The organism is Pseudomonas sp. PvP027, assembly GCF_017833005.1.
GTDB classification, from domain to species: domain Bacteria; phylum Pseudomonadota; class Gammaproteobacteria; order Pseudomonadales; family Pseudomonadaceae; genus Aquipseudomonas; species Aquipseudomonas congelans.
In genome coordinates, this window is record NZ_JAFIBK010000001.1 from 3,286,817 (window position 1) to 3,402,159 (window position 115,343).

101 protein-coding genes and 2 pseudogenes (1 of these 103 cut by a window edge) are annotated in these 115,343 nt (G+C 59.3%); 60 read left to right on the forward strand and 43 right to left on the reverse strand.

Features of this window, described 5'->3' with window-relative positions:
* The 3 genes from betC to JOE33_RS13950 form a co-directional block, all read left to right on the forward strand.
* On the forward strand, nt 1-542 hold the end of the coding sequence (gene betC / locus JOE33_RS13940; RefSeq protein ID WP_187625345.1) for a choline-sulfatase. Its footprint begins 964 nt before the window's first position; the window shows 542 of its 1,506 coding nt (coding positions 965-1,506); its start codon lies beyond the left edge, outside the window; its stop codon occupies nt 540-542.
* 36 nt (nt 543-578) lie between these two features.
* Complete coding sequence (locus JOE33_RS13945; RefSeq protein WP_122578751.1) at nt 579-1,505, forward strand: choline ABC transporter substrate-binding protein; 927 nt, start codon at nt 579-581, stop codon at nt 1,503-1,505.
* Nucleotides 1,506-1,681: 176 nt separating this feature from the next.
* Nucleotides 1,682-3,250, forward strand: coding sequence for a SulP family inorganic anion transporter (locus JOE33_RS13950; protein WP_010430191.1), 1,569 nt, complete (start codon nt 1,682-1,684; stop codon nt 3,248-3,250).
* 131 nt (nt 3,251-3,381) lie between these two features.
* Here the strand turns inward: JOE33_RS13950 and aroE are convergent, their stop codons facing one another.
* Entirely contained in the window at nt 3,382-4,206 is an 825-nt protein-coding gene (gene aroE, locus JOE33_RS13955) for a shikimate dehydrogenase (protein WP_010430188.1), read from the reverse strand.
* Between the two features lie 51 nt (nt 4,207-4,257).
* Nucleotides 4,258-5,172: an oxygen-dependent coproporphyrinogen oxidase gene (hemF, locus tag JOE33_RS13960; protein ID WP_003401477.1), complete on the reverse strand. Its 915-nt coding sequence runs from the start codon at nt 5,170-5,172 to the stop codon at nt 4,258-4,260.
* 171 nt (nt 5,173-5,343) lie between these two features.
* On the opposite strand from hemF, the gene JOE33_RS13965 reads away from it, so the two are divergent.
* Nucleotides 5,344-6,318 carry a quinone oxidoreductase gene (locus JOE33_RS13965; RefSeq protein ID WP_187625346.1) on the forward strand — a complete coding sequence of 325 codons (975 nt, stop codon included), beginning with the start codon at nt 5,344-5,346 and terminating at the stop codon, nt 6,316-6,318.
* Between the two features lie 36 nt (nt 6,319-6,354).
* On the opposite strand, the gene JOE33_RS13970 is transcribed toward JOE33_RS13965, so the two are convergent.
* From JOE33_RS13970 to JOE33_RS13980, 3 genes are all read right to left on the reverse strand, one after another.
* Nucleotides 6,355-6,912: an L-threonylcarbamoyladenylate synthase gene (locus JOE33_RS13970; RefSeq protein WP_003340101.1), complete on the reverse strand. Its 558-nt coding sequence runs from the start codon at nt 6,910-6,912 to the stop codon at nt 6,355-6,357.
* A gap of 38 nt (nt 6,913-6,950) precedes the next feature.
* On the reverse strand, nt 6,951-8,069 hold the full coding sequence (gene dprA, locus JOE33_RS13975) for a DNA-processing protein DprA (RefSeq protein ID WP_032611267.1): 1,119 nt from the start codon (nt 8,067-8,069) through the stop codon (nt 6,951-6,953).
* Between the two features lie 123 nt (nt 8,070-8,192).
* Nucleotides 8,193-9,218, reverse strand: a complete 1,026-nt coding sequence (locus JOE33_RS13980) for a LysM domain-containing protein (protein ID WP_010430167.1) — start codon at nt 9,216-9,218, stop codon at nt 8,193-8,195.
* A 125-nt stretch (nt 9,219-9,343) separates the two neighbouring features.
* Here JOE33_RS13980 and def point away from each other — a divergent pair, with 125 nt between their 5' ends.
* From def to JOE33_RS14005, 5 genes are all read left to right on the forward strand, one after another.
* Nucleotides 9,344-9,850, forward strand: a complete 507-nt coding sequence (def, locus tag JOE33_RS13985; RefSeq protein WP_010430165.1) for a peptide deformylase — start codon at nt 9,344-9,346, stop codon at nt 9,848-9,850.
* A 53-nt stretch (nt 9,851-9,903) separates the two neighbouring features.
* Nucleotides 9,904-10,848 (forward strand): methionyl-tRNA formyltransferase, encoded by a 945-nt coding sequence (gene fmt / locus JOE33_RS13990; RefSeq protein WP_010430162.1) that lies wholly within the window; start codon nt 9,904-9,906, stop codon nt 10,846-10,848.
* Nucleotides 10,845-12,170, forward strand: coding sequence for a 16S rRNA (cytosine(967)-C(5))-methyltransferase RsmB (rsmB, locus tag JOE33_RS13995; RefSeq protein ID WP_122529351.1), 1,326 nt, complete (start codon nt 10,845-10,847; stop codon nt 12,168-12,170). The genes fmt and rsmB overlap by 4 nt, the downstream gene beginning before the upstream one ends.
* Nucleotides 12,171-12,174: 4 nt before the next feature.
* Nucleotides 12,175-13,548 carry a Trk system potassium transporter TrkA gene (trkA, locus tag JOE33_RS14000; protein WP_010430155.1) on the forward strand — a complete coding sequence of 458 codons (1,374 nt, stop codon included), beginning with the start codon at nt 12,175-12,177 and terminating at the stop codon, nt 13,546-13,548.
* Between the two features lie 154 nt (nt 13,549-13,702).
* On the forward strand, nt 13,703-16,066 hold the full coding sequence (locus tag JOE33_RS14005) for an FdhF/YdeP family oxidoreductase (RefSeq protein WP_010430151.1): 2,364 nt from the start codon (nt 13,703-13,705) through the stop codon (nt 16,064-16,066).
* A 749-nt stretch (nt 16,067-16,815) separates the two neighbouring features.
* Here JOE33_RS14005 and JOE33_RS14010 read toward each other — a convergent pair.
* Complete coding sequence (locus JOE33_RS14010) at nt 16,816-17,703, reverse strand: lysophospholipid acyltransferase (RefSeq protein ID WP_010428520.1); 888 nt, start codon at nt 17,701-17,703, stop codon at nt 16,816-16,818.
* A gap of 38 nt (nt 17,704-17,741) precedes the next feature.
* Nucleotides 17,742-18,293, reverse strand: a complete 552-nt coding sequence (locus tag JOE33_RS14015; RefSeq protein WP_003401445.1) for a DNA-3-methyladenine glycosylase I — start codon at nt 18,291-18,293, stop codon at nt 17,742-17,744.
* Between the two features lie 80 nt (nt 18,294-18,373).
* Between JOE33_RS14015 and glyQ the strand changes: the two genes are divergently transcribed.
* From glyQ to JOE33_RS14040, 5 genes are all read left to right on the forward strand, one after another.
* Entirely contained in the window at nt 18,374-19,321 is a 948-nt protein-coding gene (glyQ, locus tag JOE33_RS14020) for a glycine--tRNA ligase subunit alpha (protein WP_002551326.1), read from the forward strand.
* Entirely contained in the window at nt 19,318-21,372 is a 2,055-nt protein-coding gene (gene glyS / locus JOE33_RS14025) for a glycine--tRNA ligase subunit beta (RefSeq protein WP_010428518.1), read from the forward strand. Before glyQ ends, glyS begins: the two co-directional genes overlap by 4 nt.
* 6 nt (nt 21,373-21,378) lie before the next feature.
* Nucleotides 21,379-21,927, forward strand: a complete 549-nt coding sequence (gene gmhB, locus JOE33_RS14030) for a D-glycero-beta-D-manno-heptose 1,7-bisphosphate 7-phosphatase (RefSeq protein ID WP_162091522.1) — start codon at nt 21,379-21,381, stop codon at nt 21,925-21,927.
* 65 nt (nt 21,928-21,992) lie between these two features.
* Complete coding sequence (locus JOE33_RS14035) at nt 21,993-22,763, forward strand: lysophospholipid acyltransferase family protein (protein ID WP_003315938.1); 771 nt, start codon at nt 21,993-21,995, stop codon at nt 22,761-22,763.
* A 361-nt stretch (nt 22,764-23,124) separates the two neighbouring features.
* Complete coding sequence (locus JOE33_RS14040; RefSeq protein ID WP_010428505.1) at nt 23,125-23,610, forward strand: SHOCT domain-containing protein; 486 nt, start codon at nt 23,125-23,127, stop codon at nt 23,608-23,610.
* A 261-nt stretch (nt 23,611-23,871) separates the two neighbouring features.
* On the opposite strand, the pseudogene JOE33_RS14045 reads toward JOE33_RS14040, so the two are convergent.
* Nucleotides 23,872-24,012, reverse strand: a pseudogene (locus tag JOE33_RS14045) (D-amino-acid oxidase); the annotation flags it as partial.
* 328 nt (nt 24,013-24,340) lie between these two features.
* Here JOE33_RS14045 and JOE33_RS14050 point away from each other — a divergent pair.
* On the forward strand, nt 24,341-24,613 hold the full coding sequence (locus tag JOE33_RS14050; RefSeq protein WP_187625347.1) for a hypothetical protein: 273 nt from the start codon (nt 24,341-24,343) through the stop codon (nt 24,611-24,613).
* Between the two features lie 510 nt (nt 24,614-25,123).
* Here the strand turns inward: JOE33_RS14050 and JOE33_RS14055 are convergent.
* From JOE33_RS14055 to dnaA, 5 genes and pseudogenes are all read right to left on the reverse strand, one after another.
* Nucleotides 25,124-25,393: pseudogene (locus JOE33_RS14055) on the reverse strand (integrase core domain-containing protein); the annotation flags it as partial.
* 143 nt (nt 25,394-25,536) lie between these two features.
* On the reverse strand, nt 25,537-27,954 hold the full coding sequence (gene gyrB, locus JOE33_RS14060; protein WP_003340175.1) for a DNA topoisomerase (ATP-hydrolyzing) subunit B: 2,418 nt from the start codon (nt 27,952-27,954) through the stop codon (nt 25,537-25,539).
* Between the two features lie 4 nt (nt 27,955-27,958).
* A complete protein-coding gene (gene recF / locus JOE33_RS14065; protein ID WP_010428493.1) occupies nt 27,959-29,062 on the reverse strand; it encodes a DNA replication/repair protein RecF in 1,104 nt (367 codons plus the stop codon).
* A 22-nt stretch (nt 29,063-29,084) separates the two neighbouring features.
* On the reverse strand, nt 29,085-30,188 hold the full coding sequence (dnaN, locus tag JOE33_RS14070; RefSeq protein ID WP_003421522.1) for a DNA polymerase III subunit beta: 1,104 nt from the start codon (nt 30,186-30,188) through the stop codon (nt 29,085-29,087).
* 38 nt (nt 30,189-30,226) lie between these two features.
* Complete coding sequence (gene dnaA / locus JOE33_RS14075) at nt 30,227-31,762, reverse strand: chromosomal replication initiator protein DnaA (RefSeq protein ID WP_010428490.1); 1,536 nt, start codon at nt 31,760-31,762, stop codon at nt 30,227-30,229.
* A 584-nt stretch (nt 31,763-32,346) separates the two neighbouring features.
* On the opposite strand from dnaA, the gene rpmH reads away from it, so the two are divergent.
* The 21 genes from rpmH (at nt 32,347) to glmS (ending at nt 52,800) form a co-directional block, all read left to right on the forward strand.
* Complete coding sequence (gene rpmH, locus JOE33_RS14080; protein ID WP_002551315.1) at nt 32,347-32,481, forward strand: 50S ribosomal protein L34; 135 nt, start codon at nt 32,347-32,349, stop codon at nt 32,479-32,481.
* Nucleotides 32,482-32,497: 16 nt separating this feature from the next.
* Nucleotides 32,498-32,899, forward strand: a complete 402-nt coding sequence (rnpA, locus tag JOE33_RS14085; RefSeq protein ID WP_002551314.1) for a ribonuclease P protein component — start codon at nt 32,498-32,500, stop codon at nt 32,897-32,899.
* Complete coding sequence (yidD, locus tag JOE33_RS14090; RefSeq protein ID WP_002551313.1) at nt 32,892-33,137, forward strand: membrane protein insertion efficiency factor YidD; 246 nt, start codon at nt 32,892-32,894, stop codon at nt 33,135-33,137. Before rnpA ends, yidD begins: the two co-directional genes overlap by 8 nt.
* A 2-nt stretch (nt 33,138-33,139) precedes the next feature.
* On the forward strand, nt 33,140-34,831 hold the full coding sequence (yidC, locus tag JOE33_RS14095) for a membrane protein insertase YidC (RefSeq protein ID WP_003315945.1): 1,692 nt from the start codon (nt 33,140-33,142) through the stop codon (nt 34,829-34,831).
* Between the two features lie 78 nt (nt 34,832-34,909).
* A complete protein-coding gene (gene mnmE / locus JOE33_RS14100) occupies nt 34,910-36,280 on the forward strand; it encodes a tRNA uridine-5-carboxymethylaminomethyl(34) synthesis GTPase MnmE (protein ID WP_032611250.1) in 1,371 nt (456 codons plus the stop codon).
* 590 nt (nt 36,281-36,870) lie between these two features.
* On the forward strand, nt 36,871-38,763 hold the full coding sequence (gene mnmG / locus JOE33_RS14105) for a tRNA uridine-5-carboxymethylaminomethyl(34) synthesis enzyme MnmG (protein ID WP_187625348.1): 1,893 nt from the start codon (nt 36,871-36,873) through the stop codon (nt 38,761-38,763).
* A complete protein-coding gene (gene rsmG / locus JOE33_RS14110) occupies nt 38,760-39,404 on the forward strand; it encodes a 16S rRNA (guanine(527)-N(7))-methyltransferase RsmG (RefSeq protein WP_025990845.1) in 645 nt (214 codons plus the stop codon). The genes mnmG and rsmG overlap by 4 nt, the downstream gene beginning before the upstream one ends.
* A gap of 18 nt (nt 39,405-39,422) precedes the next feature.
* Nucleotides 39,423-40,214, forward strand: a complete 792-nt coding sequence (locus JOE33_RS14115; RefSeq protein WP_005894826.1) for a ParA family protein — start codon at nt 39,423-39,425, stop codon at nt 40,212-40,214.
* Between the two features lie 9 nt (nt 40,215-40,223).
* Nucleotides 40,224-41,096: a ParB/RepB/Spo0J family partition protein gene (locus JOE33_RS14120; protein WP_003315951.1), complete on the forward strand. Its 873-nt coding sequence runs from the start codon at nt 40,224-40,226 to the stop codon at nt 41,094-41,096.
* A gap of 146 nt (nt 41,097-41,242) precedes the next feature.
* Nucleotides 41,243-41,650, forward strand: a complete 408-nt coding sequence (locus tag JOE33_RS14125) for a F0F1 ATP synthase subunit I (RefSeq protein ID WP_002555989.1) — start codon at nt 41,243-41,245, stop codon at nt 41,648-41,650.
* Between the two features lie 16 nt (nt 41,651-41,666).
* Nucleotides 41,667-42,536 carry a F0F1 ATP synthase subunit A gene (gene atpB, locus JOE33_RS14130; protein ID WP_010428465.1) on the forward strand — a complete coding sequence of 290 codons (870 nt, stop codon included), beginning with the start codon at nt 41,667-41,669 and terminating at the stop codon, nt 42,534-42,536.
* Between the two features lie 138 nt (nt 42,537-42,674).
* Nucleotides 42,675-42,932 (forward strand): F0F1 ATP synthase subunit C, encoded by a 258-nt coding sequence (gene atpE, locus JOE33_RS14135; RefSeq protein ID WP_002555987.1) that lies wholly within the window; start codon nt 42,675-42,677, stop codon nt 42,930-42,932.
* A gap of 57 nt (nt 42,933-42,989) precedes the next feature.
* Nucleotides 42,990-43,460: a F0F1 ATP synthase subunit B gene (locus JOE33_RS14140; RefSeq protein ID WP_003401414.1), complete on the forward strand. Its 471-nt coding sequence runs from the start codon at nt 42,990-42,992 to the stop codon at nt 43,458-43,460.
* A gap of 12 nt (nt 43,461-43,472) precedes the next feature.
* On the forward strand, nt 43,473-44,009 hold the full coding sequence (locus tag JOE33_RS14145; RefSeq protein ID WP_003315956.1) for a F0F1 ATP synthase subunit delta: 537 nt from the start codon (nt 43,473-43,475) through the stop codon (nt 44,007-44,009).
* Nucleotides 44,010-44,030: 21 nt separating this feature from the next.
* The gene (atpA, locus tag JOE33_RS14150) at nt 44,031-45,575 is read left to right on the forward strand and encodes a F0F1 ATP synthase subunit alpha (protein ID WP_002555984.1); all 1,545 of its coding nucleotides are present in this window, start codon (nt 44,031-44,033) and stop codon (nt 45,573-45,575) included.
* Nucleotides 45,576-45,625: 50 nt separating this feature from the next.
* Nucleotides 45,626-46,486 carry a F0F1 ATP synthase subunit gamma gene (atpG, locus tag JOE33_RS14155; RefSeq protein WP_003367855.1) on the forward strand — a complete coding sequence of 287 codons (861 nt, stop codon included), beginning with the start codon at nt 45,626-45,628 and terminating at the stop codon, nt 46,484-46,486.
* Nucleotides 46,487-46,513: 27 nt separating this feature from the next.
* Nucleotides 46,514-47,893: a F0F1 ATP synthase subunit beta gene (atpD, locus tag JOE33_RS14160; RefSeq protein WP_002555982.1), complete on the forward strand. Its 1,380-nt coding sequence runs from the start codon at nt 46,514-46,516 to the stop codon at nt 47,891-47,893.
* Between the two features lie 43 nt (nt 47,894-47,936).
* Complete coding sequence (locus tag JOE33_RS14165) at nt 47,937-48,362, forward strand: F0F1 ATP synthase subunit epsilon (RefSeq protein ID WP_003413751.1); 426 nt, start codon at nt 47,937-47,939, stop codon at nt 48,360-48,362.
* 125 nt (nt 48,363-48,487) lie between these two features.
* Nucleotides 48,488-49,855 carry a bifunctional UDP-N-acetylglucosamine diphosphorylase/glucosamine-1-phosphate N-acetyltransferase GlmU gene (gene glmU, locus JOE33_RS14170; protein ID WP_187625349.1) on the forward strand — a complete coding sequence of 456 codons (1,368 nt, stop codon included), beginning with the start codon at nt 48,488-48,490 and terminating at the stop codon, nt 49,853-49,855.
* A 332-nt stretch (nt 49,856-50,187) separates the two neighbouring features.
* Nucleotides 50,188-50,955, forward strand: coding sequence for a DeoR family transcriptional regulator (locus JOE33_RS14175; RefSeq protein WP_010428458.1), 768 nt, complete (start codon nt 50,188-50,190; stop codon nt 50,953-50,955).
* Nucleotides 50,956-50,964: 9 nt separating this feature from the next.
* Nucleotides 50,965-52,800, forward strand: coding sequence for a glutamine--fructose-6-phosphate transaminase (isomerizing) (glmS, locus tag JOE33_RS14180; protein WP_010428456.1), 1,836 nt, complete (start codon nt 50,965-50,967; stop codon nt 52,798-52,800).
* A gap of 325 nt (nt 52,801-53,125) precedes the next feature.
* On the opposite strand, the gene JOE33_RS14185 is transcribed toward glmS, so the two are convergent.
* From JOE33_RS14185 to JOE33_RS14250, 14 genes are all read right to left on the reverse strand, one after another.
* The gene (locus JOE33_RS14185; protein WP_010428452.1) at nt 53,126-53,947 is read right to left on the reverse strand and encodes an isocitrate lyase/phosphoenolpyruvate mutase family protein; all 822 of its coding nucleotides are present in this window, start codon (nt 53,945-53,947) and stop codon (nt 53,126-53,128) included.
* A gap of 98 nt (nt 53,948-54,045) precedes the next feature.
* Nucleotides 54,046-54,771: an NAD(P)-dependent oxidoreductase gene (locus JOE33_RS14190; RefSeq protein ID WP_010428449.1), complete on the reverse strand. Its 726-nt coding sequence runs from the start codon at nt 54,769-54,771 to the stop codon at nt 54,046-54,048.
* A 349-nt stretch (nt 54,772-55,120) separates the two neighbouring features.
* Nucleotides 55,121-56,101: an SdiA-regulated domain-containing protein gene (locus JOE33_RS14195; protein WP_187625350.1), complete on the reverse strand. Its 981-nt coding sequence runs from the start codon at nt 56,099-56,101 to the stop codon at nt 55,121-55,123.
* Nucleotides 56,102-56,142: 41 nt separating this feature from the next.
* Nucleotides 56,143-57,672, reverse strand: a complete 1,530-nt coding sequence (locus tag JOE33_RS14200) for a glycosyltransferase family 39 protein (RefSeq protein WP_122529357.1) — start codon at nt 57,670-57,672, stop codon at nt 56,143-56,145.
* The gene (locus JOE33_RS14205) at nt 57,669-57,953 is read right to left on the reverse strand and encodes a lipid-A-disaccharide synthase N-terminal domain-containing protein (protein ID WP_010428439.1); all 285 of its coding nucleotides are present in this window, start codon (nt 57,951-57,953) and stop codon (nt 57,669-57,671) included. The genes JOE33_RS14200 and JOE33_RS14205 overlap by 4 nt, the downstream gene beginning before the upstream one ends.
* Nucleotides 57,950-58,693 (reverse strand): glycosyltransferase family 2 protein, encoded by a 744-nt coding sequence (locus JOE33_RS14210; RefSeq protein ID WP_010428436.1) that lies wholly within the window; start codon nt 58,691-58,693, stop codon nt 57,950-57,952. The genes JOE33_RS14205 and JOE33_RS14210 overlap by 4 nt, the downstream gene beginning before the upstream one ends.
* A gap of 11 nt (nt 58,694-58,704) precedes the next feature.
* Nucleotides 58,705-59,700, reverse strand: a complete 996-nt coding sequence (locus JOE33_RS14215) for an NAD-dependent epimerase (RefSeq protein WP_187625351.1) — start codon at nt 59,698-59,700, stop codon at nt 58,705-58,707.
* A complete protein-coding gene (locus JOE33_RS14220) occupies nt 59,697-61,025 on the reverse strand; it encodes a UDP-glucose/GDP-mannose dehydrogenase family protein (protein ID WP_187625352.1) in 1,329 nt (442 codons plus the stop codon). The genes JOE33_RS14215 and JOE33_RS14220 overlap by 4 nt, the downstream gene beginning before the upstream one ends.
* A 183-nt stretch (nt 61,026-61,208) precedes the next feature.
* Entirely contained in the window at nt 61,209-62,252 is a 1,044-nt protein-coding gene (locus tag JOE33_RS14225; RefSeq protein ID WP_032611229.1) for an iron ABC transporter permease, read from the reverse strand.
* Nucleotides 62,249-63,199, reverse strand: a complete 951-nt coding sequence (locus JOE33_RS14230; RefSeq protein ID WP_122694678.1) for an ABC transporter substrate-binding protein — start codon at nt 63,197-63,199, stop codon at nt 62,249-62,251. The genes JOE33_RS14225 and JOE33_RS14230 overlap by 4 nt, the downstream gene beginning before the upstream one ends.
* 1 nt (nt 63,200) lies before the next feature.
* Nucleotides 63,201-63,980 carry an ABC transporter ATP-binding protein gene (locus JOE33_RS14235; RefSeq protein WP_122694679.1) on the reverse strand — a complete coding sequence of 260 codons (780 nt, stop codon included), beginning with the start codon at nt 63,978-63,980 and terminating at the stop codon, nt 63,201-63,203.
* 276 nt (nt 63,981-64,256) lie between these two features.
* Entirely contained in the window at nt 64,257-64,670 is a 414-nt protein-coding gene (locus JOE33_RS14240; protein ID WP_187625353.1) for a VOC family protein, read from the reverse strand.
* A gap of 159 nt (nt 64,671-64,829) precedes the next feature.
* The gene (locus JOE33_RS14245) at nt 64,830-65,777 is read right to left on the reverse strand and encodes a class I SAM-dependent methyltransferase (RefSeq protein ID WP_187625354.1); all 948 of its coding nucleotides are present in this window, start codon (nt 65,775-65,777) and stop codon (nt 64,830-64,832) included.
* The gene (locus tag JOE33_RS14250) at nt 65,774-67,225 is read right to left on the reverse strand and encodes an iron-containing redox enzyme family protein (RefSeq protein WP_240009379.1); all 1,452 of its coding nucleotides are present in this window, start codon (nt 67,223-67,225) and stop codon (nt 65,774-65,776) included. Before JOE33_RS14250 ends, JOE33_RS14245 begins: the two co-directional genes overlap by 4 nt.
* A 338-nt stretch (nt 67,226-67,563) precedes the next feature.
* Between JOE33_RS14250 and JOE33_RS14255 the strand changes: the two genes are divergently transcribed.
* Nucleotides 67,564-68,082: a DUF4142 domain-containing protein gene (locus JOE33_RS14255; protein ID WP_010428410.1), complete on the forward strand. Its 519-nt coding sequence runs from the start codon at nt 67,564-67,566 to the stop codon at nt 68,080-68,082.
* Nucleotides 68,083-68,151: 69 nt separating this feature from the next.
* On the opposite strand, the gene JOE33_RS14260 is transcribed toward JOE33_RS14255, so the two are convergent.
* The 3 genes from JOE33_RS14260 to JOE33_RS14270 all read right to left on the reverse strand — a co-directional run bounded on the left by JOE33_RS14260 (nt 68,152) and on the right by JOE33_RS14270 (nt 69,869).
* Complete coding sequence (locus JOE33_RS14260; RefSeq protein ID WP_187625375.1) at nt 68,152-68,649, reverse strand: ferritin-like domain-containing protein; 498 nt, start codon at nt 68,647-68,649, stop codon at nt 68,152-68,154.
* A gap of 105 nt (nt 68,650-68,754) precedes the next feature.
* Complete coding sequence (locus tag JOE33_RS14265) at nt 68,755-68,952, reverse strand: hypothetical protein (protein ID WP_054993372.1); 198 nt, start codon at nt 68,950-68,952, stop codon at nt 68,755-68,757.
* A 35-nt stretch (nt 68,953-68,987) separates the two neighbouring features.
* Entirely contained in the window at nt 68,988-69,869 is an 882-nt protein-coding gene (locus tag JOE33_RS14270) for a manganese catalase family protein (RefSeq protein WP_010428404.1), read from the reverse strand.
* A 427-nt stretch (nt 69,870-70,296) separates the two neighbouring features.
* Here JOE33_RS14270 and JOE33_RS14275 point away from each other — a divergent pair, with 427 nt between their 5' ends.
* From JOE33_RS14275 to JOE33_RS14305, 7 genes are all read left to right on the forward strand, one after another.
* Nucleotides 70,297-70,521, forward strand: a complete 225-nt coding sequence (locus JOE33_RS14275) for a DUF6555 family protein (protein WP_003316018.1) — start codon at nt 70,297-70,299, stop codon at nt 70,519-70,521.
* Nucleotides 70,522-70,946: 425 nt separating this feature from the next.
* Nucleotides 70,947-72,977 carry a methyl-accepting chemotaxis protein gene (locus JOE33_RS14280; protein WP_187625356.1) on the forward strand — a complete coding sequence of 677 codons (2,031 nt, stop codon included), beginning with the start codon at nt 70,947-70,949 and terminating at the stop codon, nt 72,975-72,977.
* A gap of 181 nt (nt 72,978-73,158) precedes the next feature.
* Nucleotides 73,159-75,081 (forward strand): methyl-accepting chemotaxis protein, encoded by a 1,923-nt coding sequence (locus JOE33_RS14285; RefSeq protein WP_054993370.1) that lies wholly within the window; start codon nt 73,159-73,161, stop codon nt 75,079-75,081.
* Nucleotides 75,082-75,778: 697 nt separating this feature from the next.
* The gene (locus JOE33_RS14290; protein WP_209924092.1) at nt 75,779-77,533 is read left to right on the forward strand and encodes an ABC transporter permease subunit; all 1,755 of its coding nucleotides are present in this window, start codon (nt 75,779-75,781) and stop codon (nt 77,531-77,533) included.
* A gap of 22 nt (nt 77,534-77,555) precedes the next feature.
* On the forward strand, nt 77,556-78,860 hold the full coding sequence (locus JOE33_RS14295; protein WP_024640682.1) for a nitrate/sulfonate/bicarbonate ABC transporter ATP-binding protein: 1,305 nt from the start codon (nt 77,556-77,558) through the stop codon (nt 78,858-78,860).
* Nucleotides 78,861-78,911: 51 nt separating this feature from the next.
* Nucleotides 78,912-79,979: an ATP-binding protein gene (locus JOE33_RS14300; protein WP_010435078.1), complete on the forward strand. Its 1,068-nt coding sequence runs from the start codon at nt 78,912-78,914 to the stop codon at nt 79,977-79,979.
* On the forward strand, nt 79,979-80,617 hold the full coding sequence (locus JOE33_RS14305) for a response regulator transcription factor (protein WP_032611208.1): 639 nt from the start codon (nt 79,979-79,981) through the stop codon (nt 80,615-80,617). Before JOE33_RS14300 ends, JOE33_RS14305 begins: the two co-directional genes overlap by 1 nt.
* Before the next feature lie 117 nt (nt 80,618-80,734).
* On the opposite strand, the gene JOE33_RS14310 is transcribed toward JOE33_RS14305, so the two are convergent.
* The 3 genes from JOE33_RS14310 to JOE33_RS14320 form a co-directional block, all read right to left on the reverse strand.
* Nucleotides 80,735-82,618 (reverse strand): acyltransferase family protein, encoded by a 1,884-nt coding sequence (locus JOE33_RS14310; protein ID WP_187625357.1) that lies wholly within the window; start codon nt 82,616-82,618, stop codon nt 80,735-80,737.
* A 95-nt stretch (nt 82,619-82,713) separates the two neighbouring features.
* Nucleotides 82,714-83,997, reverse strand: a complete 1,284-nt coding sequence (locus tag JOE33_RS14315; RefSeq protein WP_187625358.1) for a hypothetical protein — start codon at nt 83,995-83,997, stop codon at nt 82,714-82,716.
* 642 nt (nt 83,998-84,639) lie between these two features.
* On the reverse strand, nt 84,640-86,259 hold the full coding sequence (locus tag JOE33_RS14320) for a glucan biosynthesis protein D (protein ID WP_010434024.1): 1,620 nt from the start codon (nt 86,257-86,259) through the stop codon (nt 84,640-84,642).
* Between the two features lie 528 nt (nt 86,260-86,787).
* On the opposite strand from JOE33_RS14320, the gene JOE33_RS14325 reads away from it, so the two are divergent.
* The 5 genes from JOE33_RS14325 to cfaB all read left to right on the forward strand — a co-directional run bounded on the left by JOE33_RS14325 (nt 86,788) and on the right by cfaB (nt 94,236).
* Nucleotides 86,788-88,734 (forward strand): protease modulator HflK, encoded by a 1,947-nt coding sequence (locus tag JOE33_RS14325; RefSeq protein WP_032611200.1) that lies wholly within the window; start codon nt 86,788-86,790, stop codon nt 88,732-88,734.
* 11 nt (nt 88,735-88,745) lie between these two features.
* The gene (locus JOE33_RS14330) at nt 88,746-89,783 is read left to right on the forward strand and encodes a protease modulator HflC (protein WP_010434035.1); all 1,038 of its coding nucleotides are present in this window, start codon (nt 88,746-88,748) and stop codon (nt 89,781-89,783) included.
* Nucleotides 89,780-90,850: a protease modulator HflK gene (locus JOE33_RS14335; RefSeq protein ID WP_187625359.1), complete on the forward strand. Its 1,071-nt coding sequence runs from the start codon at nt 89,780-89,782 to the stop codon at nt 90,848-90,850. The genes JOE33_RS14330 and JOE33_RS14335 overlap by 4 nt, the downstream gene beginning before the upstream one ends.
* Nucleotides 90,847-92,811, forward strand: coding sequence for a heavy metal translocating P-type ATPase (locus JOE33_RS14340; RefSeq protein ID WP_096124793.1), 1,965 nt, complete (start codon nt 90,847-90,849; stop codon nt 92,809-92,811). Before JOE33_RS14335 ends, JOE33_RS14340 begins: the two co-directional genes overlap by 4 nt.
* 237 nt (nt 92,812-93,048) lie before the next feature.
* A complete protein-coding gene (cfaB, locus tag JOE33_RS14345; RefSeq protein WP_187625360.1) occupies nt 93,049-94,236 on the forward strand; it encodes a C17 cyclopropane fatty acid synthase CfaB in 1,188 nt (395 codons plus the stop codon).
* 46 nt (nt 94,237-94,282) lie between these two features.
* Here the strand turns inward: cfaB and cls are convergent, their stop codons facing one another.
* Complete coding sequence (gene cls, locus JOE33_RS14350) at nt 94,283-95,722, reverse strand: cardiolipin synthase (protein ID WP_209924093.1); 1,440 nt, start codon at nt 95,720-95,722, stop codon at nt 94,283-94,285.
* 169 nt (nt 95,723-95,891) lie between these two features.
* Between cls and JOE33_RS14355 the strand changes: the two genes are divergently transcribed.
* Nucleotides 95,892-96,413 carry a DUF3617 domain-containing protein gene (locus JOE33_RS14355; RefSeq protein WP_003316040.1) on the forward strand — a complete coding sequence of 174 codons (522 nt, stop codon included), beginning with the start codon at nt 95,892-95,894 and terminating at the stop codon, nt 96,411-96,413.
* A gap of 200 nt (nt 96,414-96,613) precedes the next feature.
* Entirely contained in the window at nt 96,614-97,840 is a 1,227-nt protein-coding gene (locus tag JOE33_RS14360; RefSeq protein ID WP_187625362.1) for an N-acetylmuramoyl-L-alanine amidase, read from the forward strand.
* A gap of 5 nt (nt 97,841-97,845) precedes the next feature.
* Here the strand turns inward: JOE33_RS14360 and JOE33_RS14365 are convergent, their stop codons facing one another.
* Nucleotides 97,846-98,229 (reverse strand): hypothetical protein, encoded by a 384-nt coding sequence (locus JOE33_RS14365; protein ID WP_025991015.1) that lies wholly within the window; start codon nt 98,227-98,229, stop codon nt 97,846-97,848.
* Between the two features lie 140 nt (nt 98,230-98,369).
* Here JOE33_RS14365 and zigA point away from each other — a divergent pair, with 140 nt between their 5' ends.
* Together zigA and JOE33_RS14375 are read left to right on the forward strand one after the other, a co-directional pair.
* Complete coding sequence (gene zigA / locus JOE33_RS14370; RefSeq protein WP_187625363.1) at nt 98,370-99,578, forward strand: zinc metallochaperone GTPase ZigA; 1,209 nt, start codon at nt 98,370-98,372, stop codon at nt 99,576-99,578.
* On the forward strand, nt 99,578-100,228 hold the full coding sequence (locus JOE33_RS14375) for a DUF1826 domain-containing protein (RefSeq protein WP_054993360.1): 651 nt from the start codon (nt 99,578-99,580) through the stop codon (nt 100,226-100,228). The genes zigA and JOE33_RS14375 overlap by 1 nt, the downstream gene beginning before the upstream one ends.
* 2 nt (nt 100,229-100,230) lie before the next feature.
* Here JOE33_RS14375 and JOE33_RS14380 read toward each other — a convergent pair whose 3' ends face one another.
* The gene (locus JOE33_RS14380; protein WP_187625364.1) at nt 100,231-100,605 is read right to left on the reverse strand and encodes an NADH:ubiquinone oxidoreductase; all 375 of its coding nucleotides are present in this window, start codon (nt 100,603-100,605) and stop codon (nt 100,231-100,233) included.
* 52 nt (nt 100,606-100,657) lie between these two features.
* Here JOE33_RS14380 and JOE33_RS14385 point away from each other — a divergent pair, with 52 nt between their 5' ends.
* Complete coding sequence (locus JOE33_RS14385; protein WP_187625365.1) at nt 100,658-101,629, forward strand: CobW family GTP-binding protein; 972 nt, start codon at nt 100,658-100,660, stop codon at nt 101,627-101,629.
* A 136-nt stretch (nt 101,630-101,765) separates the two neighbouring features.
* On the opposite strand, the gene JOE33_RS14390 is transcribed toward JOE33_RS14385, so the two are convergent.
* Entirely contained in the window at nt 101,766-102,158 is a 393-nt protein-coding gene (locus JOE33_RS14390; protein WP_096102616.1) for a DUF3301 domain-containing protein, read from the reverse strand.
* 118 nt (nt 102,159-102,276) lie between these two features.
* Between JOE33_RS14390 and pdxY the strand changes: the two genes are divergently transcribed.
* Nucleotides 102,277-103,143, forward strand: coding sequence for a pyridoxal kinase PdxY (gene pdxY, locus JOE33_RS14395; RefSeq protein ID WP_010434070.1), 867 nt, complete (start codon nt 102,277-102,279; stop codon nt 103,141-103,143).
* A gap of 47 nt (nt 103,144-103,190) precedes the next feature.
* Here the strand turns inward: pdxY and JOE33_RS14400 are convergent, their stop codons facing one another.
* Together JOE33_RS14400 and JOE33_RS14405 are read right to left on the reverse strand one after the other, a co-directional pair.
* A complete protein-coding gene (locus JOE33_RS14400; RefSeq protein ID WP_003316052.1) occupies nt 103,191-103,676 on the reverse strand; it encodes an acyl-CoA thioesterase in 486 nt (161 codons plus the stop codon).
* 95 nt (nt 103,677-103,771) lie between these two features.
* Entirely contained in the window at nt 103,772-103,972 is a 201-nt protein-coding gene (locus JOE33_RS14405) for a hypothetical protein (protein WP_187625366.1), read from the reverse strand.
* Between JOE33_RS14405 and JOE33_RS14410 the strand changes: the two genes are divergently transcribed.
* Complete coding sequence (locus JOE33_RS14410; RefSeq protein ID WP_187625367.1) at nt 103,971-105,734, forward strand: cation:proton antiporter; 1,764 nt, start codon at nt 103,971-103,973, stop codon at nt 105,732-105,734. The two genes, JOE33_RS14405 and JOE33_RS14410, sit on opposite strands and share 2 nt — an antisense overlap.
* A gap of 37 nt (nt 105,735-105,771) precedes the next feature.
* Here the strand turns inward: JOE33_RS14410 and JOE33_RS14415 are convergent, their stop codons facing one another.
* The 3 genes from JOE33_RS14415 to uvrD all read right to left on the reverse strand — a co-directional run bounded on the left by JOE33_RS14415 (nt 105,772) and on the right by uvrD (nt 109,537).
* The gene (locus tag JOE33_RS14415) at nt 105,772-106,179 is read right to left on the reverse strand and encodes an SMI1/KNR4 family protein (RefSeq protein ID WP_007252280.1); all 408 of its coding nucleotides are present in this window, start codon (nt 106,177-106,179) and stop codon (nt 105,772-105,774) included.
* Nucleotides 106,180-106,310: 131 nt separating this feature from the next.
* Nucleotides 106,311-107,153 (reverse strand): Tim44 domain-containing protein, encoded by an 843-nt coding sequence (locus JOE33_RS14420; RefSeq protein ID WP_010434080.1) that lies wholly within the window; start codon nt 107,151-107,153, stop codon nt 106,311-106,313.
* Between the two features lie 200 nt (nt 107,154-107,353).
* Nucleotides 107,354-109,537, reverse strand: a complete 2,184-nt coding sequence (gene uvrD / locus JOE33_RS14425; RefSeq protein ID WP_003367943.1) for a DNA helicase II — start codon at nt 109,535-109,537, stop codon at nt 107,354-107,356.
* A 308-nt stretch (nt 109,538-109,845) separates the two neighbouring features.
* Here uvrD and hexR point away from each other — a divergent pair, with 308 nt between their 5' ends.
* On the forward strand, nt 109,846-110,712 hold the full coding sequence (gene hexR, locus JOE33_RS14430; RefSeq protein WP_003401299.1) for a transcriptional regulator HexR: 867 nt from the start codon (nt 109,846-109,848) through the stop codon (nt 110,710-110,712).
* A gap of 144 nt (nt 110,713-110,856) precedes the next feature.
* Nucleotides 110,857-111,042 carry a hypothetical protein gene (locus JOE33_RS14435; protein ID WP_003316061.1) on the forward strand — a complete coding sequence of 62 codons (186 nt, stop codon included), beginning with the start codon at nt 110,857-110,859 and terminating at the stop codon, nt 111,040-111,042.
* Here the strand turns inward: JOE33_RS14435 and JOE33_RS14440 are convergent.
* The gene (locus JOE33_RS14440) at nt 110,996-111,946 is read right to left on the reverse strand and encodes a LysR family transcriptional regulator (protein ID WP_010434084.1); all 951 of its coding nucleotides are present in this window, start codon (nt 111,944-111,946) and stop codon (nt 110,996-110,998) included. The two genes, JOE33_RS14435 and JOE33_RS14440, sit on opposite strands and share 47 nt — an antisense overlap.
* A gap of 160 nt (nt 111,947-112,106) precedes the next feature.
* Between JOE33_RS14440 and JOE33_RS14445 the strand changes: the two genes are divergently transcribed.
* Both JOE33_RS14445 and oadA read left to right on the forward strand, forming a co-directional pair.
* On the forward strand, nt 112,107-113,522 hold the full coding sequence (locus JOE33_RS14445) for an acetyl-CoA carboxylase biotin carboxylase subunit (protein ID WP_010434086.1): 1,416 nt from the start codon (nt 112,107-112,109) through the stop codon (nt 113,520-113,522).
* An 11-nt stretch (nt 113,523-113,533) separates the two neighbouring features.
* Complete coding sequence (gene oadA / locus JOE33_RS14450) at nt 113,534-115,342, forward strand: sodium-extruding oxaloacetate decarboxylase subunit alpha (protein WP_187625368.1); 1,809 nt, start codon at nt 113,534-113,536, stop codon at nt 115,340-115,342.
* The last annotated feature ends 1 nt before the right edge of the window (nt 115,343 follow it).

Sequence of the window (115,343 nt, forward strand, 5' to 3'; positions counted from 1 at the left end):
TCAAGCCGGGACGGGTCAGTGCTTCGGTATCGACTGCCGACCTGCTGCCGACCTTTGTCGAAATGGCCAATGGCACGCTGGACAGCGGAATGCCGCTGGACGGACGTTCGCTGATGCCGCATCTGGAATGCAAAGGCGGGCACGATGAGGTCTTCGGTGAGTACATGGCCGAAGGTACGACCAGCCCGCTGATGATGATCCGTCGTGGCGCGTACAAATTCATCTATTCGGAACAGGACCCGTGCCTGCTGTTCGATGTGCAGAAGGACCCGAAAGAGCAGAAGGACCTCAGCCAGTTACCCACCCATGAAAAGCTGTTCAATGATTTCCTGGCCGAAGCTCGGGCCAAGTGGGACATCCCGGCGATACACCAACAGGTGCTCGCCAGCCAGCGCAGAAGGCGCTTCGTCGCCAAATCGCTGGCAACCGGCAAGCTGAAGAGTTGGGATCACCAGCCACTGGTCGACGCCAGTCAGCAGTACATGCGCAACCACATTGATCTGGACGATCTGGAGCGTAAGGCACGTTATCCGCAACCTTGACCCTGCCCACACCAAAAAATCAAAAGGGGTACATCAATGAAAAAGTTATCCACAACCGTTGCGGTCGCGGTCATGGCCCTCGGCAGCCTTGCAGCGCAGGCAGAGGATGCCAGTTGCAGCACCGTGAAGATGGCGGATCCCGGCTGGAGCGACATTGCGGCCACCAACGCCATGACCAGCGTGGTACTCGAAGGTCTGGGCTACAAACCCAAGGTCGATACCCTGGCGGTGCCGATTGCCTATGGCGGCTTGAAAGACGGCAAGCTGGATGTGTTTCTGGGTAACTGGATGCCGGCGCAGCAGGGCTTCTACGACAAGTTCGTGGCCACCGGCGATGTGACACAACTGACGAAAAACCTTGAGGGCACCGAATTCACCCTGGCCGTGCCGGATTACGTCTGGGATGCCGGTGTGCATGACTTTGCCGATCTGAACAAATTCGCTGACAAGTTCGGCAAGAAGATCTACGGCATCGGTTCCGGCGCACCTGCCAATCTGTCGCTGCAGGAGATCATCAAGAAGAACGAATTCGACCTGGGCAAATGGAAGCTGGTGGAATCCAGCGAGACCTCGATGCTCGCCGAGGTCAATCGCAACGTGAAGAAAAAAGCCTTTGTGGTGTTCCTCGGCTGGACGCCGCACCCGATGAACGTGCAGATCAAGGGTATGCACTACCTCAAGGGCGGCGAGAAATATTTCGGCGACACCGGCTCGGTCTTCACCCTGACCCGCAAGGATTATGCGCAAGCCTGCCCGAACGTCGGCAAGCTGCTGACCAATCTGAGCTTCACCCTGGACATGGAAAACAGCATCATGGCCGAGGTGGTCAACAAGAAGGTCAGCAACAGCGAAGCGGCAACGGCCTGGATCAAGGCCAACCCGGCGGTGCTGGACAAGTGGCTGGAGGGCGTACAGACCGTTGATGGCAAGGACGGGCTGGCGGCGGTGAAGGCCAGTTTGTAGGCGTAAAGCCTTGGGTGCGCTGTGTGGCGAAGGTCTGTGACGCGCAGCGTCACCCAAGGCATGCCCACGCTGGAGCGTGAGGAACGATAGGCGTCCGACTATCGTGCCCATGCTCCGCGTGGGCATGCCGTTCTGGACGCGCTGCGTCCTCTACGTTCAATTCACCCGAGGGACCGATGCGCTGGCTCAATCGCCATAAATTTCTACCCTTTCTCGCCTGGCTGCCGCAGCAGAATCGCGTCAGCGTCGGGCGTGATGCACTGGTGGGCCTGAGTGGCGCCATTCTGGCTCTGCCGCAATCCATAGCTTACGCACTGATCGCCGGGCTGCCGCCTGAATACGGTCTGTACGCTGCGATTGTTCCAGTCCTCGTGGCCTGCCTGTGGGGATCGTCGTGGCACCTGATCTGTGGGCCGACTGCGGCTATTTCCATCGTGCTGTACGCCAGTGTCAGCCCGCTCGCCGTCCCGGCCAGTCAGGACTACATCATGTTGATCCTGCTGCTGACCTTCATCGCCGGCGTATTTCAGTTGTTGCTGGGGATGATGCGCTTCGGTGCATTGGTGAATTTCGTTTCGCATTCGGTGGTGCTGGGTTTCACCCTGGGCGCTGCGGTGGTGATTGCGCTGGGGCAGATGCCCAATCTGCTGGGCATCGATCTGCCGAGTCAGACCACCGCGCTCAAAAGCCTGACTGCCGTGCTCGAGCATTGGCGTGAAGTCGATCTGTCTTCGCTGATGCTCGGTCTGTTGACCCTGGCGCTGGGTATCGGACTCAAGCTCCTGGTGCCTCGCTGGCCGACGCTGTTGATCGCACTGGTGTCGAGCAGCCTGCTGGTGTGGCTGTGGCCGGCGATGTTCGGCCATGTCCGTGTGGTCAGCGCCTTCGTCGGCCATCTGCCACCCTTCAGCCCGTTGCCGCTGGACCTCGAACTGATCCTCAAGCTGCTGCCGACCGCCGTGGCAGTGGGCATGCTCGGGCTGGTCAACAGCCTGTCGATTGCCCGCTCGCTGTCGGCTCGTTCGCAACAGATGCTCAATGCCAATCAGGAAGTGCGTGCCCAGGGGCTGTCGAATATGGTCGGCTCGCTGTTCTCCGGCTACCTGTCAGCCGGATCTTTCACCCGTGCGGCATTGAGTTACGAAGCGGGTGCGCGCTCACCGTTGGCGGGGGTATTTTCCGCGCTATGGGTGGCATTGTTCGCAGTCGCCGGTGCCTCGTTGATATCGCACATTCCGATCCCGGCCATGGCCGCCTCAATTCTGCTGATCTGTTGGGGGCTGGTAGATCGCCGAGGCATTCGTGCGTTGTTCCGCGTCAGCCGCGCCGAGTTTTTCGTGATGGCGCTGACCTGTCTGGCCACTCTGCTTCTGGAGCTGCAAACCGCGATCTACGCCGGGGTGCTGGCCTCGCTGTTCTTCTACCTCAAGCGCACCTCGCAACCGCGCGTCCAGCAATGGCGCGAGGGCGACGAGGAGGTCCTGCGGGTCGGCGGATCGATCTTCTTCGGCGCCAGCCACTACCTGCAAACCCGCCTGCAACGTACCGAAGGTGTGCGAGTGGTGATAGATGCGCAACAGATCAACTTCATCGATTACTCAGGCGTGGAGATGCTCCATCAGGAAGCCAGACGTCTGGGCCGTCAGGGCAGAGTGCTGGTCCTGCGCAATGCCAAGCCGCAAGTGATCGAGGAGTTGCACAAGCTGGAAGGGGCGGAGAAATGCCCGATTCTGTTTGAGGATTGAATCTCTGCCATTCACTCTCGTTCCGCACGCTCCAGCGTGGCAATGCCTTTCGCGACGCTCTGCGTGGCAAGAGGACGCGGAGCGTCCAGAACGGCATGCCAACGCGGAGCATTGGCACGATAGTTTTTCAGTCAGCCAGCCGCCAACAGCCTGCGCAATTCGGCCAGCACCGGAGCCGATTCCGGGCGTACACCGCGCCACAGCAGAAAGGCTTCTGCCGCCTGCTCGACCAGCATGCCCAGACCATCCACCGCCTGCGCCGCGCCGTGCTCGGTGGCCCAACGGCAAAAAGCAGTGGGCTCGTTGCTGTACATCATGTCGTAGCAGAAGGTCGCTCCCGGCTGAATGAGGCTGGGCGCAATCGGGGGAAGCTCTCCGGCCAGGCTGGCAGAGGTAGCATTGATGATCACGTCCACCGACTCTTCAAGCCAGTCGAAGCTGCTGGCGAATACCGGCCCGAGGTCGGCAAACTCCTGCGCCAGTCGCTCGGCTTTCTCGACCGTACGATTGGCTATCACCAACGCAGCGGGCTGTTGCGCAAGCAAGGGCTCCAGCGCGCCACGCACCGCACCGCCTGCGCCCAGCAACAGAATGCGCTGACCACGCAGACTGCGCCCGCAATTGACCGTCAGATCGCGTACCAGCCCTGCACCGTCAGTGTTATCGCCCAGCAGAGTACCGTCATCGAGCTTGCTCAGGGTGTTGACCGCCCCGGCGCGCTGCGCTCGTTGGGTCAGACTGTCGGCGAGGCGCCAGGCTTGTTCCTTGAACGGCACAGTGACATTGGCACCACGCCCGGCCTGGAAAAACGCCTGGGCAAACGCGGTGAAATCGTCCAGCGGTGCCAGCGAGGTCTGGTAATCCAGCGTTTGCCCGGTTTGCTCGGCAAACAGGCGATGAATCAACGGCGACTTGCTGTGGCCGATGGGATTACCGAAGACGACGTACTGGTCCATGTGTGTTCCTGATCTGTTTGCGTGTGCAGCGCCTTGCGGCGGTGAATCGGCTCAGTTTTCGGCCAGCCAGTCCCGGTCGGTGAGGAAGTATTCGGTCAGACGCGCCTCTTCGCTGCCCGGCGCGGCTTTCCAGTCATAACCCCAGCGCACTTGCGGCGGCAGCGACATGAGGATCGATTCGGTACGCCCCCCCGATTGCAGACCGAACAACGTGCCGCGGTCATACACCAGGTTGAACTCGACGTAGCGACCGCGACGGAATTCCTGAAACTCACGTTGCTGCACGGTATAGGCCGCTGCCTTGCGACGCCGCACGATCGGCAGATAGGCATTGATGAACGCATCACCTATGGCGCGGATGAAGGCGAAGCTGGTGTCGAAATCCCACTGGTTCACGTCATCGAAAAACAGACCACCGATGCCGCGCGGTTCATCGCGGTGCTTGAGGTGGAAGTAACTGTCGCACCAGGCCTTGTAGCGCGGGTAGACATCCTCACCGAAGGGCGCACAGGCGCGCTCGGCGACCCGGTGCCAGTGCACACAGTCTTCCTCGACGCCGTAATAAGGCGTCAGGTCGAAACCGCCACCGAACCACCACACGGCCTCTTCACCCTCTTTCTCGGCAATGAAGAAGCGCACGTTGGCGTGGGACGTCGGCACATGCGGGTTGTGCGGATGAATCACCAGCGACACGCCCAGCGCCTCGAAACCACGCCCGGCCAGTTCAGGCCGATGAGCGCTGGCAGACGGCGGCAGATTGCTGCCGAAAACATGGGAAAAATTGACCCCGCCTTTCTCGATGACCGTGCCATTCTCGATCACCCGCGTGCGACCACCGCCGCCCGCCGGACGCGTCCAGGCATCTTCCATGAAGTGTGCGCTGCCATCTTCCTGTTCAAGCGCGGTGCAGATACGGTCTTGCAGGTCGAGCAGGTAGGCTTTTACGGCCTCGGTACGGGTACTCATGAGGATCCCTTACGGCTGACGTCAAACGGCTGAGCCCCCGCAGCAAAAGAGGCGCAGGCAAATTGGCGCGTAGCATACCATCGGCGACGCGGGCTGGCAGTTGACGAAGGTCCGGGGAAGGAGTCCGATGGGGGCTTTCGCAGCTTGTTTTAACCATCAAGGAGAGAGCACATGGCAAAGCGTATCCAGTTCAGCACTGTCGGAGGACCCGAGGTTCTTGAATATGTCGACTTCGAGCCGGAGGCTCCGGGGCCGCAGGCGGTGGTTGTGCGTAACAAGGCCATTGGCCTGAATTTCATCGATACCTATTACCGCAGCGGGCTGTATCCGGCGCCGCTGCCTTCCGGCCTCGGTGCCGAAGGGGCGGGGGTGGTCGAGGCGGTGGGTGCCGAGGTGACGCGCTTCAAGGTCGGGGATCGTGTCGCTTACGGCACCGGGCCGCTGGGGGCTTACAGTGAAGTGCACGTACTGCCTGAAGCGAATCTGGTGAAGCTGGCTGACTCGATCAGTTTCGAGCAGGCCGCAGCCCTGATGCTCAAGGGCCTGACGGTGCAGTATCTGCTGCGTCAGACGTATCAGGTGAAGCCGGGCGAGACCATTCTGTTTCATGCCGCCGCGGGCGGTGTGGGCTCGCTGGCCTGCCAGTGGGTCAAGGCGCTGGGCGCCAAAATGATCGGCACGGTCAGTTCGCCGGAGAAGGCCGCTCACGCCAAGGCGCTGGGTGCCTGGGAAACCATAGATTACAGCCATGAAGACGTCGCCAGGCGCGTGTTGGAACTGACCGACGGCAAGAAATGCCCGGTGGTCTACGACGGTGTGGGTCAGGACACCTGGCTGACGTCGCTCGACTGCGTGGCACCACGTGGGCTGGTGGTGAGCTTCGGCAATGCGTCCGGGCCGGTCTCGGGCGTGAATCTCGGGATTCTGGCGCAAAAGGGGTCGGTGTACGTCACCCGTCCGACCCTGGGCTCTTACGCCAACAATGCGCAGAACCTGCAAACCATGGCTGACGAGCTGTTCGACATGCTCGCCAGTGGCAAACTCAAGGTCGACGGCATTCAGCAGTATGCCCTGAAGGACGCCGCCAAGGCGCAGGCCGAGCTGTCGGCACGGCGCACCACTGGCTCGACCATTTTGATCCCTTGATTGCCTGCCCCTGAATGCGCTCTGTGTGCGCCAGCGTCAGCCGGCGCGCACGATCTGAGCGGTCGCGATATCACGTATCACGCTGGGGTTTCGACGCCCGCCCAGGCTGCCGCCGAGAACGCCGTCGATCTGCCCGCGGAAATACTGCTCGACGCGCAATCTCGAACGCGCAGCAGGGCGACCCGCCGGGTTGGCTGAGGTGGAGATCAACGGACCGACCAGCGCGCACAGTTCACGTACGGTAGGGTGATCGGTAACACGCAGCGCCACGGTTTCGTGAATGCCGGTGATCCACTCGGGCAGCAGGTTCTGGTGCGGTACCAGCCAGGTGTTGGGCCCCGGCCAGGTGCTGGCCATGCGGTCGAGCCACAATTCGGGGAAGTCTTCGAACAGGAAATCGAACTGGCGAATGTTGTCGGCAATCAGGATCAGGCCTTTTTCCACCGGCCGTGACTTGATCGCCAGCAGACGATAGACCGCTTCTTCATCCCATGGATCGCACCCAAGCCCCCAGACTGCCTCGGTCGGGTAGGCAATCACCGCACCGGCTCGAATATCCTGAGCGGCTTGTTGCACTCGCCAACTGCTGACCATTGTTTGTCTCTCCACTGGATCCTGGCGGCAGTTTAACCTCAGGTCGCTCTGGCGAACCATCGTCCTGCTTCACAGCTTATGCGTCCGTCCAGCTCCAGCTCGGTCAGGCCCGCTAATACCTTGGGCAATGGCCAGCCACATGACACCGACAGCCCCTCGCTGGTGTGCGGTGCGGCGTGCAGCAGCGCCAACAGCGGATGATCGCAAAGGGCAGGCTTCGCAGGCGTGACAGGATCGATGTCGGGCGCAACACGCTTCCAGTGCTGCAAGCCTTCAAGAATGTGCTCGACGGTCTCGACCAGTGTCGCGCCGTCACGTATCAACTGATGACAGCCCTTGGCGCCAGGGTGATGAATCGAGCCGGGTATCGCGTAAACCTCCCGTCCATGCTCGGCGGCCAGCCGCGCGGTAATCAACGAACCGCTGGCGACACTGGCCTCGACCACCACTATGCCAAGCGACAGGCCGCTGATGATTCGGTTACGTCGCGGGAAGTTGCTGGCCTGCGGTCCGGCGTCCAGCGGGAACTCGGAAATCACTGCGCCGCCTTGGGCCGCCATCTGCGCGGCAAGGGCGCGATGCTGCTGTGGATAAAGTTTTTCGAGCCCGGTGCCAAGCACGCCGATTGTAAGCCCCCCGACATCCAATGCGCCCTGATGCGCGGCGCCGTCGATACCCCGCGCCAAGCCACTGGTGATCACAAAACCGGCAGCCGCCAGGCTGCGCGCAAAAGCGCTGGCGGTGTCCAGCCCGGGTCGGGAGGCGCGACGACTGCCGACCATTCCCAACTGCGGACGCTCAAGGATCGCAGGGTCGCCGGCAATGAAGATCAGCGGCGGTGGATCGGCGATCTGTGCCAGCAGTGCGGGGTAACCAGGGTCGTCCCACATCAGCAAATGCTGGGCCGGACGCTCCAGCCAGGCCAGTGCGGCACTGGCACCATCACGTACGGAAGGGTCACGGCGCGCCTCGGCACAGGCACCGGGAATGCCCAGTGCACGCCATGCGCTGGCCGGTGCACTGAACGCCGACGATGCCGAACCGAAGGCTTCGATCAGTCTGGAAAAGCGCTTTGGCCCTATCTCGGGCAAGCGATGCATACGCAAACGCGCTTCCAGCTCTGCGGGCGAAGAGGGGGCATTTTCGAACAATGGCATGAGATCGTCCCTGATCCATCGTGCATCCCGAGTGATGCACAAACCTGTGGATAACTCTGTTGACAACAATTTGATAAGTGTCTGGTTCGTCACACAATTCCGTGTCAGATCTGAAACATGCGTCTACGGGTTGCGAACCTTGTCCATGATGGCCAAAGATCGGTTGGCCTGCAGGACCAAGGCGTAACTAAGCTTGTCGTAGGTACGGAAAACCATCAGCAGACCGGCCCGTTCGTCGGGGATTTTTACCTGTTCACCGGTGATTCGGTCGCGCACGGTCTCGCTGGTCTTGTAGATCGCCAGCACGTTGCCCTCGGTCAGGCCGTCGCGTTTGCCCTTGTCGAGCGTGACCACATCCAGCACGCTGACTTGGGTGACGCCGCGTGGCACATCCAGAATCAAACCGTCTATCGGAGCCTGCGGGGCGCTGGGCAGGAACGTCGAGTTGATGGCCCGCTCTTCGCTGCTGAACAAACGGTCGCCCAGGCGCACTTCTTGTGTGGAGCGCTGCAGAATCAGGGTCGAGACGTCACCCTCGGTGGCAACCACCTCGGCGCTGCCGACGTCATCGGCGTTGATGCCCAGCACTTCCTGGGTCTTGGGATCGACGTAGGTCTTGCCCTGACGGAAGATGCCATAGACGCTCTGCGCCGGGTCCAGCGCGCCCCGTGCGTAGGCCCGATCACCGTTGCCACTGAGCACGCGCTCGGCATTGCCCGCAACGATGTAGGGGGCTTTGTCGAACTGCTCGGCGCTGTCGACAATCCGATTGCTGATCAGGAATGCGTTGATCGCGCCCAGCGGAATGCTCGGAATGGCCTCGACCATCGGCGTGCTGCGCACACGGGGTGACAATTTGATGGTGCCGCGCGACTCGCCGCGATTGAGCGTCACACGCGGCTGACCATCGACCCAGGTCAGCGCGAGGGTGTCACCGGGGTAGATCAGGTCGGGATCATGGACTTGCGGATTGGCCCGCCAGATCTCGCGCCATTTCCACGGTTCACGCAAGAACTTGCCGGAAATGTCCCAGAGTGTGTCCCCGGCGACAACGGTGTAGCTCTGTGGATAGCCTTCCCTGAGTTGCACTTGCGCCTGCGCAAGACCGCTGGCGGTCAGCAGCAGCAGGGCGAGTAGTGATTTCCTCATGCGGTGAATCCCTTTATCATGTTGCCTCACGCGAACCCTAGAGTCCTGTCCTGGGCTGCCTGCCTTGAACTCCCGGGCCCGGCACCCAACATTGACTTTACCTTAACAGTGCAGCTCTTACGTATATGGCCATTCTAAACATCCTCGAATTTCCCGATTCGCGCCTGCGCACCATCGCCAAACCTGTGGCGATGGTAGACGACGGCATTCGCCAGTTGGTCGACGACATGTTTGAAACCATGTACGAAGCGCCAGGTATTGGCCTGGCCGCGACTCAGGTCAACGTCCACAAGCGCGTGGTCGTCATGGACCTCAGTGAAGACCGCAGCGAACCGATGGTCTTCATCAATCCTGAAATCGAAAAACTGACCGATGAAATGGATCAGTATCAGGAGGGCTGCCTGTCGGTACCGGGCTTCTACGAGAACGTCGACCGTCCGCAAAAGGTCCGCGTCAAAGCCCTGGACCGCGATGGCAAGCCTTACGAACTGGTGGCCGAAGGGCTGCTCGCGACCTGTATTCAACACGAATGCGATCACCTGAACGGCAAGCTGTTCGTCGATTACCTTTCCAACCTCAAGCGTGACCGGATCAAGAAGAAGCTCGAAAAGCAGCACAAGCTCAACGCCTGATCCGTCGTTACCCCAAAAGGCCTGAACAGGCCTTTTTTTATAATGAGAACTCCATGACTGAGCCACTGCGCATCGTCTTCGCCGGCACCCCGGAATTTGCCGCCGAACACCTCAAGGCCCTGCTCGACAGCCCTCACCAGATCGTCGCCGTGTACACCCAGCCCGATCGCCCGGCCGGTCGTGGACAAAAACTGATGCCCAGCCCGGTCAAGCAACTGGCGCTGCAACATGACGTACCGGTCATGCAGCCGCCAACACTGCGCGATCCTGCCGCCCAGGCTGAACTGGCAGCGCTGCAACCCGATTTGATGGTGGTAGTCGCCTACGGCCTGATCCTGCCGCAAGTGGTGCTGGATATTCCGCGCCTGGGTTGCATCAACAGCCATGCGTCGCTGCTGCCACGCTGGCGCGGTGCGGCGCCGATTCAGCGCGCGGTGCAGGCCGGTGATGCCGAGAGCGGCGTGACCGTGATGCGCATGGAAGCGGGCCTGGACACCGGGCCGATGCTACTCAAGGCCGTCACCCCGATTACCGCGCAGGATACTGGCGGCACGCTGCATGATCGTCTGGCCGAACTCGGTCCGCCTGCTGTGTTGCAGGCCATTGCCGGTCTGGCGGATGGTTCGCTGGTCGGCGAGGTTCAGGATGACAGCCTGGCCAACTACGCCCACAAGCTGAACAAGGACGAGGCGCGCCTGGACTGGACACGTCCGGCCGATGAGCTTGAGCGTCTGGTCCGCGCCTTCAACCCCTGGCCGATCTGCCACAGCACGCTGAACCAGGAAACCCTGAAAGTCCTGGCCGCCGATCTGGCCGAAGGGCAGGGCGCGCCGGGGACGATTCTCGGCGCCAGCAAGGATGGCCTGATCGTCGCGTGCGGGCAGAACGCGCTGCGCCTGACCCGTCTGCAATTGCCGGGCGGCAAGCCGCTGAACTTCACCGACCTGTTCAACAGCCGCCGCGAGAAATTTGCCATCGGCACGGTGCTGGGCCAATGAACCCGCGTCTGGCCGCCGCCAAGGCACTGGCTGCCGTGCTCAGCGGCAAGGCTTCGCTGAACAGCTCGTTGCCGACTCAGCTGGACAAGGTCGAGGTGCGAGATCGTGGCCTCACTCAGGACCTGGCGTTCGGCACCGCGCGCTGGCAGCCACGCCTGTCGGCACTGGCGGCCAAACTGCTGCAAAAACCCTTCAAGGCCGCCGACGCCGACGTTGAAGCGTTGTTGCTGGTCGGCCTCTATCAGCTGTTCTACAGCCGCATTCCGGCCCACGCTGCCATCGGCGAAACCGTAGGCTGCGCCGACAAATTGAAAAAGCCCTGGGCCAAAGGCTTGCTCAACGCCGTGCTGCGCAATGCGCAGCGTGACGGCGAGGCACTGCTGATCGAGCTGGAACACGACCCGGTGGTGCGTACGGCCCACCCGCGCTGGCTGCAGAAAGCCTTGAAAGCGGCCTGGCCGGAACAGTGGGAAGCCATCTGCGCGGCCAACAATGCGCACCCGCCGATGATTTTGCGCGTCAACCGACGCCATCACCGTCGCGATCAATACCTCGAACTGCTCAACACTGCCGGCCTGCAAGCCAGCGCGTGCACCTTCAGTCAGGACGGCATCGTCCTCGCCGAGCCGTGCGATGTGCGCTCGCTGCCCGGCTTTACCGAAGGCTGGATCAGCGTGCAGGACGAAGCCGCGCAACTGGCCGCCGACCTGCTGGAACTGGCCCCCGGGCAACGGGTACTCGATGCCTGCTGCGCGCCGGGTGGCAAGACCTGCCATTTGCTGGAAGTGCAGCCGCAACTGAGCGGCGTGGTGGCGGTGGATCTGGAAGCCAAGCGTCTGGTGCGCGTGCGTGAAAACCTTGATCGCCTGGGCCTGGATGCCGAGCTGATCGCCGCCGACGCACGTGAGACGACGCAGTGGTGGGACGGCAAACCGTTCCAGCGCATCCTGCTCGATGCACCGTGCTCGGCGACCGGCGTGATTCGTCGCCATCCGGACATCAAACTGACTCGCCAGGCAGACGACATCGCTGCGCTGGCGGCCTTGCAGGGCGAGCTGCTCGACGCCTTGTGGCCTACGCTGCAAGTAGGCGGCATGCTGGTGTACGCGACCTGTTCGACACTGCCGACCGAAAACACCGACGTCATCGAGGCGTTTCTGGCGCGTACCTCCGGGGCCAGAGAGCTGGATATTGCCGGGCAGGCCGGACAGCCACCCGCGGGTATCAAGCAAAACCATGGTCGCCAGCTGCTGGCCCAGCAAGGTGGCCACGATGGTTTCTACTACGCCAAACTGATCAAGATCGCGGCGGCGCGGGAGTAAGCGCGTGAAAATCATCATTCTGGGTGCAGGGCAGGTGGGCGGTACGCTGGCCGAGCATCTGGCGGGCGAAGCCAACGATATCACCGTGGTCGACACTGACGGCGACCGGTTGCGCGATCTGGGCGACCGTCTGGACATCCGTACCGTGCAGGGCAAGGGCTCCTACCCGGCGGTATTGCGTCAGGCCGGCGCAGACGACGCCGACATGCTGGTTGCGGTGACCAGCAGCGACGAAGCCAACATGATTGCCTGTCAGGTGGCGCATACGCTGTTCCACACGCCAACCAAGATCGCGCGCATCCGTGAAGCGGCGTACCTGACGCGCGCAGGCCTGTTCGATAAAAGCGCGATCCCGGTCGATGTGCTGATCAGTCCGGAGCAGGTCGTCACCAACTACATCAAGCGTCTGATCGAGTACCCCGGCGCGCTGCAGGTGATCGACTTCGCCGAAGGCAAGGCGCAGTTGGTCGCGGTCAAAGCCTATTACGGCGGCGCGTTGGTGGGTCAGCCGCTGCGCCAGCTACGAGCGCACATGCCGAATGTCGACACACGCATCGCGGCGATCTATCGGCGCGACCGGGCGATACTGCCGCATGGCGACACGGTCATCGAGGCCGACGACGAGGTGTTCTTCATCGCCGCCAAGGCTGACATTCGCGCCGTGATGGGCGAGCTGCGGCGCCTGGACGAGAACTACAAACGTATTGTCATCGCCGGTGGCGGCAACATCGGCGAGCGTCTGGCTGAAGCCATCGAAAGCCGCTATCAGGTGAAGATCATCGAAGTGAGCCCGGCGCGCTGCCGCTATCTGTCGGAGCACCTGGACAGTACAGTGGTGCTACAGGGCAGCTCATCGGACCGCGACCTGCTGCTGGAAGAAAACATCGGCAACACCGACCTGTTCCTGGCGCTGACCAACGACGATGAAGCCAACATCATGTCGTCGCTGCTGGCCAAGCGTCTGGGTGCCCGCAAGGTGATGACGCTGATCAATAACCCGGCCTACGTCGATCTGGTGCAGGGTGGCGAAATCGACGTCGCGGTCAGCCCGCAGCTGGCAACCATCGGCACGCTGCTGGCCCACGTGCGCCGCGGCGATATCGTCAGCGTGCATTCGCTGCGTCGCGGTGCAGCTGAAGCCATCGAGATCGTCGCTCACGGCGACTCGAAATCCAGCAAGGTCGTGGGCCGCGCCATCAAGGACATCAACCTGCCGACCGGCACGGCAATCGGTGCGGTCATCCGTGCCGAACAGGTGCTTATCGCTCACGACATCACCGTGATCGAATCCGGTGACCATGTGATCATGTTCCTTGTGGACAAGAAGTGCATCCGCGATGTGGAACGGCTGTTTCAGGTCGGTCTGAGCTTTTTCTGAACCGCTCCTGAACAGGGTGCGACCCTGACTGAACCTCTTGCCGACGCGCCCTGTCGGCAACGCTCGTCGACTCGGGCGAATTCTCTCTGGGCCCGTGTATCTCAGACACACGAGCTTCATGCCTTCACGGGCTTTATGAGAGAGAACACACCCCATGTCTGAATCGGAAAATTCCCGGACCCCGCTTCAAGGATCACAGACCGACGGCACGCCGGCGGGTGGCTGGCCCGCGCTCACTGCGGTCAACAAGCACCTGTTGCACCAGCATGTGCTGATCAAGGGTAACCGCACGCTGATGTCCATGAACAAGCCTGGCGGCTTCGACTGCCCCAGCTGCTCCTGGCCGGACCCGAAGAAGCCGCACACCTTTGAATACTGCGAGAACGGTGCCAAGGCACTGGCCTGGGAATCGACCAAGAAACGCGTGACCCCTGAGTTCTTCGCCCGGCATACGGTCAGCGAACTGGCGACCTGGAGCGATCACCAGCTGGAAGCCGAAGGCCGTATCACCGAGCCGATGCGCTACGACGCAGCCAGTGACAAATACCTGCCCGTCACCTGGGACGAGGCGTTCGCCGAGATCGGCGAAGAGCTGCGCGGCCTGAGCGACCCGTGGAAGCTGGAGCTGTACACCTCCGGGCGCACGTCGAACGAAGCCGCATTTCTGTATCAGCTGTTCGGTCGCCTGTACGGCATGGCCAACTTCCCTGACTGCTCGAACATGTGCCATGAGACCACCACCGCAGCGCTGCCCGAGTCGATCGGGGTCGGCAAAGGCACCACGACGCTGGAAGATTTCGAGAACGCCGACGCGATTTTCATCATCGGCCAGAACCCCGGGACCAACAGCCCGCGCATGATGTCAGAGCTGCACGCCGCCGCGCGCCGGGGCGCGAGCATCATCTCGTTCAACCCGCTGCGGGAAAGGGCGCTGGTACGTTTTGCGGCGCCGCAGGATCCGCGCGACATGCTCAGTCTGCATGGGGTGGAAATCAGCTCCCAGTACCATCAAGTCAGGATCGGCGGCGACATGATCGCCCTGCAAGGTGTTTGCAAGGCCGTGATCGAAGCCGATGACGTGGCGCAGCGTGAAAACCTGCCGCGCGTCCTCGATGTGGCGTTCATTGAAGAACACACCCATGGCTTTGAGCAGTACGCCGATTATTGCCGACAGTTGCCCTGGGACATCATCGAGCGCCATTCGGGTCTGACGCGTCAGGCCCTCGAAGAGGTGGCGGCGGTCTACAAGCGTTCAAAAGGGGTCATCTGCTGCTGGGGGATGGGCATCACGCAGCACAAGCGTGGCGGCGACGCCATGCAGCAGATCATCAACCTGCTGCTGTTGCGCGGCAACATCGGCAAGCTCGGTGCGGGGGCTTGCCCGGTACGTGGACACTCCAACGTACAGGGCGACAGGACGATGGGCATCTATGAAAAGGCCGGCGAACCGTTTCTGGCCAGCATGAGCAAGGTGTTCGGTTTCGAGGCATCCAGAAAGAAAGGTCACGCCGTCGCCGAGACCTGCGAAGCCCTGTTGCGTGGCGAGGTGGAAGCGCTCATCTCAATGGGTGGCAATTTCTTCCGCGCCATTCCGGACACCGATGTGATCTGCCCGACCGTCAGCCGCTTGAAAATGACTGTGCTGGTCAATACCAAGCTCAACCGCAGCGCGACAGTCCATGGACAGAAGGCCTTCCTGCTGCCGTGCGTGGCGCGCTCGGAACGCGACCTGCAGAACGGTGTGGCGCAAACCATTACGGTGGAGGACTCGATGTCGATGGTGCACGGCTCGACCGGCATGCTCGAGCCTGCGTCGAAACATCTGATTTCCGAAATCGCCATCATCGCCGGTATTGCCAAAGCGACGCTTGCGCCCAATCCCAAGGTGGACTGGGACAGCTATGTGGGCGACTACGCCAGGATTCGCGACAAGATCGAAGAAGTGCTGCCCGAGCAGTTCTATGACTTCAATCAGCGCATCCTCGAACCCGGAGGTTTCCGTCTGCCTAACGCCGCCAGTGAGCGCAAATGGGACACCGAGTCGGGCAAGGCCAACTTTCTGTTTCCCGAAGGCATCTACGACGAAGACGACACGCCGCCGGGCGCCGAGCATTTGCAGTTGATGACGATCCGCAGCCATGACCAGTTCAACACCACGGTGTATTCCAACGATGACCGTTATCGGGACATCTTTGGCGATCGCATGGTGGTGATGCTCAACCCGCAGGACATCGAGCGCCTGGGGCTGAAGGCCGGGGACTACATCGAGTTTCAGACGGCGCTCGACCCGACCACGGCGCGGCGTGCGGCAGGCTTCAAGGTCATACCCTACGACGTGCCGCAGGGTTGCTGCGCAGCGTATTACCCGGAAACCAACGGCCTGCTGCCACTGGCCAACCGGGATAAACACGGCAACACCCCTGCGGCCAAATCCATCCCGGTGAACCTGGTGCGGATGAGTCCGGAAGGGACTCAGGTGGCGCTGGAGCGACGCGGATTGATTGCGGCGGCCAGTTGAGGGGTTACGACTTGCCCTTTCGTACCCGTGTCCAGCGTAAGGAAGACACTATCGTGCCCATGCTTCGCGTGGGCATGCCGTTCCGGACGCTCCGCGTCCTGTCCTGAGAGCGGTGGCGCGGCGCAGATTTGTGACGCAGAGCGTCACGCACGGCATTCCCACGCTGGAGCGTGAGGAACGATAGGTGTCTGGACTGGAGCGCAAGGAACGAGAAGTGACTGCAGCAACACCATCGTGCCCATGCTCCGCGTGGGCATGCCGTTCCGGACGCTCCGCGTCCTGTCCTGAGAACGGTGGCGCGGCGCAGATTTGTGACGCAGAGCGTCACGCACGGCATTCCCACGCTGGAGCGTGAGGAACGATAGGTCTCTGGACTGGAGCGCAAGGAACGAGAAGTGACTGCAGCAACACTATCGTGCCCATGCTCCGCGTGGGCATGCCGTTCCGGACGCTCCGCGTCCTGTCCTGAGAACGGTGGCGCGGCGCAGATTTGTGACGCAGAGCGTCACGCACGGCATTCCCACGCCGGAGCGTGAGGAACAATGGGTGTCTGGACTAGAGCGGGAGGAACGAGAAGTGACTGCAGGCACACTATCGTGCCCATGCTCCGCGTGGGCATGCCGTTCCGGACGCTCCGCGTCCTATCCTGAGAACGGTGGCCCGGCGCAGATCTTTGACGCGGAGCGTCACATGGCATTCCCACGCGGAGCGCGAGGAACGATAGGTGTCCGGGCCGCGTCCGGTCTTTCCTAATACCAGCGCGCTTCGCCTGGCGGGCGTTTCTTGAAGCGCTTCATGGTCCACATGTATTGGCTCGGGTACGCCCGCACGTATTTCTCGACCACTTTGCTCATCGCCGCTGCCGAGGTTTCGGTGTCGGTGCTGTACATCGCTTCGGGAGCCGCTTCGAGTACCACTTTGTAACCTGAGCCATCCGGCAGGCGCATGGCGTGCAGGAATACGCCGACTGCCTTGCCGCCTGCCAGCATGTTCGGCACGAACTTGCTGGTCAGCGCCTGGGTGCCGCAGAAGGGCACGAAGATGCCCGCTGATTCAGCCGGCTCCGGATCGGCCGGAATGCCCACCGAGCCGCCTTTGCGCACTTCCTTGATGACACTGAGAATGCCTTCCTTGGTCGACGCCGCAACGCGGTTGCCCAACTGCACACGCTGCTTGCGCAGCAGGTCGTCCACGGCTTTCAGCTTGGGTGGACGATAGAAAATGATCGGTTTGCACTGGCTGCAGTAGAAGTGATTGAGCACTTCCCAGTTGCCCAGGTGACTGGTAATGCCAACCACGCCCTTGCCGGACGCCAGCGCGTCCTTGAGCACATCGAGCCCTTCGACCTCACGCACCAGGTCGATCGATTTCTGTGCCGGCCAGATCCACGCGCAGGCGCTTTCGGTCAAGGTCTTGCCGATGTCCATCAGGCTGCGGCCGACGAGCTTTTCCAGTTCCGCCTCGCTCAACTCGGGGAAGCACTTGGACAGATTGATCCGCGCCACTTCCCGCGAACGGTTGGGCAGCTTCCACATCAGCCAGCCAATGGCAGTGCCTGCCCACTGCACCGCGCGCCACGGCAACAGCGCAAACAATCGCAACGCCCCGACCATTACGGCGCCTTTGAACTTATCCACAGATGACTCCCAGATTCTCGAGGCGGGTAGTGTAACCGTCAGCGGCTCAGGATCGCATACCGATCGCAATCGACAGTGTGGTCCATGACCATGCCGCTGGCCTGCATGTAGGCGTAACAGATGGTCGGGCCGACAAAGGTGAAACCGGCCTTTTTCAGTGCTTTGCTCATCGCTTCGGCCTCGGCGGTAATCGCCGGGACTTCGCTGCGATCCTTGAAGTGATTGATCTTCGGTGTACCGCCGACAAACGACCAGAGCAGAGCGACCGGGTCTTCCAGCGCCAGCCAGGCCCGCGCGTTGGTACGCACGGCCTTGAGCTTGAGGCGGTTGCGGATGATGCTCGGATCAAGCATCAGCGCCTCTATTTCGGCATCGCTCAGTTGCGCCAGGCGCTCGACGTCAAAGCCGTGCAGCACTTCGCGATAACGCGCCCGACGCTTGAGAATCGTGATCCACGACAGCCCGGCCTGGAACCCTTCGAGCAAAAGCAACTCGAAGAGCTTCTGCGCATCGCGCAGCGGCACTCCCCACTCCTGATCGTGATAAGCGATGTACAGGGGGTCTTCGTTGCACCAAAAGCAGCGTGTCATAGGGCTCCCAACGAGTGGACGTGCGGCCGAATCGGGTATACTCCCGCTCTTTGAATCGCAGCCCAGCACAGGTGAAATTTGTGAGCCAGCCTACGCCAGCCGTGCGTACCTTCCAAGACTTGATCCTCGCCCTCCAGCAATACTGGGCAGAACAAGGTTGCGTGGTACTTCAGCCCTACGATATGGAAGTAGGCGCCGGCACGTTCCACACTGCCACGTTTCTGCGCGCCGTAGGCCCGGAAACCTGGAACGCCGCTTACGTACAGCCAAGCCGTCGCCCGACTGACGGCCGCTACGGCGAAAACCCGAACCGCCTGCAGCACTATTACCAGTTTCAGGTGATTCTCAAGCCGAACCCGGACAACTTCCAGGAACTGTACCTGGGCTCGCTCAAGCACATCGGTCTCGATCCGCTGGTGCACGACGTGCGTTTCGTCGAAGACAACTGGGAATCGCCGACGCTGGGCGCCTGGGGTCTGGGCTGGGAGATCTGGCTCAACGGCATGGAAGTCTCGCAGTTCACCTACTTCCAGCAGGTCGGCGGCCTGGAGTGCTACCCGGTCACCGGCGAAATCACTTATGGCCTCGAGCGTCTGGCGATGTACCAGCAGGGCGTGGACTCGGTCTACGATCTGGTCTGGGCTGACGGCCCGTTCGGCAAAGTGACCTACGGCGACGTGTTCCACCAGAACGAGGTGGAGCAGTCGACCTACAACTTCGAACACGCCAACGTCGACAAGCTGTTCGAACTGTTCGACTTCTACGAAAGCGAAGCCGCACGCCTGATCGAGCTGGAGCTGCCATTGCCCGGCTACGAAATGGTCCTCAAGGCCTCGCACACCTTCAACCTGCTGGATGCCCGTCGCGCGATTTCCGTGACGGCGCGTCAGCAATACATCCTGCGCGTACGCACGCTGGCCCGTTCGGTGGCTCAGGCCTACCTGCAGGCCCGGGCCCGCCTCGGCTTCCCGATGGCGCCGCCCGATCTACGCGATGAAGTGTTGGCCAAGCTGGAGGCAGCGCAATGAGTGCTCAAGATTTTCTGGTCGAACTGGGCACCGAAGAACTGCCACCCAAGACCCTCGTCTCGCTGGCCGATGCGTTTCTCGCCGGTATTGAAAAAGGCCTCGCAGGCGCAGGTCTGACCTACAGCGCCAAACAGGTATACGCCGCACCGCGTCGTCTGGCAGTGCTGATTACCGCACTGGCCACGCAGCAACCGGATCGCAGCGTCAACCTCGACGGCCCACCGCGCCAGGCAGCGTTCGATGCCGACGGTAACCCGACTCAGGCCGCCCTGGGCTTCGCCAAGAAGTGCGGCGTCGACCTGAGCGAAATCGATCAGAGCGGCCCGAAACTGCGTTACAGCCAGACCATCCTCGGCAAGCCGACGACGTCCCTGTTGCCGACCATCGTCGAAGACTCGCTGAACGACCTGCCGATTGCCAAGCGCATGCGTTGGGGCGCTCGCAAGGAAGAGTTCGTGCGGCCGACCCAGTGGCTGGTGATGCTGTTCGGTGATCAGGTGGTGGACTGCACGATCCTCGCCCAGAGCGCGGGTCGCCATTCGCGCGGTCATCGCTTCCATCATCCTCAAGACGTACGCATTTCTTCGCCTGCCGCTTACCTCAGCGACCTGCGCGCCGCTCATGTACTGGCCGACTTCAACGAACGTCGTCAGATCATCAGCAAGCGCGTCGACGAGCTGGCCACCCAACAGGAAGGCACCGCCATCGTGCCGCCAAGCCTGCTGGACGAAGTGGCCGGTCTGGTCGAGTGGCCGGTTCCGCTGGTGTGCTCGTTCGAAGAGCGCTTCCTGGAAGTCCCTCAGGAAGCTTTGATTACCACCATGCAGGACAACCAGAAATACTTCTGCCTGCTGGATGTCGACGGCAAGCTGCTGCCGCGCTTCATCACCGTGGCCAACATCGAGAGCAAGGACCCGGCGCAGATCATCGCCGGTAACGAGAAGGTGGTTCGTCCACGCCTGACCGACGCCGAGTTCTTCTTCAAGCAGGACAAGAAACAGAAGCTGGAAACTTTCAACGATCGCCTGAAGAACGTCGTGTTCCAGGCTCAGTTGGGCAGCGTGTTCGACAAGGCCGAGCGCGTGTCGAAACTGGCCGCTTACATCGCACCTCGCATCGGAGGAGACGCCAAGCGTTCTGCACGTGCCGGCCTGCTGTCCAAGTGCGACCTGTCGAGCGAGATGGTCGGCGAGTTTCCGGAAATGCAGGGCATTGCCGGTTATTACTATGCCAAGGCCGACGGCGAGCCTGACGATGTCGCACTGGCGCTCAACGAGCAGTACATGCCACGTGGCGCGGGTGCCGAACTGCCGACCACGCTGACCGGTGCTGCGGTGGCCATCGCTGACAAGCTCGACACGCTGGTCGGGATCTTCGGCATCGGCATGCTGCCCACCGGCAGCAAGGACCCCTATGCACTGCGTCGTGCAGCACTGGGCATCCTGCGCATCCTGATCGAGAAAAAGCTCGACCTGAACCTGATCGAAACGGTGAAATTCGCTGTCACGCAGTTCGGCGCGAAGATCAAGCCAGCCGGTCTGGCGGAACAGGTCCTCGACTTCATCTTTGATCGTTTGCGTGCGCGCTATGAAGACGAAGGCGTCGACGTGGCGGTGTACCTGTCGGTACGTGCTCTGCAACCGGCTTCGGCGCTGGATTTCGATCAGCGCGTCCAGGCGGTACAGGCCTTCCGCAAACTGCCACAGGCCGCTGCACTGGCCGCAGTGAACAAGCGTGTCTCGAACCTGCTGAGCAAGGCCGAGGGCAGCATTGCCCAGACCGTCGAGCCCAAGTATTTCGACAACGCCAACGAGTTCTCGCTGTACTCGGCCATCCAGCAGGCCGATCACGCGATCCAGCCGATGGCTGCCGAGCGTCAGTACAGCGAATCGCTGGCGCGTCTGGCAATGTTGCGTGAGCCGGTCGATGCGTTCTTCGAGGCAGTGATGGTTAACGCGGAAGACGCCAATGTGCGTGCCAACCGTTATGCCCTGTTGTCGCGTTTGCGCGGTCTGTTCCTCGGCGTCGCCGATATCTCGCTGCTGGGCTGACAAGGAATCGCTGTGAAACTGCTGATACTCGATCGGGATGGCGTGATCAATCATGACTCCGACGCTTACATAAAGTCGGTGGCGGAGTGGCTGCCCATTCCTGGCTCGATCGAAGCTATCGCAGCGCTGAGCAAGGCCGGCTGGACGGTGGCCGTCGCCACCAACCAGTCGGGCATTGCCCGAGGTTATTATGATCTGGCCACTCTGGACGCCATGCACGTGCGCTTGCGCAAGCTGGTGGCGGAGCAGGGCGGCGAGGTCGGTTTGATCGTCTATTGCCCGCATGGGCCAGACGATGGCTGTAACTGCCGCAAGCCCAGACCCGGCATGCTGCAGGCCATCGCCCGTCATTACGCAGCAGACCTCAAAGGTCTCTGGTTCGTGGGCGACAGCAAAGGTGACCTGCAAGCCGCATTGGCCGTCGATTCCCAGCCGGTGCTGGTAATGACCGGCAAAGGCCGCAAGACGATGGAAGGCGGAGTACCGGCAGGCACATTGATTTTTGACGATCTGGCGGCAGTTGCCGCAGAACTTATCCACAACAGCGCTCACTGAACAGTCGGCTCTTCAGGTTCAGAACGCTCAAGGAGCGGGCACCTGCCCGTACGGTAAACGTAACTATGTCGATCATGCAGGCAATCAGGACCTTCTTCTTTTACCTGTTGCTGGGCACCAGCTCGCTGTTGTGGTGCACGTTGAGTTTTTTCATTGCGCCTTTTCTGCCGTTCAAAGCCCGCTATCGCTTCATCAACGTCTACTGGTGCCGCTGCGCCATCTGGCTGACCAAGGTGTTTCTGAACATCAAGGTTGAAGTGACTGGCGCCGAGAACGTACCGAAAACCCCCTGCGTGATCATCTCCAACCATCAGAGCACCTGGGAGACCTTCTTTCTGTCGGCGTATTTCGAGCCCATGAGTCAGGTCCTAAAACGTGAACTGCTGTACGTGCCATTCTTTGGCTGGGCAATGGCAATGCTGCGCCCGATCGCCATCGACCGCGAAAACCCGAAAGCCGCACTCAGGGAGATTGCCAAGAAGGGCGATGAGCTGCTCAAGGATGGCGTCTGGGTATTGATCTTCCCGGAGGGCACACGCGTGCCTTACGGCCAGGTCGGCAAATTCTCTCGCGGTGGTACTGCACTGGCAGTGAACGCTGATCTGCCTGTGCTGCCTGTCGCGCACAACGCAGGCAAGTACTGGCCTCGCGACGGCTGGGCGAAAAAACCAGGCACCATTCAAGTGGTGATTGGCGAGCCGATGTATGCAGAAGGCACAGGCCCACGCGCCATTGCTGCGTTGAATGACCGTGTGCAGACCTGGAATGAAGACACACAACGCGCGATGGGTTCGCCTGTCGAGCCTGCAGCAACCCCCGAAAAAGTCCCGGCGTGATTTTGTGGATAACCTGTGTACGGTTTTTCCGAAATCGCTGAAAAAGACTGCTTAACCTGTTAATTCATATACATATTTTTTCAGGCTATAAAAACCGGAAAAACGTGCATAAGTTTTAGTGATGTATCAAAAACCGACCTGCAAAGGGTCGGTTTTTTATTGGGTGGGCTAACAACCCCAGGCGAAGCCGATTTCAGATAGGCCAACGTACCGCTCCAATATTTCTGAAAGGGCAGCAGGGGCACATGTCCCGTTCGATCTGGCTGCAACGTTCCCTAAAATCCTCGCGCTTGGACCACTCTTACTGCTGCCATAACGCCTACCTTCAGGTAATCTTGCATTTTTGTAATGGAGTACGGCGATGAGCAATTTACCTTTTACAGCCAAAGGGTCTAACGGCGAGATTACATTCACCGGATCTGAGGTTCTAATTCGCCGCACAGGATTGTTGGGTGGACTGCGACAATTCTCAGGCATGGGCAAAGGTAACAAAGATATTCCAATATCAGCTATTTCAGCTATTCGCCTGGAGCCCGCCTCACTGCTTAATAAAGCTTTCTTCCAAGTAATCCACGCTGGTGATTTGGCTTTTCGCGGCGGTTCAACGAATATTGCAAACGATGACAATTCCGTTTTCTTCGGCAAGGGCAGCAACGCGGATTTTGAGCAGATCAAGAAAATGATTCTGGAGGCAGTAGCAGCTTCGCACCAGCCAGCCAAGACCTCGTCGGCTTCTACAGAGGACATCCCTGCAATGTTGAAAAAACTCTCAGACTTAAAGGACCAAGGCGTCCTGACCGAAGATGAGTTTCTGATAAAGAAAGCAGATCTGCTTTCACGGATGTAGACCGTAATGATGATAGGGTAGTGGACACCTGATTCCGGACACAACGTTAAATTTCTTCTCAGACTGAGCGGTTGCCTGGTCCGTTATTGAAAGGGGTCGCCTGATCAATTGATGTGTCAACTAGTCACTGATGTTCCAAAACTGTGGTGTTCCACGTGGAACACCATTCGTAAGTTTTCTCCGCTCCAATGCGCGCACAGTTATTTCGGTGACCACGCCGATGTAAGCACGGCAGTCACTGTGGATCGCTCCTCGTTTCAATCAAAAATCTGCCACCTTACCCCAGGCTGAACCGTGGAAACGGTCTGGATGATAAGGTTTAGGGTCGACGATAGGGGCGACACTACTGACAATGTCAGCGATCAGATGACCTGCTCCTGGTCCAATACCGAAAACATGGCCTCGCAGTTGCCGTTTCGAACATCCTAATGAGGCGCTTCTTTACGCAAGGTGAGTTTCTAGACACGCATCTCGGCTGAGCTTCACGACCGCTTTACCTTCAAAGAACAGCAGGAATGCGTCTCAGGCTTCTCAATGGGCGAAGACGCCTGGGATCTTGAATGCCGCGACTGACTGTGGATCCTATTTAATCTGGCGCCGCTTCACGGTATACATTGTCACCAACTGCCTACGCCTCGCCGAAAAGGATCCCACGTGGAGCAGATGAAGGTTGAAGATAATGTCGTCTCACCCTCCCAGTTCATGCGTCAGATCCGATGTGAACGGTATCGTGGCCACCGACCGTGGATACACCAAGATCTTTTTTGTGACATCGAGAGCTGCGCGTGCGAAAGATCGTGCCCGCGTAGAAGATGAGCTGAGCCGTTTATACGGTGTCCAGGTAACCATTCATGACCGAGCGTGGATCATCAATGAGGTTATCGATAAAGACCGCCTGGACCTCGCGGTCAACTATTTGAAAATCGGTGACGAAACGGACGATCTAGCTCCAGGCCCATCAGACTATTCCCGTAAGCAGCAGCTTGCAGATATTGAGCGATAGCTTGAGGATCCTTCTGCATTAGTTGGGATGAAAATGCAGCGCGCGTCGGAGGCACTTTTGGCAGCAACTCTGGCGCGAGTGCTGGAGTTGCCGCGAACGGATGTGGATGGCAGATTTCTTCGTGCTGTCCGGCTGGCGGACGACGGGGGGACGTACCGACAGCAGCTCACCGCATGTTACGAATCTCTCTGGACTGCGTTCTGGTGGTTTGATGACCTCAAGGCGATTCTCGATGGGTATGAGGGGTTCGAGACTCGGGTCATCGATGATGAGAGTGCGATAAACCTCGAGATGCTCTGCAACCTCTTGCAGCTCCTGTTCGATATGGTCATCCACCGTCATCGCACGCCGGAAGAGGTAAGACTTGAACCTCGGATAGCCCGACTGTCCTCTCGTCTTGCCGAAATGGCGAGCGATAGCAGCCGCCCGAACAACGCCCTTGAGGCAAGGACCTCTCTGCTCACGATCCAGCTCAACGAAGCTTTTATCTTTGGAGAGCCAGAACAGGTTTCATCGCTGTGGCCACAGTCCACCATTAAATTGGTGCGGTCGAATCCAGTTGTACCGGTGCATCAAAAAATGGCTGATATCCCGCTGAGCTTGTTGGACCGTCGTGTAGCCCATGGTCGGTATCCACTCGGTTTTCAGGCTCCTGAACACCCGCTCCATCGGCGCATTATCCCAACAATTTCCTCGCCGGCTCATGCTCTGACGCATGCGATATCGCCAAAGGCGCTGGCGAAAACTCCGGCATCCATATTGCAAGCCTTGGTCGGAGTGGAGTAGGGCGTTGCGAAAGGGGAAAACCTAGGCAAAAAAAAGCCCGCGAAGCGGGCTTGATGATGATCGGCGGAGACCAGAACTGGACCCGGCCGGTCAACTATTTGTGAAACCGTGCAGCTATTCTGTGAACCTACAATGAATCAGAAGTCCAGGTTAGACACTGCCAACGCATTGCTCTCGATGAAGTCACGACGTGGCTCGACCGCATCACCCATGAGGGTGTTGAAGATCTGGTCAGCGCCGATGGCGTCTTCGATGGTGACCTTCAGCATACGACGCACACTCGGGTCCATGGTGGTTTCCCACAGCTGGTCCGGGTTCATTTCACCCAGACCTTTGTAGCGCTGGATGGTGTGGCGTTTGGTGCTTTCGGCCATCAGCCAGGCGAGGGCTTCCTTGAACTCGTTGACGGGCTTTTTGCGCTCGCCACGTTGCACGTAGGCACCTTCTTCCAGAAGCGTGCTGATCTGCGCGCCTAGAGCGGTAACGGTCTTGTAGTCGTTGCTGCCGAAGAAGTCGCGGTTGAAGGTGACGTAGTTCGACAGGCCGTGGGAGATCAGTTCGACCTCTGGCAGCCAGACGTTGCGTTCACGGTCTTCACGCAGACTGGCCTTGTAGACCAGACCCGACTTCTCGCCGGTGCGCAGACGCGCGTCGAACAGTGCCAGCCAGGCTTGCATGCCCTCGTGATCAGACAGCTGCTCAAGCGTGATCGGCGGCAGATAGACGAAGTGCTCGGTCAACTCCTGTGGGTACAGACGCGACAGGCGCTTGAGCGTCTTCATGACCATGCGGAAGTCATTGACCAGCTTCTCCAGCGCGGTACCGGAGATACCCGGTGCCGATTCGCTGAGGTGCAGGCTGGCGTCCTCAAGAGCCGATTGGGTCATGTATTCTTCCATGGCCTCGTCGTCCTTGATGTACTGCTCCTGCTTGCCTTTCTTGACCTTGTACAGCGGCGGCTGAGCGATGTAGATGTAGCCACGCTCGATCAGCTCGGGCAACTGACGGAAGAAGAAGGTCAGCAGCAGGGTACGGATGTGTGAGCCGTCGACGTCAGCATCGGTCATGATGATGATGTTGTGATAACGCAACTTGTCGATGTTGTACTCTTCACGGCCGATACCGCAGCCCAACGCAGTGATCAAGGTGCCCACTTCCTGCGAAGAGATCATCTTGTCGAAACGCGCTTTTTCAACGTTCAGGATCTTGCCCTTGAGCGGCAGGATGGCCTGGGTTCTACGGTTACGCCCCTGCTTGGCTGATCCGCCAGCAGAGTCCCCTTCCACCAGGTACAGTTCGGAGAGGGCAGGGTCCTTCTCCTGGCAGTCCGCCAGTTTGCCCGGCAGGCCAGCGATATCCAGCGCGCCTTTACGACGTGTCATCTCACGCGCCTTGCGCGCAGCTTCACGGGCACGGGCAGCGTCGATCATCTTGCCGACAACCGCTTTGGCTTCGTTCGGGTTTTCCAACAAGAAGTCGGAGAAGTACTTGCCCATTTCCTGTTCGACAGCCGTTTTGACTTCGGACGAAACCAGCTTGTCCTTGGTCTGCGAGCTGAACTTCGGATCAGGCACCTTGACCGAAATGATCGCAGTCAGACCTTCACGTGCATCATCGCCGGTGGTCGCGACCTTGTGCTTCTTGGCCAGACCTTCCTGCTCGATGTAGTTGTTCAGGTTACGCGTGAGCGCAGAACGGAAACCCACCAGGTGAGTACCGCCATCCCGCTGCGGGATGTTGTTGGTGAAGCACAGCAGGTTCTCGTTGAAGCTGTCGTTCCACTGCAGAGCAATTTCGACACCGATACCGTCATCACGCTGAATGTTGAAGTGGAACACTTCGTTGACCGGCGTCTTGTTGGTGTTCAGGTATTCAACGAATGCACGCAGACCGCCTTCGTATTTGAACAACTCTTCCTTACCACTGCGCTCGTCCTTGAGGACAATGCCGACACCGGAGTTCAGGAAGGACAGTTCACGAATCCGCTTGGCCAGGATGTCCCAGCTGAAATGGATGTTCTTGAACGTTTCAGCGGAAGGCTTGAAGTGGATCTGAGTGCCTGTGCTGTCACTTTCACCGACAATCTTCATCGGTTCCTGTGGAACACCATGGACGTAGGTCTGTTCCCAGATCTTGCCGCTACGACGAACCGTCAGCAGCAAAAGCTCTGAAAGGGCGTTAACCACGGAAACACCTACACCGTGCAAACCGCCGGATACTTTGTAGGAGTTGTCATCGAACTTACCGCCAGCGTGCAGCACAGTCATGATGACCTCGGCTGCCGATACGCCTTCTTCTTTATGCACGTCTACCGGAATACCGCGGCCGTTGTCGCGCACGGTGATAGATTCGTCTGGATGGATGATGATGCTGATGTCGTCGCAATGGCCTGCCAATGCTTCGTCGATCGAGTTATCAACCACCTCGAACACCATGTGGTGCAGACCGCTGCCATCGTCTGTATCACCGATGTACATTCCGGGACGCTTGCGTACGGCATCAAGTCCTTTCAGCACCTTAATGCTGGACGAGTCGTACGTTTGGTTTTCGCTCATGCAATCACTCCCGATGGTCGTGGGTCTGGGTGATACGGCCTTGTTCCACGTGGAACAAAGCAACTGGCGTTTCCGTCTGCCAGCCTTCCCTCAAAAATTCTTGATCTACACAGGTGATAAACACCTGGCAGCGTAATTCTTCCAGCAAGCGGCAAAGCGCGCGTCGATGGTTGTCATCCAGTTCGGAGGGCAAATCATCTACCAGGTAAATACACTGGCCTCGACGGACCTGGCTGACCAGATGCCCCTGAGCAATACGCAATGCACAGACCACAAGCTTTTGCTGACCTCGAGACAGAATATCTGCCGCATTGTGCGCGCCTAATCTAAGGCGCAGATCAGCTCGTTGTGGTCCGGCCTGGGTGTGGCCCATTTGCTGATCGCGGTGGAGGGAAGAGGCAAGCACTGTACTTAGCTCTTTTTCCTTGTCCCACCCTCGGTAGTAGCTCAGGGTCAAACCTTCAAGCTCAACAAGTTCGCTCAAAGTCTGTTCAAAGACTGGCTTCAATGCCTTGATATAAGCCCGGCGAAACTCGTCGATCTCATCACTTGCCAGGCACAGCTCACGGTCCCATGCCGCCTGTGAAGCGGCGTCAAGTGTACCATGCCGAAGCCACGAGTTTCGCTGCTTGAGGGCCTTCTGCAGGCGCTGCCACGTCGCCATAAAGCGAGGTTCCACGTGGAACACTCCCCAATCCAGAAATTGCCTGCGTATCTTCGGCGCGCCTTCGAGCAATCTGAAGCTGTCAGGGTTAATGAGCTGCAGCGGCAAAATTTCTGCAAGCTGTGCGGCGCTTCTGGCGTTCTGCCCATCGATACGAATCTGGAACTCACCTTGGCGGTCGCGTGAAACACCCAGATTGCTGTGTCCACCTTGCGCAAGATCGACCTGACCGAAGACGGTACATGACGGCTGCTCGTACTGAATGACTGGCAGCAGGCGACTGCTGCGAAACGAACGGGCGATGCCCAGCAGATGGATAGCTTCCAGCACGCTGGTTTTGCCACTGCCGTTTGCGCCGTAGAGGATATTGATACGCGGGGAGGGGGAGAGGGTCACCGGGTGAAGATTGCGCACCCCGGTGACCGAGACGCGACTAAGAGACATCTAGGTTGCGCTGGACATGAAGTTACAGACGCATCGGCATAACAACGTAGGCGGAGTCGTCGTTATCGGACTCTTGCACCAGGGCGCTGCTGTTGGAGTCGGACAGAATCAGGCGAACCTGCTCGGTCGTCATGACGCCAAGCACGTCGAGCAGGTAGCTCACGTTGAAACCGATCTCCAGCGAGTCACCGTTGTACTCGACGCTGATTTCTTCTTCAGCCTCTTCCTGCTCAGGGTTGTTGGCCTGAATCTTCAATTGACCGCTGGCCAGTTGCAGACGGATGCCGCGGTACTTCTCGTTGGAAAGAATCGCCGTACGGCTGAACGCCTCACGCAGTGCCTGACGATCACCGAGCACCAGCTTGTCACCACCTTTAGGCAGCACACGCTCGTAGTCAGGGAACTTGCCATCGACCAGTTTGGAGGTGAAGGTGAACTCACCAGTGGTCGCACGGATGTGGTGCTGCCCCAGAACAATGCTGACAGTACCGTCCTGCTCGGTCAGCAGGCGTGCCATTTCAAGAATACCTTTGCGTGGAACGATCACCTGATGGCGATCGGCATGTTCGATATCGGCAGACATCGAGCACATGGCCAGGCGGTGACCGTCGGTAGCCACCGCACGCAAGATACCGGCACTCACTTCCAGCAGCATGCCGTTGAGGTAGTAGCGAACATCCTGCTGAGCCATCGCAAAGCTGGTGCGCTCGATCAAGCGGCGCAGTTTGCTCTGCACCAGAGTGAACGTCAGCGAGCCCGGGCCTTCTTCGACGGTCGGGAAGTCATTGGCAGGCAGGGTAGACAGGGTGAACCGGCTACGACCGGCCTTGACGATCAGTTTCGAGTCGTCAAGCTTGATGTCGATCAGCGCGTCGTTGGACAGGCTCTTGCAAATGTCCATGAGCTTGCGCGCAGGAACCGTGATTTCTCCAGGTTCGGCGGGCTCTTCCAGCTGGACGCGGCCAACCAGTTCGACTTCCAGATCCGTACCGGTCAGCGACAGTTGCTGACCTTCGACGACCAGGAGCACATTGGAAAGAACCGGCAAGGTCTGGCGGCGTTCGACGACGCCGGCGACCAATTGCAGGGGTTTCAACAGGGCTTCGCGTTGAATGGTGAAATGCATGGTCTAGTCCCTTGCCTTGATGAGCTGCATTGGCGTTATCACGTAGTCAGAGTGCGCAGCAGGTTCTTGTAGTCCTCGCGGATATCCGCATCGGATTCCTTGAGCTCGTTGATCTTTCGGCACGCGTGCAAGACAGTCGTGTGGTCACGACCACCAAACACGTCACCGATTTCCGGAAGACTGTGGTTGGTGAGTTCCTTGGAGAGCGCCATCGCGACCTGCCGAGGCCGGGCGACAGAGCGGGAACGACGCTTGGACAGCAGATCGGAGATCTTGATCTTGTAGTACTCGGCGACAGTGCGCTGAATGTTATCCACACTCACCAGCTTGTCCTGCAACGCCAGCAAGTCCTTCAGCGACTCGCGAATCAGCTCGATGGTGATGTCACGGCCCATGAAGTGCGAGTGAGCGATGACGCGCTTAAGCGCGCCTTCGAGCTCACGAACGTTGGAGCGAATTCGCTGGGCAATAAAGAACGCTGCGTCATGAGGCAAATCGACCTTGGCCTGATCTGCCTTTTTCATGAGGATCGCCACGCGGGTTTCCAGCTCCGGAGGCTCGACGGCAACCGTCAGGCCCCAGCCGAAACGCGACTTGAGTCGTTCTTCAAGGCCTTCGATTTCCTTGGGATAGCGATCGCTGGTCAGAATGACCTGCTGTCCGCCTTCCAGCAGCGCGTTGAACGTGTGGAAAAATTCTTCCTGCGAGCGTTCCTTACGAGCAAAAAACTGGATGTCATCGATCAGCAGCGCATCGACAGAGCGGTAAAAGCGCTTGAACTCGTTGATTGCGTTGAGCTGCAAGGCCTTGACCATATCGGCAACGAAGCGCTCCGAATGCAGGTACACGACCTTGGCGTTCGGATTCTTCTTCAGCAGGTGGTTACCCACAGCATGCATCAAGTGCGTTTTACCAAGACCGACACCGCCATAAAGGAAGAGCGGGTTATAGCCATGCTTGGGATTGTCGGCAACCTGCCAGGCCGCAGCGCGTGCCAGCTGGTTGGACTTACCCTCGACGAAATTCTCGAAAGTGAACGTACGGTTCAGGTAACTGGTGTGCTTGAGCGCGCCTTCTACCTGCACGGTGCGCTGTTCTGCGCGAGCAGGCGCCTGTTGCGAACTGGCACCCGCCATTGGATCGAAGCTGTCACGTGACGGCTCATCGTGAGCTGCAACATTCTGAACCGGTGCCGGCGTCGCTACGGCAGCGGCTGGTGCGGCCGTGGCAGGAGCGGGCGCCGAGACACTGCTGACCGAATTGGCAGACAGCGCCTGGGAGGCTGCAGCAGCCAATGGTGCATTCGGAGCGGCACGAGGTGCGGAGCTGCGCTTGCTTCCTATTAATAAGGAAAGAGCAGGGGCCATGCCCTGACCATGCTCGCCCAGAAGCTCGAGCAAACGACCGAGGTATTTTTCGTTGACCCAATCGAGAACAAAACGATTCGGTGCGTAAACACGCAACTCGTCGCCTTCGGCTTCGACCTGTAGCGGACGGATCCAAGTGTTGAATTGCTGGGCAGGCAGCTCATCGCGCAAAAGCTCCACGCACTGCTGCCAAAGTTCCACTGACACGGATATCCCCTGAGTTGAAAGCCGGTGAGGCAAAAACAGCCGACATTGTAACGACCCGGAGGCGACTTATCCACATGTAGGTTGCTCACAGACAGCTATAAATCAACGATTTATGCATGAACCACACGACAAACGGTCGACACGTAAGCTCTGTGGATAACCCATCTTCAGCCCATTGCATAAGTCAGGCTTGAACTCTGTGCATAACTCGCCTGTGGATAAAACAGCATTCCATGCACAGCTTTTCCGAGGGTCCGGCACAGGCAGGGCACTGCTTCTCGACAATGTTTCTTACCTCTGTACACACCGAATAATAAGGGCTGTGTAATGTTATCCACAGAAATCCGCTACGTAAGAGTTATAAGCTTTATAAAGAAGCTTTAAATACTCTCTTCTTTTTATTTCTATAACCGGAGCGGGTCAGCGTAGCGGTGAACGAGAGGAAGAGGGCATTCAGCTATAAAAAGACGCCTATGAAGAAAAGCTGGTTGGAAATTGACCTGCGGGCCTGCTTTCTCTAGAATCCCCGGTCTCTTAAAACGGGGGCCATTCCGGCCCGTAGTGGACGAACCAGGTAACACGCCATGAAACGTACTTTCCAACCCAGCACTATCAAGCGCGCCCGCACCCACGGTTTCCGTGCACGCATGGCCACCAAAAACGGCCGCGCAGTTCTTTCGCGTCGTCGTGCCAAAGGCCGTAAGCGTCTGGCAGTTTGATAAATCGGCACAGGAGGTGAGTCGAGACTTCAGTCGGGAAAAGCGTTTGCTTACTCCCCGGCATTTCAAGGCAGTCTTTGACTCCCCTACCGGCAAGGTTCCGGGGAAAAATCTCCTGCTCCTTGCGCGCAACAACGACCTCGATCATCCCCGTCTGGGGCTTGTGATAGGTAAAAAGAGCGTGAAGCTCTCCGTCGAGCGCAATCGTTTGAAACGCCTGATGCGCGAATCATTTCGCCAACACCAAGACAGTTTGGTCGGTTGGGATATCGTTATCGTCGCGCGTAAAGGTTTGGGTGACGTAGAAAACCCTGAACTGATTCAGCATTTCGGCAAGCTCTGGAAACGTCTGGCGCGTAGCCGACCCATTCCGGAAGAAAAATCCGAACCTGCAGGGGTAGACAGTCCAGATGCGTAAACTGGCACTCGTTCCGATCCAGTTCTATCGCTATGCCATTAGCCCGCTGATGGCCAGTCACTGTCGTTTCTACCCCAGTTGCTCCTGCTACGCGTATGAAGCCATCGAGAATCATGGCCTTTTGCGCGGTGGCTGGCTGTCAATTCGTCGTCTTGGTCGCTGTCACCCATGGAATCCCGGTGGTTATGACCCGGTTCCAGCTGTCCCCACCTCCCGTTCTTCTTCGATGGCCGAGTAATCATGGATATTAAACGCACGATCCTGATCGTCGCCCTGGCAATCGTGACCTACGTCGGGGTTCTGAAATGGAACCAAGACTATGGCCAGGCTGCCATGCCGACCCAGAATGTTGCAGCCAGCACCACCGCACCGGGTATTCCGGATACGGCCGCTGGTACTAATGGTTCTGCAAGTGCCGATGTTCCAAGCGCAAACGCTACGGCCAATACGGCTGCAGCCCCCCTTGAAACTCCGGCCGTAGCCAGCAAAGACCTTATCCACGTCAAGACCGATGTGCTCGATCTGGCGATCGATCCGGTGGGTGGCGACGTCGTTCAGCTTCGTTTGCCTCTGTACCCGCGTCGTCAGGATCGTCCTGACGTTCCGTTCCAGTTGTTCGACAACGGTGGCGAGCGTACTTTTCTGGCACAAAGCGGCCTGACCGGGACCAATGGTCCTGATGCACGCGCTGCCGGTCGTCCGGTTTACACCTCCACACAAAAGACTTATCAACTGGCTGACGGCCAGGACACGATGGTCGTGGATCTGAAATTCTCGGAAAACGGCGTCAATTACATCAAGCGCTTCACTTTCAAGCGCGGTCTGTACGATCTGGTCATGACTTACGTTGTGGATAACCAGAGCGCACAACCCTGGTCCGGTAATCTGTTCGCACAATTGAAGCGCGATGCCAGCTCCGATCCTTCTTCGACGACTGCTACCGGCACCGCCACCTACCTGGGCGCCGCCCTGTGGACTGCGGCCGAGCCGTACAAGAAGGTGTCGATGAAAGATATCGACAAGGGTCAGGTCAAGGAAACTGTGCAGGGCGGTTGGGTTGCATGGTTGCAGCACTACTTCGTGACTGCGTGGATTCCGGATCACAACGCGACCAACGCTGTTCAGACCCGCAAAGACAGCCAGGGCAACTACATCATCGGCTTCACCAGCCCGACTTTGTCGGTTGCACCCGGTGCGCAAGGTGAAACCAGCGCTACCCTGTATGCAGGTCCGAAAAGCCAGGCGGTACTCAAGGAGTTATCCCCAGGTCTGGAGCTGACCGTCGATTATGGTTTCCTGTGGTTCATTGCCCAGCCTATCTTCTGGCTGCTGCAACATATCCACGCCATCCTCGGCAACTGGGGCTGGTCGATCATTGTTCTGACCATGCTGATCAAAGGCCTGTTCTTCCCGCTCTCCGCAGCCAGCTACAAGTCGATGGCACGCATGCGCGCCGTGGCTCCGAAGCTTGCATTGCTGAAAGAGCAGCATGGCGATGATCGTCAGAAGATGTCCCAGGCAATGATGGAGCTGTACAAGAAAGAGAAGATCAACCCGCTGGGTGGATGCTTGCCGATTCTTGTACAGATGCCGGTTTTCCTTTCGCTGTACTGGGTACTCCTGGAAAGCGTGGAAATGCGTCAGGCACCTTGGATCCTGTGGATAACCGACCTGTCGATCAAGGACCCGTTCTTTATCCTGCCGATCATCATGGGCGCGACCATGTTCATTCAGCAGCGTCTGAACCCGACCCCGCCGGACCCGATGCAGGCCAAGGTCATGAAAATGATGCCGATCATTTTCACGTTCTTCTTCCTGTGGTTCCCTGCCGGTCTGGTTCTGTACTGGGTTGTGAACAACACCCTGTCGATCGCTCAGCAGGCTTACATCACTCGCAAGATCGAAGCGGCTACCAAGAAAGCAGCCGCCTGATCTAACCTGTGAATAAGTTCTACAAGACGCCCCCTAGTGGGGCGTTTTGCTATCCGTCATTTGTCCGGGAGCCGGAGCATGAACGTTCCTCGTGAAACCATTGCTGCCATCGCCACAGCCCAAGGGCGTGGCGGTGTCGGTATCGTCCGGGTGTCAGGTCCTCTGGCGAGCAAGGCCGCCGAAGCCATTATCGGTCGCACCCTCAAGCCGCGATTTGCCCATTACGGACCTTTTGTCGACGATGCCGGACAAGTACTCGATGAAGGCATCGCGCTGTATTTCCCGGGGCCCAACTCGTTCACCGGCGAGGACGTACTGGAACTTCAAGGCCACGGCGGTCCCATCGTTCTGGACATGCTGCTGCAGCGCTGCCTGCAATTGGGCAGCCGACTGGCTCGTCCGGGCGAGTTCAGCGAACGTGCGTTCCTCAATGACAAGCTCGATCTCGCCCAGGCTGAAGCCATTGCCGACCTGATCGAGGCGAGTTCTGCACAGGCTGCGCGTAATGCTCTTCGATCGTTGCAGGGCGCTTTTTCCCGGCGTGTGGATAACCTGACCGAGAAATTGATCAGCCTGCGCATTTACGTAGAGGCGGCAATCGACTTTCCTGAAGAGGAAATCGACTTCCTTGCCGATGGCCATGTGCTGAGCATGCTCGATGACGTGCGTGCCGAGTTATCCACAGTGCTGCGTGAAGCCGGGCAGGGTGCCTTGTTACGCGACGGCATGACCGTTGTGATTGCCGGACGTCCCAATGCGGGCAAATCCAGTCTGCTGAACGCTCTGGCGGGCAGGGAGGCGGCAATTGTCACCGAGATCGCCGGCACAACCCGCGATGTATTGCGTGAACATATCCACATAGATGGAATGCCCTTGCACGTCGTGGACACAGCAGGGCTGCGGGATACTCAGGACCAGGTGGAAATGATCGGCGTGCAGCGCGCGCTCAAGGCCATCGGCGAAGCTGACCGGATTCTGTTGGTGGTGGATGCGACCGCACCGGAGGCAGCGGACCCGTTTGCACTTTGGCCCGAATTCCTCGAGCAGCGCCCGGACCCGTCGAAAGTCACGCTGATACGCAACAAGGCAGATCTGAGTGGAGACCGCGTCGATCTGCAAACCAGCGTGGATGGTCACGTCACCATCAGCCTGAGTGCCAGGTCTGGTGGCGAAGGGCTTGAACTGCTGCGCGAGCATCTCAAGGCCTGTATGGGCTACGAACAAACCTCTGAAAGCAGCTTCAGCGCGCGTCGACGCCATCTTGAGGCGCTGCGCCATGCCAGTGACTCGCTGGAACACGGCAGGGCTCAACTCACCCTGGCGGGCGCTGGAGAGCTGCTGGCCGAAGACCTGCGTCAGGCCCAGCAAGCGCTTGGCGAGATTACCGGCGCGTTCAGTTCCGACGACCTGCTTGGCAGAATCTTCTCCAGCTTCTGCATCGGTAAGTGACAATCCCATACTAAATACCCGGCATGACCCAGCCCTGGGTCATGCCTTCGAGCATCACCAGACGCCTGTTTTCAGCGGCAGCGTTGTCCACATACTCCGCCATTTCCTCTTTAGACCGCGCCTCGACACCTGAATCTGACGAGCAGACATGCCCGATGGTGGGATTTTCTGTGCCTTATCTTTGATGAAGAACCGTTTTTTGTGGATTAAGCCCTGTGAATAACTGCCCTTTAGCTCGGTGGGTAAGCAGGGTGCAAACCTGAAGATAAATCCTCCTGTGGAAAAGTGGCTATCTTATCAACAGGCTCAGGACGGTTATCCAACCCCCTCATCCCCACATGAACACAGACTTTTGAATCTCTGTACACATTGAAAATAAAGGCTTGTAGAGATCTATCCACAGAAAGATGGCTCAGTAAGAATAAACATAAAAACAAGGCTTTATAAACGTTCTTTCCTTTTTATTTTCTTTATCCGCGAGTTTTCCACAGCTGGTTAAATTTTGTCCAACGGGTTTCATTCAGGTGGGGTAAGTCCCTATACTTGTCAGCTATCCCAATTTCTCATCGACAACAGGCACGAGGTGCGTGGTGGATTTCCCTTCCCGTTTTGAAGTGATCGTCATCGGTGGCGGTCATGCCGGTACCGAGGCCGCACTGGCGTCGGCACGTATGGGTGTCAAAACCCTGTTGCTGACCCACAACGTGGAAACACTCGGCCAGATGAGTTGCAACCCGGCCATCGGTGGTATCGGTAAGAGTCATCTGGTCAAGGAAATCGACGCCTTGGGCGGTGCCATGGCCATGGCTACTGACAAGGGCGGTATCCAGTTCCGCGTACTGAACAGCCGCAAGGGGCCTGCAGTAAGGGCCACCCGTGCGCAGGCGGATCGCGTGCTGTACAAGGCAGCCATCCGCGAAACCCTGGAAAACCAGCCGAACCTGTGGATATTTCAGCAAGCCTGCGATGACCTGATCGTCGAACAGGATCAAGTGCGCGGCGTCGTGACCCAGATGGGTATGCGCATATTTGCCGATTCCGTGGTGTTGACCACAGGTACGTTCCTTGGCGGACTTATCCACATCGGTATGCAAAATTACTCGGGCGGTCGGGCAGGTGATCCTCCCTCGATCGCACTGGCGCAAAGACTGCGTGAACTGCCGCTGCGCGTAGGCCGCCTGAAAACCGGGACCCCGCCACGCATTGACGGGCGTTCTGTGGATTTCTCGGTGATGACCGAGCAACCAGGTGACACACCGATCCCGGTCATGTCGTTCCTGGGCAACAAGGAACAGCATCCGCCGCAGGTCAGCTGCTGGATCACCCATACCAACGCGCGGACCCACGAAATCATTGCGTCCAACCTTGATCGCTCGCCGATGTATTCGGGCGTGATCGAAGGTATTGGTCCACGTTACTGCCCATCGATCGAAGACAAGATCCACCGGTTTGCCGACAAGGAAAGCCATCAGGTCTTCATCGAACCGGAAGGCTTGACCACGCACGAGCTGTACCCGAACGGTATTTCCACGTCGTTGCCATTCGACGTGCAATTGCAGATCGTCCGCTCGATTCGCGGCATGGAGAACGCACACATCGTTCGTCCCGGTTACGCCATCGAGTACGACTACTTCGACCCGCGTGATCTGAAATACAGTCTGGAAACCAAAGTCATCGGCGGTCTGTTCTTCGCCGGCCAGATCAACGGCACGACCGGTTACGAAGAGGCCGGCGCCCAAGGTTTGCTGGCCGGGACCAATGCCGCGCTGCGCGCACAGGGTCGCGACAGCTGGTGCCCGCGTCGCGATGAAGCGTACATCGGCGTTCTGGTCGACGATCTGATCACGCTCGGTACGCAAGAGCCTTACCGGATGTTCACTTCCAGGGCCGAATACCGTTTGATCCTGCGTGAAGACAACGCTGACCTGCGACTCACCGAAAAAGGCCGCGAACTGGGCCTGGTCGACGACGCCCGCTGGGCTGCGTTCTGCACCAAACGTGAAAGCATCGAGCTGGAAGAACAGCGTTTGAAAAGTACCTGGGTGCGTCCCGGTACCGAGCAGGGCGATGCGATTGCCGCACACTTCGGCACGCCACTGACTCACGAATACAATTTGCTCAACCTCCTGACCCGTCCGGAAATCGATTACGCCAGCCTGATTTCAGTCACCGGGCAGGGCTGCACCGATCCCCAGGTAGCCGAACAGGTCGAGATCAAGACAAAATACGCCGGTTACATTGATCGTCAGCAGGATGAAATTGCCCGTCTGCGCGCCAGTGAAGACACCCGCCTGCCGGAAGACATCGATTACGCCGCGATATCCGGCCTGTCGAAAGAAATCCAGAGCAAGCTGGGGATAACTCGTCCGGAAACACTCGGACAGGCATCGCGCATCCCAGGCGTCACGCCTGCGGCGATATCGCTGTTGATGATTCATTTGAAAAAACGCGGCGCGGGCCGTCAGTTGGAGCAAAGCGCTTGAGTTCTATGGTCACCCCGCAACACGCCCAAGAGTTATCCACCGGTGCCCGGGAATTGGGAATTGACCTCAGTCCGGCCCAGCACGAGCAATTGCTGGCGTACCTGGCGTTGTTGATCAAGTGGAACAAGGCCTACAACCTGACTGCAGTACGCAACCCGGACGAAATGGTATCGAGGCATCTGCTCGACAGCCTCAGTGTGGTGTCCTTCATCGAAGGTACGCGCTGGATCGACGTCGGCAGCGGCGGTGGGATGCCCGGCATTCCCATGGCCATCCTGTTTCCGCAGTGCCAAGTCGCGCTGCTGGACAGCAATGGCAAGAAGACCCGGTTTCAGACCCAGGTCAAACTGGAGCTGAAGCTGGATAATCTTGAAGTTATCCACAGCCGTGCAGAAAGTTATCAGCCCGAAGTGCCTTTCGACGGGATCATCTCCCGTGCATTCAGCAGTCTGGAAGACTTCACCGGCTGGACTCGTCACATGGGCGACGTCAATACACGCTGGCTGGCAATGAAAGGGCTGCATCCTGACGATGAGCTGGTAGCATTGCCCTCGGATTTTCACCTCGATAGCGCACACGCCTTGACCGTTCCGGGTTGCCAAGGCCAACGCCATCTGCTGATACTGCGCCGCACGGCATGACTGGGAACACAAGCAAGAATGGCTAAGGTATTCGCGATAGCGAACCAGAAAGGTGGGGTCGGCAAGACCACCACATGCATCAACCTCGCCGCATCACTGGTCGCGACCAAGCGCCGTGTGCTGTTGATCGATCTCGATCCCCAGGGCAATGCGACCATGGGCAGTGGTGTGGATAAACACAACCTGGAAAACTCCGTCTACGACCTGTTGATCGGTGAATGCGATCTGGGCGAGGCCATGCAGTTTTCCGAGCATGGTGGTTATCAACTGCTCCCGGCCAACCGTGATCTGACGGCGGGCGAAGTGGTTCTGCTGGAAATGCAGATGAAAGAGAGTCGTCTGCGCAATGCGCTGGCGCCTATCCGCGAGAATTACGATTACATTCTCATCGACTGCCCACCTTCGCTGTCGATGTTGACCCTGAACGCACTGGTCGCCGCAGACGGCGTAATTATCCCCATGCAGTGCGAGTACTTTGCACTCGAAGGTCTCAGTGACCTTGTGGATAACATCAAGCGCATCGGTGAACTGCTCAACCCGCAGCTGAAAATCGAAGGTCTGCTGCGCACCATGTATGATCCACGGCTGAGCCTGATCAACGACGTTTCCGCGCAGCTCAAGGAACACTTTGGCGAGCAGCTTTACGACACCGTGATCCCGAGAAACATCCGTCTGGCTGAGGCGCCGAGTTTCGGCATGCCCGTGCTGGCGTATGACAAGTCGTCTCGCGGTGCGCTGGCTTATCTGGCCCTGGCAAGTGAACTGGTTCGTCGTCAACGTCGCGGCGCAAAAACCGCTCAGCCAACCTAAGGAATTCCCATGGCCGTCAAGAAACGAGGTCTCGGACGTGGGTTGGACGCACTTCTGAGCAGTCCAACCGTCAGTTCGCTGGAAGAACAGGCCGTCAAGGCCCCGCCAAGCGAGTTGCAGCATGTGCCGCTGGACCTGATCCAGCGCGGCAAGTACCAGCCGCGCCGTGACATGGACCCGCAGGCACTCGAAGAGCTTGCGCAGTCGATCAAGTCTCAGGGCGTGATGCAGCCGATCGTGGTGCGCCCTATCGGTGACAACCGCTTCGAGATCATTGCCGGCGAGCGTCGCTGGCGTGCCAGCCAGCAGGCAGGTGTCGAGACGATTCCTGCGATGGTCCGCGATGTACCGGACGAAACTGCGATTGCGATGGCGCTGATCGAGAATATCCAGCGTGAAGACCTCAACCCGATCGAAGAAGCCATGGCGCTGCAGCGCTTGCAGCAGGAGTTTCAACTGACCCAGCAGCAGGTGGCCGATGCCGTCGGCAAGTCGCGAGTCAGTGTGGCCAACCTGTTACGGCTGATTGCCTTGCCGGAGGCCATCAAGACGATGCTGTCTCATGGCGACCTGGAAATGGGTCATGCGCGTGCCTTGCTCGGGCTGGGTGAAGATCGGCAGGTCGAAGGTGCGCGACATGTTGTCGCACGCGGGCTTACCGTGCGCCAGACCGAAGCACTGGTCAGGCAGTGGCTGAGCGGCAAGGCAGAGGCTGCCGAGCCGGTCAAGACCGACCCGGACATCAGCCGCCTCGAACAGCGCCTGGCCGAGCGTTTGGGCTCTGCGGTGCAGATTCGTCACGGTCAGAAGGGCAAAGGGCAATTGGTGATCCGTTACAACTCGCTGGACGAGCTTCAGGGAGTGCTCGCTCACATCCGCTGAAACAATTGCTCTGTAGCGTATAGTCGGAAATCACTACCCGACTGTTGAATAGGGGCTTAACCGCCCCTATACTCTGCGCGCATTTTGTCGGCACAAATTATGCCAAGTTATTGATTATGGCGACCGACATCAAAGGAGCAGTTGCGATGGAATCCCGCATGCCAGACCGCTTGCCGTTCTATCGCCTGGCGGTTTTCCCGCTTTTGCTGGCTCAATTGATCGTGCTGCTCATGGCCGCATTGGTGCTGTGGCAGTGGCAAGGAGTCGTTGCAGGATATTCGGGACTCTGCGGAGGTCTGATAGCCTGGCTACCCAATTTATACTTTGCTCACAAGGCATTCCGGTTTTCCGGGGCCAGAGCAGCGCAAGCCATCGTGCGGTCGTTCTACGCCGGCGAGGCAGGCAAACTGATTTTCACGGCAGTGCTTTTTGCATTGACGTTCGCAGGTGTGAAGCCTTTGGCGCCGCTGGCTGTATTCGGCGTATTCATGTTGATCCAGGTGGTCAACTGGTTCGCTCCCCTGCTTACGAGAACAAGACTTTCGAGACCTTAGGGCGTTTGAGGCAACCATGGCAGAGCAAACAGCTTCGGGCTATATCCAGCACCACTTGCAGAACCTTACATTCGGGCACCTGCCCAATGGCGAATGGGGCTTTGCCCACACCGCAGCGGAAGCCAAGGAAATGGGTTTCTGGGCCTTCCACGTCGATACCCTCGGCTGGTCGGTTGCGTTGGGTCTGATTTTCGTTCTGATCTTCCGCATGGCGGCCAAGAAGGCAACTTCCGGTCAGCCTGGCGCACTGCAGAACTTCGTCGAAGTTCTGGTCGAGTTCGTCGACGGCAGCGTGAAAGACAGCTTCCACGGCCGCAGCGCGGTTATCGCGCCACTGGCGCTGACCATTTTCGTCTGGGTCTTCCTGATGAACGCGGTCGACCTGGTACCGGTGGACTGGATTCCACAGCTGGCGATGCTGATCTCGGGCGACGAGCACATTCCATTCCGTGCTGTTCCGACCACTGACCCGAACGCTACGCTGGGCATGGCCCTGTCGGTGTTCGCGCTGATCATTTTCTACAGCATCAAGGTCAAGGGCATCGGCGGTTTCATCGGCGAGCTGACCCTTCACCCGTTCGGCAGCAAGAACCTGTTCGTTCAGGCGCTGTTGATCCCGGTCAACTTCCTGCTGGAATTCGTAACGCTGATCGCCAAGCCGATTTCCCTGGCTCTGCGTCTGTTCGGCAACATGTATGCTGGCGAGCTGGTCTTCATCCTGATCGCCGTGATGTTCGGCAGCGGTCTGTTGTGGCTCAGCGGTCTGGGTGTAGTGCTGCAGTGGGCGTGGGCTGTGTTCCACATCCTGATCATCACCCTGCAAGCGTTCATCTTCATGATGCTGACCATTGTCTACCTGTCGATGGCTCACGAAGATAACCATTGAGATTCGTCTCAGGACGCGTCTGATGACCGTCTCGCCACTGGCGAGGCGGTGCCCGCAAGGGCTGATGTAGAAACGATTTTGTTTTACCGCTTCAATTAAAAAAACCTAACCAATACGACGTAAAAGTCGGGAGGAAAGATGGAAACTGTAGTTGGTCTAACCGCTATCGCTGTTGCACTGTTGATCGGCCTGGGCGCACTGGGTACTGCAATCGGTTTCGGCCTGTTGGGCGGCAAGTTCCTGGAAGGCGCAGCGCGTCAGCCGGAAATGGTTCCAATGCTGCAAGTTAAAATGTTCATCGTTGCGGGCCTGCTCGACGCCGTGACCATGATCGGTGTTGGTATCGCTCTGTTCTTCACCTTTGCGAACCCCTTCGTTGGTCAACTCGCTGGCTGATCACTCGAATTTTCGAGTTGATTGGTGTGATGGACAACGAACGAGCGAGGTGTTGGCGTGAACATTAATGCAACCCTGATTGGCCAGTCCGTTGCGTTCTTCATTTTTGTGCTGTTCTGCATGAAGTTCGTGTGGCCTCCGGTCATCGCGGCTTTGCACGAACGTCAGAAGAAGATCGCGGATGGACTGGACGCTGCTTCCCGAGCAGCTCGCGACCTGGAGCTGGCCCAAGAAAAAGCGGGTCAACAACTGCGCGAAGCTAAAGCTCAAGCAGCCGAGATCATTGAGCAAGCCAAGAAACGCGGTACTCAGATTGTCGACGAAGCCCGTGAAACGGCACGCGTTGAAGCTGACCGTGTGAAGGCTCAGGCTCAGGCCGAGATCGAGCAGGAACTGAACGGTGTCAAAGACGCCTTGCGCGCCCAGTTGGGTAGCCTGGCAGTCAATGGCGCAGAGAAGATCCTGGGTGCCACAATCGATCAAAACGCGCACGCGGAGCTGGTTAACAAACTGGCTGCTGAAATTTAAGCGAGGGCGATCATGGCAGAACTGACCACGTTGGCCCGACCTTACGCGAAGGCGGCCTTCGAGCACGCGCAGGCCCACCAGCAGCTGGCCAATTGGTCAGCCATGCTCGGCCTGGCTGCTGCGGTGTCGCAAGACGACACCATGCAGCGCATGCTCAAGGCCCCGCGACTGACGAGCGCACAAAAGGCCACCACTTTTATTGAAGTGTGTGGCGAAAAGTTCGATGCCAAGGCACAGAATTTCATTCATGTCGTTGCTGAAAACGACCGCCTCCCGCTTTTGCCGGAGATCGCCGAACTGTTCGACCTGTACAAGGCCGAGCAGGAAAAATCGGTCGATGTGGATGTCACCAGTGCTTTTGCATTGAACCAAGAACAGCAAGACAAACTCGCCAAGGTTCTCAGTGCACGGCTCGGCCGGGAAGTGCGCCTGCATGCTGCGGAGGATGCCTCTCTTATAGGGGGTGTCGTCATCCGCGCCGGCGACCTGGTTATCGATGGCTCAGTTCGTGGCAAGATCGCGAAACTAGCCGAAGCATTGAAATCTTGAGTTTGAAGGGGCAGCAGAGCAATGCAGCAACTCAATCCTTCCGAAATAAGTGAAATCATCAAGGGTCGCATCGACAAGCTCGATGTAACCTCCCAAGCCCGTAACGAAGGCACAGTCGTCAGCGTGTCTGACGGTATCGTGCGGATTCATGGTCTTGCCGACGTAATGTACGGCGAAATGATCGAGTTTCCGGGCGGCGTCTACGGTATGGCGCTGAACCTTGAGCAAGACTCTGTGGGTGCCGTTGTACTGGGCGCCTACACGACTCTGGCTGAAGGCATGAGCGCCAAGTGCACTGGCCGCATCCTCGAGGTTCCGGTTGGTAAGGAACTGCTGGGTCGCGTTGTCGATGCACTGGGTAACCCAGTTGACGGCAAAGGTCCGCTGAACAACACCGAGACCGATGCGGTCGAGAAAGTTGCTCCAGGCGTGATCTGGCGTAAGTCGGTAGACCAGCCTGTACAGACTGGCTACAAGGCTGTCGATGCCATGATTCCTGTCGGCCGTGGCCAGCGTGAGCTGATCATCGGTGACCGTCAGATCGGTAAAACCGCTCTGGCCATCGACGCAATCATCAACCAGAAGAACAGCGGCATCTTCTGCGTCTACGTAGCGATCGGTCAGAAGCAATCGACCATCGCCAACGTTGTTCGCAAGCTCGAAGAGAACGGCGCACTGGCTAACACCATCGTCGTAGCTGCAAGTGCTTCCGAATCCGCTGCGCTGCAGTTTCTTGCTCCGTACTCGGGTTGCACCATGGGCGAGTTCTTCCGCGACCGCGGTGAAGACGCGCTGATCGTTTATGACGATCTGTCCAAGCAAGCAGTGGCTTACCGCCAGATTTCCCTGCTGCTGCGCCGTCCACCAGGCCGTGAAGCTTACCCAGGCGACGTGTTCTATCTCCACTCCCGTCTGCTGGAGCGCGCATCGCGTGTTTCCGAAGAGTACGTAGAGAAGTTCACCAACGGCGCAGTGACCGGCAAAACCGGTTCCCTGACCGCACTGCCGATCATCGAAACCCAGGCTGGCGACGTTTCCGCGTTCGTTCCGACCAACGTGATTTCCATCACCGACGGTCAGATCTTCCTGGAATCGGCCATGTTCAACTCCGGCATCCGTCCGGCTGTGAACGCCGGTGTTTCGGTATCCCGTGTGGGTGGTGCCGCTCAGACCAAGATCATCAAGAAGCTTTCCGGTGGTATCCGTACCGCTCTGGCTCAGTACCGTGAACTGGCGGCATTCGCCCAGTTCGCATCTGACCTGGACGAGGCGACCCGCAAGCAACTTGAGCATGGTCAGCGCGTTACCGAGCTGATGAAGCAGAAGCAATACGCACCAATGTCGATCGCTGACATGGCGCTGTCGCTGTATGCCGCTGAGCGTGGGTTCCTGACTGACGTCGAAATCGCCAAGATCGGCAGCTTTGAACAAGCGCTGATTGCTTACTTCAACCGCGATCACGCCGATTTGATGGCGAAGATCAACGTGAAGGGTGACTTCAATGACGAAATCGATTCTGGCATGAAAGCTGGCATCGAGAAGTTCAAGGCCACCCAAACCTGGTAAGCCGCAGCGGGGGCCGCAAGGCTCCCGCTTGCTAACCTGATAGGTGTTACATGGCAGGCGCAAAAGAGATTCGCAGCAAGATTGCGAGCATCAAAAGCACGCAAAAGATCACCAGCGCCATGGAAAAAGTGGCGGTCAGCAAAATGCGCAAGGCTCAAATGCGCATGGCTGCTAGCCGTCCTTACGCGGAGCGCATTCGTCAGGTGATTGGTCACCTGGCAAACGCCAACCCGGAGTACCGCCACCCGTTCATGATCGAGCGCCCTGTTAAGCGCGTCGGTTATGTCGTAGTGAGCAGTGACCGTGGTCTGTGTGGTGGCTTGAATACCAACCTGTTCAAGACTCTGGTCAAGGACATGGCGGTGAACCGTGAAAACGGTGTAGAGATCGATCTGTGCGTGGTCGGCAGCAAAGGTGCGGCATTTTTCCGCAACTTCGGCGGTAACGTCGTCGCTGCGATCAGCCACCTGGGCGAAGAGCCGTCGATCAACGACTTGATCGGCAGCGTCAAGGTGATGCTGGATGCCTACCTGGATGGCCGTATTGATCGCCTGTCCGTGGTATCCAACAAGTTCATCAACACCATGACCCAGCAACCAACAGTGGAGCAATTGATTCCGCTGGTGGCAACCCCGGATCAAGGGCTCAAGCACCACTGGGACTATCTCTACGAACCCGATGCCAAAGAGCTGCTAGACGGCCTGATGGTTCGCTACGTGGAATCGCAGGTGTACCAGGCGGTGGTCGAGAACAACGCAGCTGAACAAGCAGCGCGGATGATCGCGATGAAGAACGCCACAGACAACGCCGGTGATTTGATCAGCGATTTGCAGCTGATCTACAACAAGGCGCGTCAGGCAGCGATCACCCAAGAGATCTCGGAAATCGTCGGCGGCGCTGCCGCGGTTTAACGGTTCAAATATTAGAGGAACCAGCTAATGAGTAGCGGACGTATCGTTCAAATCATCGGCGCCGTGATCGACGTGGAATTCCCACGCGATAGCGTACCGAGTATCTACAACGCGCTGGAAGTTCAAAGCGCGGCAGGAACCACCCTGGAAGTTCAGCAGCAGCTGGGCGACGGCGTGGTTCGTACCATTGCGATGGGCTCCACCGAGGGCTTGAAGCGTGGTCTGGAAGTAACAGACTCTGGCGCAGCCATCTCCGTACCGGTCGGTAAAGCGACTCTGGGCCGGATCATGGACGTGCTGGGCAACCCGATCGACGAAGCTGGCCCGATCGCCACCGAAGAGCGCTGGGGCATTCACCGTCCTGCACCGTCCTTCGCTGAGCAGGCAGGCGGCAACGACCTTCTGGAAACCGGCATCAAGGTTATCGACCTGGTTTGCCCGTTCGCCAAGGGCGGTAAAGTCGGTCTGTTCGGTGGTGCCGGTGTCGGCAAGACCGTAAACATGATGGAACTGATCCGTAACATCGCCATCGAGCACAGCGGTTATTCCGTGTTCGCCGGTGTGGGTGAGCGTACTCGTGAGGGTAACGACTTCTACCACGAGATGAAGGACTCCAACGTTCTGGACAAAGTGGCACTGGTCTACGGTCAGATGAACGAGCCGCCGGGTAACCGTCTGCGCGTAGCACTGACCGGCCTGACCATGGCCGAGAAGTTCCGTGACGAAGGTAACGACGTTCTGCTGTTCGTCGACAACATCTATCGTTACACCCTGGCCGGTACCGAAGTATCCGCACTGCTGGGCCGTATGCCTTCCGCAGTAGGTTACCAGCCGACCCTGGCAGAAGAGATGGGCACTCTGCAAGAGCGCATCACCTCCACCAAGAATGGTTCGATCACCTCGATCCAGGCCGTATACGTACCAGCGGACGACTTGACTGACCCGTCGCCAGCGACCACGTTTGCCCACTTGGACGCCACCGTCGTACTGTCCCGTGACATCGCCTCCCTGGGTATCTACCCGGCGGTAGATCCACTGGACTCGACTTCGCGCCAGCTGGACCCGAACGTCATTGGCCAGGAACACTACGACACCGCTCGCGGCGTTCAGTACGTGTTGCAGCGCTACAAAGAGCTGAAAGACATCATCGCGATCCTGGGGATGGACGAGCTGTCGGAAACCGACAAGCAGTTGGTTAACCGTGCTCGTAAGATCCAGCGCTTCCTGTCCCAGCCTTTCTTCGTGGCAGAAGTCTTCACCGGTGCTTCGGGTAAATACGTTTCCCTGAAAGACACCATTGCTGGCTTCAAAGGCATCCTCAACGGTGACTACGACCACCTGCCAGAACAAGCGTTCTACATGGTCGGCGGCATCGAAGAAGCGATCGAGAAAGCCAAGAAACTGTAATCCCGGCGCCCGGCAACGGGCGCTATTAGGTTGAGGCAAGCAAATGGCTATGACAGTCCATTGCGACATCGTCAGCGCGGAAGGGGAAATCTTCTCCGGTCTGGTCGAGATGGTGATTGCGCACGGCAACCTGGGTGATATCGGTATCGCTCCAGGCCACGCGCCGCTGATCACTGATCTGAAGCCGGGCCCGATCCGCTTGATCAAGCAGGGTGGGGAAGCCGAGGTGTTCTACATCTCCGGTGGTTTCCTTGAAGTTCAGCCGAACATGGTCAAGGTGCTTGCCGATACTGTGCAACGTGCTGCCGACCTGGATGAAGCTTCTGCTCAGGCAGCCGTACTGGCTGCAGAGAAGGCCCTGAACGAGAAGGGCGCAGATTTCGATTATGGATCTGCAACTGCTCGTCTGGCCGAGGCTGCAGCTCAGCTGCGCACCGTTCAGCAAATTCGCAAGAAGTTCGGCGGCTAACCCTGCTGCACTCGATGCGCGATTGAGAAAAAGGGTAGCCTCGGCTACCCTTTTTCTTTTTTCAGATTTCCTCTTTCAAGTCAGCCCGCCTTCGGTCCGGTTGCCGCTCAGTTGGTAGTCCTATCATGTCTCTCGATATCGTAATTCTCGCTGCTGGCCAAGGTACCCGGATGCGTTCCGCGCTGCCGAAGGTTTTGCACCCCGTGGCCGGCAACTCCATGCTGGGTCATGTTATCCACAGCGCACGTCAGTTATCCCCAAGTGGAATACATGTCGTGATTGGACACGGCGCTGATGCCGTGCGTGAACAGCTGGCAGCCGATGACTTGAATTTCGTGATGCAGGACAAGCAACTCGGTACCGGTCATGCGGTTGCTCAGGCGCTGCCCGCGCTGACGGCTGACACCGTGTTGATTCTTTATGGCGACGTACCGTTGATCGAAGTGGAAACGCTCTCGCGCCTGCTCAAACTGGTCAACCCGCAGCAACTGGGCCTGCTGACCGTTACGCTGGATGACCCTACTGGTTACGGCCGTATCGTTCGTGATGATCAGAATCGTGTCTGTGCCATCGTCGAGCATAAGGACGCGAGTGACGCGCAGAAGGCTATCACCGAAGGCAATACCGGAATTCTCGCGGTGCCTGCCGCTCATCTCGCTGACTGGCTGGGGCGGCTGTCCAACAACAATGCCCAGGGCGAGTATTACCTCACCGACGTGATTGCCATGGCAGCCAACGATGGTCTGGTGGTTGCCACAGAGCAGCCCTACGACGCGATGGAAGTGCAGGGTGCCAATGATCGCAAGCAGCTTTCCGAGCTGGAGCGTCATTACCAGATGCGCGAAGCCCGTCGTCTGATGGCGGCTGGCGTGACCCTGCGTGACCCTGCGCGATTCGATGTGCGCGGTGAAGTGAGCGTTGGGCGCGACGTGCTGATCGATATCAATGTGATTCTTGAAGGCAAGGTCGTGATCGAGGATGACGTGGTCATCGGTCCGAACTGCGTCATCAAGGACAGCACCCTGCGCAAGGGCGTCGTCGTCAAAGCCAACAGCCATATCGAAGGCGCGATTCTGGGCGAGGGCAGCGATGCCGGCCCGTTTGCACGTCTGCGACCAGGCAGCGTGCTGGGTGCCAAGGCGCATGTGGGTAACTTTGTCGAGCTGAAGAATGCGAACCTGGGCGAGGGCGCCAAGGTCGGCCACCTGACTTATCTGGGCGACGCCGAGGTCGGCGCACGCACCAATATCGGCGCTGGTACCATCACCTGTAACTACGATGGTGCCAACAAGCACAAGACCACGCTGGGTGCAGACGTCTTCATTGGTTCTAACAACTCTCTGGTCGCGCCTGTGGATATCCTGGACGGTGCGACGACTGCAGCCGGTTCGACCATCACGCAGAACGTGCCTGCTGAACAACTCGGCGTGGCCCGCGCCCGCCAACGCAACATCGAAGGCTGGAAGCGTCCGGTGAAAATCAGGAAAGACTGAGTTATCCACAGCTCATGATGAGTCGCGTGCCAATGCTCAGCATTGGCACGCGTCCGCAACGCTCCAGCGAGACAGACGCAGAGCGCCCAGAACTGCATCCCCACGCGGAGCATGGGTACTATCAGCATTCGTTCAGACACTCTCGTTCCTCACGCTCCAGCGTGGGAGTGCCGTTCGTGACGCTCCGCGTCACACAGCTGTGCACCACACCCCATGTTCAAAAGTCGGTGTAGCGAGTATCCAAGAGAACGCGCCGTCCCAACCCTTGACCAAACCCCCAAAATAGGTTTTGATTGCCTTCGTTATCTTTCGAAACGAAACTTAAGGCAGTCATGTCGAAGCGCAATACACCACAACGTCGCCACAACATTCTCGCCCTGCTCAACGAGCAAGGTGAAGTTAGTGTGGACGATCTGGCCAGACGCTTTGAAACTTCAGAAGTTACGATTCGAAAGGACCTGGCTGCCCTTGAAACCAATGGTCTGCTGTTGCGTCGTTATGGGGGCGCAGTGCCGCTTCCTCACGAGCTTATAAACGACGGCAGTCAGCCGGTTTCCCGTTACAAACAGGCCATCGCTCGCGCTGCGGTCTCGAGAATTCGCGAGCACGCCAGAATCATCGTCGACAGCGGCAGCACCACGGCTGCATTGATCCCTGAGCTGGGCCAGCAACCCGGCCTGGTGGTCATGACCAATTCCCTGCATGTTGCGCGCGCCCTGACCGAACTGGAACACGAACCGGTCCTGTTGATGACGGGCGGAACGTGGGACCCACACTCGGAGTCCTTTCAGGGGCAGGTCGCGGAGCAGGTACTGCGCTCCTACGATTTTGATCAGTTGTTTATCGGTGCCGACGGCATTGATCTGGTTCGTGGCACCACCACTTTCAACGAGCTGCTGGGCTTGAGCCGGGTCATGGCGGAAGTCGCTCGGGAAGTCGTGGTCATGGTCGAAGCCGACAAGGTCGGTCGCAAGATCCCCAATCTGGAGCTGCCCTGGAGCAGTATCCACACCCTTATTACTGATGATCGCCTGTCCAGTGAGGCACGCGATCAGATACAGGCCCGCGGCATCAATCTGATTTGTGCTGCTGTCAGCTAGGAGATAACCATGTGTGGAATCGTCGGCGCCGTTGCTGAACGTAATATCACGGCCATTTTGCTCGAAGGCCTCAAGCGCCTTGAATACCGCGGTTATGACAGCGCGGGCGTAGCAGTCTTCAGTAACGAAGGCACCCTTGAGCGCCGTCGTCGCTCCGGCAAGGTCAGTGAGCTGGAACAGGCACTTGCCGGCGAGCCGCTGATCGGCCGTCTGGGTATTGCCCACACGCGTTGGGCGACCCACGGTGCCCCGTGTGAGCGTAACGCCCACCCGCATTTCTCGGCCAACACGCTGGCAGTTGTCCACAACGGCATCATCGAGAATCACGAAGCGCTGCGTGAACAGCTGAAAGGCCTGGGTTACGTATTCGCATCCGATACCGACACTGAAGTCATCGTCCACCTGCTGCACCACAAGCTCAAGGACACCGCCGATCTGGCGGTTGCCCTGAAGGCTGCGGTGAAAGAACTTCACGGCGCCTATGGTCTTGCGGTCATCAATGCCGCGCAGCCGGACCGCCTGCTGGCCGCCCGCAGCGGCAGCCCGCTGGTTGTCGGCATGGGCCTGGGTGAAAACTTCCTAGCCTCCGACCAATTGGCGCTGCGTCAGGTCACCGACCGTTTCATGTACCTGGAAGAAGGCGATATCGCCGAGATCCGTCGCGACAGCGTGCAGATCTGGAACGTCGACGGGGTGTCGGTCGAGCGCGAAGTGGTGCAATACCATGAAGGCGCCGAAGCCGCCGACAAGGGCGAGTACCGCCACTTCATGCTCAAGGAAATTCACGAGCAGCCCAAGGTTGTACAGCGCACCCTCGAAGGTCGTCTGGGGCAGCAGCAAGTGCTGGTCCACGCATTCGGTCCACAGGCTGCCGAGCTGTTCGCCAAAGTACGCAACGTTCAGATCGTCGCCTGTGGCACCAGCTACCACGCCGGCATGGTCGCGCGTTACTGGCTTGAAGGCCTGGCCGGCATCCCTTGCCAGGTCGAAGTGGCCAGCGAGTTTCGCTATCGCAAGGTAGTGGTTCAGCCGGACACCCTGTTCGTCTCGATCTCCCAGTCCGGTGAAACCGCCGACACCCTGGCAGCGCTGCGCAACGCCAAGGAACTGGGCTTTCTGGCCAGCCTGGCGATCTGTAACGTGGGCATCAGCTCACTGGTGCGCGAGTCCGACCTGACCCTGCTGACCCAGGCCGGTCCGGAAATCGGCGTGGCATCGACCAAAGCCTTCACCACCCAATTGGTCGCCTTGTTGCTGCTGACCCTGTCGCTGGGTCAGGTCAAGGGTTCGCTGGAGCAGGGCGTCGAAGCGCAACTGGTCGAAGAACTGCGTCGCCTGCCAACCCGCCTCGGCGAAGCACTGGCAATGGACGGCACGGTCGAGAAAGTCGCCGAACTGTTCGCCGAGAAGCACCACACCCTGTTCCTCGGGCGCGGCGCACAGTTCCCTGTGGCAATGGAAGGCGCGCTCAAGCTCAAAGAGATCTCCTACATCCACGCCGAAGCCTACCCGGCCGGCGAACTCAAGCACGGCCCGCTGGCGCTGGTCGACGCCGACATGCCAGTCGTCACCGTCGCACCAAACAACGAACTGCTGGAGAAACTCAAATCCAACCTGCAGGAAGTGCGCGCACGCGGCGGCGAGTTGATCGTGTTCGCAGACGAGCAGGCCGGCATGAAGAACGGCGAAGGCACCCACGTCATCGCCATGCCACACATCATCGATGCTCTTGCACCGATTCTGTACACCATCCCGCTGCAGTTGCTTTCGTATTACGTGGCTGTGTTGAAGGGGACGGATGTTGACCAGCCGCGGAATTTGGCGAAGTCGGTGACGGTGGAGTGAGTTATCCACAGGGGTGATATTTGGGAATTAAACCTGTGGCATGTGAATTAAAACGGTCGCAGATTTCTCTAAAGTCGCCCCATCGCTTATGCAGTTCTTTTTGGCGCCAGCCGCAACCAGTCGAGCAGCAAGGCTGCTGATGTACTACTTCGGCTAGCGCGACATACAGTCGGCGCTGCGTCTTAGATCCGGTTTGATCCGTGTTGGCGCCGTTTAACCGCTCGGTTCATGACCTGATAGTGTGTTTAGGGACCTTGCCAAACCAGCAGGGATTTCCCAAGCACGCTTGGGCTTGTGGCCCCTGGGCACCTACCGCGCACTCTGCCTATGGGCCTGTTGCTTTATCCACGCTCCCTATTAACCCATTCAATTTCCCATACGTAAAACCCGTAAGCGCTTGCGTATCCAGCTGCCCGCGCTCGATGAAAGAGCGCGCCAGCCCTTCCATCGCTCCATACAGAAACTCCGCAATACTGGAACCGGCGCTCAGGCGTCTAACGCCTAAGCGCTGCAAATCGTCGGGTGCCGACAGCCCGTCGCGGGCAAGCAGGTTCACCGGTAGCGTGCAGTTGTTGCACAGTGTGGAAATCTCGGCAGGTATGACCATTCCGGCGGCGAACAGACCGTTGGCTCCTGCCTGTGCATAAAGCGCTGCACGCCGGATGATTTCATCCAGACGCTGGACGGGTGGCACCAGGCTTTTCAGATAGACATCACTGCGCGCATTGATGAATAGATTAATACCATGCTTGTCGGCGACTTCTCGGGCAACTTCGATTTTGCGCACAAGTACTTCCGGTGGTGCGGTACCGTCTTCGATGTTGATACCCACGGCACCTGCGGCGACAACCGCTTCGACAACGCTGGCGACATGTTGAAGATCGTCGGAGTAACCGGCCTCAATGTCTACGGTCAGGGGGACGCGCAGTATTCGCGTCATAGATTCAATGCTGGCTGCCAGCCGCGTAAGGGGGAGCTGGTTGCCATCGGCGTAACCATGCGCCCACGCCATGCCTGCACTGCTGGTGGCGATCGCGGTGGCACCCAATGACTCTACGACTTTTGCCCCGCCTGCATCGCTGACATTGGCCAGTATCAAAAGCCCATTCTTGTGTAACTCATGAAAAACAATGTCCAGTGGTTTCATAACAATTTCCTGCCTGAAAGTTGCCATCCATTGACCTCGGCAGACACGCGACTGGAGATAGAAAGCCTGCCTTCTTAGGGAGTAACTGCGTTAAGGCGTCAAGCCTCCACGTTAGGAGACCACCCCAGTATGCGCTTGGCTTTCTCGTTGCTGACGGTCGGGCTGTCCTGGGTGATATTGAAAATACCACTTTGCCCTATTTCCAACGCCAGCAGTACTGCACGCGCAGCGTCTTGTACGTGCACAGGGCTGGTGCCGGTCGGCTCGTCAGTGCCAGTGTCGGGCCCGTATAACTGGCCATAGCGCAAGACGGTTCCGTTCAATGCAGGCTCGCTCAGCACTTGCTGTTCCAAGGCTGCCACACCCCCCACGCTGATGCCACGGCTGCCTTGTGCCTCGACGTCCAGAGGGCAGGTTTCCAGATAAGGGGTGTCGCCTGAACGGTAGGCCCAGGCGATGCTTTGAGCTATCAGACGAGTAGCGCCAGCGGCTCGAGCGGCGGCTACCAGATTACGCGTTCCTTCTGTACGGATACGTGCGTTGTTCTCGACCGCTTTGGCCATCAATTCAGGACTCAAGCCACGAGGCAGATCTGTCAGTTGATGAATAACAGCCCATGGCTGTATGCGGACCAACTCTTCATTTAAACGCTCGGCGTCATAGACATCGACCACCACTGCCGTAGCACCTGTGGCCTCGATGTCCTTCACTTTTTCGGCGCGACGGGTAGCGCCATACACGGTGTAGTCCGCAGCCACCAATAGCTTGAGCAGGGCTCTGCCGATTACACCGGATGCGCCGGCTACAAAAACTTTACGCGACATTGCACTCATCTCCTTGAGGTTTCATTGCAGCGGAAGCAGTGCGCCAATTAGCCTGGCACTGTGTCACGACCCTCTAATAAAAGCCGTGGATTCTATCGGGTAGGTTATCCACCAGGCCTGGGAATAGGCCCAAGCTGACGGCACGCTTTAGGATGCTAGATTATTTACTGTGATTAACTTTGAATCGAGTGACAATCAGGAGCACTTCATCATGGCAACCACCGCGAAAACCCGATCTGTCACGGCTCACGCTCCTGAGCAACTGGCACATTTTTCCGAATTCCGTAAGCTCTCCCAAAACAGACCCCACTCCCCGAAAGTCACCCTCAAGGCCGGGTTTCTTCACTACCTATTCCGGCACTTTCGAAAACTTGTAAAACAGATTCGGCTCGCTGACCACGTATAGGTTACCTGCGCGGTCCATGGTCAGGCCTTCGGGTTGCGGGGCGCTGTGCTTGAGGTCGGAGAAGGTACCCAGCAGTGATCGAATGCTGACGAATCGTCCCTTGCTGTCCAGTTCCGTGATCGAGTGCGACTGGTCGCTGAGCAGCAGTAAATGGCCGGTTCGCGGATCGTAGTAACCGTCTGAAAGGTCGCGTGCAGCGACACTTTTCGTGATCCAGTCGATCCGGTCGGCAATTTTGATCTGCAGACGGCCCTGATCGATGGAGCGCAGGACGCCGGAAACCTCGAACATCTGCCGTGGATCGCGCTCCTTGATCGCGAACAGGCGGTCGTTGGCGGGATCGTAGGTTACGCCTTCGAATCCCTTGTTATGAATACTGGGGTTGATCAGTAGTGCAATGAACTGAGCTTCCTCGACGTGGATGGGGCGTGCTTGCGGCGGCAACGTGATGATGTCCAGTTGCTGGAGATCTTCGTCGCACAGCACGATGCGACCGTTGCCCAGATAAGCCACACCTTCGGTGTCGTCGAAACCGATCAATGGGTAGCGGGCGATTATGTCGCCGTTCACGTTCAGCGCCAGCAGTTGCCTGGGGCCTTTGTTGGTCACTGCCAGCAGTCGGTCATTATCGTAGTCGTAGGTGATCCCGGAGATATTGGCGACGTCCGGTGCAAGTGGTTTGGCGTCGATAACCACATGGAAATCCGGCAGCCAGATATTCTTGTCGGCTGCCGTATTGCCCTTTAACCAGGTGCGACCGTACTGGTACAGCTGTTGGTGGACCTGAAAGTGTGTCGACACGGCGGAGGCCAGGATCAGCAGCCCGAGAGCACCTGCACTCAGCACGAGTTGTGCGAGTGATACCTGCCTTCGTGCGACGTTCGACCACGTCAGGCGCTTTGCCTTGATCGTTTCCAGTTGCATGGCTTCATTCACTCCCGCGTGTTGGGCGGCTGGGCGGGGGATTAATCAACATTTTGCTGCCAGGCGAAGCGATAGGCCTGCATCGGACTTTCCGGTCTGCACCGGCCGTTGTCGGCATCGGCATCGACGATGAACCAGTCAGCTCTGGAGGTCTGACCCAGCGGCCGGGCTTTTTCCGGCAAGAAGCAATTGGCCAGTTGCTCGCCTGGCACCAGCGCAAAGGTGCCGGGGTTTTCCCTTAGCCAGCGGGCAGCCTGTTCGGTTGCCGACGGCTTGGCAAAACCGAAATGCACAATGGGTTGGCGTGCATAGAGCCAGTGCCCCTCGCGCCAGTTGACCAGCACCAGATCGGCACCTTGCGTGACGTAAGCGGCTTGCTCCATCAGTTCCTTGTGTGGGTTTTGGCCCTCTATGACGGGTTCGACGAACCCTCTGGCGAACCACAGACCAAGCCAGATAACCACCACCACCGGGACGATTTGCCGAGCCCTGACGCGGTCATGGAACCAGCGTTTCAACAACCAGGGCAGCAAGGGGGCCGCCACCAGTATCAGGCCGGGCAGCGCCGGAAAGATGTAGATCTTGCGTTTGCCACTGGAGAGGCTGAAGAACAGCAGCACCAGCAACACCCAGCCGAGCAGTACCAGAACCCGGCCGTCGCGCTTGCTCAACTGTCGGCGCCAGGCCGGGATCAGCCAGGGCAGCACCAACACCAGCGGCAGCCAATACTGCGGGATGACTTTGACGAAGAAATACCAGAAGGGCTCGCGGTGGTCCCAGGCGCTGGCGTAGCGGTTAGCCGTCTGGTGCAAGAGTATTTCCTGCACATAGGCGAAGCCTTCCGGGCCGCCGTCACGCACGACCGAGATAATCATCGGCACCAGCCACAGGCAGCAGGCCAGCAATAACACCAGCAGACCCAGCGCCCAGCGCGCGGCCTGTCCAGGCATGGCCACCACACCGTGCCAACCTTTACGCGCGGCATAGGCGTAAGGGATCAACATCAAGGCGGGAACAAAACCGACGCCCTTGGTGATAATGCCCAGGCCCATGGCCGCACAGCTGAAATAGAACCAGCCCCAGGCCGGCCCAAGCAACACGTGGCGGACCAGGCCGTAGAAGCCCAGCGCAATCCACAGGCACAGAAAACTGTCGATCTGCCCGGTGCGCAGGATGCTGTAGGTCTGATAGGTGGCCAGGAACAACAAGGCGGCGTACCGACCGATGCGTCGGTTCCACAGGCGGGTGCCCAGATCGTAGAGGACTGCGGTGGTTGCGCCTGCAGAGAGCAGCCCGGGCAGGTACAGCGCTATGTTCGGGCTGCCCGTCAGCCAAATGAAGAATGCCGTCGCCCACATGAACAGCGGCGGTTTGTCGGCATAGATCTGCGCGGCCCGGTGCGGGACGAACCATGAGCCGTTCTGCAGCATTTCCAGGGCAACGCCGAGAAACCGCTCTTCGTCCACGTTCTGCGGCAGACGCAAGCCCAGGCCGCCCCCGACCAGTAAGACGGCCAGCGCGACCAGTAGCCATCCCTCGAGGCGAGGCGAAAGGTGAGTTCGCACCGTCATTGCTCCTCGGATGTCTTGGCCTGTCGGCTGATCAGCTGCAGGTTGCGCATGTACACCAGCAGACCAAAGGCCTGGCCGGCGATGAAGACCGGGTCCTGTCGATAAATGGCGTAGGCCAGCAGGATCGTGCTGCCCAGCATGCTCAGGTACCAGAAGCCCACCGGGATGATGCTGCGCTTCTTGAATTCGCTGTACAGCCATTGCAGGACAAAGCGTCCGGTAAAAACCGCCTGCCCGACAAAACCCAGGACCAGCCAGAAAGTCTCGTTGTCCGGCTTCATGACTGCAGTTCCTGTGCCTGAACATCCAGGCGAGTCCGGCGGATCAGCCACCAGACGCCGACCAGATCAAGAATGCCCACCAGCGCGCGGTCCAGGTTGCCGTACTTGGACACGCCGGCCTGGCGATGGCGGTGGTTGACGGGGTGCGTGACCATACGGCCGTTATGTCGCTGAATCAGCGCTGGAATGAACCGATGCATATGGTCGAAGTACGGCAGACGCAGAAACGCGGCCCGCTCGATCAGTTTCAGGCCGCACCCGGTGTCTGGAGTTGCGTCCTTGAGAAGCCGGCTGCGCAGGCCGTTGGCAAAGCGCGAGGCCCAGCGTTTGCTGGCGGTATCTCGCCGATTCACTCTGTGGCCTGCCACCAGCTGTATCGCCCCGGAGCCGTTTGCGTGAGCGCGTACCAGCGCCAACATCCCGGGAATATCCGCCGGGTCGTTCTGACCGTCACCGTCCAGGGTCGCCAGCCAGGTGCCGTTGGCCGCCAGTGCTGCGTGATAGACCGAAGTGCTCTGCCCGAGCGATCGCTCGTGGCGCAGGATCCGCAACAAGGTCAATCCGCTGTCTTTGAGGTGAGTCAGCACTTTCAAGGTGTCGTCTGTGCTGCCGTCATCAACGACCAGTATCTCGTAGCGTTCCCCGTCCAGCGCTGTGCAAATCTCTTTTATCAGGCTGGGCAGGTTGTCGGCTTCGTTTTTGGCCGGGATCACGACGGAGAGAAAAGTGGGCGTGGTCATGGAAGTCCTTGTTATTGAAGTGGCGCACAGATCCGGGCCTGATAGTGCTCCCGATACCAGTCGACGAAGGCCCTGACGCCGGTGTCGACCGAGACCTGCGGTTGAAAGTCGATCCATTGGCTCAGCGCACTGACGTCCGCCCAGGTTTGCAGCACGTCGCCCGCTTGCAAGGGCAGGTAGCGCCTTTCGGCGCGCAGACCTAGCGCGGCCTCCAGGCAATCGACGAACTCCAGCAGCTTGACGGGCTGACCCCGGCCGATGTTGAAGAGCTGATGAGGCGGCTCGCTGCCAACGGCATCGGGCGGCAGCAGACGCAGGCGCAGGATGCTTTCGACAATGTCGTCGATGTATGTGAAGTCCCGCGCCATTTCGCCGTGGTTGTAGATATCCACAGGCTGCCCGGCGAGCATGGCTTTTGTGAACTTGAACAGCGCCATGTCCGGCCGGCCCCAGGGGCCGTAGACGGTGAAAAAGCGCAGCCCTGTGGCGCGTAGGCCGTACAAGTGGCAATAGCTGTAGGCGGTGAGTTCGTTGGCACGCTTGGTGGCGGCATACAGGGACAGCGGCCGGTCGACGGCATCCTCTACCTGAAACGGCATGCGCGTATTGGCGCCGTAGACCGAGCTGCTCGACGCGTAGATCAGGTGCGCCGGTCGATACTGCCGACAGGCCTCGAGCACGTTGATAAAGCCGACCAGATTGGATTGGGCGTAAACATTCGGCTGTTCAAGCGAATAACGCACACCGGCCTGCGCCGCCAGATGAATGACCTGTTCGAAGGTATTTTGCGAGAAGAGGGTGGACAGACCTTCGGCATCGGTGATGTCCAGCCTGTGGAACGTGAAACCTGGCAGGCGCTGGAGTATGGCCAAGCGCGATTGCTTGAGCTCGACGCTGTAATAATCGTTGAGGTTGTCGATGCCGACGACCTCAACACCGAGCTCGCACAGACGCCTGGCGACATGAAAGCCGATGAACCCCGCAGCACCTGTCACCAGTACCGTCATGGCTGAGTCGCCCGGCCACGACCAATGCCGTAGTAGGTAAAGCCCGCCTCACGCAGCTGCGACGGGTCGAACAGGTTGCGGCCATCGAACACCACGCGATCACCGAGCTTTTCGCCGAGCTGGTCCAGGTCCAGCACCCGGTAGTCCTGCCACTCGGTTACCACCACCAGAGCGTCTGCGCCTTCCAGAGCATCCTGCTTGCACTGCACCAGTTGCAGGTCGTTTCGCTCGCCGTAATGATGCCTGACCGCTTCTATTGCTTGAGGGTCGTGCGCTTGAACCCTGGCACCGGCTGCCCAGAGCGCTTTGAGCAGGGTATGGCTGGAGGCTTCGCGAATATCATCGGTATTGGGCTTGAAGGCCAGTCCCCAGACGGCGAAGACCTTGCCACTGAGATCACCACGATAATGCGTGTGGATATTTTCAAACAGGCGGTGCTTCTGGCGGCGATTGACCTGTTCCACAGCATTGAGCAACGCCGTTTCCACGCCGTGCTCGCTGGCTGTGCCGATCAGCGCCTGCAAGTCCTTGGGAAAGCATGAGCCGCCGAAGCCGCAGCCTGGGTAAATGAAGTCATAGCCAATGCGCGGGTCGGAGCCGATGCCTAGCCGCACCTGTTCTATGTCGGCACCTACTTGTTCAGCGAGGTTGGCGATCTCGTTGATGAACGAAATCTTGGTCGCCAGCAGGCAGTTGGCAGCGTATTTGGACAGCTCTGCGCTGCGGGCATCCATGATCACAAATTTCTCGCGGTTGCGACTGAAGGGCTGATACAACTCGCGCATCTGCTCCAGCGCTCGCGGGCTGGCCCCGCCGACGATAATGCGATCCGGACGCAGGCAGTCACTGACCGCGCAGCCTTCCTTGAAAAACTCGGGGTTGCTGATCACTTCAAAGCCGTCATCGCGTCGCGCACTGGCAGCGATCTCAACGAGCAGGCGGTCAACGGTGCCCACTGGCGAGGTCGACTTGTTGACAATGATCGGGGCGCTCTCGGCGTGTCTGATCACCGAGTGCAGTACGGCAAGCACCTGGCTCAGGTCCGCCTTGCCGTCGACTTGCGCTGGCGTGCCGACTGCGATGAATAGCAACTCTGCAAAGCGACTGGCGTGTACTTCATCGGTCGTGAAACTCAGTCTCTTGCAGTCCAGGCCATTGCGCAGAAGTTCGCCAAGACCGGGCTCGAATATCGGACATATACCTTCGCGCAGCGCGTCAATGCGCTTGCTGTCGACGTCCATGCAACACACGGTATGGCCTACTTCAGCCAGACAAGCAGCAAGGGTAAGTCCCACATAACCGGTTCCGAACACTGTCACTCTCAAGTGTCGCTCCTTCTGCTTCATGCATGAATGGATGAGCCGGTTTGTATTCAGGTGCGTCGGCAGCCTTAAATAACCAGCGCAAAATAAATGTCATAAAGGTGTTAAGAAACGATGACACAAGTTTGTCATGTAGCCAGAAGGGCCGCGGGCAGTCGTGTTTGCACGCGGCAAACACGTTGCCCGTTACTGACCGCGCTTCATCATGAAAATAAAAAACAGCCCTCCCAACAAGGCGGTGGTAATGCCTATCGGCAGGTCTTCAGGGGCGATCAGGGTGCGGGAGATGACGTCTACCCAGACCATCAACAATGCACCCAGAAGAGTGGCGACAGGCAACAGCCGGCGATGCTCGGAGCCCACCAGACGTCTGGCCATGTGCGGCACCATCAGGCCGACAAAACCGATGGAGCCGCACAGGGCGACCAGTACGCCGGTCATCAGTGAGGCGATCAGGAAAATCAGCAGGCGCACATTGCGCACTTGAAGGCCAAGGCTCACGGCGGTCTGGTCGCCGCCCATCAGCGCGTTCAGTGAACGACCCAGCCCTTGCAGCAGGACCCAACCGCACAGCACCGTGATAAACGGCACTGCAAGCAATTCCCAGCGGGCCAGACCCAACCCGCCCAGCATCCAGAACAGCACTGAGGAGCTGGCGCGGTGGTCGCCCAGAAACAATGACAGGTTGGCGATTGCCATCATCACGAAGGACACGGCCACGCCGCCGAGCAGCAGGCGCTGGCTGTCCAGGCGGCCTTGGTGACTGGCCAGCCACAACACCAAGCACAGGCTGACCAGCGAGCCGACAAAGGCGGCCAGCGGCAATGTCAGCATGCCAAACACTTCCCCCACATGCATGACCACGATCACTGCGCCAAGCGTTGCGCCCGAGGTCGCTCCCAGCAAATGCGGATCGGCCAGTGGATTGCGGGTCGCGGCTTGCAGAACGCAGCCGATCAGCGCCAGCCCTGCGCCTGCCAGCGCGCCCAGCAACACGCGGGGCGTGCGTATCAGCCAGACGATGGTTTCCTGTCCCGCCGTCCAGAGCGGCGGATGTTCGGCAGTACCGCAGAGTTTGAACATCAGGATATCCATTACCCGGCTCAAGGGCACAGGGGCCGCGCCGAAGGTGATGCACACCAGGCATGACGTCAGCAGCAAAAGCGTCAGAGCGATCAGCAGGCCCAGGTAACGGCGCGGCCGTTCGGTCAGCCACTGCGCCAGCGTCATCGCTTCACGTCATGAAATGCCGCTGCAAGCGTTTCGATAGCCGTGACATTGTCGATGCCGGGCGTCACCGCCACATAGGGCAGCACGACATAACGCCGGTTGCGGATCGCGTCGACGGATTGCAGGGCCGGATTGCTTTCAAGAAAGTGCTGTTTCTGCGCGGCGCTGACTTCGCCGTAGTCGACGATCACGATCACCTCGGGATTGTTTTGCACGACCGACTCCCAATTGACGTGGGTCCAGCTGGCTGCGACGTCGCCCATGACATTGCGGCCGCCTGCAGCGCTGATCAGCGCCTGAGGGATTGCCAGACGCCCGGCGGTCATCGGCCGGTCTTCACCGCTGTCATACAGAAACACCCTGGGCGGCGATTTGCCTGCCACGCTTTTTTCGACGTCGCTCACGCTGCGGCGCATCTGTGCAACCAGCGTTTCGGCCCGGGTCTGCACATCGAATATCCGGCCCAGATTGAGCAGGTCGTTGTAGACATCCTCCAGCGTCGCCTCGGCGCGGGGCATTATCTGGGCGCAGGATTCGGTCAGCTCATAGGCCTGGATGCCCAGCGGGGCCAGACTTTGCGGAGTGACATCGCCACCCACGCGCATGCCATAGTTCCAGCCGGCAAAATAGAAGTCGGCGTTGGCATTGAGCAGTGTTTCCAGAGACGGATATTTACTGGACAGTTCGGGCAGCTTGCCCAGCTCGCGCAACAGCGCCTGGTCGGGTTTGCTCCAGCCGGTAATGCCGCTGTAGCCGACCATGTGCGATTGCAAACCCAGGGCAACCATCATTTTGGTGAGGTTCACATCGTTGCTGACGGCACGCTGCGGCGCAGCGGTGAACGTCACCGAGCGGTCGCAGCTTTGCACGGTGACGGGGTAGGCGGCATGCACCATCGGGCTGCATAGCAACGCAGCCAGGGCCAGGCGGGCGGACAGGCAGTTCATGTCAGGGTATCCAGGTGATGCGTGGGTAGTCACGCAGAGGGTGGCTGTCGACCAGCGCCTTGGCGCCGAACACGTTGAGCAGCATTTCCTGGGTCAGTACCTCCCGGGGCGTGCCTTGCGCAATGAGCCGGCCGTGATGAATGACACACAGGCGATCACAGAATGCCGCCGCCAGGTTCAGGTCATGGATACTGGCCAGCGTGGCCATGCCAAGCTGTCTGACCAGCCCGAGCAATTCCAGTTGATGGCGCGGGTCGAGGTGGTTGGTGGGTTCGTCCAGCACCATCAATCGGGGTTCCTGCACCAGCGCCCGAGCCAGCAGACAACGCTGCTTCTCGCCGCCGGAAAGCGTGTCGAATCGATGCTGCTCGTAGCCCGCCAGCCCAACAGCGTTCAGCGCGTTGTGGACAATTGCGCGGTCGTGGTCACTGTCTGCGGCAAAGAACCCCTGATGAGGCGCGCGACCCATGTTTGCCACATCCAGCAGCGTCAGGCCGAATGCGTCGGGAAACTCCTGGGCAACCACTGCCACGTGCCGGGCGCACCAGCGCGGGCTGCAGGACCAGATATCGCGGGCATTGATTGCGACCTTGCCGCTGTGCGGGCGGCTGTAGCGGAATGCGCAACGCAGCAGGCTGGTCTTGCCGCTGCCGTTGGGCCCGATCAGGCCGACGAACTCGCCTGCGGCGATCTGCAGGTCGATATCCTTCAAGGCAAAGTGTTCGTGCGTGCAGACTGACGTCTGTTCCGGTGCCCACGCGAGGCGTTCCAGCGCCAGCATCAAACACGCGTACCCACAGTGACGTGCCGCGAGGGCGGCTCACCCGGTATCCATTGCCGAATGTGCTGACCTGCCTGCAAGGTGTGCTTTGTGATGACTGGAAAGGATTGGGAGACACGGTTGATCATGGCGTCGGAAGATCGCTTGAGAAGGCTGCATTAAGAATCTTCAATTGTTATAACATAACATTTAAGGCGCAGCACTCTCGCTTAACAACCTTCGATAACCCTCGGTTTATCGCCCCACCTTTTGCAGGCTGCACCTGACCCGGGCGGTTCAATAAATCGCCCAGCAGCCAGGCGTCAGGAGTTCGACAAGATTCTCATCGGGGTCGCGGAAGTAGATGCTCGACCCGCCTTTGGGCCACTCGTTACGGCCTTCAATGGCGACGCTGGCCCTGGCGAGGCGATCAGCCCAGGGTTGCATCTCGTCGGCATTGATGGCGAAGCACACATGAATCCGACCCTGTGCGTCGTGGGGTGGTATCTCTCCGCCGCTCAGGTACTGCGTCTGCAGTGAAGCGCCGCGCTTGAACAGCAGCAGGGTGCTCACACCTCCGACGTTGAGCGCCACCAATGTCGCGCTTTCGAACATCACTTCCAGTTCAAGGGTGGCGGAATAGAATTCCCTGGCGTTCGCCAGATCGTCTACGTAAAGGGCTGTTTCGATAATCCTGTTCAGGCGTGGCATGTGTCGTCATCCTTTTCGGTGTGCAACGAGTCTCCATCGATCAACCGCAGGGTGTTGATCGATGGCTCGTGGCAAGTTTCACAGGGATGCTGACAGGCTGACCAATGCTCGGTTCTTATGCTCTCTATAAGCGCGAACTATTGAAGATATTTCGGTGGGTCATGCAGGCCGTCGGGTGACCACCAGTTCGACCGCTGCGATACGGTCCACGTCCTCATACCCCTCTTCAAGCAGCTCTTCGCCGAAGACATCCGGGTCCAGTTCACGGTAGGTCCATGCCAGTGCCGCATGGTCGATATCGGCCTGCACCGCTTCAAAGAACGGGTCGTGCTCGCCCACCATGGCCACGCCGGTGTAAAGCACCAGCGAGCCGCCCGGAGTCAGGCGGTCCACAGATTCGCGCAGGATGCGCACGGATAGGTCCGCGCCCAATGCATCACCACCGTGGCGGTAGGCGCGGCGTTTGGTGTCTTTCATGTAAGGCGGGTTGGCGACGATCAGGTCGAAATTTCCGCTCAGGCCCGAGAGAATATCGCTATGGCAGCACTCCATATTCTTCAGCCCGGCGACCGTGGCATTGGTCTGCGCGAAATGCAGCGCCTTGGGGTTGATGTCGACGGCATGAACCTGTGCCTGCGGGCGGGCAACCGCGATCAACATGGCGCCAGCACCTGTACCGCAGCCGATGTCGACGGCGCGGTTGATCGGGTGCGACGTGCTTTGCAGGTGGCGATTGATGGACTGCGCAAAGCGATAGGTATCGGGACCGAAGAATACCGAGTCTTCATCTGAGGTAGGAAACGCCGAATGCACCAGCAGCAGATTATCCAGGCTGGAAAATCTCACCCGGCTTTTCAAGCCGTCTTCCTTGCGTTCAAGAATACCGGCAGCCAGCAGGCCTTGAGCCTCTTCGACCGGCAGCATGGATTCCGGTATCAGCCGGCTCCAGCCGAACACATCACGCAGTGACGCGGCAGTACGATTTTCCGGGCGTTGGTTGACGTGTTTATGGGTCAGGGGCGTGGGCGTGATAAAGCGAAAGCCACTGGTTTCAAGGCGCTGCGCCAAGGCAATCAGCGCGGCGCTGTCGGGGAGGGGATGACTCATGCCTGGGCTCCTGTCATTCGCTCGGCCATGCTGCTCACAAACAGACGCGTCGCGTGCAGGCCGGCGGCTGTTGCATGCCTTGCCGGCGACATGCTTTCGATCAACGTGGACATCTTCTCGGAGGCGGGCGCAGATTCCAGCCTCATGTGCAGTTCGCGCACGTCCGGATCAGCGTCTGCCGAGGCAGGCACGGCAAGCGCGGGGGAGGGCTGAGCGCCGTCTTGCAGGTTGCGGAAGCGCGAGCGAAAGGCTTCCGGAAGCCGTTTGCCGACTGTGGGTTGAGCGCTGCCATCCGACAGCCACTCACCGGAGATCCAGTCGTGCACGAGTTGCTTTTCATAACCGTTGAAGACGCCGAACATCGGTGCACCGGCGCCTTCGAACAGCTTCCAGAAGCGGCTGTGCAGAGGGTCTTCGTGACGCTTGATCCAGCCTCTATTCTCCAGTACAGCAAGAAATTCCGGGATCTGCTCGGGCTCGGCCAGCCACTCGTTGACGGTCTTGCCATCCAGGCGGCAGTAGTCGGAATGCATGTGCTGACCGAACGTCCGCTTGCGCTCAAGCATGGCGATCACTTCCTGCTCCAGGTCGAACGACTGGATCACCTGAGTTGACCCCATCCCCAGCTCATTGAGGCGGTAACCACTGGCGACACGACGATAAAACTCGTCACGTTCCTGGCCGACCGGCAGCAACTCAAGGACGCTCTGCGCCGCCTTGCGCGCATGGCCGGTGCTGGCGTTATCGATCGTCACATGCAGGGTGAAGTAGTAAGGATCAATGCCCAGTTCATTCAGCTCGAATGAGGTGATGAGCAAGTGCAGCGGCAGCTGTTCATAGCCCAGGTTGTAACCAATGACCTCGGGGAGGTACTGCTCGCTCAACTGTCCCAGTGACAGTTGAATGGCGCCCTGCAGGTAGGCGTCATCGGCCAGTGGTGCGCTGGTGTCGCAGTCCAGGTCCGCCAGCAGTTTCCGGTACAGCGAGACATGATTCTGTGCCTGTTCGCCGTCACCGAGTTCTTCAAGGTATGTCCGAATCAGGCCATGAAAGCGGTAGTCCGCCCAGCGCGGCAGCAATCCGTAGAGCCAGGCGCCGTCGACCATTTTGGTTGGTGCGACCTGCTGAATGAAATACATCGCATGCGCTTTGCTCTTGAAAAACCGTCTCGGTTTTCCGGCGCGGCGTTGCTCGAGATAGAGCGCGTATTGATCAGCCACGACCCCTACGTTCTGCTCCATCCATTGTTCAAGCGCTTCAGGCTGCGCCGGAAGATCGCAGTGCTCCCGCTCGGCCAAGGCCAGGCAGTGATTCAGAAACATGACCGCATCGTGTTGATGTTCGGGAGCACGTTCATTCATCCATGATTGATAGACGGTTTTTGAACGGGCTTCTTCAACGACGGTTTTGACGACGGCATCGCCGGTCATCACTTGAAGAGACGTCATGAAAATCGTACCTCGGCAGTTGAACATCACGATTGACGCAGTCATTCGGGACTTTCTGTTTTTCTATGCAGCGTAGATAAGTGAGTGCCTCGGTACGGGGAAATTCAGCGTAATTTTCCGGGCACCGATAGGTGGTGATCGTGCTTATTCCAGGGGGGCGATGGTTGCGCGGAAAAAAAATGTATTGCCGGTTTGGGTTTACATCTGCAACAGGTGACCGTGGTATCGGCGTATGCCGCGTCTGATCAAAAAGGCTGAACGCAGGTATTTGAAGCAGGTCGTAACGTTCATGTCATCGATAACGATGACGTATTCAGCCCATAAAAGGATGACCGAAAATGACCAATTATTTTCGCATGAGCGCCATTGCCGTTGTACTTTCGCTAGGTTCGCAAATGGCTGTTGCTGCTCAGGACGCTGACGATTTTGTAGAGGATGCTTCTGCCAAGGGCATTGCCGAAGTTCAGGTTGGCAAGCTCGCACAGGATGAGAAAGGTGTCTCTGCAGACGTGAAGGAATTCGCCAAGCAGATGGTCACGGATCACACCGCCGCCAATGAGAAGCTGGCTGCGATCGCAAAAAGCAAGAACCTTGAAGTATCTGAAGATCCAATGTTGATGGACAAAGCCAAGGCAATGATTCTGGAGATGCGCGAGAAGTCATTCGACCAGGCTTACGCCAACAATCAGGTCTCCGCGCATGAACAGGCGATCAAGCTGTACAAGGAAGAGGCCGAGAATGGCAAGGATCCAGAGTTGAAGGCATTTGCGAAGGCAACACTGCCTACGCTGGAGAAGCATCTGGAGCATGCGAAAAAACTCGCTGCTGCCCATGGCGGTGATGCTGCCAAGAAGTAAATCCTCTACACCGCATGACGGGATCTACACCCTGTAGAGCGTCATGCGGGTACCGCTGAGAAACCCTCATTACTTTTTCGAAGTGGCCGCCTGGGTTCCGCCCTGTTCGGCGATCGCCGTCAGCTTTTCGTCTGCGCCTTTTTCTTCTGCCAACGTGGCACTCAACAGAGCGGTTGCCTCTTTCATCTTCAGATGTTTGGCCATTGCGATGAGTGTGCCGTAGCTGGCGATCTCGTAATGCTCGACCTTCTGACATGCGCCGATCAACGCGGCATCGAGCACAGCGCCTTTTTCGATCTCTTCCAGCAACTCCTTGCTTTCTTCGATCAGACCTTCCATGGCCGCGCATTTCATGCGTTTCAGCTTCAGACCAGCGCCTTCCACCAATTCATCGATACGATCGATCTGACCTTGAGTTTCTTCAAGATGAGCCTTGAAGGCTTCTGCCAGCAGTGGATTGGTCGAAGCGCGTGCCAGGAGCGGGAGTGCTTTGGTAATTTGCTTTTCGGCGCTGTATACGTCTGAAAGTTCGTGAATGAACAAATCTTCTATGGTCGTGCGAGTCATGTTCTTACCCTTTTCAGCGAAGAGAGACTTGTCCACAGGCGAGCATGTGGTCTGTAAGCCTGTGGACAAGTCGGATGGAGCGCTTAACATTGATGACCTGCGGGATCATCGACGTGGCAGGTTATTTTCAAGCAGGGTTCCAACTCCGAAACCCTTGGTCGCCATCACCACTTGAAAGCCTCGGCGTGCAAGCAGCGCCTGCGCCTCGAAGGCACGAAGCCCGTTTACAAATACCTTGTCGGTCAACACGCTATCCAACTCGTCGCGAGGCGTTAGAGGTCGACGGGAGCTGAGCTTTTTCATGATTCCATTCTCCTGATCAAACGATTGTTGCCGCTTCAGGCGTCTTTGCCCTGAACAAAGCCAGAGCCCAGATCTGCACCGGTAATCGGGTTGGCGGCCGGATCGGACTGGGTCCGTTCCTTCATCATTTCCAGCACCTCGGTGTCCTTTTCATTCAGCGTGACCGAGGCCGTACCTTCGCCGCCATCGACAGCCGCTTGTGGCGATTCCACATACTCCCAGTCACCGCCCTGATTCCAGGCGCCGCGTACATTGGGTTCGCCAGACATGTTGAAGTACTTGTTGGTGAACTCCGGCATTCCCGGCAGTTTGCCCTGCGGGAAGTTCGGCTGTATGGCGTGCAGGGCTTTTTCAAAAGACAACTGGTGTGCGATTTCCCGAGTCATGAGAAAGCCCAGCGCTTCTTTAACGCCAGGATCATCGGTCACATTCATCAATCGCTCGTAAACAATCTTGGCTCTGGATTCTGCGGCGATGTTGGAACGGAAGTCCGCTGTCGGCTCGCCGATAGTATCGATATAAGCCGCTGTAAAGGGCACGCCGGCGGAGTTTGTCAACGGCGCACCGGATCCGTACAGGAGGCTGGTGATATGTGAGTCATTGCCGTTACCGTTGATAGAGCGATACAACTCGCCTTCTTCTTCGATGCCTTCAGCCAATTGGCCTTTGGCGCCCTTATTGAGCATGACAATAATGGAACCCACAATTTCAAGGTGGCTTAGTTCTTCAGTGGCGATGTCCATCAACAGGTCTTTACGGCCTGGATCTTCTTCGCTCAATCCTTGGGTGAAATACCGTCCGGCGGCGGCCAGTTCACCCTGAGCCCCACCGAACTGCTCAAGCAGAAGGTTGGCCAGTCCAGGATTGGGTCTTGCTACGCGTACGGTATATTGAAGTCGCTTGTTATACATGAACATGTCGTATCCTCAGGCTTTGATTTCTCGGGAAGCGTCAACCCATGGGCATGGGTTCGATTCAACGCAGTCACAGGTTATGAGAGACTGAGGAGCGAGATCGTTACTGCTAACTTTTTTAAAGAGGACCGACGGTGTAAGAGCTGCCGTTCAATAGAATTTTAATATCCCTTAAGGTGACGCGAATTTTGCTTATATTACCGTGAAGGCCTATTTAAATTGGCGATCAGCCAGGCCGCATTGCCCCGTCAGAGAACCCGGAAAAATTGCAGTTATAAACAAACTCTATCACCAACTAAACCGAGCGGTTCAGGTATACCATACATTGCTAGATGGCAACATGACATCATTTAGATTATGGCATTAATATTTTGAATTTTTTGAAACTGCAGCGATCTGTTTTGCGAGTCTACAAAGCAGGAGCAACACAATGGCCGATGAAAAACACTACCGTATCGATTACCTGCTGCATGGCAGTTACAAGACGTTCTACATAAGGGCCGGTGCCATGGACAATAAGGAGGCCTGGCACTGGGCGTCAGTGGATGCCGGGTTCGGTGCGATCCCCAAGTACCGTTCCGATCCGGTGCCGAAGCTGAGCAAGCCTCAGGCGGAGAAGCTCGGTCTGTCGAACGTGGAGTGGGCGAGGGCTTGAACAGCCCTCGGTCACCTCGATACGACGCCTACCGTCGTGCGTCACGATGCCGCACGACGGTATTACCCTTTTGCAAAGTCTACGGTCGCCAGACTGTCAGATGAACAGTTGTTTCCCGCCTGCTTGACCTGAACACCCTCATTCGGATCACGCCTGCCGCAAGCGTCATACCGGCAAAGCGCTCTCGCCCGCCACTCGCCTGATGATCCTGACCTCACGTTAACCGTGACCCGGTCGATAGCCCGAGTATCAGGCTATGGCACCCATTGAACTTCCTGATGGGCCACTGCTCTCAAGTGATGTCAATGTGCCTTCATCTGAGCGGATGACCTCGTTCATCCTGTCACAGCCGGCCCGTACTACCCGTGATGCAAAGAAAGGAGCTTTTCCACTCGGATTGGACCCCTAATTAAAAAGAGAAAACTATGAACATCCTTTCGCCTGGTATCTACCTAACCAATCGCCTGCGCTTCCCTGCCAAGTTTGCCGTTTTAGCCATCATTATCGTTATCCCGCTGATCGTTCTCGGTCTTCGGGTTTTCAACAGCCTGAATGCAAGCATCGACACCGTCGCGCAAGAGCGCGTTGGCCGTGAGTACCTGCAATTGACCACCCCCGTTCTGCGACTCTCCATGCTGCAGCGTGCGGCCAGCAACCGTCTGCTCGCCGGCGATGCCTCCGCCGCTCAGGATCTGGCCAGCAATCGTGCTCAGCTCGAGACCGCTCTTGCTAACCTTGCCGATATGGATGCACGACAGGGTCAGCAGCTGGAGACCGAGAACCGCGTACAGCGCCTGCGTGAAAGCACCCGTTCCCTTATGGACAGTATCAAGCCAGGCCTGTCGCAGGATGAAGTGTTCGCCCAGTGGAACGAGCAACTGGCCCAGACGCTCAACTTTATCTACTACGTCTCGGCCACCTCGGGCATGGTGCTGGACGAAGACTACGCCTCGCTGTTTCTGATCGACCTGAGCACCATTCGTATGCCCCGGGAAATCAACGTCGCCGGTCAGATCCGCGGTATTACGGCAAGCTTGATAACCGGTCAGGGCCTGAGTGTATCGATGCGCGGCTCGCTCGAGAGCCTGCTGAAGATCGAACTGCAATTTCGCGCGGAACTGGAGCAGAGCATTCGCCTGCTCAAGCGTCGTTCGCCAGAGCTGGCCGCGCGCATCAGTGACCCGATCACTGCCGCTACTGCCGCGATGGACAGCTTTCGCGGTGACCTGCACGCGTACGTAAAAGGCACAGAGTTCTCCGTGCAGCAGGGTCAGGCGCTGAGTGCGCGTGGCAACGTGGTTGTCTCGGGTCTCTACAAGGCTCAGGACGAAATTCAGACTGCGCTTCAGGATGAATTGAATACGCGCTACGACGCCTTGGTGCTGCAACGCGAAGTCGTCATTGCCATGTGTGTGATCATGGGCCTGCTGCTGCTCTACGCGTTTTGCAGCATCTACCGTGCCTTGCGCCTGACCATCGACAGCCTGCTGGGCGTTACCCGCCGTCTGGGCGAGGGCGATCTGAGTGCACGCGTAGCGGTGGTCAGCAAGGACGAAGTGGCGGATATCGCCAACGGCCTGAACCTGATGGCCGACGCCTTCGCCAGCTCCATCTCGCACATGGACCGCACCTCTTACGAACTGACTGATGTGGCGTCCCGGCTGGGCGCATCCATCGGCCTGGCCAAGCAATCAATGAACGCGCAGCAGGCTGAAACGGAGCAAGTGGCGACCGCGATCAACGAGATGACCGCGAGCGTTGCCGACGTGGCGCAGAACACCGAAGGTGCTGCATTGGCCGCCGATGAAGCGAACACCGCATCACGTAACGGTCTGCGCATCATGCACCAGGCACACTCGACCATTCAGGCGCTGGCCGAAGAGGTGGAGGTCAGTGCCCAGAAGGTCCAGGCGCTGGCCCTGCACAGTCAGTCGATTGGTGGCGTTATCCAGGTCATCAGCACCATTGCCGATCAGACCAACCTGTTGGCCCTCAATGCCGCCATCGAAGCCGCGCGGGCGGGCGAGCAGGGTCGCGGGTTTGCCGTGGTGGCTGATGAAGTCCGCACGCTGGCTTCGCGCACTCAGGCGTCGACCGAAGAAATTCGCGGCATCATCCAGCAACTGCAAGGTGCCACCGATGCTGCCGTGCAGCAGATGCAGGCCGGGCAGCAGAAGGCCCATGCGTGTATCAGTGCCGCCAGCGATGCCTCGGGCAGCCTGTCGAGTATCAGTCAGGGCGTGGAGCGCATCGTCGAGATGAACACGCAGATTGCCAGTGCTGCCGTGCAGCAGCATGCGGTCTCCGAAGACATCAACCGCAATGTCATGGAGATTCGTAACAGCTCCGGGACGTTGATGCTGGGTATCGACAACAACGCGGTAACCGCCGATGAACTGGCGCGGGTCGCTAGCGACATGCGCAATGTCGTGGCGCGTTTCAAGCTCACTGCCTGATTGAATCGGGGGCTGTTCAGCCCCCGATTTCCCTCCCGAATCGGCGCGCTCGCGCGGATTGTCTTTTTCCGATCAAGTTTTGCTCTTCTGCGGCCGATAGCTCTGGCGCGCGGTTTTGCTGTCTATAAAAACAAATCTCAGCTCTTTCGTTGCGCACAAAAAAGCATTTTCAGGAGATTTTATGAACAGCAGATTTGCGAATATCAGCGTCAACATGAAGTTGGCATTGGGCTTTGGGACCGTTCTTTTCTTCACGGCTGTCCTCGCCCTCGTCGGCTGGACCAGCCTCGACAAGCTCATCTATCGCACCGACCGAATCGGCGATATCACCAGGCTGAGTGACAACCTGACCAATCTGCGAATCGCGCGTCTGCAATACATGCTGACTGACGGCGATGAAACCGCAGCACAGAACATGCAAAGCAAGCTGGATGTGTTCAAGGCGCAGCAGCAATCCCTGCTCGTCAGCTTCAACAATCCGGTCAACCTCAAGCCGCTGCGCGAACTGGCCGATGTCACTCGCGACTATGAAGCCTCCCTGAACAGCATGCGCGCCGTGTATCAGTCCGGGGCCAAGGTGCGCAACGAGATGACCGCCACTGGCACAGCGGCCATGCAGGCCGTCGAGTCGTTGAACAATGCCGTCATGCAGATCGACCCTTCTGACCCGGCACGCTTCGATCTGGCCCAGTTGGCGAACAGCGCTCGGCAAGACCTGGTTCTGGTGCGTTATGAAGTGCGCGGCTATACCGGCAATCCGAGTGACAAGACCGAGACAGCAGCCTTTCAGCAGCTCGATAGCGCAATCAGCCATCTGGACAGGCTCAAGGGCGCTTTTGGCACTGCCAATCGCGAACAGATCGCACAGTTTGAAACCGCTTTGCGCAATTACCGCAGCTCGGTCGATGCCTTCAAGGCAACCACTCAGACGGCTGCGAGCGTGCGCAAGGATCTGACCACTCAAGGCGCCACCATCGTCAAGCTGGGCGAAGAGCTGTACGGGCTGCAGATGCAGATGGGCAAGGAAGACACCGCTCACGCGCGCAGCCTGCAGCTGGGTTGTGTGGTGTTGGTCATGCTGTTGGGCATTCTTGCCGCTGTGGTCATCACGCGTCAGATCACTCGTCCATTGCGCGATACGCTGGCCATCGTCGAGCGTATTGCGTCCGGCGACCTGACGCATACCGAAGCGGTTACCCGACGCGATGAACTGGGCGTGTTGCAGCAAGGTATCCAGCGCATGGGTACAACCTTGCGCGAACTGATCTCCGGTATTCGCGACGGCGTCACGCAGATTGCCAGCGCGGCCGAAGAACTGTCGGCAGTTACCGAGCAGACCAGTGCAGGGGTCAACAGCCAGAAAGTCGAGACCGACCAGGTGGCCACCGCCATGCATGAAATGTCGGCGACCGTGCACGAAGTGGCGCGCAATGCCGAGCAGGCGTCCGTGGCGGCTTCCGATGCAGACAAGCAGGCGCGTGATGGCGACAAGGTCGTCGGCGAGGCCATCCAGCAGATCGAGCGACTGGCCGCCGAGGTGGTTCGCTCATCTGACGCAATGAATGTGCTTGAGCAGGAAAGTGACAAGATCGGCAAGGTCATGGATGTGATCAAGGCGGTCGCCGAACAGACCAACCTGCTGGCCCTCAATGCTGCCATCGAGGCCGCGCGTGCAGGGGAAGCCGGCCGGGGTTTTGCCGTGGTGGCCGACGAAGTTCGTGGTCTGGCGCAGCGTACCCAGCAGTCCACCGAAGAAATCGAAGGGCTGGTGGCGGCCTTGCAGAATGGCACGCGTCAGGTGTCGGGCATCATGCTCGGCAGCCGCACGCTGACTGACAGCAGTGTCGAACTGACGCGCAGGGCCGGTACGTCACTGGAGAGCATCACCCGTACGGTATCGAGCATTCAGGCGATGAACCAGCAGATCGCTGCCGCCGCCGAGCAACAAAGCTCGGTAGCCGACGAAATCAGCCGCAGCATCGTCAACGTTCGCGACGTATCCGAACAGACCGCCGAAGCCAGCGAAGAAACCGCAGCCTCCAGCGTCGAGCTGGCACGCCTCGGTGGCCAGCTGCAGATGATGGTCAGCCACTTCCGGGTTTGACGGTCGTGCCCACGCGGAGTAGCCGGACACCTATCGTTCCGCACGCTCCAGCGTGGGAATGCATTTCGTGACGCTCCGCGTCACAGCCCCATGCCGCGCCGCCTGCTCAAGGGAGGACGCAGAGCGTCCAGAACGGCATGCGACGCGGAGCGTCGCACGATAGTCGAGATTATCGTTCCGTACGCTCCAGCGTGGGGATGCATTTCGTGACCCTCTGCGTCACATCTCCAGGTTGTACCGCCTTCTCAAGGGAGGACGCAGAGCGTCCAGAACGGCATGCGACGCGGAGCGCCGCACGATAGTCGAGATTATCGTTCCTCACGCTCCAGCGTGGGAATGCATTTCGTGACGCTCCGCGTCACAGCCCCACGCCGCGCCGCCTGCTCAAGGGAAAACGCGGAGCGTCCGCAACGGCATGCCCACGCGGAGCATGGGCACGATGATGTTCTTTTGCACAATACTTAACAGGTCTGAACAACAGAGCCATAGTTATATAACTATACGTTGGTATATCTCACTCATACTTACAGATAAACATGAGCTACTTTTGCAGGTTTCTACTGTTGATCGAAACGCTATAAGCTTTACCTCACTGTCCGGCAACTATTAACTCACGGCCTTTATACGTTATCGCTGACTGCCTGTTTGCTTATAAAACGGGTGGGTCTGCGCCTGCGCGGCCGGCTCGAGGTGAGCAATGCATTCGATATTTGAATTCGGTAAAAGCCTGCGGACGCCCCGTTTCGTAAAACCCGGTGCACGCACGCCTTATTGGGCCGATGGTATTTGCCTGGCCATCCTGACTCTGTTTATTGGCCTGTTCATTTATGGCTTTGGGCAGATGATGCAGCCCCTGACTGTGCTGAATTCCAGCCCCATGAGCCTTGATCCGGCGCGCCTGCCCGAATATGCCTTGCGCACCACGCTGCGTATGTTCATCGCGCTGGGCGCTTCGTTGATCTTCACTTTTGTCGTCGCCACGCTGGCAGCCAAAAGTCGCAAGGCCGAACAGGTGATCATCCCGGCGCTGGATATTCTTCAGTCGGTACCGGTGCTGGGTTTTCTGACGTTCACCGTGACCTTCTTCATGGGACTGTTTCCCGGTCGGCAGATGGACGTCGAATGCGCAGCGATCTTTGCCATCTTCACCAGCCAGGCCTGGAATCTCGCGTTCAGTTTCTATCAGTCACTGCGTACTGTGCCGAGTGATCTGAACGAAGTCAGCCGTCAGTTCGGGCTGTCTGCGGTACTGCGCTTTACACGCCTGGAACTGCCGTTCGCCATACCGGGGCTGGTGTGGAACATGATGATGTCGATGTCCGGCGGCTGGTTTTTCGTGGTCGCCTGCGAGGCCATTTCGGTCGGCGATACCACGGTCAATCTGCCGGGTATCGGTTCCTGGCTGGCGCTGGCCATCGAGCAGAAAAACCTGGCTGCGATTGCCTGGGCAGTGGGCGCAATGGCGCTGGTGATTCTGGCCTATGACCAATTGCTGTTCAGGCCGATCGTCGCTTGGGCGGACAAATTCCGCTTCGAGCAAACCGCATCGTCGAAGCGTCCGCGCTCTTGGATGTACAGCCTGCTGGGCCGCTCCCGTGTGGCGCCGATGCTGGCTTCGGTCCTGGCTGCACCGTGGAAATGCCTGATGCTGATCGACTGGCGCGTGTTCTCCCGGCTGTGGAAAGTGAAGCTCACCCCAGGCATCGCTCGCGTGCTCGACTACGTGTGGCTGGGTCTGGTCATGGCCGCTTGCCTGGCCGGCAGCGTGTACCTGTTCAGGTTCATCGAAGCGTCACTGGGCACCAGCGACATGGTCACTGCCTTTGGTCTGGGCCTGGCGACGATGGTGCGCGTGATCGTACTGATCGTCATCGCAAGCCTGATCTGGGTGCCCGTCGGTATCTGGATCGGCTTGCGTCCGGTCTGGGCCGAACGCTTGCAGCCTATCGCGCAGTTCATGGCGGCGTTCCCGGCCAACGTCCTGTTTCCGTTTGCCGTGATCGCGATTGTCGGCCTGCACCTGAACCCGGATATCTGGCTGTCGCCACTGATGGTGCTCGGCACCCAGTGGTACATCCTGTTCAACGTGATCGCCGGAGCCAGCGCCTTGCCGACTGACCTGCGCGAAGCAGCGACCATGTTCAACATGCGCGGCTGGCAGTGGTGGCGCCGTGTCGCGCTGCCTGGCGTGTTTCCCTACTACATCACCGGTGCGCTGACCGCGTCGGGTGGTTCGTGGAACGCCAGTATCGTCGCCGAAGCGGTTTCCTGGGGCGATCAGCATCTGGAAGCGGCAGGCCTGGGGTCATACATCGCAAATGCGACCCAGGCGGGCGACTTTCCACGTGTCGCGCTGGGCATCGTGGTCATGTCGGTCTTCGTGATTGCGTTCAACCGGTTGCTGTGGCGCCCGCTGTACGGGTTTGCCGAGCGACGTCTGAGTCTTGTCTGATCGTGTGTAAGGGGAGGGCGCCATCATGATGGCTGTCGAAACGCGTTGCCTGGTAGATGTTCAGAAGGTCCGACATGTGTACGGCAAAGGCAGCAAAGAGCGCTTGGTGCTGGATGACGTGACACTGACGCTCAACGAGAACGAAATAGTGGGCCTGCTGGGCCGGTCCGGTTCGGGCAAGTCGACCCTGTTGCGCTCCATCGCCGGGCTGGTGGTGCCCACCGAAGGTGAGGTGAATTTCCCTCGTCGTGCGCAAGGGCGTGCGATGTCGGTGGGCATGGTGTTCCAGAGCTTTGCGCTGTTTCCCTGGCTGACAGTGCTGGAAAACGTCGAAGTCGGCCTCGAAGCGCAACGTGTGCCCGCCGCGGTACGTCGCAAGCGCGCACTGGCGGCCATCGATCTGATCGGCCTGGACGGTTTCGAGAGCGCCTACCCCAAGGAGCTGTCCGGAGGCATGCGCCAGCGGGTTGGAATGGCGCGCGCGCTGGTCATCGATCCTGACGTGCTGTTGATGGACGAACCGTTTTCCGCGCTCGACGTGCTCACCGCCGAAACCCTGCGCACTGACTTGCTGGACATGTGGAGCGAAGGGCGCATGCCCATCAAGTCGATCCTGATGGTGACGCACAACATTGCCGAAGCCGTGCTGATGTGCGACCGCATCCTGCTGTTCTCCTCCAATCCTGGGCGGGTGATCAGCGAGATAAAGGTCGATCTGCCACAGCCGCGCAACCGCCAGGACCCGATCTTCCGGGCGCTTGTGGAAGAGATCTACGTGCTGATGACCCAGGACAACGACGCAGGTGAGATTCGCCAGGGCGTGTTTCCGGGCACCGGGCTGGGGATGGTATTGCCGCAGGTTTCCACCAACGCACTGGCCGGGCTGATCGAGGCGATTCACGCGCCGCCCTACAGCCTGAAAGCCGACCTGCCGGAGCTGGCCGCTGCGCTGCATTACAACGCCGACGAGCTGTTCCCGATTGCCGAGGTGTTGCAACTACTGCGCTTCGCTGAACTGAAGGGCGGCGACATTCGCCTGCTGCCAGCCGCCAATCGCTATGCGCTGGCGGATGTCGACGAGCGCAAGCAACTGTTCGCCCAGCATTTGCTGAGCTTCGTGCCGCTGGTGGCGCACATTCGGCGGGTACTGGATGATCGTCCCACGCACACTGCACCGGCACGGCGCTTTCGCGATCAACTCGAAGACTTCATGTCCGAAAGCGATGCAATGCAGACCCTCAATGCAGTGATTCAATGGGGGCGCTACGCGGAGTTGTTTGCCTATGACGAACTGGCCGATCAGTTCAGCCTGGACAACCCGTCCTGAGGTTTGTAGGACATACTCAACGGGCCTTTTGCAACCAGCGGGATGATGCACATGCGTGAACCTGAATCCTACGGCAAGGCCGCTATGGCGGTACGGCTGATCGCTTTGCTGATGCTGGCGCTGGTCATTGCGGTTGCCGACACCTTGACCGACCTGGAAATCGCCGTGGGTGTATTCCAGATTGTTGTGGTGCTGCTGGCGGTCAGGCTCCTGCCGGTCGCAGGCGTTATCGCGATGGCGTTGCTGTGCATGGTGCTGACCGTGATCAGTTACGAGATGACGACCTCCAGAGGCAGTGAGGCGTCCGGGCTTATCAATTGCATTATCAGCCTGGCGGCCATCGCCATGACCACCTGGCTGGCGCTGCGCATGGCGCTGGCTATCCGCTCGGTACATGAAGCGCGCTCGCAACTGGCGCGGATCGCACGGGTCAATCAACTGGGTGAGCTGACGGCGTCCATTGCTCATGAGGTCAATCAGCCGCTGTCGGCCATTGTCACCAGCGGCAATGCCTGCCAGCGCTGGCTGGCCAGCGAGCCGGTCAATCTGGACAAGGCCCGTCAGGCCGTGGAACGCATGATCAGTGACGCGAACCGCGCCGGGGACATCATCGTCCGGGTGCGCGCTCTGGCAAAACGTTCGTCCACTCACAAGGAGTGGATCAGCGTGGCCGATACCGTCGCCGAGATCGTGGCGTTGGCGCACAGCGAGATAGAAGGGCAGGGCGTGGCACTGCTGGTCGACGTTCCGGAGGGCCTGCCGCCGCTGCTGGCTGATCGGGTGCAGATCCAGCAAGTGTTACTGAACCTGATGCTCAATGGCGTCGATGCGATGAAAAGGCTCGAGGCGGATCAGGCGCAACTGGAGGTTCGGGTGGGCTGGCATGACGGCGGCAATATCGGATTTTCGGTCATCGACAATGGCATCGGCGTGCCACCGGAAAACCTCCATCAGTTGTTCGACGCGTTCTACACCACCAAGGAGGAAGGGATGGGGATTGGTCTGGCGATCAGCCGTTCGATCATCGAAGCTCATGGCGGGCGCATCTGGGTCACGCCCAACCCTGCAATCGGTGCTACGTTTCACTTCACCCTGCCCACTGGAAAGATGGAAACCTGATGAGTACAGCTGTCACTGCATCGCAGGCCGAAGAACCGATCATCTACGTCATCGATGACGACCTGTCGGTGCGCTCCTCGCTGGAGGACCTGCTGGCCTCGGTCGGATTGCGCAGCATGCTGTTCGGCTCGACCCGCGAGTTTCTGGATACTCCGCGCCCTGACGCGCCGGGCTGTCTGATTCTGGACATTCGCATGCCGGGCATGAGTGGCCTGGATTTCCAGGAACATATGGCCAGGTCAGGGATTTCCCTACCGGTCATTTTCATCACCGGGCACGGCGACATTCCCATGTCCGTACGGGCCATGAAGGCCGGTGCAGTGGAGTTTCTGACCAAGCCCTTTCGCGATCAGGACTTGCTCGACGCCATCCAGCAGGGGTTGGCGCAGGATCGCAGCCGACGCCAGAGTGCCGCCGTGGGAGCCGAACTGCAGCGCCGCCACGCCAGCCTCAATCCCGGTGAGCAGCAGGTGATGGAACTGGTGGTCAGCGGCCTGCTCAACAAACAGATTGCAGCGCGGCTGAACGTGAGCGAAATCACCGTCAAGGTCCGCCGTGGCTCGGTGATGCGCAAGATGGAAGCCGATTCCCTGGCCGACCTCGTCAAGTTTGCCGAGCGCCTCAAAGAGCTGCATTGATCGACGACCCCATCGGTTATACCCATGTCTCGTGGGAGCGAGCCGGGCGACGCTTCGCTTGCTCGCGAAGAGGCCGGTACAGCCTCCAGAAGCAGGACGTTTGTACTCAGCGGCTCACTAATTCATCAACTGCGGCAGTACGTAATTGCGCACCACGTACAGCGAGCCTTCTGCGCTCAAGTGCCCCGAGTCGATCTGCAGCAGAGAGCGGTTGTCTTCCAGGCGTACCAGGCAGGCATCGGCGATGCACAGTTTGTCGATCAGTGACACGAACTGGATGCCTGCCGATGCGGCAAGCGCGCGGGTTGCCTGATCCACCAGCATGACGCTTTGATCCAGAGCCGGATCGCGGATGTGCGATTCGCTCAGCCCCCAATGACGGTTGGCGATGACACTGGGCAGCGACGGGTTCCACTGCGGGACCGGGCCGATCAGCACGATATGCTTCGCGCCAAGACCCTTGAGCCGGACCGCGATCTGCGTCCAGTCGGTCTTGTCATGCCCATCCTTCTGCGCGATGACCACGATATCCGGACGCAGCCTTTCGATGCTCTGCAAGGCTGTTCTGTTGGAGTAGTCACAGGCCCTGCTGGTCGCCGATGTGCGTCCTTCATGGTTACTCAGAGCGGGACGGCAACTGGCCGAGGCGACCTGATAGAAGGGCGTGCTGTGTGTCAGCAAGGTACGCAAGCCGAGCGACAGCGCCTGTGCATGAGAGTCGCCCCACAGGAACACTCCGCCTGCGCCCTGTTTGCGGATGCAAGCTTCGTCGATGCCTGATTGGCCGCGCTGGGTCAGGGCGGAGAAAGCGTCACATTTCAGCCAGTAAGGCTCGTACAGATTGTGCTGACGATCAGCGTATTCCTGAATGAAACGCGCCTTGTCCGAAACGCTGACCGGGCGCAGTGGCGATACCACGCCGCTGGTCGCGCTCACCAGCGCTCCGCCCACGAACACCAGAGCGATCAGTGTGCCAGGCATGGCAAGCCTGCCGCGCTGATCAGACGACGGTCTGCTGGCGGGCTGCTCGATCAGCCGCCATGAGACCAGACCCAGCGTCACGGCCACGCCCATGCCCACCAGCACTGTGCGGGTCTCGCCCAGCAACCCGGCGTCATTCATCCACAACACCACCGGCCAATGCCACAGGTACAGCGAGTACGACCGTGTGCCGATCCATTGGGCCAGCGGGTTACAGGTCAGCAGCGAGTCGTTGCGTGCGGCGACGATCACCGCGAACGTCCCCAGCACCGGCATCAGCACCAGGTAACCCGGCCATGTGTCCTGTACGGACAGCAGGAAGAACCCGGCCACGATCAGCGCCAGTCCGACGTGTTCCAGAACGCGCTGCTGCAGGGCCTTCAATTGCAGCGGGAACAGGCAGGCCACGCCACCTGCCAGTAACTCCCAGGCGCGGCTCGGCAGCAGATAAAACGCGGCCTCCGGCCATTGCAAGGAGGCAGATATGCACACCACAAAGCCTGCCAGACTCGTGCCCAGCACCCACCAGCGCAGGTTGTTCAGCGCGACCAGACGACTGAGCACCAGCAGCGCAATCGGGTACAGCAGGTAAAACTGCCATTCCACCGACAGCGACCAGGTATGCAGCAGCCATTTCTCATGGGCACTGGCAGTGAAGTACCCCGCCTCACGCCAATAGACAAGGTTGGAAACGAACCCCAGGCTGCTGGCCACATGTGTGCCCAGCGCGCTGTAGTCCAGCGGCAGCAGGGAGAACCAGCCCAGCAGCAGCAGGGCAAAACACAGCGCGGCGAGGGCCGGGACGATGCGTCTGGCCCGTGACGTGTAGAACGCCGCCAGCCTGAATTTGCCGCGCCTCAAGCCGCGCAGGATGATCCCGGTGATCAGATACCCCGAGATCACGAAGAACACATCCACACCGGCAAAGCCGCCAGGCAGCCAGTCGGGGTGGAAGTGGAAGAGCAGCACTGCGATCACCGCGATGGCGCGCAGGCCATTGATGTCTTTTCTGAAGTCCATTGGAGAAAGCCATCCGGTGGCTGATCGTGAGGGAGATGTGCCGGGGATCAGCCGAAACGTATCGGCGGCCAGCGTGGTGATGAGTGTGGTGGCGGTCAGCGGGCAGTCGACGACAGTCCGGGCGCATGGCTCCCAGGGGCTTGCCTGCCGGCAATCACATGACCAATGGCCAGACCTATGAACAGGTTGGCGACAGCGACCTCGAACATGTCGGTGGTCCAGCTGATCAGGCACCAGCAAAAGCTGATCGCCAGCAGCATATGGCCGACACGGGTCTGATCATCGATCAGTCGGAACAACAGCGGGATCTGCAGCGCATACAGCAGCAAGCCAAGCACGCCGAGCATTGCCCAGAGATACAGGGCGGAGCTGTCCATGCCGAGAAATACCCCGGCACCGTTCACTGGAAACAGCCCCATCGTGCTGCCGACCATGCCGAAGCCCGCGCCGCTGATCATCCAGCCTTCGCGACTCATCGCATTGATCAGGCCGGGCCAGGTGTTGATCAGCCGGTCATACAGCGAGGCCAGAGAGCCGCCGCTGCTGACCGCGTAGGCATCAGGACTCACAATCAGCCCCAGTGCCGGCAACAGCAGACCGATGCCCACCACCACGGTGCACAATGTTCTGCAGGTCCAGTGCATCCGCCGCATCAACAGCAGCATGACGGTCAGGGCGAAGGCCGCAGCTGGCGCTTTGCTGGTGGTCAGCACGATGGCGTAAAGCGCCACCCCACTCAGCAACAACATCATCAGGCGCGAGCGCAGAAACATGAGCAGGTACAGCGTGTAGAAGGCGATCATGATCGACAGCACGTTGGACACTCTGGCGAAACCGGCAATGCGATCCACTTCGTCCGCACTCCATGAGGTGTTGGCGCTCAACTGGGTTTCACCGACGCTGTAGCTATAGCCTTTCCAGGGCACGGAGGTGAGCTTGTCCAGGGCAATCCCCAGCAGCGAGGCCAGCAGGCAGAAACCAATGGCGCGGTACAACAGCTTGCGGCGATACAGCAGGTGCCGGCCACATACCAGGCCGAACACCAGCGGGCTCAGCGCGAACAGACTGAACGCCAGGTTGTGCACGCTGGCACGATGCAGCATGGCCAGCAGCCCGGAAAGCAGCCACAGGATCGTGAATGTCCAGAACAACCGTCCTGCCCTGAAGGTGCGCAGTTCCAGCGCAAACAGCAGGATGCAGGCGGCCTTGGGCAGATAGAGCAGGGGGCTTATGCCTGCCTGATCGAAGTAGAAGCGCAAGGCTCCGGAAAAGGTCTCGACCAGAATCAGGCTGATGGCGACCCACACCACCACCGTGGACTTGTCAAAGGACATCAACGACGACCTGGCGTCGACGCTGCTCGCAGTATTCAACGCCATGCTGGCTGCCTTGTGAAATACGTCAGGGGAATTGCGCGGACAAAGCTACCGCCCGACGATCACGGCAACGTGTCGACACAGGCAGGCTTTGGGAGATGGGGGTCTGGAGCGGACGCTCGCAACGGCATGACAACAGGTATATCAGTCGCAGTTGGGGCAACTGTCAATTAATTAGTCAGGATTAATGGTTATGCGCTGCATGCCCCGTGCCGAGGATAGGACGCGGAGCGTCCGGAACGGCGTGCCCACGCTGGAGCATGGGCACGATGGTGTTCCTGAGAACCCCTATCGTTCCGCGTGGGAATGCCTTTCGTGACGCTCTGCGTCACAAATCTGCGCCGCGCTGCAGTACCGAGGATCGGACGCGGAGCGTCCGGAACGGCATGCCCACGCTGGAGCATGGGCACGATGGTGTTCCCGAGAACCCCTATCGTTCCTCACGCTCCGCGTGGGAATGCCCTTCGTGACGCTCTGCGTCACAAATCTGCGCCGCGCTGCAGTACCGAGGATCGGACGCGGAGCGTCCGGAACGGCATGCCCACGCTGGAGCATGGGCACGATAGTGTTCCCGAGAACCCCTATCGTTCCTCACGCTCCGCGTGGGAATGCCTTGCGTGACGCTCTGCGTCACCCATCTGCGGATTACGGGTATTTACGTTTGTCCGGTGCAGGCGGGAAGTACTGATAGAGCCAGGTCTCGCTCAGCGTACGGTCGCCAGTGCGGATGAACATGCGCATTTCAACCGGCTCGACCGAGTCGCTGTCCGGTACCCAGTCGAAGGTGACGCGGTAACCCTTGATGTCCGGCAGCACGAGGATGTTGAAGTCCTGCACCTTGCCATGAGTGACCGTGACGATGGGTTCGATCCCGGTGCCTTCCGGCAAGCGATCCAGGCCGCCGCCGTTGAAGTCCACCGCAAAGCGGCGTGCCCAGGTTTTCGGGTAATGCTCGCCCGGTGCCCAGCCTTCGAGGAAACCGCCCATGCCTGAACGTGTCGCGTGGACCTGGGCCAGCGGCGTGCTCACCGGCGGCAGCGGGCTCCAGAACAGCTTGTAGCCGTAGTTCATCGAATCCCCGGCCTTGACCGGCGTCTTCGGCGTCCAGAACACCACGATGTTGTCCATCGTCTCGCCCGTGGTCGGCAGCTCCAGCAGGCTGACCTCGCCTTCGCCCCACGCCGTGATCGGCTCGACCCACAGGCTTGGACGGCGGCTGTACCAGACAACGGTGTCCTGATAGCTGGAGAACTCGTGATCGCTCTGCACCAGCCCGAAGCCTTTCGGATCGGTGTCGGAGAACGCGCTGAATTGCGGTTTGGCCGGGTTGTTCAGCGGACGGCAGATCCACTCACCGTTGCCACGCCACATCGACAGGCGATCCGAGTCGTGGATTTGCGGGTGGATGGTGTCGCACATGCGACGTTCGTGAGTGCCGCAACTGAACATGCTGGTCATCGGCGAAATGCCCAGCTGCTGGATGTCGGTACGCGCATTGACGTGCGCGTCGATTTCCATGACCACCTGGCCGGCCTGACAGTCGATGTCGAAGCGGTAGGCGCCGGTCGCACTCGGCGAGTCGAGCAGTGCGTAAACCACGAAGCGTGTCGCGTTCTTGTCCGGTGTTTCAAACCAGAACTTGGTGAAGTCCGGGAATTCTTCCTGACGCTTGGCGTAACTGTCGATGGCCAGGCCGCGGGCCGAGAGGCCGTATTGCTTGTTGCTGTCCACGGCGCGGAAATAGCTGGCGCCGAGGAACGAGACAACGTCATTGATGGCGATTTCAGGCGCCTTGAACAGTTTGAAACCGGCAAAGCCCAGGTCGCCCTTGACCAGATTCTTGTCGATGCCGCTGTTCTCGTAGTTGAACAGGTCATGGCGGAAATGCACTTCCCGCGCCTGCTTGCTCTGCGGATCGACGCTGTACATGCGCACGGGCGTCTTGAAGCCCATGCCGACGTGGAAGAAATGCACGTCGAGCTGACCGTGGACGTCTTTCCACAGCGAGTGATTCGGGTCGTAGCGGATGGCATTGAATTGCTGCGGCGTCATGTTCGCAAGTACCGGTGGCAGCACCTGCTTGTTGCTCACATACCCTTTGCTCGCAAGCTTCTTGGCATGCGCCTGCAACTCTGCAAAATCGAAGTGTTCGATCTCGCCATCGGCTGCGGCGGCCAGTGCCCGCGCAGCAAAAAGCCCTGAGGCCGATACGCTGCCGTAGGCGGCCAACGCCATGGACGCTTTCAGGAGATTTCTGCGATTCATAAAGGTGAAGCCTCTGAGTAATTCTGTGCGTCCTGCACAAAAAATGGCGCGCCAACGACTCCTTGCCGAACGCAAACTACCCACAACAGATAACAAAGACGAGATACGGTTCGGAAATCGGCCAAAAAAAAATGTCGATAATGGGTAATGAATCCGGCGTGTTGACCGCCATAAAGCTTATTTTTGCGTGACTGCAGACTAATCGATTAAGCGCATCGCCGCTTGGCGCAAGGCTTCCAGACGATCGGGGCAAGAAACGCCGCTCAACTCGTTGCCTTTGGCCGACGCTAAAAACTTTTTCGCCAGGCAATATTCAGCAATCATTTTGCTGGCGCGCGGGCTCACCCTCTGCACGGCTTCCGGCCGATTCGCCAGCTGGGCGTTACCGCTATCGCACATTCGTTCAGCTAATAGTCCTGACGAAAGTTTCACTCCGCGTGTTATATCGTAACGCTATGATTCACTGGCATTCAGATGCCAATGCAGGGCTCTCCAAAGGGCGATAAATAAGCGGGTGCCGGGGTAGTGATGCGGGTTGATTTGGATGAGCACGAAGGCCTCGAAGGCCTGCCGCGTTTTCAAATGGCGGTGCAACAGGTTCGGCGTCTGGGACGATTGATGTATGTGACCGGTGGAGCAGGGGCGTTCGGGCTGCTGCTGGCGTTGTCCATCGATCTGTTTTCCCCCGGCTCTTTGTGGATGGCCGTGTTGTGCAACGCCTCGGCGGCGTTGTTTCTGCTTACGGCGGGCTTGCAGTCGGCGCGGCATGTCGCGCTATGGCGGGCTCGCGCGTTGCGTTCGCCGGAGGCAGACACGCTCGACGAAAGCCTGCCTGCTGGCGACGAGAGCGGCTGGTACGAGCGTCTGCTTGAACGCCTGAGTGACTCGGGCAAATCGCTGGTCAGGCACGTTGGCAGCTCGACCCTGTGGCTTGCCGGTTGGGCGGTGCTGGCGTTGATCGTCATTCGCGCCTTCTGGAACCTCATGTTATCCGGCGCCGACCTCTCCACGGCCGGTAGTCTTGCCGGCAGCGTCATGCTGCTGTTGGCGTTCGGGCTGCTGGTCATCGAGCGACAACTGAGCAGCGAGTCCGACAGTCAGTCGCCGGAGGCCGGAGCCCTGGCGCAACTGGTGCGCATGACGCTCATCGTCCTGCTGATCGGCGCGCTGTGCCTGTTTTTCTCCAGTGCAGATCGTGTCTGGCCGGCGCGGCTGGCGGTGTTGATCGGCCTGCTGCCGCTCGGCGTGGCGCTGGAGTTCCTGCTGCGCGCTGTGCTGTCGGTGTTCAGCCCGCGCAACCCACGTATCGAACCGCGCCTGCTGGCCGCCAGTTTCATCGCTGACCTGTTGCGCTGGCCGCCGCGACCGCTGCTCGCCTTGCAGCACGAACTGCACAACCGTTTCGGCATCGATCTGCGCCAGATCTGGGCCTTTACCTACATGCGTCGCGCATTTCTGCCGGTGCTGGCAGTGGTCGCAGCGCTGGGCTGGGTATTGAGCGGCGTGCATGAAATTCCCATGCAGGGGCGGGGCATTTACGAGCGGTTCGGCAAGCCGGTCGATGTGTTCGGACCCGGTCTGCATGTGGGTTTGCCCTGGCCGTTCGGGCGCGTGCTGGCCGTTGAAAACGGCGTGGTTCATGAGCTGGCGACCAGCGTTTCTGCCGCCGACTCTTTCGAGCAGACGCTGGACCCTGCCGAAGGCCCGCCGCCGGGCAGCGCCAACCGTCTGTGGGATGCCAGCCATATCAACGAAAAATCCCAGGTCATCGCCAGCAGTGCAGGCGACAAGCAGAGTTTTCAGATCGTCAACATGGACGTGCGGTTCGTCTACCGCATCGGCCTGACAGATGCCGCAGCCATGGCATCGACCTATAACAGCGCGGATATTCCGGCCTTGATTCGCAGTACGGCCAGCCGTGTGCTGGTGCACGGCTTTGCCTCGCGCACGCTGGATGAATTGCTCGGCGAGCAGCGCAGCGGGCTGGCCGATGATATCGGCAAGGCCGTGCAGGCCGACTTGCAGCGTCTGGACAGTGGCGTCGAATTGCTCGCCACGGTGGTCGAAGCCATCCATCCGCCAGCCGGTGCTGCCAACGCCTATCATGCTGTTCAGGCTGCGCAGATTGGTGCACAGGCGCTGATCTCCCGCGAACGCGGCGCGGCCAGCGACAAGGCCAATCAGGCGCAGCTCAATGCCAGCGTGGCGCGTGATCAGGCCAGTGCCGCCGCCCGCGAGATTCTGGCCGGGGCACAAGGTGCAGACCTGCGCTTCAGTGCTGAGCGTCAGGCATATGCCAAGGCAGGGCAGGCGTTTTTGCTGGAGCAATACCTGGCCCAACTGACCGAGGGCCTGGGCAATGCGAAGTTGCTGATACTTGACCATCGTCTGGGCGGCGACAGTGCGCCGACCATCGACCTGCGTACCTTCACCCCACCGGCAGACCCAACGGCGCCGCGTAAAGCCGTTCAGTAAGGAGTCGTCCCTTGAGTCTGTTCCATCATCATCACGATCACGCCGACCACGATAGCCATGACAGTCACGGCCATGGCGGCCACGGTCATCACCACCATCATCATGGCGCGACCGGCCCGGCCGCGTTCCCCTGGCGACGGGCAAGCCTGGCGGCGGTGCTGATCGCGTTTGCGATTGCGGCAGCGAGCCTGGTGCAGGTGCGTTCGGGGGAGGCGACCGTCGTCACGCGCTTTGGCAACCCGTCCCGCGTACTGCTGGAGCCGGGCCTCAACTGGCGCTGGCCGGCACCCTTCGAGGCGACCATCCCGGTGGACCTGCGCCTGCGAACCACCTCCAGCGGCCTGCAGGACGTCGGCACCCGCGATGGCTTGCGCATCATCGTTCAGGCCTACGTGGCGTGGCAGGTGCAGGGCGACGCCGACAACGTGCAGCGCTTCATGCGCGCGGTACAGAACCAGCCCGACGAGGCGGCGCGGCAGATCCGCACCTTTGTCGGCTCTGCGCTGGAGACCACGGCGAGCAGTTTCGACCTCTCCAGCCTGGTGAACACCGACGCCAGCAAGGTGAATATCACCGCCTTCGAAAATCAGCTGCGTCAGCAGATCGATCAGCAACTGCTGGCGACTTACGGGGTGCGTGTCCTGCAGGTCGGCGTTGAACGGCTGACCCTGCCGTCGGTGACGCTCAACGCTACCGTGGACCGCATGCGCGCCGAGCGCGAGACCATCGCCACCGAGCGAACCGCCGTGGGCAAGCGCGAGGCAGCGCAGATTCGTTCGGCCGCCGAGCGCGACGCACGGATTGTCGAGGCCGATGCCACGGTCAAGGCGGCCGATATCGAAGCACAGTCGCGGGTCGAAGCCGCGCAGATCTATGGCCGTGCCTATGCGGGCTCGCCGCAGCTCTACAACCTGCTGCGCTCGCTGGACACGCTGGGCACCATCGTGACGCCCGGCACGCGTCTGATACTGCGTACCGACGCCGCACCGTTCCGCGTGCTGGTGGACGGCCCGCCGACGCTGGATGGCAAGAGCGGAACGCAGCCATGAGCCAGCCGCTCGACGAAGCCGTGGCGCCGCGCCCTCCGTCAACCAGCCCCTGGTTGCAGGCCAGTCGTCTGGCATTTCTGGGGTTATATGGCGTGACCCTGCTTGCCGCGCTTGCCTGGGCGACGTCCAACGTACGCCAGATCGATCCACAGAACCGCGCGGTGGTCATGCACTTCGGCGCGATCGAACGGGTTCAGAACGCGGGGCTGCTGATTGCCTGGCCGCAGCCGTTCGAACAGGTGGTGCTGCTGCCCTCGGCTGATCGGGTGATCGAACGGCGCGTGGAAACCCTGCTGCGCTCGCCGGCTGCGTTGAAAGCCGATGAAGTCGCGACCCTGTCTGCCCCCATGAGCGATGCACTGGCAGGCTCCGGTTTTCTGCTGACCGGCGATGCTGGTGTGGTGCAGCTGGACGTCACGGTGTTTTACAAAGTGACTGATCCCACTGCCTTTGTGTTGCAGGGCGAGCATGTATTGCCCGCGCTGGACCGGCTGGTCAATCGCAGCGCTGTGGCGCTGACGGCGGCGCGGGATCTGGACACCATTCTGGTTGCCCGTCCCGAGCTGATCGGTGCTGACAGCCAGGCTGCCGAGCGCCGTGAACGGCTGCGTGGCGATCTGGTGCGCGGCATCAACCAGCGTCTGGACGAGCTCAAGGCGACAGGCATGGGCATCGGTGTCGAGGTCGCTCGGGTGGATGTGCAGTCGAGCCTGCCGACCTCGGCAGTCAATGCGTTCAATGCCGTGCTGACGGCCAGTCAGCAGGCCGATCAGGCCGTGGCCAACGCGCGGACTGATGCCGAAAAACTGACCCAGACGGCCAATCAACAGGCTGACCGAACCCTGCAGGTGGCGCACGCACAGGCGTCCGAGCGTCTGGCCAAGGCGCAGGCGGCCACCGCAACGGTCGTCAGCCTGACGCAATCAGCCGAAACCCGCAGCGACCCCGGTCTGATGCAACGCCTCTACCGTGAACGCGTACCAGCCATTCTGCACCAGGCGGGTTCGGTGACCACGGTCGATCCCAAAGACGATTCCCGCCTGATCATTCAGGGAGCACCACAATGAGTGGCGAAGCCGTTCACACCCATGAGGCCAGCCAGCCGCAAGCGCCTGGCAGTCTGCTGAGCAGCGCAGAACAGCGCAGTGCAGCCCGGCAACTGACCCTCGCAATGCTGGCGTTGGGCTTGCTGGGATTGGGACTGGTCTGGCGTTTTTTCGCCCCGGAGCAGGAAGGTGTCAGTCAGTTGCTCTTGGGCGCTGCGTCACTGTTGGTGGCGATACCGGTGATCAGCGCCGGCTGGCACAGCCTGCGGCATCCGAGCCTGCACGGCATCACTGATCAGTTGATCGCGCTGGCGATGCTCGGTGCCTGGGCCACCGGTGACCTGATGACCGCCGCCTTGCTGCCGATCATCATGATCTTCGGTCATGTGCTGGAAGAGCGCAGCGTGATCGGTTCGCAGGAGGCCATCGAAGCGCTGGGACGCCTGACCCGCAGCCAGGCGCGTTTGCTGGGTGCCGACGGCAGCGTGCGCGAGGTCGACAACGCGACGCTGAAAGCCGGCGATCAGGTGGAAGTGCGAGCGGGCGACCGCGTTCCGGCGGACGGCCGGGTGCTGTCCGGGCAAGCCAGTCTGGATACGTCGTCGATCACCGGCGAATCGGTCCCGCTGGAAGCCAGTGTCGGGGTCGAGGTGTTCGGTGGCGCCATCAATCTGGACGGCCTGCTGCGCATCGAAGTGACCCGCATCGGCGACCAGTCCACGCTGGGCAAGGTCATCGCACTGATGCAGAGCGCGGAGCGTTCCAAGCCGCCCATAACGCGTCTGCTGGAGCGTTATGCAGGCAGTTACATGGTGCTGGTCTTGCTGATCGCGGCGCTGACCTGGTTTATCACTCAGGATGCGCAGGCGATGCTGGCGGTGCTGGTTGCGGCCTGTCCGTGTGCGCTGGTGCTTTCGGCTCCGGCCACCGCCATTGCAGGTATTGCGGTCGCGGCGCGGCACGGGATTCTGATCCGCAGTTCGGCGTTTCTTGAAGAACTGGCTGACCTCAACTCGCTGGTTGTGGACAAGACCGGCACCCTGACCTACGGCCGTCTGCGCCTGCAGTCCGTGCAGGCTGACGGTCCACAGCATCCACAATTGCTGGAGCTGGCCGCGAGCCTTGGATCAGCCAGCAGCCACCCGGTCAGTAGGGCTTTGGCCGGGCTGGTGGATAACGCCCGATTGCTGCCGCTGACCGACACCCGTGAGCGTCAGGGTCTGGGGGTGGTGGCGTCGACCGGGCAGGGCGATGCGGCTCTGGGCCGCCCGGAGTTGTTCGCGCAGATGGGCATCATCACGCCTGCCGTCCCTGCACATGACGGCCCGCTGGCAGGGCTGTCGCTGGACGGTGTTTTTCTGGCCTGGCTGCTGTTGGCCGACAGCGTCAAACCCGAAGCCCAGGCAGCACTGTTGGAATTGCGCGGGCTGGGTCTGGGCCGACAGTTGCTGTTGACCGGCGACCGGCAGAGCGTGGCCGACAACCTGGCGCAGGATATCGGCATCGCTGACGTTCAGGCGCAGGCGCTGCCTGAAGACAAGCTCAACCGCGTCATGGGCGAGATCTCCAGTGGGTTCCGGCCGATGGTGGTGGGCGACGGGGTCAACGATTCGCTGGCCCTGAAGGCGGGCGTGGTCGGCGTGGCGATGGGCGCGGGTGGGGCGGATATCGCGCTGGCGTCCGCCGATATCGTGCTGATCGGCAGCGACCTGCGCCGTCTGGGCACCTGTGTGCGGCTCAGCCGTCAGTGTCGTCAGACCTTGCAGGTCAACGTCATCATCGGGCTGGGCTGGACGCTGGCCATCGTGGCACTGGCCGCCTTTGGTCTGCTGGGTGCTGCTGGCGCGATGGTCGCAGCTATCCTGCACAATCTGAGCACCCTGTTGGTATTGGGCAACGCTGGACGTTTACTGCGCTTTCAGGAGCCCTTGCTCAAGCTCGAGGACGCGGGTATGCAGCATCAGAGCGCACGTCTTCGCTGATAATCCGTGCGTCAAAACGGCTTGAGCTTTGACGCATTCTGTTACAGATTAAGCGCTATGGTTCATTGTGTGATCCAAATTCAGGCTGACTCTCGGCTCGAATCAGAGGGCACAGGGCTGTTCCCCCGCAGTTGATTCATAGCAATTTTGCCGTCGCCAATGCCTTTTCGGGCCCTTTTGCGGGGCCTTTGCTGGATTACTCTTTTTTGAGTTTCTGGATAAGGGGGTGATTTTGAAATGCTTACACAACTTCCAACGACCCTGCAGAATCTCCATCTGCCGTTGCGGCTAAAGCTCTGGGACGGTCATCAGATGGACCTCGGGCCTGCGCCCAGCGTGACGATAGTCGTCAAGGATCCGCAACTGGTCTCCGACTTCAGCCATCCCAGTCTGGGCCTTCTTGGCAGCGCGTTCGTGGAGGGGCGGCTGGAACTGGAGGGTTCAATCAGCGAAGTGGTCCGGGTCTGCGATGAACTGACCCACGCGTTGGTGGACGACGATGACAGCGCTGGCAATCCGATCCGGGTCGAGCATGACAAGGACACTGACGCGGCGTCGATTGCCTATCACTACGATGTTTCCAACGACTTCTACCAGCTCTGGCTCGACAGGGATATGGTCTACTCCTGCGCGTATTTCAAGACCGGTGACGAATCGCTGGAGCAGGCGCAGCAGGATAAATTCCACCACCTGTGCCGCAAGTTGCGGCTCAAGCGCGGTGAGTACCTGTTGGACGTCGGCTGCGGCTGGGGCGGGCTGGCGCGTTTTGCGGCTCGTGAATACGGCGTGAAGGTTTTTGGCATCACACTCAGCCAGCAACAATTGGCGCTGGCCCGCGAACGGGTGCAAGCCGAGGGTCTGCAGGACAAGGTCGACCTGCAACTGCTCGACTACCGCGACCTGCCGCAGGATGCGCGATTCGATAAGGTGGTCAGTGTCGGCATGTTCGAGCACGTCGGGCATGCCAACCTGCCGTTGTATGTGCAACGCCTGTTCGGCGCGGTTAAGGAGGGCGGCCTGGTGATGAATCACGGCATCACCGCACGGCACACGGACGGTCGTCCTGTCGGGCGTGGTGCCGGCGAGTTCATCGACCGCTATGTTTTCCCCAATGGCGAGCTGCCGCACATGGCCATGATCAGCGCCCATATCAGCGAAGCCGGGCTCGAAGTGGTTGACGTAGAAAGCCTGCGCCCGCACTACGCGAAAACCCTTGAGCACTGGAGCGCGCGACTGGAAGCCCGGCTCGACGACGCCGCGCGCATCGTGCCCGAACAGACCCTGCGGATCTGGCGGCTGTACCTTGCAGGCTGCGCCTACGGATTCACCAAGGGCTGGATCAACCTGCACCAGATACTCGCCGTGAAACCCTTCGCCGACGGCAAGACCGGACTGCCGCTGACGCGCGAGGATATTTACCAGTGAAGTCCCGTTTGTCCCCTCAAGGCAAGCAGCGTAGCGCGCACAGGTCTCACAGAATCGGTGAAATCAGCCGCGCCACGCGCATACCCAGTTGATGCAGACGCCGCGTTTCGTGGCTTTCCTGCACGGAGATTTCGCGGGCGAGGTTGAAGTCGGCGGTGAGCATGGATTCCACCTGGCTGGAGAAGTCGCTGTCGACCGTCAGCAGCATCAATTCGAAGTTGAGGCGGAACGAGCGGTTGTCGAGGTTGGCGCTGCCGATGGCGGTAATCTCGTTGTCGACCAGGACGACCTTCTGATGCAGGAAGCCCGGTTCGTAGCGGAATACCCGCACCCCGGCACGCACGGCATCGAAGGCGTACAGACTTGAAGCGGCGTACACCACGTAATGGTCGGGGCGCGACGGCAGCAGCAGACGCACGTCCACGCCGCGCAACACCGCCAGGGTCAGCGCAGCGGTGACGGCTTCGTCAGGTATGAAGTAGGGGCTGGTGATCCAAACGCGCTCCTCGGCAGCATGGATGGCTTCAACGAAGAACAGCGAGCAGGTTTCCTGCGCATCAGCCGGGCCACTGGTCAGCAACTGGCACAGCACACCGTCTTCGGGAAATTCATCAGGCAGGCTGAGCGGTGGCAGTTCGCGGGTGGCCCAGAACCAGTCTTCGGCAAACGACTCCTGCAGGCAGGCGACCACCGGGCCGATGACTTGCACATGAGTGTCGCGCCATGGAGCCAGCGGCGGCTTCAGGCCCATGTATTCATCACCCACGTTATGACCGCCCATATAGCCTTTCAGGCCATCGACGACGACGATCTTGCGGTGGTTGCGGAAGTTGATCTGAAAGCGATTGAGCCAGCCGCCGCGTGTGGCGAAGGCTTTTATCTGCACGCCACCGTCGCGCAGCTTGTCGATATAGGCACCTGGCAAGGCATGGCTGCCGATGCGGTCGTAAAGTACGAAGATCGCTACGCCTTCGGCGGCTTTTTCCAGCAGCAGCGATTGCAGCTCGCGCCCGAGTTTGTCGTCATGAATGATGAAGAACTGAATCAGAATGGTTTTCTTCGCTTCACGGATAGCCTGAAAAATGGCCCCGAAGGTTTCTTCGCCATTGATCAGCAGCCTGACCTTGTTATTGGCCAGCGCCGGCATGTTGCCCAGCTTGGGCATTGCACGCAGCGCTGCATAGGCATCTGATCGACGCGCTGCGACTGCTTCCTCGATCCATGGCCGCCAGTTGAGGCTGCCGATCGCGATGCGCATTTCCTGGTTGGCCTGACGACGCGCCTTGATGTACGCGTCGAATGAGCTTCGGCCGAATATCAGGTAAGGCAGCAGGGTGAAATAGGGAATGAACAGCAGCGGCATCGCCCAGGCAATTGCGCCTTGGGAGGTACGCACTGTCAGCAACGCATGGATGGCGGCGCCGGTACCGAGTAAATGAATGAAACCCAGGACGTAACCGAAAAAGTACGGGTCGTGATAATCCATGTGGAACAATGCTCCTCGCCTTTGCTGCCTAACAGACCACAGCTGAACAGGAATGTCGCTATTTAATTCCGGGTGCAACTGGGCGACCTGTGTGCCGTCTAAGGTTTATCTTTTGGCTGGATTATTCCAGTCTCGTTTTCATCCGCAATGCCCGATCAGGAATCTTGAAATGAACAAACGCATGTTGGCTTGGATGTTTTGTCTGGCGGCTCCTTTGGCTCAGGCGCAGATGCTGCAACCGGGTTTGTGGGAGCTGACCTCCAGCAATATGAAGGTGGACGGACAGCAGCTGCCCGACATGCAGCTGATGCTGGGGCAACTGCAGAACCTGCCGCCCGAGCAGCGCGCAATGATGGAACAGATGATGAAGAAGCAGGGCGTCACCCTTGGCGGCAAAGGAGTGAGGGCTTGCCTGACTCAGGCGCAGGTGCAGTCGGACGACATTCCGCTGACTGACCCGGCATCCGGATGCACGCAGAAGATCACTGCGCGCAACGGCAAGACCTGGAACTTCCAGTTCAGCTGCCCGAAAGCCAAGGGCACCGGGCAGGCGCAGTTCCTGAGTGATCGCGAGTTCACCACCAACGTTGTCGGCACATTCAATGCCACCGGCCAGCAGCAGAACGGCAGCATGGACACCCGCGCAGTGTGGCTGGGGCCGCAATGTGGCAACGTCGCCCCGCGTACCTGATCAAATTCAGACAGTTATGTTCCACGTGGAACACGCTGCGTAGGGGTGATGATTTTTTGTCGCCTCTGACAGCGTTTCAGATGACTTAATCTTCATGAAGGGCCTCATCTTTCGTCCGTAACTGCATGTTATATTGTTACTAATGATGTGGATGAACCCTTCGTGAGCCGGGATGCTCAATTTGCTCTTTGAGACGTTCCATGCACCGACGCCAAGTGTTGCTCAACATGCTGCTGGCCAGCGCGGCCCTGACGTTGCCGTTGTGTGCCTACGCCACGCAGATTCGTAACGCCCGCCTTTGGCGTACCAACGACAAGCTGCGACTGGTCCTCGACCTGAGCGGCCCGGTGCAATACAAGACCTTCACACTGACAGCCCCCGACCGCCTGATCATCGACGTCAGCGGTTCGCGGCTGACCGGCGACTTCAGTCAGTTGGCGCTGGACCGTACCGTCATAAAATCGATTCGTTCCGGGCACTATGGCCAGGGTGACGACACACGCATCGTGCTGGACCTCACCGCCCCGGTACAGCTCAACAGTTTCCTGCTCGGCCCGGAAGGCGGGCAGGGGCATCGGCTGGTGCTGGACATGAGTTCCACGGCCCATGCGCCTGTGCAGATGGCTGAGCTGCCGCCGCCGGTACCTGTGCCGATCCCGGCCAACAAGGCGCACACCGGACGCGACATCATGGTAGTGGTCGATGCCGGTCATGGCGGCAAGGATCCTGGCGCGGTAGGGTCGCGGGGTGAACGCGAAAAAGATGTGGTGCTGTCCATCGCTCAGTTGCTGGCCAGACGCTTGAAGCGTGAGAAGGGCTTCGACGTACGTCTGGTGCGCAACGATGACTTTTTCGTACCGCTGCGCAAGCGCGTCGAGTTTGCGCACAAGTCCAACGCCGACATGTTCATCTCCGTGCACGCCGATGCTGCGCCTCGTCTGACGGCATCGGGTGCTTCGGTGTTTGCCCTTTCCGAAGGCGGTGCAACGTCTGCAACAGCGCGCTTCATGGCTCAGCGGGAAAACGGTGCAGACTTGCTGGGTGCCACGTCGCTGCTCAACCTGAAAGACAAGGACCCGATGCTTGCCGGGGTGATTCTCGACATGTCGATGAACGCCACCATTGCAGCCAGTCTGCAATTGGGCCACACCGTTCTGGGCAGCCTCGAAGGCATCACCACGCTGCATCAGAAGCGCGTTGAACAGGCCGGGTTTGCCGTTCTCAAATCACCCGATGTGCCGTCGATTCTGGTCGAGACCGGCTTCATCTCCAACAGCCGCGACAGCCAGCGCCTGGTCACTGCGCGTCATCAACAGGCCGTTGCCGATGGGCTGTTCGAAGGCTTGCAGCGCTATTTCCAGCGTAACCCGCCAGTCGACTCGCACATGGCCTGGCTGCAGGCGCAGAAGCAGGAACAGCCGGTCTGATCGGCTCAGCGGCAGCCGTTCAAGCGGCTGCAGGTGATCTTGCTGCGTGTGCCGCTTGAGCTGGATACCCGGGTGATTGTCGTCCAGCCCACACGCTGCACAGTGCCTATCCAAGTCTCGCCATCAGATGCCAGCCCGGTAAAAAACGTCAACTGGCCATAGCGGCTGTTGGTCTGCGCCCAGCGGCGCTTGTCGAGTACCTCGTACCCCTTCAACCAGGTCGTTGATCCGGCGGTGGCCACGCTGTAGATATTGCCTTGAGCATCGCTGCACGCCAGCAGCGTCGCGCTGCGCGTACAGGTGGCGAGATCGGCGGAGGGTCTTGGTGGTGCAGCTATCAAATGCGCGCTGATCAGCATTGCCAGCAAACCTGTTAAAACCTGTCTCATGAAGATCCCTTCACCAAGGCCATAGCTATTTCAGGTTGTTATAATATAACATCCTATTGTGATTAGAGTTGGCTGCCTGAGGGATTCGTCGCAGCCGACATGAACAAGGTTCAAACCTTGCAGCTGCCTGGAGAATCCTGATGACAAATCTTCTACCCGTTACCGTCCTGTCCGGCTTTCTCGGGGCCGGTAAAAGCACTCTACTCAATTATGTGCTGCGCAACCGTGAAAACCTGCGGGTTGCGGTGATCGTCAACGACATGAGCGAGATCAACATCGACGGCAGCGAAGTTCAGCGTGATGTCAGCCTGAACCGTGCCGAAGAAAAGCTGATCGAGATGAGCAATGGCTGCATCTGCTGCACCCTGCGCGAGGATCTGCTCGAAGAGGTCAGCCGCCTGGCTCAGGACGGTCGCTTTGATTACTTATTGATCGAATCCACGGGCATCTCCGAACCGCTGCCCGTGGCGGAAACCTTCACGTTTCGCGACGAGGCCGGCAAAAGCCTGATGGACCTGGCACGCCTGGACACCATGGTCACCGTAGTCGATGGCGTGAACTTCCTGCTTGATTACGAGGCGGCGGACGGCTTGTCCACACGTGGTGAAACCCTGGGTGAAGACGATGATCGCTCGATCACCGACCTGCTGATCGAGCAGATCGAGTTTGCCGACGTCATCCTGCTCAGCAAGATTGATCTGATCAGTTCCAGTGAACGTGAAGAGCTGATGGCGATCCTCAAGCGCCTCAACCCGGAGGCCGAGATTGTGCCGATGGTGATGGGCCAGGTGCCGTTGGCGACGATTCTCAACACCGGGCGTTTCGACTTTCAGCGCGCTTCCCAGGCACCGGGCTGGCTCAAGGAAATGCGCGGCGAACACACGCCGGAAACCGAAGAATACGGCATTGCGTCAACCGCCTATCGTGCTCGCCGTCCGTTTCATCCGGAGCGCTTTTTCGATTTCATCAATCGCCCCTGGAGTAACGGCAAGCTGCTGCGCTCAAAAGGCTTCTTCTGGCTGGCCAGCAAGCACAAGGATGCGGGCAGCTGGTCGCAGGCAGGCGGCTTGATGCGCCATGGCTTTGCCGGGCGCTGGTGGCGTTTCGTGAACCGCGAAAGCTGGCCCGAGGACAAGGAAAGCGTCAAATCCATTCTGGAGAACTGGACGAGTGAAACCGGCGACTGTCGGCAGGAGCTGGTGTTCATCGGCCAGAATATCGATTTTGCGCGGCTGACCGCCGAGCTGGACAACTGCCTGCTCACTGATGCGGAGATGGCGGCGGGTGTCGAGCGTTGGCGTGCGCTGGCCGATCCGTTTGGCGATTGGTACGAAGAGGTGGCCGCCTGATGCTGGCTTATCGTTTTAAACCTGAAACCGCAGTCCGGCAGGCGCAGGGTGTTACGCCCGACGTGTTGGGCGAGATTCTGCAGGACGGCGTCAACCTTGCGCTCTGGCAGCGTCAATTGCCTGCGCACATAGAGGATTTCGGTGCCTTGCTCCTGTCGATGGACGAGCCTCTAGCCGAGTCCATGACCCTGGAAGTGCAGGGCGGTGAGGTCGAGCCTGACTTGAGCACGCTGGCATCGGGCTATTCCGATCTGCAGGGCTATCAGGGGTTCGTTGCCGACGTTTCCTGGCTGGTAGGCGCCTATGCCTGCCTGCTGGGCGCCGAATGCGTTGGCCTGCGCCTGCGGGTGCTCGACAAGGCCATGTGCCCGCGCTTCCATGTCGACCACGTGCCGGTACGTCTCATCACCACTTACGGCGGGGTTGGCAGTCAGTGGCTGCATGAAGGGGTGATGGATCGCAAACAACTGGGGCGTCTGGACGCCGAGCCGACGGACGCTGCCCATATCCAGCAGATCAATAGTGGTGAAGTGGCGCTGCTCAAGGGCGAGCGCTGGCACGGCAATGAAGGTTTCGGCCTGATCCATCGCTCGCCGCAATTGCTGCGCAACGAGCGCAGGTTGATTCTGACGCTGGACTGGCTGGCCTGAGGTCAGTCAGGGGTAATCCACTGCCCCTTGCTCTGGCCTTCGCAGAAGGGCTTGAGGTACAGCGCGTCACCGGCGACGCCGTAATAGTGGATGTGCTCGCGATACGGCATATTGGCAACCTGCGCATTGCGGCAGACACCAAACGCACCTGCCGGACATTGTTGCGAGTAGCTGGTCTCGGTCTTCTGCCCGGCCAGTTGCGGCTGGCAGAAGCTGTCGTGAAACAGGTTTGTCGGGATGTTGATATTTTCCTGGCAGACCTTCACGTCGAGCCTTTCGGCCTGGCTGTGGACCAGACACGCTTCAGCCCACGCCGAACTGGAAGACACCGTCAGCAGCATCAACGCCAGGCGGGCAGACAGCCGGATTACTTGCATCGTTATCCTTCCTTGCTCTTCAATGAACCACGCATTCGCCAAAAGTGATTCCATGCTGCAAAACATACCGACGCATGTCATCGGTGGCCCGCTGGGCGCCGGCAAGACCAGCCTGATCAAGCGCCTGCTGGCGCAGAAACCTGCCCATGAGCGCTGGGCCATACTGATCAACGAGTTCGGGCAGATCGGCCTGGACGCCGCGCTGCTGACCGTGGATGCCGATGGTATCGCACTTGGCGAAGTGGCTGGCGGCTGCCTGTGCTGCGTCAATGGCGTGCCATTCCAGATCGGCCTGGGTCGTTTACTGCGCAAGGCCCGGCCGGACCGTCTGTTGATCGAGCCTTCGGGACTGGGTCATCCAGCACAACTGATGACGCAATTGCGCGAAGCTCCGTGGCGCGGCGTCTTGGATGTCCAGCCCGGCATTGTGGTGCTGGACGCGCAGGCAATGCTCGCCGGACAACCGTTGCCGAACACTCAGCAGGAAGCACTGGCGCATGCAGGGCTAGTGGTCATGAACAAGTCCGAGCAGCTGGATGACGCCTCTCGCCAGGCATTGGCCGAACAGTTGCTGCCGCACACCTTGATCTGGACCCGTCACGGGGAGTTGCCCCTGAGCCGCGTGCCGGGGTTCGCCAGCGGCACCGCTGTGGATAAACAGGCTGTGGATAAGCTGATGCTGCCCAACGGCGCCGGCCACATGCCTGCGCTATGGACCGACCGTAAAGTGCCGATCTGCCTGAGTCAGGTCAGTGCTGACGGCTGGAGCATCGGCTGGCGCTGGCATCCCTCGCAGCGCTTCGACCTGCAGCGCATTCTGCACTGGCTGGAAAGCCTTGCGTGGCGGCGGGCGAAAATGGTTATCCACAGCGAGGGCGGCTGGTATTCCGGCAACGTGGTCGACGGGGCTCCGTTGGCCTGGCAAATCAGCGAATGGCGTCAGGACTCACGCCTGGAATTGATCTTTTCCACACCGCAGGCTGTGGATAAGTTGCAGGCGCAGATGGCGGAGTGTCTGGCGTGACTGGTGCCAGTTGGCAGCTGAGGGCAGGACGCAGAGCGTCCGGAACGGCATGCCAACGCGGAGCATTGGCACGCTAGTCAGTCAGGTTTACGCATGGGCATGAGCGCTGAATCGCCGCAACGAGAGCCGTGCGCGGCTACTGCTTCCATTTCTGATGCGATTGACGCCATTCGCTCATCTGAATAACTTCAGCGCTGGGCGGTGGTGTTTTGATTTCAAACGGGTAGGGTGCCAGTTCGATTTGCGCAGTGTGCGCGCCGAACATTGTGATCGTGCCTGGGTGACGTTGCTCGCCGGTCACCGTGAACTCGAAGCCATACACGCGGGCCAGACGTTTGCGGCCCTGAGCGTCGCGGGCAAAGGTCAGGCGGCGCAGGGCAACCGCGTCGTCCAGCAGTTGCAGCTCAAGGCGTGCGCAGTGATGCTTGACGCGTGCCAGCGCCTTTTCGCGCAGACCATGGGCGTGCCACCACCAGGCCGCGGCGCTCGCGAACAGCATCAGCACGAAGATGTTTCCCAGGGTCAGCATGACAGAGTGCTCCAGCGTAGGAGTCGTCAGCTTAACTGTCCTGAGTGATTTACAGCCATACTGCGCGACTTATATTTCTCATTATTGCATTTGCATCGTGTTCAGGATTCCGCCCCCCATGAAACGTACGCCTCATTTGCTCGCTATCCAGTCCCATGTGGTATTCGGCCACGCCGGCAACAGCGCAGCGGTGTTCCCGATGCAGCGTATCGGGGTCAACGTCTGGCCGCTCAACACGGTGCAGTTCTCCAACCACACGCAATACAAGCAGTGGACCGGCGAAGTACTGGCCCCGCAACAGATTCCTGCGCTAATCGACGGGATTGCCGCCATCGGCGAGCTGGGCAACTGCGACGCGGTGCTGTCGGGGTATCTGGGCAGTGCGGCGCAGGGCAGGGCGATTCTCACGGGCGTGGCACGCATCAAGGCGGCCAATCCGAAAGCGCTGTACCTGTGCGACCCGGTGATGGGCCATCCTGAAAAAGGCTGCATCGTAGCGCCCGAAGTCAGTGATTTCCTGCTGCAGGAAGCGGCGGCCATGGCGGACTTCATGTGCCCCAATCAACTGGAACTGGACAGCTTCTCGGGGCGCAAGCCCGAATCGCTGCACGACTGCCTGGCGATGGCGCGGGCCTTGCTGGCGCGTGGTCCCAGGGCGGTTGTGGTGAAACACCTTGATTACCCCGGCAAGGCCGCCGATGGCTTTGAAATGCTGCTGGTCACCGCCGAGGCCAGCTGGCACTTGCGTCGCCCGTTACTGGCGTTTCCGCGGCAGCCGGTCGGCGTGGGCGACCTGACCTCCGGTTTGTTTCTGTCGCGTGTTCTGCTGGGCGACGATCTGGTTGCCGCGTTCGAGTTCGCCGCGGCCGCCGTCCACGAAGTGCTGCTGGAAACCCAGGCCTGTGGCAGCTACGAGCTGGAACTGGTGCGCGCTCAGGATCGCATCGCGCATCCGCGGGTCAGGTTCGACGCTGTGCGGCTGTAAACCCGGCTGCCACTGACGACTCGGGCATTCGTGCCCGAGTCCGCTTCTTACAACGCCTCTTCCTTGATGTCCTGATAACGCTTTTCCAGTTCCTGACGAATCTGGCGGCGTTGCTGCGCCTGGATGAAACGCCGCTTGGCGTCGGCGGATTCTGGCTCCAGGGGCGGGACGCTGGCGGGCTTGCGATTGTCGTCCACGGCAACCATGGTGAAGAAGCAGCTGTTGGAGTGACGTACCGAGCGCTCGCGGATGTTTTCGGTGACCACTTTGATGCCCACCTCCATGGACGTGTTGCCGGTGTAATTGACCGAGGCGAGAAAGGTCACCAGTTCGCCGACATGCACCGGCTCACGGAAAATCACCTGGTCTACCGACAGCGTCACCACATAGCGCCCGGCGTAGCGACTGGCACACGCGTAGGCCACTTCGTCCAGGTACTTGAGCAATGTGCCGCCGTGTACGTTGCCAGAGAAGTTGGCCATGTCCGGGGTCATCAATACAGTCATCGACAGCTGGGCGTTTCCGGGTTCCATAGCGTACTCACACGGTCAAGGTATTCAAGGGGCGCCTATGCTGGCGCTCAAGGGGGCTTGCGACAGTTATCGGGACGCTGGCCAGCAGGCGGCCGTCACGCGTCATAACTATCTGTTTCCATATATTGCACCGCCTTTATGTCGAAGGGGGCGGTGTTAACCTGCAAAAACCTGTGGATCGGGTTTTTTCCTGCGTCTTTATCGGATTTTAGTGACGAAAAGGATAGCTGTCGCCCTGAGAGCACGGCGATATCGGCTTGCAACATCATCATCATCACAAGGAGCTTCGCCACCATGCATGCCATCAATTTCATTCAGGATCTGGCAGTGATCATGCTGGTGGCCGGTGTGGTGACCATTCTGTTCCATCGCCTCAGGCAGCCGGTTGTACTCGGCTATATCGTTGCCGGGTTCATCATCGGCCCGCACACCCCGCCATTCAGTCTGATCCACGACGAAGACACCATCAAAACTCTGGCCGAGCTGGGGGTGATCTTCCTGATGTTCTGCCTCGGGCTGGAGTTCAGCCTGCGCAAGTTATTCAAGGTCGGCGCCACAGCGTTCATCGCGGCGTTTCTGGAAATTGCCCTGATGATCTGGATCGGTTACGAGATCGGGCAGTTCTTTGGCTGGAAAACCATGGATTCGCTGTTTCTCGGCGCGATTCTGGCGATTTCCTCAACCACCATCATCGTCAAGGCGCTCAACGACCTGAAGATGAAAAACCAGCGCTTTGCCCAGTTGATCTTCGGCGTGTTGATCGTGGAAGACATCCTCGGCATCGGCATTATCGCGCTGCTGTCCGGTATCGCGGTCAGCGGCTCGGTCAGCTCCGGAGAAGTGTTTTCCACTGTGGGCAAGCTGTCGCTGTTCATGATTGTGGCGCTGGTGGTCGGCATCCTTGTGGTGCCTCGATTGCTGTCCTATGTTGCCAGATTCGAGAGCAACGAGATGCTGCTGATCACCGTGCTGGGCCTGTGTTTCGGCTTCTGCCTGCTGGTGGTCAAGCTGGAATACAGCATGGTACTGGGCGCCTTCCTGATCGGCGCGATCATGGCCGAGTCGCGTGAGCTGCTGAAGATCGAGCGTCTGATCGAACCGGTTCGCGACATGTTCAGCGCGATCTTTTTCGTCGCCATCGGTTTGATGATCGATCCGGGCATCCTGCTGCAATACGCCTGGCCGATCGCCGTCATTACCGTTGCCGTGGTGCTGGGCAAGATGTTGTCCTGCGGCCTGGGCGCCTTCATCGCAGGCAACGATGGTCGTACCTCGCTGCGCGTGGGCATGGGACTGTCACAGATTGGCGAGTTTTCCTTCATCATCGCGGCGCTGGGCATGACCCTGCAGGTCACCAGCGACTTTCTGTACCCGGTGGCAGTCGCCGTATCCGCCATCACCACCTTGCTGACACCGTACCTGATTCGCGGCGCAGACCCGTTGTCGCTCAAGCTGGCAGCGATCATGCCCCGGCGTGTTGCACGGGTGTTCGGCATGTACGGCGAGTGGCTGCGCAGCATTCAGCCGCAAGGGCAGAGTGCAGTGCTTGCCGGGATGATCAGACGGATTCTCTTGCAGGTCGGCGTCAACCTGGCGCTGGTGATGGCGATCTTTTTCAGCGGTGGCTATTTTGCCGAGCGTCTTGGTTGCTACATGAGCGAATGGGTAGGCGATGTCAGCCATCAGAAAGCCTGGATCTGCGGCGCCGCATTGTTGCTGTCACTGCCTTTTCTGATCGCCGCATACCGCAAGCTCAAGGCGCTGTCGATGCTGCTGGCGGAAATGGGCGTGAAACCCGAGATGGCGGGCCGTCATACCGTGCGCGTGCGCAAGGTCGTGGCCGAGGTGATTCCATTGTTATCGCTGGTGGTGATTTTCGTGATGCTGGCGGCGTTGTCGGCAAGCATTCTGCCGGCCAACGAACTGCTGCTGGTGGTGGCTCTAGTTGTTGCGCTTGTCGCTGCATTGCTGTGGCGCTGGCTGATTCGTGTTCATACACGGATGCAGATTGCGTTACTTGAGACGCTGGGGAATCATCCGGAATCCCCCGGGCATTAGCGCCCGGAGATCCTTCAAACGCGCGCGGCGGGGTGTCTCAGCTTTCCAGCCAGACATCCCGAGCCCAGTGCCAGACCGATTCCCAGCTGTCTTCGGTGACCAGTTCTTCTTCGGCGGACCACAGCAATACAGTGCCGTCTTCCTCGACGCAGTAGTAGTCGTCACCGTCCTGACAGATCGGGATAAGCTCGCGTGGTACGCCCAGATCCCAGGCGGTTGCACACACTTCCGGAAGGTAGGTGTGTGACTGCGGATCGGTTACGGTGACGGGTTCAAGGCTGCCATACACCACATCGCTGACTGTCAGGAGAAATTCCTTGAAGACAAACGGAATGTTGATGAACAGCTGTTCCTCGATCTCGACCAGTTGGTCTTCGTCAGGCAGCTCAAGCGGAACCGGAACCGGTTCATTTGCTTCACGCAGTTGTTCAATGACTTCTTCCACGACACAGATCCTCTCACTTGATGGCGCGGGTTATACAGTAGCGTAAAGCCTTTCTCAAAATAACTATCCGAACGGATAAACAAAAAACCCCGGATATGTCCGGGGTTCTGAACGCGAGAACGGGTTCTGGTTCAACCGTTCTGGCGAATTCCTGCCACCAGCCAGGGCTGGTTATCGCCTTGCGGGCGTTCCATGTTCCAGCTTTCGCTGAACACTTCGCCCTGGTCGAAACGCGACGTCTTGGACACGCCCGAGAACGTCAGGGTGGCGATGGTCTTGTCGGCCCGATCATCCACACCATCCAGTTGAACCTGAAGGTTTTCGATGTAGGTCGACTGGAAGCCGTCGCCCAGGTCCGCACGTTCCTTTTTCAGGAATTGCAGCATTTGCGGGGTGACGAACTCGGCGATCTTGTCCATCTCGTTGGCGTCCCAGTGCTGCTGCAGCGACTGGAAGTGGCCGCGAGCAGCGTCCAGGAAGCGCTGTTCATCGAACCAGGCAGGTGCGTTGATCACGGGCGCAGCGGAGGCCGGGGAAGAACTGCCGAAGACCGGGTTCTGCGCAGGCTGGCTGGTTTCGCGCTGATACGGAGCACCGGCAGCAGCCATCTTCGGCTGTTGCTGCTGACGACGACGCGCAATGAAGCGGAAGATCAGGAAGGCGATGAGGCCCATGATCAGGATGTCGAACAGTTGCAGGCCGTTGAAGCCGTCACCCATGAACATCGACGCGAGCAGGCCACCGGCAGCGATACCGGCCAATGGGCCCAGCCAGCGCGAAGCACCGCTTGCCGCAGGGGCAGGACGACCCGCAGCGTTAGGCGCTGCCGCAGGTGTGGAAGGCGCAGCCTGACGTGTCTGATGCGTAGGCGCCGAGCCCATGCTCTTGCCACCACCGAAACGCGCGGCGTTCACATCCAGGCTCATGGTGAGCCCGATGCACAGCGCCATCGCGATGCTTAGAAAACGTTGCATAAGGGTATTCCCGTTTTGTGATTGCACGCGCGCCATGTTGCACAGCAGATGGCAACATGACCAGCGCGTTAGTGTTTCGGACTTTTACATAAACAGCGTAGGACTTTTCTACGCGCTTCGTAAGATGTGCACGAGGATTATCGTTCCTCACGCTAGCGTGGGAACGATAGTCAGGGACGTATGGGCGATGATTGACCGGCCTACAACGGCACCAGTTTCGCGTAGCCCATCATCAGCCACTTGCTGCCCTCGGGGAAGTTGACCTGCACCCGCGCCTGAGCGCCGGCGCCTTCGAAGTTGAGGATCACGCCTTCGCCGAACACCGCATGCTGGACGCGCTGGCCCATGGTGAACTCGGTTTCCGGAATACCGGTACCGTTGAACAGGCTGCTGCTGTTGAATTTCGGCGTGCCGCCGAACGGACGGTTGACGCTGTTCGACAGCCGGACTTCCTGAATCAGCGCAGGCGGAATCTCGCGTACGAAGCGAGAGACCTTGTTGTAGGTTTCGCTGCCGTACAGACGACGCGTCTCGGCGTAGGTCATCACCAGCTGTTTCATGGCGCGGGTGATACCGACATAGGCCAGACGCCGCTCCTCTTCAAGACGGCCCGGCTCTTCCAGACTCATCTTGTGCGGGAACAGGCCTTCTTCCATGCCCACCAGAAACACGTGCGGGAACTCCAGACCCTTGGCGCTGTGCAGGGTCATCAGCTGAATGCTGTCTTCATGCTCCTGCGCCTGGGTGTCGCCCGCTTCCAGGGAGGCATGGCCCAGGAACGCGGCCAGTGGCGTCAGGTCTTCTTCGCTTTCGTGATTCTCGAAAGCGCGGGCAGCGCTGACCAGTTCCTCGAGGTTTTCTACCCGCGCCTGACCTTTCTCGCCTTTTTCCTGCTCGTGATAGGTAATCAGCCCGGACTGTTCGATCACCGTCTGGGTCATCAGGTGCAGCGGCATTTCCATGACCTTGGCCGCGAGGTTCTCGATCAGCTCGATGAAGCCGCCCAAGGCAGTGGCGGCGCGCCCGGTCAGGCCCTTGTTGGCAACCAGCAGACGCATGGCTTCCCACATGGAGACGTCGGCATGCCGTGCATGCTCGCGAATCGCTTCGACGGTCTTTTCGCCGATGCCGCGCGCCGGAACGTTGATCACCCGCTCCAGTGCCGCATCGTTGCCGCGGCCTTCCAGCAAGCGCATGTAGGCCATGGCATTCTTGATCTCGGCGCGTTCGAAGAAGCGCTGCCCGCCGTAGATGCGATAAGGAATACGCTCGCGCAGCAGCGCTTCTTCGAGCACTCGCGACTGGGCGTTGGAGCGGTACAGAATGGCGATATCGTTGCGCGAAATACCGGTCTTCAGAGCGCTCTCGATGGTCTCGACCACGTAGCGCGCCTCATCGTGCTCGTTGAACGCGGCGTACAGATTGATCAGCTCGCCATCGCCGACGTCGGTCCACAGTTCCTTGCCCAGGCGACCACTGTTATTGATGATCAAGCCGTTGGCGGCCTTGAGGATGCTCGCCGTGGAGCGGTAGTTCTGCTCCAGGCGGATGACTTCGGTGTCCGGGAAGTCCGAGGAATACTGATGGATGTTCTCGATCTTCGCGCCACGCCAGCCGTAAATGGACTGATCGTCGTCGCCGACCACCATCAGGCTGTCGCCCCCCTGGGCGAGCAGGCGCAGCCACGCGTACTGCACGGCGTTGGTGTCCTGGAACTCGTCCACCAGAACGTGGCGGAAGCGGCGCTGATAATGCGCCAGCAAGCCCGGGTTATCGCGCCACAGGTCGAGTGCGCGCAGCAGCAGTTCGGAGAAGTCGATGACGCCGGCCCGCTGGCAGGCGATCTCGTAGGCTTCGTAGACGCTTTTCATGGTGGTCAGGAACAGGTCGCCGCTGGCCTGAATATGTTTCGGGCGCAGGCCTTCGTCTTTCTGACCATTGATGAACCACTGGGCCTGACGTGCAGGCCAGCGTTGTTCGTCCAGACCCAGCTCGCGCATCACGCGCTTTACCAGACGCTGCTGGTCATCGCTGTCGAGGATCTGGAAGGTCTGTACCAGCCCGGCTTCCTGCCAGTGTGCACGTAGCAGGCGGTGGGCCAGACCGTGGAAGGTGCCCACCCACATGCCCGCCGGGCTGATGCCCATCAACTGCTCGATACGGTGGCGCATCTCGGCGGCAGCCTTGTTGGTGAACGTCACCGAGAGGACCGAATGCGGGGAGGCTTGCTCGACCTGCATCAGCCATGCGATGCGATGCACCAGCACACGGGTTTTGCCGGAGCCAGCACCAGCCAGGACCAACTGACGACCCAGAGAGGCGGCTACGGCCTGACGCTGGGCATCGTTGAGGGAATTCAGAAGAAGAGAGAGATCATCGCGCATCCGCGCATTCTAGGGTGCTGCGCCATGACGGGCAAACCATGCTTTGCGTCAGGCAATAAAAATGGCGGGGGCGCTGACGACCGGTCGTCGCCTGTTGCCGGGAGCGAATGCGTTGCGTCTACCTTTACCTGTGAGCAGGCAGGGCCTGAAAGGCGATTTGGCCTAATGTAGGATTATTCCCACAATTGCCGCCGATAACGCCCGCACGGCACGTTCCAGCTTCGTTTAACTGGGCGGCTGGCGGGTCATGTAGTATAACTACAAGAAAGCTACAGCCCAGCCCATCTCTCTTTTGCCGAGTCTGCCCCTTGAATCTGCTGCAACACATCGCCCAGTCACGTAATTTGCTGCGCAAATCGGAGCTCAAGGTAGCCGACCATGTGCTGCTCGACCCCGCGGCCGTGATGCACAGTTCCATGGCAGACCTGGCGCACAGTGTCGGTATCAGCGAGCCGACCATCGTGCGTTTCTGCCGGGCCATTGGCTGCACCGGGTTTCAGGACCTCAAGCTCAAGCTGGCGCAGAGCCTCGCGGCAGGTGCAAGTTTTGGGCAGTTTGCGATTCACGAAGACGATTCGGTTGCCGACTACAGCCTGAAGATTTTCGACACCACGCTGCACACGCTCATGGAAGTGCGCGAAAACCTCGACCCCCATGCGTTGCAACTGGCAGTCACGGCCATGGCCGGGGCCAACCGTGTCGAGTTCTACGGGTTCGGCGCGTCCGGCGCAGTCGCCGCCGATGCGCAGCACAAGTTCTTTCGTCTGCTGCTGACCGCAGCGGCGTATTCCGATCCGCACATGCAGGCAATGTCGGCCGTCACGCTCAAGCCGACGGATGTTGCGGTGTGCATTTCGCAGTCAGGCCGTTCCAAGGATTTGCTGATCACCGCCAACCTGGTCCGCGAAAGCGGCGCGACGCTGATCACCTTGTGCCCCAGTCAGACACCGCTGGCCGAGCTGTCATCGGTCAATCTGGCCATCGATGTGCACGAAGACACCGAAATCTACACGCCGCTGACTTCCCGCATTGCACATCTTGTAGTCATTGACGTGCTGGCAATGGGCGTTGCCATGGCTCGCGGCCCCGGTCTGGTCAACCACCTCAAGAGCGTCAAGCGCAGTCTGCGCGGCTTGCGTCTGTCGCCAAAGTCGATCAAGACGCACGAAGACTGAGCCGATCCCGTTACATCAAGTTTCATCGATCTGTCATGTGTCCGCCGCCTGATTGTCACTGTCACGCTCCATTCTGGTGCTCCCACAAAACGTATTGGGAGACAGGATATGGCTCGGCATTACGATGATTTACCTACCAGCACCGTGAAAACCCGCCGTCAGCAGGAAGATCAACGTCGCATGGAGTTTCGTCGGGCAATTGAAAGCTATAGCGAGGCACGTCAGCTCAATCAGGAGCTGTGTGACTACATGGATGGCATGGATAACGCTGTTTGGCAGACGATCAAGTTGCCCGCGGTCGACCGTCGAAACGCTCGACAAGCTGGCTGATCTGCGCACGTTCGGTACGGATGAACGCAAGAAAGGCATGTGCTACCGGTGAAAGGCGTTTGTCACCGGCCTGAGCCACGCACCAGCTTCGATACAGCGGTAACTCCGCCACGGGCAGCTCCACCAGAGCGCCTGTGGCGAGCTCCTGGCACACCGCGTGCCGGGTCAGCATCGCCAGGCCCAGCCCGGCTACCACGCATTCACGTTGTGCTTCGCTGGAGGATACTTCCAGCGTCTGCGTGAAATGCACGCGCTTCTCCTTGAAGAACTCCTCGCAGGCCCGACGCGTACCCGACCCTGTTTCCCGGGTCAGCAGGGGCCATGGCTCCAGGTCTTTCAGGCTGAGCGTCTCACGGCTGCTCAGCGGATGGTCAGGCGGGGCCACGGCGACAATCGGGTTATTCAGGAAGGGCAAGAACTCCAGTCCCATGTCCAGTGGCACTGCCGACATCACCACAAGATCGTCGCGGTTATCCGACAAGCGCCTGATGACTTGCGCGCGATTGACCACCATCAGGCTCAGGCTGACTTCCGGGTGCTGGCGCTTGAAGGCGGCGAACAGGTGAGGGATGAAGTACTTGCAGCTCGATTCGACGGCCAGCTTCAACTGGCCTTGCAGCGAGCCCTGCATGTCGGAAAGCTGCATGTCGAGGCTTTCCAGGCGCCCGAAAATATCCCGGCTGGCCTGTTGCAGCGCTTGCGCCGCTTCAGTCAGGTAGAGCTTTTTGCTGACGTACTCGAACAGCGGCTGGCCGATCAGCTCTTCGAGCTGCCGAATCTGCAGGCTGACAGCGGGTTGCGTCAGCGACATCTCTTCGGCCGCGCGGCTGTATGAGCGCAGATCGCACACTTCATTGAAAATGCGCAGCTGACGCAATGTCATACGCATCAATGACTTACGCATTTATAAAGGCTCCGCGATCTGACTGGAGCGCCAACTATAAGCTTTTACTTATGCACCTCCCAATTTTTACTCATTTTTGTTAATCCTTGATTCGGCATAGGGTGGCGCTGCGACATTCAGTCACATACACGGTTGCAAGTGTGGGTCGAGGGAAACGCCAGTGATAACAAAAATTCTGATCGCCAACCGCGGGGAGATTGCCGTTCGCATCGTGCGTGCCTGCGCCGAGATGGGCATTCGCTCGGTAGCGATCTTTTCCGAAGCTGACCGGCATGCCTTGCATGTCAAACGTGCCGACGAAGCCTATAGCATTGGTGCCGAACCTCTGGCGGGTTACCTGAACCCGCGTAAATTGGTGAATCTGGCAGTGGAAACCGGCTGCGATGCGTTGCATCCCGGTTATGGCTTTCTTTCCGAGAATGCCGAACTGGCCGATATCTGTGCCGAGCGAGGGATCAAATTCATCGGTCCCTCCGCAGAAGTGATTCGCCGCATGGGTGACAAGACCGAGGCCCGGCGCAGCATGATCAAGGCCGGCGTGCCGGTCACGCCCGGCACCGAAGGCAACGTGGCCGATATCGACGAGGCGTTGATTGAAGGCGAGCGTATCGGTTACCCGGTGATGCTCAAGGCCACCTCCGGGGGCGGTGGACGTGGTATCCGCCGCTGCAACAGCCGCGAAGAACTCGAGCAGGCCTTCCCGCGGGTGATTTCCGAAGCGACCAAAGCCTTCGGCTCGGCAGAGGTCTTTCTTGAGAAGTGCATCGTCAATCCCAAGCACATTGAAGCGCAGATTCTGGGCGACAGTTTCGGCAACGTGGTGCACCTGTTCGAGCGCGACTGTTCGATTCAGCGACGCAACCAGAAGCTCATCGAAATTGCTCCCAGCCCGCAGTTGACGCCCGAACAGCGCGCCTACATCGGCGATCTGTCGGTACGTGCAGCCAAGGCAGTCGGTTACGAGAACGCTGGCACCGTGGAGTTTCTGCTCGCCGAGGGCGAGGTGTACTTCATGGAAATGAACACCCGGGTGCAGGTCGAGCACACCATCACCGAAGAAATCACCGGCATTGATATCGTTCGCGAGCAGATCCGTATCGCCTCCGGCCTGCCGCTGTCGGTCAAGCAGGAAGACATCATCCATCGCGGTTTTGCCCTGCAGTTCCGGATCAACGCCGAAGACCCGAAGAACAACTTTCTGCCCAGCTTCGGCAAGATCACCCGTTATTACGCGCCCGGCGGGCCTGGCGTGCGCACCGACACGGCGATTTATACCGGCTACACCATTCCGCCGTTCTATGACTCCATGTGCCTGAAGCTGATTGTCTGGGCGTTGACCTGGGAAGAGGCCATGGACCGCGGCCTGCGTGCGCTTGATGACATGCGTCTGCAAGGGGTCAAGACCACGGCAGCCTATTACCAGGAAATTCTCCGCAACCCGGAGTTTCGCAGCGGTGAGTTCAACACCAGCTTTGTCGAGAGCCACCCCGAGCTGACCAATTATTCGATCAAACGCAAACCCGAAGAGCTGGCCCTGGCCATCGCCGCCGCCATTGCCGCACACGCCGGTCTGTAAGGAACAGTGAAATGTCCAAGAAGATTTTCGTAACCGACACCATCCTGCGTGACGCTCATCAATCGTTGCTGGCGACCCGCATGCGTACCGAAGACATGCTGCCGATCTGCGACAAGCTCGACAAGGTCGGCTACTGGTCGCTGGAAGTCTGGGGCGGCGCCACCTTCGATGCCTGCGTGCGTTTTCTCAAGGAAGACCCGTGGGAACGCCTGCGTCAGCTGCGTGCGGCCTTGCCCAATACCCGGCTGCAGATGCTCCTGCGCGGCCAGAACCTGCTGGGCTATCGGCATTACAGCGATGACGTGGTCAAGGCGTTCGTCGCCAAGGCGGCGGTCAACGGTATTGATGTGTTCCGTATTTTCGATGCCATGAACGATGTGCGTAACCTGCGGGTTGCCATCGAGGCGGTGAAGGCTGCGGGCAAACATGCACAGGGCACCATCGCCTACACCACCAGCCCGGTGCACACCATCGAGGCCTTCGTGGCGCAGGCCCGGCAGATGGAAGCCATGGGCTGTGACTCGGTGGCGATCAAGGACATGGCCGGCCTGCTGACGCCTTATGCCACGGGTGAGCTGGTCAAGGCGCTGAAGACCGAGCAGTCGCTGCCGGTGTTCATCCACTCGCATGACACGGCCGGTCTGGCCGCCATGTGTCAGCTCAAGGCGATCGAAAGCGGCGCGGACCATATCGACACGGCGATCTCCAGCTTTGCCTGGGGCACCAGCCATCCGGGCACCGAATCGATGGTGGCTGCGCTCAAGGGCAGCGAGTTCGATACCGGTCTGGATCTGGAACTGCTTCAGGAAATCGGTCTGTACTTCTACGCGGTGCGTAAGAAATACCACCAGTTCGAGAGCGAATTTACTACAGTCGACACGCGGGTGCAGGTTAACCAGGTGCCTGGCGGGATGATTTCCAACCTGGCCAATCAGTTGAAGGAGCAGGGCGCACTCAACCGCATGAGCGAAGTGCTGGCTGAAATTCCGCGCGTGCGCAAAGACCTCGGTTATCCGCCATTGGTAACGCCGACCTCGCAGATCGTCGGTACTCAGGCGTTTTTCAACGTGTTGGCCGGGGAGCGTTACAAGACCATCACCAATGAAGTGAAGCTTTATCTGCAAGGCGGTTACGGCAAGGCGCCGGGGCAGGTGGATGAAAAACTGCGTCGTCAGGCGATTGGCAATGAAGAACTGATCGACGTTCGTCCGGCCGACCTGCTCAAGCCGGAGATGACCAAACTACGGGCCGATATCGGCGCACTGGCCAAGTCTGAAGAGGACGTGCTGACGTTCGCCATGTTCCCGGACATTGGCCGCAAGTTCCTTGAGGAACGTGCAGCCGGGACGCTGGCGCCGGAAGTGCTGCTGCCGATTCCCGAAGCCGGAAGCGTTGCCAGGGCGGGCGGTGAGGGCGTGCCGACCGAGTTCGTTATTGATGTGCACGGCGAAACCTATCGGGTCGACATCACCGGTGTGGGCGTCAAGGCCGAGGGCAAGCGCCACTTCTACCTGACCATAGACGGCATGCCGGAAGAGGTGGTGTTCGAGCCGCTCAACGAATTCGTCGGTGGCGGGGCCAGCAAACGCAAGCAAGCTCACGCACCGGGCGACGTCAGCACCACCATGCCCGGCAACATCGTCGATGTGCTGGTCAAGGAGGGCGATGTGGTCAAGGCCGGTCAGGCAGTGCTGATCACTGAAGCGATGAAGATGGAGACCGAGGTTCAGGCGTCGGTCGCGGGCAAGGTCGTCGCCATCCACGTGGCCAAGGGCGACCGCGTCAATCCGGGCGAAGTGCTGATCGAGATCGAAGGTTGAG

Bases quoted from the DNA above. Each gene is read 5' to 3' on its own strand.
- aroE (WP_010430188.1), bottom strand. From the start codon at position 4,206: ATGGACCAGTACGTCGTCTTCGGTAATCCCATCGGCCACAGCAAGTCG.
- JOE33_RS14235 (WP_122694679.1), bottom strand. From the start codon at position 63,980: ATGCTGGCGCTGGAACGCCTCGCGTGGGCACCGGAACAGACGTCAGTC.
- JOE33_RS14015 (WP_003401445.1), bottom strand. From the start codon at position 18,293: ATGACACGCTGCTTTTGGTGCAACGAAGACCCCCTGTACATCGCTTAT.
- JOE33_RS13980 (WP_010430167.1), bottom strand. From the start codon at position 9,218: ATGAGGAAATCACTACTCGCCCTGCTGCTGCTGACCGCCAGCGGTCTT.
- JOE33_RS14230 (WP_122694678.1), bottom strand. From the start codon at position 63,199: ATGAACTGCCTGTCCGCCCGCCTGGCCCTGGCTGCGTTGCTATGCAGC.
- JOE33_RS14365 (WP_025991015.1), bottom strand. From the start codon at position 98,229: ATGAGACAGGTTTTAACAGGTTTGCTGGCAATGCTGATCAGCGCGCAT.
- glmS (WP_010428456.1), top strand. From the start codon at position 50,965: ATGTGTGGAATCGTCGGCGCCGTTGCTGAACGTAATATCACGGCCATT.
- JOE33_RS14255 (WP_010428410.1), top strand. From the start codon at position 67,564: ATGACCAATTATTTTCGCATGAGCGCCATTGCCGTTGTACTTTCGCTA.
- fmt (WP_010430162.1), top strand. From the start codon at position 9,904: ATGACTGAGCCACTGCGCATCGTCTTCGCCGGCACCCCGGAATTTGCC.
- atpD (WP_002555982.1), top strand. From the start codon at position 46,514: ATGAGTAGCGGACGTATCGTTCAAATCATCGGCGCCGTGATCGACGTG.
- cls (WP_209924093.1), bottom strand. From the start codon at position 95,722: ATGGATTATCACGACCCGTACTTTTTCGGTTACGTCCTGGGTTTCATT.
- JOE33_RS14185 (WP_010428452.1), bottom strand. From the start codon at position 53,947: ATGAAACCACTGGACATTGTTTTTCATGAGTTACACAAGAATGGGCTT.
- gyrB (WP_003340175.1), bottom strand. From the start codon at position 27,954: ATGAGCGAAAACCAAACGTACGACTCGTCCAGCATTAAGGTGCTGAAA.
- JOE33_RS14375 (WP_054993360.1), top strand. From the start codon at position 99,578: ATGCTGGCTTATCGTTTTAAACCTGAAACCGCAGTCCGGCAGGCGCAG.
- JOE33_RS14040 (WP_010428505.1), top strand. From the start codon at position 23,125: ATGAGCAATTTACCTTTTACAGCCAAAGGGTCTAACGGCGAGATTACA.
- JOE33_RS14275 (WP_003316018.1), top strand. From the start codon at position 70,297: ATGGCCGATGAAAAACACTACCGTATCGATTACCTGCTGCATGGCAGT.
- JOE33_RS14125 (WP_002555989.1), top strand. From the start codon at position 41,243: ATGGAATCCCGCATGCCAGACCGCTTGCCGTTCTATCGCCTGGCGGTT.
- JOE33_RS14420 (WP_010434080.1), bottom strand. From the start codon at position 107,153: ATGCAACGTTTTCTAAGCATCGCGATGGCGCTGTGCATCGGGCTCACC.
- JOE33_RS14290 (WP_209924092.1), top strand. From the start codon at position 75,779: ATGCATTCGATATTTGAATTCGGTAAAAGCCTGCGGACGCCCCGTTTC.
- rpmH (WP_002551315.1), top strand. From the start codon at position 32,347: ATGAAACGTACTTTCCAACCCAGCACTATCAAGCGCGCCCGCACCCAC.
- rsmB (WP_122529351.1), top strand. From the start codon at position 10,845: ATGAACCCGCGTCTGGCCGCCGCCAAGGCACTGGCTGCCGTGCTCAGC.
- JOE33_RS14240 (WP_187625353.1), bottom strand. From the start codon at position 64,670: ATGCCACGCCTGAACAGGATTATCGAAACAGCCCTTTACGTAGACGAT.
- JOE33_RS14200 (WP_122529357.1), bottom strand. From the start codon at position 57,672: ATGACGGTGCGAACTCACCTTTCGCCTCGCCTCGAGGGATGGCTACTG.
- JOE33_RS14400 (WP_003316052.1), bottom strand. From the start codon at position 103,676: ATGGAACCCGGAAACGCCCAGCTGTCGATGACTGTATTGATGACCCCG.
- hemF (WP_003401477.1), bottom strand. From the start codon at position 5,172: ATGAGTACCCGTACCGAGGCCGTAAAAGCCTACCTGCTCGACCTGCAA.
- JOE33_RS13945 (WP_122578751.1), top strand. From the start codon at position 579: ATGAAAAAGTTATCCACAACCGTTGCGGTCGCGGTCATGGCCCTCGGC.
- JOE33_RS14410 (WP_187625367.1), top strand. From the start codon at position 103,971: ATGCATGCCATCAATTTCATTCAGGATCTGGCAGTGATCATGCTGGTG.
- JOE33_RS14385 (WP_187625365.1), top strand. From the start codon at position 100,658: ATGCTGCAAAACATACCGACGCATGTCATCGGTGGCCCGCTGGGCGCC.
- glmU (WP_187625349.1), top strand. From the start codon at position 48,488: ATGTCTCTCGATATCGTAATTCTCGCTGCTGGCCAAGGTACCCGGATG.
- JOE33_RS14300 (WP_010435078.1), top strand. From the start codon at position 78,912: ATGCGTGAACCTGAATCCTACGGCAAGGCCGCTATGGCGGTACGGCTG.
- JOE33_RS14035 (WP_003315938.1), top strand. From the start codon at position 21,993: ATGTCGATCATGCAGGCAATCAGGACCTTCTTCTTTTACCTGTTGCTG.
- JOE33_RS13965 (WP_187625346.1), top strand. From the start codon at position 5,344: ATGGCAAAGCGTATCCAGTTCAGCACTGTCGGAGGACCCGAGGTTCTT.
- JOE33_RS14440 (WP_010434084.1), bottom strand. From the start codon at position 111,946: ATGCGTAAGTCATTGATGCGTATGACATTGCGTCAGCTGCGCATTTTC.
- JOE33_RS14360 (WP_187625362.1), top strand. From the start codon at position 96,614: ATGCACCGACGCCAAGTGTTGCTCAACATGCTGCTGGCCAGCGCGGCC.
- JOE33_RS14250 (WP_240009379.1), bottom strand. From the start codon at position 67,225: ATGACGTCTCTTCAAGTGATGACCGGCGATGCCGTCGTCAAAACCGTC.
- mnmE (WP_032611250.1), top strand. From the start codon at position 34,910: ATGAACGTTCCTCGTGAAACCATTGCTGCCATCGCCACAGCCCAAGGG.
- JOE33_RS14380 (WP_187625364.1), bottom strand. From the start codon at position 100,605: ATGCAAGTAATCCGGCTGTCTGCCCGCCTGGCGTTGATGCTGCTGACG.
- atpG (WP_003367855.1), top strand. From the start codon at position 45,626: ATGGCAGGCGCAAAAGAGATTCGCAGCAAGATTGCGAGCATCAAAAGC.
- JOE33_RS14280 (WP_187625356.1), top strand. From the start codon at position 70,947: ATGAACATCCTTTCGCCTGGTATCTACCTAACCAATCGCCTGCGCTTC.
- JOE33_RS14245 (WP_187625354.1), bottom strand. From the start codon at position 65,777: ATGAGTCATCCCCTCCCCGACAGCGCCGCGCTGATTGCCTTGGCGCAG.
- JOE33_RS14315 (WP_187625358.1), bottom strand. From the start codon at position 83,997: ATGGCGTTGAATACTGCGAGCAGCGTCGACGCCAGGTCGTCGTTGATG.
- JOE33_RS14195 (WP_187625350.1), bottom strand. From the start codon at position 56,101: ATGCAACTGGAAACGATCAAGGCAAAGCGCCTGACGTGGTCGAACGTC.
- JOE33_RS14320 (WP_010434024.1), bottom strand. From the start codon at position 86,259: ATGAATCGCAGAAATCTCCTGAAAGCGTCCATGGCGTTGGCCGCCTAC.
- pdxY (WP_010434070.1), top strand. From the start codon at position 102,277: ATGAAACGTACGCCTCATTTGCTCGCTATCCAGTCCCATGTGGTATTC.
- JOE33_RS14175 (WP_010428458.1), top strand. From the start codon at position 50,188: ATGTCGAAGCGCAATACACCACAACGTCGCCACAACATTCTCGCCCTG.
- JOE33_RS14115 (WP_005894826.1), top strand. From the start codon at position 39,423: ATGGCTAAGGTATTCGCGATAGCGAACCAGAAAGGTGGGGTCGGCAAG.
- yidD (WP_002551313.1), top strand. From the start codon at position 32,892: ATGCGTAAACTGGCACTCGTTCCGATCCAGTTCTATCGCTATGCCATT.
- JOE33_RS14305 (WP_032611208.1), top strand. From the start codon at position 79,979: ATGAGTACAGCTGTCACTGCATCGCAGGCCGAAGAACCGATCATCTAC.
- JOE33_RS14165 (WP_003413751.1), top strand. From the start codon at position 47,937: ATGGCTATGACAGTCCATTGCGACATCGTCAGCGCGGAAGGGGAAATC.
- atpB (WP_010428465.1), top strand. From the start codon at position 41,667: ATGGCAGAGCAAACAGCTTCGGGCTATATCCAGCACCACTTGCAGAAC.
- uvrD (WP_003367943.1), bottom strand. From the start codon at position 109,537: ATGCGCGATGATCTCTCTCTTCTTCTGAATTCCCTCAACGATGCCCAG.
- JOE33_RS14215 (WP_187625351.1), bottom strand. From the start codon at position 59,700: ATGACGGTACTGGTGACAGGTGCTGCGGGGTTCATCGGCTTTCATGTC.
- JOE33_RS14285 (WP_054993370.1), top strand. From the start codon at position 73,159: ATGAACAGCAGATTTGCGAATATCAGCGTCAACATGAAGTTGGCATTG.
- JOE33_RS14265 (WP_054993372.1), bottom strand. From the start codon at position 68,952: ATGAAAAAGCTCAGCTCCCGTCGACCTCTAACGCCTCGCGACGAGTTG.
- JOE33_RS14120 (WP_003315951.1), top strand. From the start codon at position 40,224: ATGGCCGTCAAGAAACGAGGTCTCGGACGTGGGTTGGACGCACTTCTG.
- JOE33_RS14205 (WP_010428439.1), bottom strand. From the start codon at position 57,953: ATGAAGCCGGACAACGAGACTTTCTGGCTGGTCCTGGGTTTTGTCGGG.
- zigA (WP_187625363.1), top strand. From the start codon at position 98,370: ATGACAAATCTTCTACCCGTTACCGTCCTGTCCGGCTTTCTCGGGGCC.
- atpE (WP_002555987.1), top strand. From the start codon at position 42,675: ATGGAAACTGTAGTTGGTCTAACCGCTATCGCTGTTGCACTGTTGATC.
- JOE33_RS14390 (WP_096102616.1), bottom strand. From the start codon at position 102,158: ATGCTGACCCTGGGAAACATCTTCGTGCTGATGCTGTTCGCGAGCGCC.
- JOE33_RS14260 (WP_187625375.1), bottom strand. From the start codon at position 68,649: ATGACTCGCACGACCATAGAAGATTTGTTCATTCACGAACTTTCAGAC.
- JOE33_RS14325 (WP_032611200.1), top strand. From the start codon at position 86,788: ATGCGGGTTGATTTGGATGAGCACGAAGGCCTCGAAGGCCTGCCGCGT.
- JOE33_RS14190 (WP_010428449.1), bottom strand. From the start codon at position 54,771: ATGTCGCGTAAAGTTTTTGTAGCCGGCGCATCCGGTGTAATCGGCAGA.
- JOE33_RS14005 (WP_010430151.1), top strand. From the start codon at position 13,703: ATGTCTGAATCGGAAAATTCCCGGACCCCGCTTCAAGGATCACAGACC.
- JOE33_RS14145 (WP_003315956.1), top strand. From the start codon at position 43,473: ATGGCAGAACTGACCACGTTGGCCCGACCTTACGCGAAGGCGGCCTTC.
- JOE33_RS14405 (WP_187625366.1), bottom strand. From the start codon at position 103,972: ATGGTGGCGAAGCTCCTTGTGATGATGATGATGTTGCAAGCCGATATC.
- JOE33_RS14340 (WP_096124793.1), top strand. From the start codon at position 90,847: ATGAGTGGCGAAGCCGTTCACACCCATGAGGCCAGCCAGCCGCAAGCG.
- JOE33_RS14310 (WP_187625357.1), bottom strand. From the start codon at position 82,618: ATGGACTTCAGAAAAGACATCAATGGCCTGCGCGCCATCGCGGTGATC.
- JOE33_RS13950 (WP_010430191.1), top strand. From the start codon at position 1,682: ATGCGCTGGCTCAATCGCCATAAATTTCTACCCTTTCTCGCCTGGCTG.
- JOE33_RS14335 (WP_187625359.1), top strand. From the start codon at position 89,780: ATGAGCCAGCCGCTCGACGAAGCCGTGGCGCCGCGCCCTCCGTCAACC.
- def (WP_010430165.1), top strand. From the start codon at position 9,344: ATGGCCATTCTAAACATCCTCGAATTTCCCGATTCGCGCCTGCGCACC.
- dprA (WP_032611267.1), bottom strand. From the start codon at position 8,069: ATGCCATTGTTCGAAAATGCCCCCTCTTCGCCCGCAGAGCTGGAAGCG.
- dnaN (WP_003421522.1), bottom strand. From the start codon at position 30,188: ATGCATTTCACCATTCAACGCGAAGCCCTGTTGAAACCCCTGCAATTG.
- glyS (WP_010428518.1), top strand. From the start codon at position 19,318: ATGAGTGCTCAAGATTTTCTGGTCGAACTGGGCACCGAAGAACTGCCA.
- atpA (WP_002555984.1), top strand. From the start codon at position 44,031: ATGCAGCAACTCAATCCTTCCGAAATAAGTGAAATCATCAAGGGTCGC.
- oadA (WP_187625368.1), top strand. From the start codon at position 113,534: ATGTCCAAGAAGATTTTCGTAACCGACACCATCCTGCGTGACGCTCAT.
- cfaB (WP_187625360.1), top strand. From the start codon at position 93,049: ATGCTTACACAACTTCCAACGACCCTGCAGAATCTCCATCTGCCGTTG.
- JOE33_RS14270 (WP_010428404.1), bottom strand. From the start codon at position 69,869: ATGTTCATGTATAACAAGCGACTTCAATATACCGTACGCGTAGCAAGA.
- yidC (WP_003315945.1), top strand. From the start codon at position 33,140: ATGGATATTAAACGCACGATCCTGATCGTCGCCCTGGCAATCGTGACC.
- JOE33_RS13970 (WP_003340101.1), bottom strand. From the start codon at position 6,912: ATGGTCAGCAGTTGGCGAGTGCAACAAGCCGCTCAGGATATTCGAGCC.
- JOE33_RS14210 (WP_010428436.1), bottom strand. From the start codon at position 58,693: ATGACCACGCCCACTTTTCTCTCCGTCGTGATCCCGGCCAAAAACGAA.
- JOE33_RS14225 (WP_032611229.1), bottom strand. From the start codon at position 62,252: ATGACGCTGGCGCAGTGGCTGACCGAACGGCCGCGCCGTTACCTGGGC.
- JOE33_RS14355 (WP_003316040.1), top strand. From the start codon at position 95,892: ATGAACAAACGCATGTTGGCTTGGATGTTTTGTCTGGCGGCTCCTTTG.
- recF (WP_010428493.1), bottom strand. From the start codon at position 29,062: ATGTCTCTTAGTCGCGTCTCGGTCACCGGGGTGCGCAATCTTCACCCG.